74 protein-coding genes and 1 pseudogene are annotated in these 85058 nt (G+C 65.7%); 57 read left to right on the top strand and 18 right to left on the bottom strand.

Features of this window, described 5'->3' with window-relative positions; translation table 11 throughout:
- Positions 1–1221 precede the first annotated feature (1221 nt).
- From ABWO17_RS16275 to ABWO17_RS16290, 4 genes are all read right to left on the bottom strand, one after another.
- Positions 1222–1845, bottom strand: coding sequence for an HD domain-containing protein (locus ABWO17_RS16275; protein ID WP_353120389.1), 624 nt, complete (start codon positions 1843–1845; stop codon positions 1222–1224).
- Between the two features lie 236 nt (positions 1846–2081).
- Positions 2082–2723 (bottom strand): DUF2238 domain-containing protein, encoded by a 642-nt coding sequence (locus ABWO17_RS16280; protein ID WP_353120391.1) that lies wholly within the window; start codon positions 2721–2723, stop codon positions 2082–2084.
- Positions 2724–2900: 177 nt separating this feature from the next.
- A complete protein-coding gene (locus ABWO17_RS16285) occupies positions 2901–3950 on the bottom strand; it encodes a DUF1848 domain-containing protein (protein ID WP_353120392.1) in 1050 nt (349 codons plus the stop codon).
- A 114-nt stretch (positions 3951–4064) separates the two neighbouring features.
- Positions 4065–4955: a flagellin N-terminal helical domain-containing protein gene (locus ABWO17_RS16290; RefSeq protein WP_190243993.1), complete on the bottom strand. Its 891-nt coding sequence runs from the start codon at positions 4953–4955 to the stop codon at positions 4065–4067.
- A 535-nt stretch (positions 4956–5490) separates the two neighbouring features.
- On the opposite strand from ABWO17_RS16290, the gene panB reads away from it, so the two are divergent.
- The 6 genes from panB (at position 5491) to ABWO17_RS16320 (ending at position 11387) form a co-directional block, all read left to right on the top strand.
- A complete protein-coding gene (gene panB / locus ABWO17_RS16295) occupies positions 5491–6393 on the top strand; it encodes a 3-methyl-2-oxobutanoate hydroxymethyltransferase (protein ID WP_353120395.1) in 903 nt (300 codons plus the stop codon).
- 176 nt (positions 6394–6569) lie between these two features.
- Positions 6570–7469: an AraC family transcriptional regulator gene (locus ABWO17_RS16300; protein WP_353120397.1), complete on the top strand. Its 900-nt coding sequence runs from the start codon at positions 6570–6572 to the stop codon at positions 7467–7469.
- A 227-nt stretch (positions 7470–7696) separates the two neighbouring features.
- Positions 7697–8431, top strand: coding sequence for a carboxymuconolactone decarboxylase family protein (locus tag ABWO17_RS16305; RefSeq protein WP_353120399.1), 735 nt, complete (start codon positions 7697–7699; stop codon positions 8429–8431).
- Positions 8432–8453: 22 nt separating this feature from the next.
- Positions 8454–9509 (top strand): alpha/beta hydrolase, encoded by a 1056-nt coding sequence (locus tag ABWO17_RS16310; RefSeq protein WP_353120401.1) that lies wholly within the window; start codon positions 8454–8456, stop codon positions 9507–9509.
- A 146-nt stretch (positions 9510–9655) separates the two neighbouring features.
- On the top strand, positions 9656–10153 hold the full coding sequence (locus tag ABWO17_RS16315; RefSeq protein WP_353120403.1) for a (R)-mandelonitrile lyase: 498 nt from the start codon (positions 9656–9658) through the stop codon (positions 10151–10153).
- A 217-nt stretch (positions 10154–10370) separates the two neighbouring features.
- Positions 10371–11387, top strand: a complete 1017-nt coding sequence (locus ABWO17_RS16320) for an alpha/beta hydrolase (RefSeq protein WP_353120405.1) — start codon at positions 10371–10373, stop codon at positions 11385–11387.
- A gap of 150 nt (positions 11388–11537) precedes the next feature.
- On the opposite strand, the gene ABWO17_RS16325 is transcribed toward ABWO17_RS16320, so the two are convergent.
- Entirely contained in the window at positions 11538–12311 is a 774-nt protein-coding gene (locus ABWO17_RS16325) for a hypothetical protein (protein ID WP_353120407.1), read from the bottom strand.
- A 379-nt stretch (positions 12312–12690) separates the two neighbouring features.
- Between ABWO17_RS16325 and panC the strand changes: the two genes are divergently transcribed.
- The gene (gene panC, locus ABWO17_RS16330) at positions 12691–13542 is read left to right on the top strand and encodes a pantoate--beta-alanine ligase (protein ID WP_353120409.1); all 852 of its coding nucleotides are present in this window, start codon (positions 12691–12693) and stop codon (positions 13540–13542) included.
- 142 nt (positions 13543–13684) lie between these two features.
- Positions 13685–14854: a methionine adenosyltransferase gene (gene metK, locus ABWO17_RS16335; protein WP_353120411.1), complete on the top strand. Its 1170-nt coding sequence runs from the start codon at positions 13685–13687 to the stop codon at positions 14852–14854.
- Between the two features lie 164 nt (positions 14855–15018).
- On the opposite strand, the gene ABWO17_RS16340 is transcribed toward metK, so the two are convergent.
- The 4 genes from ABWO17_RS16340 to nth form a co-directional block, all read right to left on the bottom strand.
- Positions 15019–15351: a PilZ domain-containing protein gene (locus tag ABWO17_RS16340; RefSeq protein WP_353120413.1), complete on the bottom strand. Its 333-nt coding sequence runs from the start codon at positions 15349–15351 to the stop codon at positions 15019–15021.
- Positions 15352–15518: 167 nt separating this feature from the next.
- Complete coding sequence (locus tag ABWO17_RS16345; protein WP_353120415.1) at positions 15519–16490, bottom strand: chemotaxis protein; 972 nt, start codon at positions 16488–16490, stop codon at positions 15519–15521.
- Positions 16491–16760: 270 nt separating this feature from the next.
- Positions 16761–17594 (bottom strand): ribonuclease H-like domain-containing protein, encoded by an 834-nt coding sequence (locus ABWO17_RS16350; protein ID WP_353120417.1) that lies wholly within the window; start codon positions 17592–17594, stop codon positions 16761–16763.
- Positions 17591–18400 carry an endonuclease III gene (gene nth / locus ABWO17_RS16355; RefSeq protein WP_353120419.1) on the bottom strand — a complete coding sequence of 270 codons (810 nt, stop codon included), beginning with the start codon at positions 18398–18400 and terminating at the stop codon, positions 17591–17593. The genes ABWO17_RS16350 and nth overlap by 4 nt, the downstream gene beginning before the upstream one ends.
- 559 nt (positions 18401–18959) lie before the next feature.
- Here nth and cutA point away from each other — a divergent pair.
- Together cutA and ABWO17_RS16365 are read left to right on the top strand one after the other, a co-directional pair.
- On the top strand, positions 18960–19280 hold the full coding sequence (gene cutA / locus ABWO17_RS16360; protein WP_353120421.1) for a divalent-cation tolerance protein CutA: 321 nt from the start codon (positions 18960–18962) through the stop codon (positions 19278–19280).
- Between the two features lies 1 nt (position 19281).
- Positions 19282–20208, top strand: coding sequence for a carbohydrate kinase family protein (locus tag ABWO17_RS16365; protein WP_353120423.1), 927 nt, complete (start codon positions 19282–19284; stop codon positions 20206–20208).
- A gap of 337 nt (positions 20209–20545) precedes the next feature.
- On the opposite strand, the gene ABWO17_RS16370 is transcribed toward ABWO17_RS16365, so the two are convergent.
- The 3 genes from ABWO17_RS16370 to ABWO17_RS16380 all read right to left on the bottom strand — a co-directional run bounded on the left by ABWO17_RS16370 (position 20546) and on the right by ABWO17_RS16380 (position 21841).
- Entirely contained in the window at positions 20546–20890 is a 345-nt protein-coding gene (locus ABWO17_RS16370; RefSeq protein ID WP_353120425.1) for a ferredoxin-thioredoxin reductase catalytic domain-containing protein, read from the bottom strand.
- Positions 20887–21150: a glutaredoxin family protein gene (locus tag ABWO17_RS16375; protein ID WP_353120427.1), complete on the bottom strand. Its 264-nt coding sequence runs from the start codon at positions 21148–21150 to the stop codon at positions 20887–20889. Before ABWO17_RS16375 ends, ABWO17_RS16370 begins: the two co-directional genes overlap by 4 nt.
- Positions 21151–21328: 178 nt before the next feature.
- Positions 21329–21841 carry a hypothetical protein gene (locus ABWO17_RS16380; RefSeq protein WP_353120429.1) on the bottom strand — a complete coding sequence of 171 codons (513 nt, stop codon included), beginning with the start codon at positions 21839–21841 and terminating at the stop codon, positions 21329–21331.
- Between the two features lie 768 nt (positions 21842–22609).
- Between ABWO17_RS16380 and fusA the strand changes: the two genes are divergently transcribed.
- The 31 genes from fusA (at position 22610) to ABWO17_RS16535 (ending at position 59641) form a co-directional block, all read left to right on the top strand.
- On the top strand, positions 22610–24676 hold the full coding sequence (fusA, locus tag ABWO17_RS16385; protein ID WP_353120431.1) for an elongation factor G: 2067 nt from the start codon (positions 22610–22612) through the stop codon (positions 24674–24676).
- A gap of 249 nt (positions 24677–24925) precedes the next feature.
- On the top strand, positions 24926–25723 hold the full coding sequence (locus ABWO17_RS16390; RefSeq protein ID WP_353120433.1) for a GntR family transcriptional regulator: 798 nt from the start codon (positions 24926–24928) through the stop codon (positions 25721–25723).
- Between the two features lie 75 nt (positions 25724–25798).
- Positions 25799–26590, top strand: a complete 792-nt coding sequence (gene hyi, locus ABWO17_RS16395; protein WP_353120435.1) for a hydroxypyruvate isomerase — start codon at positions 25799–25801, stop codon at positions 26588–26590.
- Positions 26590–27525 (top strand): 2-hydroxy-3-oxopropionate reductase, encoded by a 936-nt coding sequence (gene garR, locus ABWO17_RS16400; RefSeq protein WP_353120520.1) that lies wholly within the window; start codon positions 26590–26592, stop codon positions 27523–27525. The genes hyi and garR overlap by 1 nt, the downstream gene beginning before the upstream one ends.
- A gap of 375 nt (positions 27526–27900) precedes the next feature.
- Positions 27901–29562 (top strand): ribonuclease J, encoded by a 1662-nt coding sequence (locus tag ABWO17_RS16405; protein ID WP_353120437.1) that lies wholly within the window; start codon positions 27901–27903, stop codon positions 29560–29562.
- Positions 29563–29699: 137 nt separating this feature from the next.
- Entirely contained in the window at positions 29700–30482 is a 783-nt protein-coding gene (locus ABWO17_RS16410) for a fumarylacetoacetate hydrolase family protein (protein WP_353120439.1), read from the top strand.
- A gap of 311 nt (positions 30483–30793) precedes the next feature.
- On the top strand, positions 30794–31612 hold the full coding sequence (gene rpsB / locus ABWO17_RS16415; RefSeq protein ID WP_353120441.1) for a 30S ribosomal protein S2: 819 nt from the start codon (positions 30794–30796) through the stop codon (positions 31610–31612).
- Between the two features lie 34 nt (positions 31613–31646).
- On the top strand, positions 31647–32249 hold the full coding sequence (gene tsf / locus ABWO17_RS16420; protein ID WP_353120443.1) for a translation elongation factor Ts: 603 nt from the start codon (positions 31647–31649) through the stop codon (positions 32247–32249).
- Between the two features lie 326 nt (positions 32250–32575).
- Positions 32576–33733 (top strand): DegT/DnrJ/EryC1/StrS family aminotransferase, encoded by a 1158-nt coding sequence (locus tag ABWO17_RS16425; protein WP_353120445.1) that lies wholly within the window; start codon positions 32576–32578, stop codon positions 33731–33733.
- A 397-nt stretch (positions 33734–34130) separates the two neighbouring features.
- Complete coding sequence (locus ABWO17_RS16430; RefSeq protein ID WP_353120447.1) at positions 34131–34922, top strand: glycosyltransferase family 2 protein; 792 nt, start codon at positions 34131–34133, stop codon at positions 34920–34922.
- Between the two features lie 95 nt (positions 34923–35017).
- Complete coding sequence (pyrH, locus tag ABWO17_RS16435; protein WP_015946540.1) at positions 35018–35734, top strand: UMP kinase; 717 nt, start codon at positions 35018–35020, stop codon at positions 35732–35734.
- A 6-nt stretch (positions 35735–35740) separates the two neighbouring features.
- Complete coding sequence (frr, locus tag ABWO17_RS16440) at positions 35741–36301, top strand: ribosome recycling factor (RefSeq protein WP_353120450.1); 561 nt, start codon at positions 35741–35743, stop codon at positions 36299–36301.
- A gap of 168 nt (positions 36302–36469) precedes the next feature.
- The gene (uppS, locus tag ABWO17_RS16445) at positions 36470–37222 is read left to right on the top strand and encodes a polyprenyl diphosphate synthase (protein ID WP_353120452.1); all 753 of its coding nucleotides are present in this window, start codon (positions 36470–36472) and stop codon (positions 37220–37222) included.
- Positions 37219–38025: a phosphatidate cytidylyltransferase gene (locus ABWO17_RS16450; RefSeq protein WP_353120454.1), complete on the top strand. Its 807-nt coding sequence runs from the start codon at positions 37219–37221 to the stop codon at positions 38023–38025. Before uppS ends, ABWO17_RS16450 begins: the two co-directional genes overlap by 4 nt.
- Positions 38026–38365: 340 nt before the next feature.
- Positions 38366–39859, top strand: a complete 1494-nt coding sequence (locus ABWO17_RS16455; protein ID WP_353120456.1) for a pyridoxal phosphate-dependent decarboxylase family protein — start codon at positions 38366–38368, stop codon at positions 39857–39859.
- Between the two features lie 37 nt (positions 39860–39896).
- Complete coding sequence (gene dxr / locus ABWO17_RS16460; RefSeq protein WP_353120457.1) at positions 39897–41246, top strand: 1-deoxy-D-xylulose-5-phosphate reductoisomerase; 1350 nt, start codon at positions 39897–39899, stop codon at positions 41244–41246.
- Positions 41243–42307 carry an RIP metalloprotease RseP gene (rseP, locus tag ABWO17_RS16465; protein ID WP_353120459.1) on the top strand — a complete coding sequence of 355 codons (1065 nt, stop codon included), beginning with the start codon at positions 41243–41245 and terminating at the stop codon, positions 42305–42307. The genes dxr and rseP overlap by 4 nt, the downstream gene beginning before the upstream one ends.
- Positions 42304–43482, top strand: a complete 1179-nt coding sequence (gene tsaB / locus ABWO17_RS16470) for a tRNA (adenosine(37)-N6)-threonylcarbamoyltransferase complex dimerization subunit type 1 TsaB (protein WP_353120461.1) — start codon at positions 42304–42306, stop codon at positions 43480–43482. The genes rseP and tsaB overlap by 4 nt, the downstream gene beginning before the upstream one ends.
- 316 nt (positions 43483–43798) lie before the next feature.
- A complete protein-coding gene (fliD, locus tag ABWO17_RS16475; protein WP_353120463.1) occupies positions 43799–45553 on the top strand; it encodes a flagellar filament capping protein FliD in 1755 nt (584 codons plus the stop codon).
- A 151-nt stretch (positions 45554–45704) separates the two neighbouring features.
- Positions 45705–46523: a flagellar export chaperone FliS gene (fliS, locus tag ABWO17_RS16480; protein WP_353120465.1), complete on the top strand. Its 819-nt coding sequence runs from the start codon at positions 45705–45707 to the stop codon at positions 46521–46523.
- 61 nt (positions 46524–46584) lie between these two features.
- Positions 46585–47826, top strand: a complete 1242-nt coding sequence (locus ABWO17_RS16485; protein WP_353120467.1) for a glycosyltransferase family 4 protein — start codon at positions 46585–46587, stop codon at positions 47824–47826.
- Complete coding sequence (locus ABWO17_RS16490; protein WP_353120469.1) at positions 47823–49295, top strand: glycosyltransferase family protein; 1473 nt, start codon at positions 47823–47825, stop codon at positions 49293–49295. The genes ABWO17_RS16485 and ABWO17_RS16490 overlap by 4 nt, the downstream gene beginning before the upstream one ends.
- Positions 49296–49450: 155 nt before the next feature.
- Entirely contained in the window at positions 49451–51016 is a 1566-nt protein-coding gene (locus ABWO17_RS16495) for a YIP1 family protein (protein ID WP_353120471.1), read from the top strand.
- A gap of 176 nt (positions 51017–51192) precedes the next feature.
- Positions 51193–51528 (top strand): hypothetical protein, encoded by a 336-nt coding sequence (locus ABWO17_RS16500; protein ID WP_353120473.1) that lies wholly within the window; start codon positions 51193–51195, stop codon positions 51526–51528.
- Between the two features lie 260 nt (positions 51529–51788).
- Positions 51789–52553, top strand: coding sequence for a hypothetical protein (locus ABWO17_RS16505; RefSeq protein WP_353120475.1), 765 nt, complete (start codon positions 51789–51791; stop codon positions 52551–52553).
- A 313-nt stretch (positions 52554–52866) separates the two neighbouring features.
- Positions 52867–54048 (top strand): 12,18-didecarboxysiroheme deacetylase, encoded by a 1182-nt coding sequence (ahbC, locus tag ABWO17_RS16510; protein ID WP_353120477.1) that lies wholly within the window; start codon positions 52867–52869, stop codon positions 54046–54048.
- A gap of 197 nt (positions 54049–54245) precedes the next feature.
- Entirely contained in the window at positions 54246–55247 is a 1002-nt protein-coding gene (hemB, locus tag ABWO17_RS16515; protein WP_353120479.1) for a porphobilinogen synthase, read from the top strand.
- 1 nt (position 55248) lies between these two features.
- Positions 55249–56499 carry a heme b synthase gene (gene ahbD / locus ABWO17_RS16520; RefSeq protein ID WP_353120481.1) on the top strand — a complete coding sequence of 417 codons (1251 nt, stop codon included), beginning with the start codon at positions 55249–55251 and terminating at the stop codon, positions 56497–56499.
- Between the two features lie 10 nt (positions 56500–56509).
- On the top strand, positions 56510–57019 hold the full coding sequence (ahbA, locus tag ABWO17_RS16525) for a siroheme decarboxylase subunit alpha (RefSeq protein WP_353120483.1): 510 nt from the start codon (positions 56510–56512) through the stop codon (positions 57017–57019).
- Between the two features lie 623 nt (positions 57020–57642).
- A complete protein-coding gene (locus ABWO17_RS16530; protein ID WP_353120485.1) occupies positions 57643–58080 on the top strand; it encodes a DUF3995 domain-containing protein in 438 nt (145 codons plus the stop codon).
- A 100-nt stretch (positions 58081–58180) separates the two neighbouring features.
- Positions 58181–59641, top strand: a complete 1461-nt coding sequence (locus ABWO17_RS16535) for an RtcB family protein (protein WP_353120487.1) — start codon at positions 58181–58183, stop codon at positions 59639–59641.
- A 741-nt stretch (positions 59642–60382) separates the two neighbouring features.
- Here ABWO17_RS16535 and ABWO17_RS16540 read toward each other — a convergent pair.
- From ABWO17_RS16540 to aprB, 6 genes are all read right to left on the bottom strand, one after another.
- Positions 60383–61129: a hypothetical protein gene (locus ABWO17_RS16540; protein ID WP_353120489.1), complete on the bottom strand. Its 747-nt coding sequence runs from the start codon at positions 61127–61129 to the stop codon at positions 60383–60385.
- Between the two features lie 84 nt (positions 61130–61213).
- Complete coding sequence (gene qmoC, locus ABWO17_RS16545) at positions 61214–62368, bottom strand: quinone-interacting membrane-bound oxidoreductase complex subunit QmoC (protein WP_353120491.1); 1155 nt, start codon at positions 62366–62368, stop codon at positions 61214–61216.
- 13 nt (positions 62369–62381) lie between these two features.
- Entirely contained in the window at positions 62382–64646 is a 2265-nt protein-coding gene (locus tag ABWO17_RS16550; RefSeq protein WP_353120493.1) for a hydrogenase iron-sulfur subunit, read from the bottom strand.
- A gap of 6 nt (positions 64647–64652) precedes the next feature.
- Positions 64653–65891 carry a CoB--CoM heterodisulfide reductase iron-sulfur subunit A family protein gene (locus ABWO17_RS16555; protein WP_353120494.1) on the bottom strand — a complete coding sequence of 413 codons (1239 nt, stop codon included), beginning with the start codon at positions 65889–65891 and terminating at the stop codon, positions 64653–64655.
- 148 nt (positions 65892–66039) lie between these two features.
- The gene (gene aprA / locus ABWO17_RS16560) at positions 66040–68037 is read right to left on the bottom strand and encodes an adenylyl-sulfate reductase subunit alpha (protein WP_353120496.1); all 1998 of its coding nucleotides are present in this window, start codon (positions 68035–68037) and stop codon (positions 66040–66042) included.
- 42 nt (positions 68038–68079) lie between these two features.
- Positions 68080–68583 carry an adenylyl-sulfate reductase subunit beta gene (gene aprB, locus ABWO17_RS16565; protein WP_333504870.1) on the bottom strand — a complete coding sequence of 168 codons (504 nt, stop codon included), beginning with the start codon at positions 68581–68583 and terminating at the stop codon, positions 68080–68082.
- Between the two features lie 222 nt (positions 68584–68805).
- On the opposite strand from aprB, the gene ABWO17_RS16570 reads away from it, so the two are divergent.
- The 16 genes and pseudogenes from ABWO17_RS16570 (at position 68806) to ptsP (ending at position 84712) form a co-directional block, all read left to right on the top strand.
- Positions 68806–69189 carry a hypothetical protein gene (locus ABWO17_RS16570; RefSeq protein ID WP_353120498.1) on the top strand — a complete coding sequence of 128 codons (384 nt, stop codon included), beginning with the start codon at positions 68806–68808 and terminating at the stop codon, positions 69187–69189.
- Positions 69190–69506: 317 nt separating this feature from the next.
- Entirely contained in the window at positions 69507–71432 is a 1926-nt protein-coding gene (locus ABWO17_RS16575) for a carboxyvinyltransferase (RefSeq protein ID WP_353120500.1), read from the top strand.
- On the top strand, positions 71422–71655 hold the full coding sequence (locus tag ABWO17_RS16580; RefSeq protein WP_353120502.1) for a hypothetical protein: 234 nt from the start codon (positions 71422–71424) through the stop codon (positions 71653–71655). Before ABWO17_RS16575 ends, ABWO17_RS16580 begins: the two co-directional genes overlap by 11 nt.
- A gap of 119 nt (positions 71656–71774) precedes the next feature.
- Positions 71775–72959 (top strand): pyridoxal phosphate-dependent aminotransferase, encoded by a 1185-nt coding sequence (locus ABWO17_RS16585; protein ID WP_353120504.1) that lies wholly within the window; start codon positions 71775–71777, stop codon positions 72957–72959.
- 1609 nt (positions 72960–74568) lie between these two features.
- Positions 74569–76107, top strand: a complete 1539-nt coding sequence (gene ffh / locus ABWO17_RS16590) for a signal recognition particle protein (protein WP_353120506.1) — start codon at positions 74569–74571, stop codon at positions 76105–76107.
- An 88-nt stretch (positions 76108–76195) separates the two neighbouring features.
- A complete protein-coding gene (rpsP, locus tag ABWO17_RS16595; RefSeq protein WP_015946507.1) occupies positions 76196–76435 on the top strand; it encodes a 30S ribosomal protein S16 in 240 nt (79 codons plus the stop codon).
- Positions 76436–76518: 83 nt separating this feature from the next.
- Positions 76519–76752 carry a KH domain-containing protein gene (locus tag ABWO17_RS16600; protein WP_309541246.1) on the top strand — a complete coding sequence of 78 codons (234 nt, stop codon included), beginning with the start codon at positions 76519–76521 and terminating at the stop codon, positions 76750–76752.
- Between the two features lie 189 nt (positions 76753–76941).
- A pseudogene (gene rimM / locus ABWO17_RS16605) lies at positions 76942–77463 on the top strand (ribosome maturation factor RimM); the annotation flags it as partial.
- Positions 77464–77562: 99 nt separating this feature from the next.
- Positions 77563–78858, top strand: coding sequence for a tRNA (guanosine(37)-N1)-methyltransferase TrmD (trmD, locus tag ABWO17_RS16610; RefSeq protein WP_353120510.1), 1296 nt, complete (start codon positions 77563–77565; stop codon positions 78856–78858).
- A 55-nt stretch (positions 78859–78913) separates the two neighbouring features.
- Positions 78914–79261: a 50S ribosomal protein L19 gene (gene rplS / locus ABWO17_RS16615; protein WP_190245683.1), complete on the top strand. Its 348-nt coding sequence runs from the start codon at positions 78914–78916 to the stop codon at positions 79259–79261.
- Between the two features lie 291 nt (positions 79262–79552).
- On the top strand, positions 79553–80383 hold the full coding sequence (locus tag ABWO17_RS16620) for a ribonuclease HII (RefSeq protein ID WP_353120521.1): 831 nt from the start codon (positions 79553–79555) through the stop codon (positions 80381–80383).
- Positions 80380–80826: a YraN family protein gene (locus ABWO17_RS16625; RefSeq protein WP_502914927.1), complete on the top strand. Its 447-nt coding sequence runs from the start codon at positions 80380–80382 to the stop codon at positions 80824–80826. Before ABWO17_RS16620 ends, ABWO17_RS16625 begins: the two co-directional genes overlap by 4 nt.
- Entirely contained in the window at positions 80768–81607 is an 840-nt protein-coding gene (rsmI, locus tag ABWO17_RS16630) for a 16S rRNA (cytidine(1402)-2'-O)-methyltransferase (protein WP_353120513.1), read from the top strand. The genes ABWO17_RS16625 and rsmI overlap by 59 nt, the downstream gene beginning before the upstream one ends.
- Before the next feature lie 195 nt (positions 81608–81802).
- Entirely contained in the window at positions 81803–82582 is a 780-nt protein-coding gene (locus tag ABWO17_RS16635; RefSeq protein WP_353120515.1) for a PTS system mannose/fructose/sorbose family transporter subunit IID, read from the top strand.
- Positions 82583–82636: 54 nt separating this feature from the next.
- Positions 82637–82933: an HPr family phosphocarrier protein gene (locus ABWO17_RS16640; RefSeq protein ID WP_353120517.1), complete on the top strand. Its 297-nt coding sequence runs from the start codon at positions 82637–82639 to the stop codon at positions 82931–82933.
- A gap of 3 nt (positions 82934–82936) precedes the next feature.
- Positions 82937–84712 carry a phosphoenolpyruvate--protein phosphotransferase gene (gene ptsP, locus ABWO17_RS16645; protein ID WP_353120518.1) on the top strand — a complete coding sequence of 592 codons (1776 nt, stop codon included), beginning with the start codon at positions 82937–82939 and terminating at the stop codon, positions 84710–84712.
- The last annotated feature ends 346 nt before the right edge of the window (positions 84713–85058 follow it).

Below are 85058 nucleotides of genomic sequence, written 5' to 3' on the forward strand. Positions count from 1 at the left end.
CCGTTGCGCCCTTTTGACCACGCCCGATTTCGTTATGGCTCCGACGGGTGTGGAGAGGGCGTGAGCAGTTGCGTCCGGCCTCTACGGAGGCCGTTGTGCCCTTTTGACCACGCCCGATTTCGTTATGGCTCCGACGGGTGTGGAGGGGGCGTGCGCAGTTGCGTCCGGCCTCTACGAAGGCCGTTGCGCCCTTTTGACCACGCCCGATTTCGTTATGTCTCCGACGGGCAAGGGGCCGCTGAGCGGCGGCCCCTTGCATCCCCGCGCTCCAGGGGGGCTTCGCCACCCCTGGACCCCCAACGTATCCTGCACCGCATTCCTTCGCCGCCAGCTTCCCTCCGGCGCAGGACGCCTTCGGGTGATCTGGCGACGGGAACGCGATGTGCCCGAATCTCTCGTAGCCTCCATTTCACTGGGGTGCTTATACCTACGCCCTCGTTGCGACGCATGTGCCGCCGTCAAGGCCCGGCGTCACACGCTTCTACGCACGTCACGTTTCCTTTGAACAACATTCAGCTCTACGCAGTTGGTCTGGCGTTACCAGTGAAACAAGACGTCAAGCCCTTCAGGCAGGGTGCGGCATGCACGCGGATTGCACCCGCAGCCGACGATCCCCGCCGGAGGTTTTGCGACGTGTAAGCCTTGGCGTTGCGAGGGCATCCCATACCGACAGAAAGTGCACGCACAACCCGAATCTTCATCAAGGCGACGAGAGCCTTGCGCACATCGCATTCTCGTCGCCAGATCACCCGAAGGCGTCCTGCGCCGGAGGGAAGCTGGCGGCGAAGGAATACAGTGCGGGAAGAGTGGGAATAAAGGCACCGGGGCTACGCCAAGGCGTCGGGAGCCTTGCGCACATGCGCATTCAGGCGGGCAGATCGCCCGAGGCGCGCTAGCGCCGCAGGGAAGCTGCCCGACGTAAAGAATGCGGTGCAGGACGACACGGGGTTCCAAGGGGCGGAGCCCCTGGAACGCGGGGATGCAAGGGGCCATCGTTCAATGGCCCCTTGCCCGTCGGAGACATAACGAAATCGAGGGTGATCAAAGGGGCACGACGGCCTTAGTAGAAGCCGGATGCAACCGCGCACATCCCCTCCACACCCGTCGGAGACATAACGAAATCGAGCGTGGTCAAAGGGGCACAACGGCCTTCGTAGAAGCCGTCCTCAACAAGGCACCCCCGCACTCCCCCTCCCCAACCAGCGCAGCGCCTCTCACCCCTCACTCCTTCCCGTTCTTCCTCTCCCACCACGCCCGGTCCGGCCCCAGAAACCACCAGTCGGTGTGGTCGGTTTCGGCAATGGTCTTGGCAAGTTCGCGGCCTTCCTCGGTGCGCAGCCTCTCCAGCGCGCTTTCCATCCACTTGCCCGCGTACTTGTTGCCCAGGTCCAGTTCGCGCTTCAGGTTCAGGATCAGGTCCAGCTGGTCCGCGTCGTGGGCCAGTTGCGCCTCGGGGGTCTGCGAGGCTTCCAGGTCGTCCCAGAACTCCAGCATGTCCACCTCAAGGCCGGTGCCTTCGGCGGCGTGCACCACTGCATCGCGCGGCTTCGAGGTATTGTAGATGCGGTTGACGTAGTTGAAGTCGCCGATGCGCGCCTCGTGGAAGTCGTGGAACAGGCACAGCATGGCGGTACGGGAAGGATCGGCCCCGGCCATGCGGGCCAGCACGTAGCCGATGATGGCGGTGCGGAAGGAATGTTCGGCCACGTTCTCGTTGCCGGTGCCGAGAAACTGGTAGCCGGTACGCGGCGTGAGGCGCAGCATGCCCGCCTCGTTCAGAAAATCGACGATGCGCTTCAGGCGGCCGCGCCCCTGAAGGTTCAACTGGGGATTGCAGGCGGTCATGGCAAGGCTCCGGAAAACATGACGTCGGCCGCCAGCGCCCGGCGACAGACACCGGATGCGCCGCGCGGCGCGCCCGTCCGGCATACGGCATTTCCCCGGCGCTGTCCAAACGGCCCGGCGCTCCGGACAGGGGCCTCCGCCTCCCGACACATCTGGCCCCATCTGGCCGCGTCTGGCTGCCGCCGACGCCGCGCGCTCCATCCCGCCCCGACGCGCCCGTTACCCCCAAACCGGGCCTACACCGGGTCCATGCTGCCCCAGCGTCTGCCGCACAGCCGGAACAGCACCAGCGCGAACACGGCCCCCAGCGTATCGGCCAGCATGTCCTTCTGGGCGTCCCACACGTCGCCCTGACTGCCCAGAAAGGCCAGCCCCGCCTCGCCGCCTTCGGCATCGGCCACCAGCCATTCCAGAATTTCCCACCCGGCGGCCACGGCCATTACCGCGAACAGTCCGAACAGCAACGAAACCACCGGCCCGGCCAGGCGGCGACGCGTCAGCAACTCCGCGAAAGCATAGGCATAAAAGCCCACGCTGAAATGCCCCACCCGGTCAAAGTGGTTGCGCGCAAAGCCGAAGGCGTCGGTAATGACGCCAAAGGGCACCCGCTCGAAGGTGTAGTGCCCGCCCACGGTGTGCCAGAACAGCCACACCGCCATGAGCAGGTAGGCCGCCCCGCTGAACCGGAATCTGCGCGCCGTGCCCGCCAGCAGCAGAAAGATGGTGATGACCGGCGTGACCTCCATGTACCACACCGTGCGGTCGTACGGCGCAATGCCCAGCACCACGAACACCGCCACGAACACGGCGGCCAGCACTTCCGGCAGGCGTGATGAAACGGCAGGCATCTCGGGGGAATGCGCGGCGGGTGTGACCATGGGGGCCTCTCTTCTGCGGTGCAGGGGGTGATGGGATGCGCGCACGATGCCGCAGGGCCGAAGAACTGTAAACAACCGCCTGATGACGACACGAAAAAAAGACGGGCCGCGCATGCGACCCGCCCCGTACGTGCCGGTTCGCCCGCCGTCCTGCTGGCGACTGGCGGCTGGCGAGAGCTAGACGTCCCCTTCCGGGGTTTCGCCCCTTTCCGGCAACGGAATGATGCCGTCCGCGTCCAACTGGTGGCGGGCCCTGTTCTTTTCCACCACGGCCACGGAAGTATTGGCGTAGCAATACACGCACATGTGGCCGCAGGTGTTGTACATGCCGATATCCTTGCTTTCCACGCACCCACATTCTGTCCGCTGGCCCTTGTCCTTGCGCAGCAGGGTTTCCAGCCGTTGCGGCACGCCCAACACATGCTGGTCAAGCCGGATGCCGAGATGCCGTTGCAGCTTCACGTTGCCGGGACGGCATATCCTCGCGAAGAGGTCGCCGTCCACGCACTTGTTGGGATCGATGCCGTAACGCGCAAACGACCTGCGCTCGCCGCACGTCGCGGGTGTGAGCTGCCGAGAGGCAGCATAGGCCGCGATCATTTCCCCCAGCCGGTCCTGCTCGTCGAACGAAGGCTCGCGCAGCAACAGTTCCTGCTGCCGTTTGACGTTGCGCTGCACCTTGGCATAGGCCCCCACGTCCACAAAACTGAAGACCAGTTGCCGCGTGTACGGGGCCAGCGCATCCCCCACGCGGCGGATGCGTTCCATCACCCCGTCCGCGTCCAGCCCTTCGGCAAGGCAGATGGGATCATACCGCCACACCACCCGCTCGGATCCCCAGCGGCGCGACAGGGCCGCGAACGTCTCGATGCGCTCCGCCAGCGGCGGCACGCGGGGTTCGTATCCTTCCGCCTCGTAGTCGTTGACCGTGAACTGGAAATAGAAGTCGTACCCCCTGTCGTGGATTTCCTCCAGGTAGGGCAGCAGCGGCTTCGCATTCTTGGTCCAGAACACGATGCCGCCCGCCGCGCGCAGGTCTATGCGGAAGTCCTGCTGATTGAAGGGATTGCGCCACCGCACATACCCTTCGCGCAGGCGACGCATGAACCATTCCGCGTAAAAGGCCGGAATATCCGTGGACCGGCTGGCGGAAATGATTCCGGGCGTCAGTTCCCGCCCCTGAAAATCCGGGGAATCCTGCACGTTCTTCTCCCTGTCAGCGTTCACGCGCATCCTATCGTACAGTTTGCGGCAAACCTTCAAGGCACAAAAAAACCGGGCCGCTTGCGCGGCCCGGTCGAGCGTGTCTGCCAAAACCCCTCCACCTTACGGTGTGTTGCCTTAGCCGCCCAGCAGCTGCATGGCCATACGCGGCAGGGAGTTGGCCTGCGAGAGCATGGCGACGGCAGCCTGCGTCAGGATCTGCTGACGGGTGAATTCGGTCATTTCGCTCGAAACGTCCACGTCCGAAATCCGCGATTCGGCGGCCTGCAGGTTTTCCGACTGGATCTGCAGGTTGCTGATGGTGTTTTCCAGACGGTTCTGGAGAGCACCAAGGTTCGCGCGAATCTTGTCCTTCGAGATGATGGCGTTCTCGATGCCTTCCAGGGCGGCCTGCGCGGCAGACTGCGTGGAGATCGACTTGCCCTTGCCTTCCGCTGCCTGGCTGCCCACGCCCAGCGCCGACGCCGTGGAGGTGCCGATGCGGATGTAGTAGTAGTCTTCCGAGCAGTCGTTGGCCGAGCCGAAGTGGACCTTCAGCTTGCCGGTGGACACGAGGCCGGAGCCGTCGTGGGTGGCACCGGACAGGTTGCCGTTGAGCAGGTGAATGCCGTTGAAGTCCGTCGAGTTGGCGATTCGGGTGATTTCCGAGGCCATGGCCTGGTATTCCGAATCGATGATGAGACGCTGGTCCGAGGTGTAGGTACCGGTAGCGGCCTGTTCGGCCAGTTCCTTCATGCGGATCAGCTTTTCATCGATGACGCCAAGGGCGCCGTCGGCGGTCTGGATCAGCGAGATGGCGTCGTTGGCGTTACGCACACCCTGGTTCAGGGCGGCGATGTCCGAACGCATCAGTTCGCGAATGGCCAGGCCGGCCGCGTCGTCAGAAGCGGCACCAACACGAAGACCCGACGACAGTCGGCGTACGGACGTGGACAGGCTGCCGTACGACGAGCTGAGGTTGCGGGCGGCATTCATTGCCATCAAGTTGTGATTGATAACGAGAGACATAATATTCCTCCATGAATATTGCGCCGTTCCGGGCGGGGCACCACGCCGACCGCATCCATGCGATCATCCGCCGTTCATGCCCCTCTTTTCGGCCTGCCCATGTGAAACTATAGGGGGTGGCCTTCACTTTTCTTTACATGTGTCCGGACAAACCGGATTCGGGCAGGATTCGGGACGGATGCAGGCCCCGGAACCGGATTCCCGCACCAGACGCAGTGTTCGCGGCCTGCCCCCCCCCTGCCTGGCCATCCGGCCCGTCCGCCTTGGTCCGTGGACTCAGCGCATCCTGTCCGGTCCCGATGCCCCGTGCGACCGGGGCGTGCCTGCGGTTTGCCATGCCCCGATGGCGGATGTAGACTGATCGCCTGGCGTGACCGCGCCGAGACATCACCAGACGCGCAGCGTCGAGACATCACCGGACGCGCAGCGTCAAAGCATCGCCCGGCGTGACCGCGCCGAAGCATCACCCTGCGCACAAGCCGCACGGGAACATCACCGGGCGCACCCCGCCCGCAGCGCACAGAAGGAGCCTTTCATGAGCGTTCATCCGGCACCGGAACGTTCCGCCCCCGGCAAGCAGGCACGTCGTCCCGTCGGCACGCTGGACGTGCGCGCCGCCAAGGGCGCGCGGCGAATCGCCATGCTCACCGCCTACGATGCCCCCACCGCCGCCCTGGTGGACGGCTGCGACATCGACATCATTCTGGTGGGTGACTCGCTGGGCATGGTCATGCTGGGCCGGAACGACACCCTGTCCGTGACCATGGACGAAATGGTGCACCACTGCCGCGCGGTGACCGGCAGCGTCACCCGCGCGCTGGTGGTGGCGGACATGCCCTTCCTTTCCTATGAAACGAGCCCGGCGGATGCATTGCGCAACGCCGGGCGTCTGTTCCGCGAAGGGGGCGTGCGCGCCGTGAAGCTGGAAGGCGCCGGACCATACCTGCCGCAGGTGCGCGCCCTGGTGGACGCGGGCATTCCGGTCATGGGGCACATCGGCCTCACCCCGCAACGGGTGGCGCAACTGGGCGGGTTCAAGGTGCAGGGCAAGACCGCCGACGCGGCCCGACGCCTGCTGGACGACGCCCTGGCCCTGGAGCAGGCGGGCTGCTTCTCCATCGTGCTGGAATGCGTGCCCTCGCCCGTGGCCGCGCGCATCACCGCCGCGCTGACCATCCCCACCATCGGCATCGGCGCCGGGCCGGACTGCGACGGGCAGGTGCTGGTGCTGCACGACATGCTGGGCCTGCAGGACCGCATGGTGCCCCGCTTCGTCAAGCGCTACGCCAACCTTGCCGGGCAGGTGACGGACGCCGTGACCGCCTACAAGCAGGAAGTGGAAAGCGGCGCCTTTCCCGGTCCGGAACACGGCTTTGCCATGCCCGACGAGGAACTGCGCCAACTGGGCAGGGACGGGACCTCCAGCGGAAAGGAATGACCACACCTTCCACGGACCGGGTACGGCAGGCACGCTATGGGCGCAGCGACCCGTGAACAGGTTGCTGCAAGGCAATCGACAGCCTTGTGGGCCAGACATCTCCAGCGCATGCGGCAACCTGTCCGTGCCCATGGAACGAAGACAAGCACATCGTTTCCAGCTTCCGGAGTATCTGCATGATTGAAGCAATAGGCGTGGAAAAGCGAAATGCCGTTCTCAAAGAGAAACTGCTCAAGTGGCTCCCGAAACAGTCCCGACTGGAAACACAGATTTTCGGTTTGGCATTAAGCCGCTTTGACCAGGAAACTTCTGCGGAGAAATGCTTCTATCACCCCATCGTCGCGCTTATTGTCCAGGGATTCAAACGCTCCATGATCGGCAACCACGACGCAGATTATGGTGAGCGACATTCAATGGTTGTAGGCGTTGATATGCCGGGAATATTTCATATCACCCATGCGTCGCAGCAAAATCCTTTCCTCTCTCTGTCTGTAAGACTTGACAGACGCATCATTTCCCAATTGGCGACAGAGATGCCTTCAATAGTCACGTCAGACAACAAACCTGCAAATCCTGTAGCCATTTCCGAGGCCAGCGAAGAACTTCTCGAAGCATTCATACGGCTGGTCGATCTGCTGGACACACCGTCAAGAATACCTGTCTTTGCCCCCATGATCCTCCGCGAAATTCATTTCCACTTGCTTTCGGGCAGCCAGGGTGACTGCCTGCGGCTGTTCAGTACTGGCGGAACACAAACCAGCCAGATTGCCCAAGCCATCACCTGGCTGCGAGAAAACTACACAGGCCGCCTCCACATGGAAGAACTGGCCCGCCAGGTCAACATGGCCCCTTCGACATTCAACCGCCATTTCAAGCAGGTGACCAGCCTCAGCCCGCTCCAGTTCCAGAAACGCCTGCGCCTTTACGAAGCGGAGCGCCTTATGCTGCTTGAAGGAAAGGATGCCGGCACGGCGGCGGTCATGGTCGGCTATGAAAGCGGCTCACAATTCAACAGGGAATACAAGCGCCAGTTCGGAGCGCCACCCCACCGGGACGTGGCGCAGAAACGTTCCTAGCCCAAGACAACCGCGTACAATATTTGACAAACAATACAAACGAAGGGCGGAATGCATGTGTTGACGTGCATCCCGCCCTTCTTTGCGCCTGCCTGCTCCTCAGCGAAGCGCGAGCGAATCAGGCAAATATCTGCATGAATTGTGTATAGCGCCGACAGACAAGCCCCCTTATCTTGCTATCAGCCAAAACAGCCCACACAAACACCGTAGCGCTGAAGGAGGTTGCAATGCCAAGCAGAAACGCCGTGCCGCTATTGGCACTATGCCTCATCGCATTATTTGGAATCCCGGCAATAGCTCACGCCAAGAACGAAAACCACGACAACCAGTTGAGCAACAAGCAAAAGAGCATCATCCCCATTGCAGCCTTTACCGCAAATGGAGACACCGTAAAACTGAAGTCTGCCCTCGTTCATGGACTGGAAAACGGCATGACGATCAACGAGATCAAGGAAGTTATCGTCCAGATGTATGCATACGCGGGATTCCCTCGGAGCCTTACCGGTCTCGACACCTTCCTTGCCGTCCTGGAAGACCGGAAAGGACGAGGCATCAGGGACGAAATCGGCAAAGACGCCACCCCCTTGCCCGCCGGTGCAAGCATTCGCGACCTCGGCACGGCAGTCCAGACCAGGATTGTCGGCAGACCGGTCAGAGGCCCTGTCTACGAGTTCGCCCCCATCATCGATACGTTTTTGAAGGAGCACCTTTTCGGCGACATATTCGGGCGTGACGTCCTTGACCTCCAAGAAAGGGAACTGGCAACCGTGGCCGCCCTGGCCAGCCTTCCCGCCGAACCCCAGCTGCGCTCCCACCTGAACGTCTGCATGAATGTCGGCCTGACCGAACCCCAGATGAGGGCGTTCGTATCCATACTGGATGCAGAGGTCGGCAAGGATGAAGCCGAAAGGTCAGAGAGACTTCTGGATGCCGTCCTGCAAAGCAGGCAACCATCGAAATAGCAATGCAACACAAGAGGTAGCCATGAAAGAAATGATTCTGACAACCTTGGCCATGCTCTCTGCACTGGCCTTCGCCAGTGCCGCCAATGCTGCTGAACGGAATGCCTTTGGCCTTGTCTACAGGGGGGCCATTACGGAAAACGCCAAGAACAAGGTGAACATACACCCTGTAACCTACACCCTGAACGGCCTCAGGATTGCGGCCAACGTCTATACACCCGCCGGATATGACGCCACCCGCAAGTATCCTGCCGTGGTGGTGGCCCACCCCAATGGCGGCGTCAAGGAACAGGTGGCAGGCCTCTATGCCCAGCGACTGGCGGAAAACGGCTATGTCACCATCGCGGCGGATGCGTCCTACCAGGGAGCCAGCGAAGGCACGCCCAGAAACATCGACAAGCCCTATTACCGCACGGAAGACATCCACGGCATGGCCGACTACATCAGCAGCTATCCCGGCGTGGATGCCAATCGCCTTGGCGCGCTGGGGATTTGCGGCGGGGGCGGCTATACGCTGCATGCCGCCAAATCCGACAAGCGATTCAAGGCCGTGGCAACCCTGAGCATGTTCAACTCCGGCCAGGTGCGGCGCAACGGCTACATGAACACGATGCTTGATTCCGTGCAGCCCCGCCTGAAAGCGGCCTCTGACGCGCGCGCCAGGGAAATCGCCACCGGAGAAATCAGCTATTCCGGCAACGTCGACTTTGACGCCCTGACGGACGAAAGCATCAGCAAGATTCCCACCGACCTCTACCGCGAAGGCATGATCTACTACGGGCAGACGCACCGGCATCCCAACTCCACCTTCCGCTACACGACAAGCAGCCTTATGGAACTGATGAGCTGGGACGCCACCGACCATCTTGAACTGATCAATGCCCCGCTGTTGATGATGGCCGGCGAGAAAGCCGACTCGCTGTACATGACCGAAGAGGCATTCCGCAAAGCGGTGGGAACCAGCGACAAGGAACTCTTCAAGATTCCCGGGGCAACGCATATCCAGACCTACCATGTGCCGGAATATGTCGCCCTTGCCGTCGCCAAGCTCAAGGAATTCTACGGCAGAAACCTGTAACGGCGCCTGCTGACCACAGCACGGTAGTGCCGCACGGAATGCCGCAAGGAGCGCATCGTGTTGCGCAGCGGACAACACCTGCTCCCGCGCACAGGTGCGGCACTGCCCAGGCAGACGCAGTGGAGGGAATCCACCATGGAGTTTGCATGAACGTTCTCACAATATCCCTGATTGCACTGTGCCTGCTGATTCCGGAAATCGCATTCGCCGCACCGGCCCATGCCGAAGAGCAGGCCGCCGGTGGACAAATCGTCATTCCCGGCGGTTCACGCCCTTCGTCCACGGCTCCGAGCCGAAATTTTACGGGATACGTCCGCGTCGATCCCGTCTTCCAGGCTCAGGCTCCCGCCCGTGCCTATGGTTCCTATGTCACCTTTGAACCGGGAGCGCGCACGAACTGGCATACCCATCCGCTGGGCCAGACCCTTATCGTGACGTTCGGGACGGGCCTGACACAGGAATGGGGCGGCCCCGTCCAGATTGTCCGGCAGGGGGACGTGGTGATTTGTCCTCCCGGCGTCAAGCACTGGCATGGCGCTGCCCCTGATGCCGCCATGACGCATCTTGCCATAGGAGAACATGTGGAAGGCATGAGTGTAGAATGGATGGAGCAGGTAACTGATGAACAGTACCGAGCCAGATAAGGGCGGAACCAGCAGCGGAATTTCGACTCTGCCGTCATGCGGGCATGAATTTGGCGCCAGCGCGGGCACAGATGCGGAAGTCCGGATGGACCATGCCAACCGGTTCCGGGAAAGACAGCCGGGGAAGGATCAAAAGTAAGGAGTATCTTGCATGAAGCGGAAATCATTCCTTGCGGGACTATTGCTCACGGTGGGACTTTTTGCGACGGCTGACGCCATGGCGGCGGAAAAGGGGACCCAGCCCCCGCTGCTGATTCAGGAACAGGGCAGCTTTGCCGTGGGCGGCACGGTTGCCCGGAATCCCGGCACATTCGATCCGCGCAAGCCCGCCGATCCCGCAGGCCAGACGTTCCACGGCGACCACGCCTACGTGTTTTACCAACAGCCGGTAAATGCGCGCAGATACCCGCTGGTATTCCTGCACGGGGCCGGGCAGTTCTCCAAAACCTGGGAAAGCACCCCGGACGGGCGTGAAGGGTTCCAGAACATCTTCCTGCGGCGGGGCTTCAGCACCTACCTCGTTGACCAGCCGCGGCGCGGCAATGCGGGCCGCAGCATGGTGGAACAGAAGGTAACCCCCACGCCGGACGAACAGATGTGGTTCACCCAGTTCCGGGTGGGCGTATGGCCGGACTACTTCCCCGGCAGCCAGTTCCCCAAGGGCAAGGACACACTGGATCAGTACTTCCGGCAAATGACGCCGAATACCGGCCCGTTCGATGCCGGGGTAATTTCGGACTCCCTGTCCGCGTTGTTCGCGAAAATCGGCGACGGCATCCTGGTCACCCATTCGCAGGGTGGCGGTCCGGGTTGGATGACGGCCATGAAAAGCCCGAATGTACGCGCTGTCGTGGCGTACGAGCCCGGCAGCAACTTCACCTTCCCCGAAGGAGAGGTTCCCGCGCCCATTGAAAACAGGTTCGCCACCCTGAGCGCCCTCGGCGTTCCCATGGCAGACTTCAAGAAGCTGACGCGGCTGCCGATCATCATCTATTACGGCGATAACATCCCCAATGATCCCAGCGACGTTCCAGCCCAGGATTACTGGCGGGCCTGCCTTGCCATGGCCAGGAAATGGGCGGAAGCCGTGAACCGGCATGGCGGCGATGCGACCGTTCTCCACCTGCCCGAGGCGGGACTGAACGGCAATACCCACTTCCCCTTTTCGGATCTGAACAACGCGAAGGTGGCAGACCTGCTGTCTCGGTGGATGAAAGAGAAGGGGCTGGATTGACAGGCTCCGGGCTGTTTCCGCATGCCGGTCCCTGCCCTCCGACGCGGAAACAGCTCCCCCCACGGAAAACATGCTCATGCCGCATTACATCTGAACTGCGGACAAGGGCCGACGAAGCCCGCGAAGAAAGGGGCTATCCGGAAACAGCGGTCAGACGGAAACGTCGATCAGGTACAGGCAGCGCGGCTCCACCAGCAGCAGCTTGTCGTCGGAAAGATGCTCCGGCGCGGTGACGAAGCCGCCCCTTTCGATGACGTGAATGGCGTTGGCTTCGCGGCTGGAGTCATGCAGGAACAGGGTATCGCCCAGCAGCCGCCCGGCTGCCGTCCAGTGCGAAATCACCGGGTCGCCCCGGAAGGGCAGATAGCGGTGAAAGCGCAGCACGGCTGCCCGTTCCGGGCCGTCGGCAAGCCATCCGGCCAAGTGTTCCCATACCGCGCGGGGCGTGGGCTGGGGGGACGCATCCGGACCACGCCCACCCCGCGCTGCTCCCGACGCATCCGGACCCACCCGACCCGTCACGCGCAGGGCCGGGCTGGTGGCAAAGGGGCGCTCCACGCGCAGCGGAACCACGTCGCGGCTGGCGCGTTCCAGCACCGCCCGCACCAGCGCGTCATGATCGGTGGCGTTGTACAGCACGGCGCGAAAGGATTCCGCATCGCGGGCAAGGTCCAGCAGCACCTCGTTGAACAGCCGCCGCGCCTGCCCGATGCCCAGTTGCCGGACGGAACACAGGGCGTTGACCACCGCGTACACGGCGCAAAGCACGTCCAGTTGCCCCTGATGGAACGGCTGGAACGATTGGCCTGCTCGGGGTGAAGGGGACGAGGGCGATTGTTCCCGCACGGTGGCGGACCTGTCCGCCGCTCCGTGCGTTGCTCCGGGCGCTGCTCCGGGCGTGTCGTGGGAATTGGGCGCGACCATGCGGCTCCCGTGGGCATTGACGTTCGGACCACGTGGCGGCGTGCCGGGTGGACAGACCCTGCTCTTGCCCGCAGCCACCGCCCCCGTCAAGTGATGGCGGGGAATGGGGTGGCCGTGGAGGTACGGGGCAGGCACAGGGCAGGCACGGACCGCGCATGTCCGCACAGATCATCTGACACTCCGGCCAAACCGGGGGCCTCACGCCATGCCGGTACGGGTTTTGCTGATTCGCACCCCACTCGGACAAACCTGCCGGGCGCCCGGTGCGCCCCCTGGCCTCGACCCGCTTCGCGCCGTCCATATCGGTCGCCGTTTTCGCTGGACATCGTGGCGGGCTGCGTGTATACCCGCCTACACAACAATATTCGGATAACTTGATATGCAGATACTCACCGATCCCCGTACGTTGCAACAGACCTGCCTGCGCTGGCGGGCCGACGGCAAGCACACCGTGCTGGTGCCCACCATGGGCTATTACCACGCCGGGCACGAAAGCCTGATGTCCTACGCCCGTTCCCTGGGCGACAAGGTGGTGGTCAGCCTGTTCGTGAACCCCACCCAGTTCGGCCCCGGCGAAGACCTGGCCGCCTATCCGCGCGACCTTGAACGCGATGCCGCCCTGGCCGAGGCCAACGGCGCGGACATCCTGTTCACCCCGCAGCCCGCCGACATGTTTCCTGCGGGCCATGCCACGTGGATAGAGGTGCCCTCGCTGGCGGGCACGCTGTGCGGCATCACGCGCCCCACCCATTTCCGGGGGGTGTGCACCGTGGTCATGAAGCTGTTCCAACTGGCCATGCCGCGCACCGCCGTGTTCGGCCAGAAGGACTGGCAGCAACTGGCCATCATCCGCCGCATGGCGCGCGACCTGAACGTGCCCGTGGACGTGGTGGGCCGCCCCATCGTGCGCGAGGCGGACGGACTGGCCATGAGTTCGCGCAACATCTACCTTTCGACCGAAGAACGTGCCCAGGCCCCCAACATCCACCACGGCCTGGCCCTTGGCCGGGCGCTGGTGCAGGGGGGCGAGCGAGACGCCGCCGCAGTGGCCGAGGCCATGCGCCGCTACTGGCGCGAGAACCTGCCCCTGGCGCAGGAAGACTACATTTCCATCGTGCATCCGGAAACGCTGGAGCCGCTTGCGCGCATCACCGACGCGGCCCTGTGCGCCGTTGCCTTTCGCCTGGGCAAGGCCCGGCTTATCGACAACATGCTGCTGGCGGGCGAATAGCCCCGGCATCTCCGGAACCACCGGAACTGAAAACCGCAACCCCACGCTAAGAAACGCGCCCGAAGCCCGCAGCGCCCCGCAACCGCAACGCCGGGGGGCCAGGCCACAGCCGGGGCCACGCGCGCATCATCAGGAGGACCGCATGATTCCCGGAAAAGGCCGCTACTTCTTCACGTCCGAATCCGTCACCGAAGGCCACCCCGACAAGGTTGCCGACCAGATTTCCGATGCCGTGCTTGACGTGCTGCTGGCGCAGGACCCCATGTCCCGCGTGGCCTGCGAAACGCTGGTGACCACCGGCATGGCCTTCATCGCGGGCGAAATCCGCACCAAGGGCTTTGCCGACCTGCCCGAGGTGGTGCGCTCGACCATCCGGAACATCGGCTACAACAGCTCGGAAATGGGCTTCGACTGGAAGACCTGCGCGGTCATTTCCTCCATCGACAAGCAGTCGGGCGACATCGCCCAGGGCGTGGACCGGGGCAACCCCGAAGACCAGGGCGCGGGCGACCAGGGCATGATGTTCGGCTTTGCCTGCGATGAAACCGCCACCCTGATGCCCGCCCCCATCTACTGGGCGCACCAGCTTTCGCAGCGCCTGACCAAGGTGCGCAAGGACGGCATCCTCGACTTCCTGCGGCCCGACGGCAAGACCCAGGTTTCGTTCGAATACGTGGACGGCAAGCCCATGCACATCAACAATGTGGTGGTCTCGTCGCAGCATGCCGACAACGTGTCCAACACCACCATCCGCGAAGGCATCATCGAGGAAGTGATCAAGAAGACGCTGCCCGAAGGCCTGATGGCCGACGACTGCGAAATCTTCATCAACACCACTGGCCGGTTCGTGGTCGGCGGCCCCATGGGCGACTGCGGCCTGACCGGCCGCAAGATCATCCAGGACACCTACGGCGGCGCAGGCCACCACGGCGGCGGCGCATTCTCGGGCAAGGACGCCTCCAAGGTGGACCGTTCCGGCGCCTACATGGGCCGCTACATCGCCAAGAACGTGGTCAAGGCCGGCCTTGCCCCCAAGTGCGAAGTGCAGATCGCCTACTGCATCGGCGTGGCCGAGCCTGTTTCGGTGCTGGTTTCCTCGCTGGGCAGCAGCGAACTGTCGGACGAAGTGCTGACCCGCGCCGTGCGCGAGGTGTTCGACCTGCGCCCGTACCACATCATCAAGCGTCTTGACCTGAACCGCCCCATCTACGGCAAGACCACCTGCTACGGCCACTTCGGCCGCGAACTGCCCGAGTTCACCTGGGAGCAGTGCGACGCCGTGGCCGACCTGCGTACCGCCGCCAAGGTGTAGCGCGCGGCATCAGCCAGCCAGAAAAGACAGGGCGGGGAGCATGCTCCCCGCCCTTTTTGCGTGCAATGGTATTCGCCCTTGCGCCAGTGCCCCTGCGCGAGAAATAGGGGCTATCCCGCCACCATCCCGCGCTATCCGGCCACTATCCGGCCACTAGCCCGCCACTATCCCGCCAGATCGGCCAGGTCCGCCTGCAAGCCCGACACCGAGGCGTCCAGGTCCACGTCAAAGCTGGCCCCGAACTCGCTGCCGTTGACCCAGGCCACCGTGTAGGCCACGTCGCTCAGGTAGGCCAACTGAAAATTCTCGCCCCGCACCAACGTGCCCCGCAAGCCCTGCGCGGGCATGGGGTTGCCGTCGGCCAGCAGCATGCGCGAGCCGCCGGGGCTGATGTCGATGATCTGGGCGATGCGGTCCGTACCGTCCATGTGCACTCGGCACGACTGGTTCAAGCCGTAGGCTTTCAGAAAAATGCGCGCGTGGCGCCTGCGTTCCATGGTGTTTCCCCCTTTTTCGCCCTGCCGTGGCGCAACCGCCCGCATGCGCGCCAGCCCATCTGGCGCATCAATGCCTGAAACGGCGGCAACGCTACCACGCCCACGAAAGGATGGGAACGCCGTTAGTCGCTGCGCCCGTCATCCCCGCCCAGGCGCACCCGTCGAGCCTACGCCGCGCTGGCCCCCTGGCGGAACCGCTCGATCAGCCCGCGCACCCGCCCGGTAAGGCCGGGCAGGTCGGGCTTGGATATCTGGTCGTCGGCACCCACGGCGGTGCCCTTGTGGCGCAAGGCGTCGGTGATCAGCGAGGAGAACAGCACCACCGGCAGCTTTTGCAGCACCTGGTCTTCCTTGATGCGCCGGGTCAGGTTATGTCCGTCCATCTCGGGCATCTCGATGTCCGACACCACAAGGTCCACGTAGTCGTAGATGTGCTTGCGCTCTTCTTCGGCGCGCTTGCGCCAGCCGCACAGCACGTCCCACGCCTCTCGCCCGCTGCTGGTGCGGGTAACGCGAAAGCCCGCCTTCTCCAGGGTGCTGCCGATCATGTTGCGGATGGCCGAGGAATCGTCGGCGATGAGCACGTGCCAGTCTTCGGACAGGGTCATCGTCGGTTCCGCAACGTGCAGCGTCGCGCCTATGTCCGCCCGGGGATTCATGGAGGCCACGATCTTCTCCATGTCCAGCAGGAACACGATGCGGTCCTCGAAGCGCACCACCCCGATGACCGACTGGCCGCTGTAGGCCTGCATGTGCGAGTCGGGGGCCTCCACCTGGCTCCAGCTCAGGCGGTGGATGCGCGTGACCCCGGAGACCAGGAACGCGGTGACCATGCCGCTGAACTCGGACACGATGACCTTCAGCGTATCGCTGGCCACCACCTGCTTGTTTAGCCACCCCCCCAGGTCCACCAGGGGCAGCACCCTGCCGCGCAGGTTGAAGGTGCCCAGCGCCGCCGGATGGTGCTTGCTGGGCACGCCGGTGACCGTGGGCCGCCGGATGATCTCCAGCACCTTGGCCACGTTCATGCCGTAATAGCCACGGTACACCCCACCGCCGGGCAAGGTTTCCTCGATGTAGAATTCGATGATTTCGAGCTCGTTGGTGCCCGATTCGAGCAGGATGTTGGTCTGGCTCATGTGCCCCCCTGAAAGGTCGTGACGTGCACCCCAGTATGCCACACGTGGCACCGTGGGCAATTGTTTTTCCGGGTCGGGCGCAACAATATAGCCCCGCCGCCGCCTGCGTGGCGAAAAGGATGCGGGAAGCCGGATGCAGGGAAGGATGCCGACGTGAAATGGCCGGTCAGCACCGGGGGGGGGCATGCGACCGCACGGTGCAGGTGCGGCCAGATGGCGACAGGTGGGGACAGGTGGGACCAGATGCGAAAGGACGCGGGAAGCGGAGACTCAGGCCGCCCGCACGCCCACCCTGCGCAGTACCTCCGCGCTGGCGCGGAAGGGATTGTCGGCCCGGCCGCATTGCGGCAGCGGCACTTCCGGCAGGGCGGGCAGCCCGGCAAGGTGCGCATTGTAGGCATGCACCGCCAGCGGCTCCAGGGTCAGCACGTCTTCGGCGTTGTAGGCCAGCAGGGTTTCCAGGGCGCGCTCATCCCCGCTGTTCTGCCAATGGTGCCACAAGAGCACGGCGGTATAGCCGTCCACCCCGGTCAGCCCCCCGCGATCCAGCCCGAAGGCCTGCTCCACCCGCTTCAGCCCGCCGGAATACCCCAGCGGCTTCAGCACCCAGCGCAGGTCCAGGTGGGCCATGTCCAGCTTCTGGCGGAAGGTATGCTCGATGAACGGCGCATCAAAGCCGCGCCCGTTGAAGGTCACCAGCAGCTTGTAGTCGCGGATGTCGTCGGCGAAGGCTTCCAGGTTGTTGCCGTGGCGATAGGTGCGCAACTGGAACCCGTCCCACAGGGCTATGGTGGTGATGTGCGATTCCGGCCAGCCAAGGCCCGTGGTTTCGATGTCCACGTAGGCCGCCTGATGGCGGAACGCGGCGAACAGCCGCCACTGGTCCGCCGCGCCCAGGCGCTGGCCGAACCACGCGGCATCGCCCGCCGCGAGGCGCGCGTGCGAATCGGCGATGCCGGTGGCAAACGTGCCTGCCTCGTGCCTGCGGCAGGGAATGTCGCCGCGCGCGGCGGCATCCTGCCAGGTCAGGCAGCCCCCGCGCCACAGGCGTTCCTCGAAGGCGGCGCCCACGCCGGGCAGATGGCGGAAGGTGGAGGTGATCATGACATGCCGCCGTTGCGGGGTTTGGCGGGCGATTTGGGCGGAGGTGCGGTCGCAGGCCCGGCCGATGCGGCCCTGGCGGTGCCCGCCTTGCCGGGCCGTTTCCCGGCGGCCTTGCCCGCTGTCTTGGTCACCGCCTTGTCCATCTTCTTGCGCGAATCCGCGCCGGGCTTCTCCCCCACCCCATGGCGCGGGCAGACCTCGATCATCTCGCATTCGCCGCAACGCGGGGCACGCGCATCGCACACGTGGCGACCAAACCACACCAGCATGTGGTTCACGTCGCCCCAGGCATCGCGCGGAAAAAGGTCCATCAGGTCGCGCTCTATCTGCACCGGGTCCACGGATTCGGTGAAGCCCATGCGGAAGGCAATGCGCTTGACGTGGGTGTCCACGGCAATGCCCTCGTTGATGCCGTAGGCCCCCCACAGCACCACGTTGGCCGTCTTGCGGGCCACGCCGGGCAGTTGCACCAGTTCGGCCATGGTGCGGGGCACCTCGCCACCGTGCACTTCGGCCACGCGGCGTGCCGCCCCCAGCAGGTTGGTGGCCTTGTTGCGGTAGAAGCCGGTGGAATGGATGACCTCTTCCAGTTCTTCCTGCGTGGCACGGGCAAGCGCTGCCGGGCCGGGCCAGCGGCGGAACAGGCCGGGGGTGACCTGGTTCACGCGCACGTCGGTGCACTGGGCGGCCAGCACCGTGGCCACCAGCAGTTCCCAGGCGTTCTGGGCCACCAGATGCGTTTCGCGGGTGGGGTAACGCAGGCGCAGGAGTTCGAGCACCCTGGCCGCGCGGTCGGCGGTCTGCATGAAAGGCTCCGTGATGGGGATATGCGCGCAACTGGCGGGCAAGGGGACGGAAGGCCCACGGGACAGTGGCGAACAGGACCGGGCAGGCATGCCGGTGAACAGGCGTACAGGCGTAGGGGGGCAGGCATGCGGGCCTGGTGACGCCCTGCCCAGTGTGCGGCGGCCAGTATATGCCATGCCGGGCCGCGCCCCGCAACCACATGAAAGAGGAAGGCCCCGCGCGCCCTGCCGGGGCGTGCCGTGCCCTGCGCATGATTATCTGCTGCCGCCCTGCCGCCCCGTCACCGCCGTCAGCCAGCCCCATCCACATGCGTCCGTGCTCATTCGCACCGTATCCACCGCCCCCGCAAGCCACCCACCGCACCGGCCCCCTGCGGCATTCCGGTGCCGGAACCGTGATCATCGCGTTGCCGTGTGGTGGCTTCTCCGTTATGCACATGGGCGGCGCGCCGCGTGCGGATGCCTTCATCCCGCATCCGCTGCCCGTCGGCACCGCGCGGCCACCCCGCGCACCATCATACCCACGGCGCCGGGCGGCACCCCGCCGCAGGAGGTCCACATGGCGGTCATCGTGTACATGACGGCCCCGAACCCGGAAGAGGCCGAGCGCATTGGCCGCATCCTGGTGGAACGCCGCCTTGCCGCGTGCGTCAACGTGCTGGGGTCCATCCGGTCCATCTACCACTGGGCGGGCGACATCCAGACCGAAACCGAAGCCGCGTTCATCGCCAAGACCACCGATGCCCTCGTGCCCGCCCTGACCGAGGCGGTATTGCAACTGCACCCCTACGAGGTGCCCTGTGTGGTAACCCTGCCCATCACCGGCGGCAGCGCCGCCTTTCTCGGCTGGATCGACGAAGTAACCCGCAAGGAGCCCTAGCATGTCCATCTACGTTTCCGGGTCCATCGCCTACGACCGCATCATGAATTTCCCCGGCAAGTTCGCGGACCACATCCTGCCGGAAAAGATACACATCCTGAACGTGTGCTTCCTCATCGACCGGCTGGAGGAAAAGCGCGGCGGCACGGCGGGCAACATTGCCTACAGCCTGGCCCTGCTGGGCGAAAAGCCGCACATCCTGTGCTGCGTGGGCAAGGACTTTGACCGCTACGCAGAGGAACTGGACAAGCTGGGCCTGCCGCAGGATGGCATCCGCAAGCTGGACGACCAGTTCACCGCCGGGGCCTACATCACCACCGACCAGAGCGACAACCAGATCACCGGCTTCAACCCGGCGGCCATGCGCTTTGCGTGCGAATATCCTTTCCCCGCGCTGGACGCCAAGGCCGACATCGCCATCGTCTCGCCCGGCAACGTGGACGACATGGTGGGGCTGCCGCGCATGTTCCGCGAGCGCGGCGTGCGCTACATCTTCGACCCCGGCCAGCAGATTCCCGCCCTGTCCGGCGACCAGTTGTACGAGGCCATCTGCGGCGCGCACATGCTGGTCACCAACGACTACGAACTGGAAATGATCATGAAGGCCACGGGCCGCACCAAGGCGGAACTGCTGGAGCGCACCGGGTGGATCATCACCACCATGTCCGAGCACGGCTCGCGCATCGACAACGGCAGCCCGGTGCTGGTGCCCGCCGTCAAGGCCGACCAGGTGCTGGACCCCACCGGCGCGGGCGATGCCTACCGCGCGGGGCTCATCAAGGGGCTGGTGGACGGCAAGGACGTGACAGAGGCTGCCCGCATGGGCGCCACCTGCGCCAGCTTCTGCGTGGAGCACTACGGCACCCAGGAACATGCCTTCACGCCGGAGCAGTTCGCGGCGCGGCACAAGGCGGCGTTTGGCGTATAGGGCCTGCACCACCATGAGCCTTTTGCCCTCTGCCTGACCGACCCGAAGGGCGCGAAGCGTGCCCGTTGGGCGAGCTTGCGAGCTCTACGGGCATCGAGAACAGAGATGTCAGAATGGTTTTTTATTTCGGCCGAATACCACAAAAGTATACTCCCTCCATAAAGAAACCATTCTTCCTTGGCAGAGAACAAAATCCCTCATAGCGGCAACAGGCCCTAGTGGGTACCCACACGCCCGACCAAGCAAACAACATAAAATACCGCCGGATTCCCGAGGGAATCCGGCGGTATTTTGTGTTGGTCGATAGTCAAGAGCCCGCATCAATAAGACGGGGCACCTACCCGAACAGTTTCTCCGGCGGCCTGCGCTCCGGCACGATGTCGTGGGGAATCTCGTCCTCGTTCCAGGCCTGCGACACGTACAGTCCGCAGAAGCAGGCCCCGAATTCCTTCACGTCGTCCTCGCGGTACACGCAGGGACAGACGATGTCGCGGTCCTTTTCGAACTCGCCAAGGGCCAGGCGACAGGGGCAGGCCATGTACCCGTAGCGCTGCTTGTTCACCAGCAGGCTTTCCAGCAGGGGCATGGTCATGTCCATGTCCTTGTTGAAGAAATAGCCCTTGGGCTCCTGAATCTTGCGCAGCATGTCATGCAGCGCCTGCGGGGTTGCGGGGCCGCTCATAGTTGCAGGGCCTCCTTGATGTCTTCCTTGTGGAAGCCCACGATGACGCGGCCATTGCCGCAGACCAGCGTGGGAAAGGACAGCTTGGGATTGTGGGTGCGAATTTCTTCCAGCACCGCCTTGCGCTCGTCGCCCTCAAGCTGGTCCACGAACACGCACTTGTAGTCCACGCCGTGTTCTTCGAGGTACTGCTTGGTGTTCTTGCAGTGAACGCAGGTGGACAGGGCAAACAATTTCACTTCGTTGGAATCGTCGGACATGATCAATACCTCGCTCGGCGTGCGCGCCGCATCGTTCGATGGAATACGTCTGAGGTGCCGCGAACTGCTGGCGCATCCTAGCAGCAGCCCCCCGGCGTGACAATCCGCACGAAAACGCAAAGGGACTGCCCTTCCGGGGCATGCACCGGGATTACCTGCCGAAAGTCGCCCCCCGCCGCTACGCCGATGGCCGCCCGGCCACCGCGTCGGCAATGAGCGAGGCCAGCCGCCGCACGGTGGCGGCAAGGTCGGGGTGTTCCTCAAGGGCGCCGTCCACGCGGATGCCGTAGCGCTCATCCCGCAGGGGGCGGCGAACGCCATCGCCGCCGGGGTGTCCGGTGCCGTCGCGGTCGCCCAGCAGCACCGTGAGCGCGTTGTGGGTGATCACGATGGTGCGCCCGCCCACCTCCACGGTCAGGGTATCGCCGTCGTCCCGCACCTCGAAGCGCTGGTCCTCGGGCAATTCCTCGCGCATTTCGTCCAGGGCGGCGGCCACGGGGCGCAGCCGTTCGCGGGCCACGTCGCGCAGCCGCTCGGACATGCCGGTGGCGCTTTCGCCCACGGCCCGGCGGCGCGACAGTTCCTCGCGCAGCACATCGCGCGGGTTTTCCGGCCTGGTCCGCCACACGTAGCGCAACAGCAGGTAAATCAGCAGGACGAACAGGCCGCCCAGAATCAAGCCGCGTATCATGCCATACTCCATGCCGCGAAAGGTGTGCCTTGCGCAAGTGGCCGGACAAAGGCCCGGCCCGGCGGACATGCGGAACCATCGAAGCCGGGCGTGCCAGCCAGGCCAGGCACGTCAGTCAGGCCAGTCAGGCCACTCAGGCCAGATCGGTACATGCGGGCTGCCGGGCCGCTTCAGCCAGCGCGGCGTGCCCGCAGGTACCCCGCCCCGTCATGGCCATCCGCCCCCCCCGAACGGGGTGAAACCCGCAAACCGTTGCGGGGCGCGGATTGCCGGGGCGACGGCCAGTTTGCCCTTGACATCTTTCTTAACGTCTTCCTATGACTTACGTAACTGGAAAGCCATCGGCAAGGCCCGTTGGCACGTTCCGGACTGTCACGATTCCCGCGCGAAACGGTTGCGAACCGGCACCGCGCCCCGGCAAACCTCAACCCGCATCGCCGCCCGAAAACCGGACGATACGCCACGCGACACGGGGGAAAACGCCCGACAGCGCGACAGCGCGATAACGCAACTGCGTCAGCCACGGCAGCCACGGCGGATTACGAAACACAGGGACCACGCAGCGCCACGGGCACCCGCCCGTACCGCGCACCGCCAGGCAAAGGCCGCACGAACGGCACTGACGCACGACGTCACAGGGACGACGCCCCGCACGAGGAAGCACGAACGGAACACGGTTTTGTTGGCGGCATCACGCATTCATGGACACTGCGCCCTGCCCGGCAGGGATTTCATCTCCACAACCATCAGGAACAAGGGAGACGGATTATGTCCAAGGCGTTGGAGACCCAAAGAACCTATGCTCTCGTAGGAACCGGAGGTTGCGGTAAGACCTCGCTCGCCGAAATGCTGCTGTATCAGGCGGGCGTGGTCGGCCGCCTCGGCAAAATCGAGGAGGGCACCACCGCCCTCGACTTCGAGCCGGAGGAAACCAAGCGGCGCGGTTCCATTCAGCCCTCGGTGGCCACCCTGCAACGCAACGGTTCCCGCCACTTCCTGCTCGACATTCCCGGCGACAACAACTTCATCGGCGACATCGGCTACCTGCTTTCAGGCGTCGATGCCGCCGTTTTCGTCATCGATGCGGTGGACGGCGTGCGGCCGCTCACCCGCAAGCTGTGGCAGTCGGTGCGGGCCGCCGGGCTGCCCGCCGCTGTGTTCATCAACAAGGTGGACCGCGACCGGGCCGACTTCGACATGGCCTTCTCCGGCCTTTCCGCCATCCTCGGCATGCGGCCCGTGCTGCTGTACATGCCCATCGGCCAGCAGACCAATTTCAAGGGCCTGGTGGACGTGCTGGCGGGCAAGGCCTGGTTCTTCGACGACGACGGCAAGGTGACCGAGGGCGAAATACCCGCCGACATGGCCGACGATGTGTCCGCCCTGCGCGAGACCACCATCGAGAACATCGCCGAGGCCGATGAAACCCTGATGGAAAAATACCTCGAAGAGGGCGAACTGACCCCCGAGGAAATGGCCCTGGGCCTGCAAAAGGGCGTTCTGGCCGGGGATCTCGTGCCCGTGGTGGCCGGCGCCGCCATGGAAAACAAGGGCGGCGCGCAGTTGCTGGACACCATCGACCGCCTGCTGCCCTCGCCACTGCAACGCGCCGCATGGCTGGACGCGGGCGGCAAGGAACGGGCCAGCAGCCCCGGCGCCCCCGCCGCCTGTTTCGTGTTCAAGACCCTGGCAGACCCCTTCGCGGGGCAGCTCAGCCTGATCCGGGTGCTTTCGGGTACCGTCTCCACCGAATCCACCCTGAAGAACATGACCACGGGCGAACCGGAACGCCTTGGCTCGCTGCTGTACCTTACCGGCAAGACCCAGACCCCCTGCAAGGACGTGCTGGGGCCCGGCGCCGTGGTGGCCGTGGCCAAGCTGAAGGGCACCCGCACCGGCGACACCCTGTGCGACGAAAAGAACCCCTTCGCGCTGCCCAAACCGGCCATGCCGCCGCAGCTGATCACCTATGCCCTCGCCCCCAAGGAAAAGGGCGACGAGGACAAGGTGTTCACCGCCGTGCACAAGCTGCTGGACGAGGACATCACCCTGCGCCTGGCCCGCGACGAGGAAACCGGCGACATCCTGCTTTCCGGCATGGGCCAGCTGCACATCGAACTTTCCGTCGAAAAGGCCAGGCGGCGCTACAAGACAGAAATCGTGCTCAAGACCCCCAAGGTGCCCTACCGCGAAACCGTACGCGGCAAGGCCCAGGTGCAGGGGCGGCACAAGAAGCAGTCCGGCGGGCGCGGCCAGTTCGGCGACTGCTGGATAGAGATGGAAGGGCTGCCGCGCGGCTCCGGCTACGTGTTCGAGGATGCGGTGGTGGGCGGCTCCATCCCCCGCCAGTACATCCCCGCCGTGGACAAGGGCGTGCAGGAGGCCTCCGCGCGCGGGTACCTTGCCGGGTGCCCGGTGGTGGACTTCAAGGTGAAGCTGTACGACGGCAGCTACCACACGGTGGACTCGTCCGAAATGGCGTTCAAGATCGCGGGTTCGCTGGCCTTCAAGAAGGCCATGGAACAGATGAAGCCCACCCTGCTCGAACCCATCGTGCTGCTGTCCGTTTCCGTGCCCGACGAATACATGGGCGACGTCATCGGCGACCTGTCGTCGCGGCGCGGCAAGGTGCTGGGGTCCGATTCGCAGGTGGGCATCACCGAAATCAAGGCCCACGTGCCCATGAGCGAAGTGCTGCGCTACGCGCCCGACCTGCGTTCCATGACCGGCGGGCAGGGCGTGTTCACCATGGAATTCGACCACTACGAGGAAGCGCCGCCGCCGGTGGCCGAAAAGGTCATCGCCGACTACCGGAAGGAGCGCGGCGAGGAGTAGCCGAAGCTGCCGCCGCCAGTTGCGTGAAGACGGATGAAGAGAACTGACCACGAATGAGAAAAAGTGCGCCGCCCCCGGGGTTCCGGGGGCGGCATTCACGTTGTGGGCGTCAGAGGGCAAGACCGTTACGACGCACCGGATTCCCTCCAACCAGACAGGGGGCCCCATCGACAAATGCACACTGTCGTATTTTTGCATTCTGCATGCAAAAAGGTTGACCCTTCCTCTCCCCCTGACTAAGCTTGCCCCATGAAGCTTTCCACGCCTTCCAACGCGCCCTCCCCCACGACGGGCACCGCCGACAGCCTTGCCGTCATCCGGCACGAAAACCTCGACGAAAAGGTCTACGCCCGCATCCGGGCCATGATCGCCGACGGCGTGCTGGCCCCCGGCCAGCGCGTGGCGCAGGAGGCGCTGGCCGCGCAGCTTGGCGTCAGCCGCACCCCGCTGGTCAACGCGCTGAAACGGCTGGCGCAGGACGGGCTGCTGCGGGCCATTCCCCGGCGGGGGTTCCGGGTGCGCGAACTGACCCTGCTGGAACTGGTGCAGTTGTTCGAGTTGCGCGAACGGCTGGAGCCGCTGGCGGCGGAACTGGCCGCAACGCGCATCACCCCGGACGAGGCGGAGCGCATGGCCGATGAATGGCGGGCCATGGCCAGCCTGCCGGACACGCCGGAGGCGCACCAGACCTACGTGGAGCGCGACCGGGCCTTCCACCGGCGGCTGGCCGAGCTTTCCTGCAACCCCTTCCTGCGTGCGGCCATGGACCCGGTAAGCATGCTGGCCGCCGCCTACCTGCACGGCACCCCCCGCCCGTGGGAAGACACCGTCCCCGATCATCTGGCCATCATTGAGGGACTGCGCCGGGGCGACCCTGCGGCCAGTGGAGCGGCCATGCGCAACCACATCGCACCGTCGCTGACCGCGTTGCGGCAGGCCCTGGCTGATGCCGAGGCTCCGGACGGGCCGGACGCCCTGCTCCCGACACCGGACGCGTCACCAGTCCCGGCAGGCGACGACAGCCACGAACCGCCCAAGGCGGCCTGAAGCAACCCCCTGCCCCACCGGCAGCCGACCATACCCCCCCTGCACCCGCCGCATCTCCATCCACAAGGAGTGACCATGCCCAGATTCGCCGCCAACCTGACCATGCTGTTCACCGAACTGCCGTTCGCCGAGCGCTTCGCCGCCGCGCGGGCGGCGGGCTTTGACGCCGTGGAATACCTGTTTCCCTACGACCACGCCCCGGAAGCGCTGGCCGCGCTGCTGCGCGACAACGACCTGACCCAGGTGCTGTTCAACCTGCCTGCGGGCGACTGGGCCGCCGGAGAACGCGGCATTGCCGCCCTGCCGGGGCGCGAGGCGGAATTCCGCGCCGGGGTGGACCGTGCCGTCGCTTACGCCAAGGCCCTTGGCGTGCCCCGGCTGAACTGCCTGGCGGGCAAGGTGCCGGACAACGACCCCACCGCCGCGCAGGCCGCGTGGTCCACCCTGGTGGACAACGTGCGCTTCGCCGCCGACCGGCTGGCCGAGGCCGGGCTGGTGCTGCTGGTGGAATTCATCAACCGCAAGGACATTCCCGGCTTCTTCCTGCATTCCACCGCGCAGGTGCTGCGCCTGATGGACGAGGTGGACCGCCCCAACGTGCTGTTGCAGTACGACGTCTACCACGCCCAGCGCGAAGAGGGCGAACTGGCCGCCACCCTGTGCGCCCACATGGCCCGCATCGGCCACGTCCAGATTGCGGACACGCCGGGCCGCCACCAGCCCGGTACCGGAGAGATCAACTACCCCTTCCTGTTCGCCGAACTGGACCGCCTGGGCTACGCCGGGCACGTCGGGCTGGAATACGTGCCCGCGCCCGGTACGCTGGCGTCGCTGGACTGGATGCGTCCGTACGCGCAGCGGGCATGATGACAACCACGCAACACCGCACCGCAAAGGAGCACGCCATGCAACGCATCGGATTCATCGGGCTGGGCATCATGGGCGCCCCCATGTGCCGCAACCTGCTCAAGGCCGGATTTCCGGTAACCGCCTACACCCGCAACGGCGACAAGCTGCGGGCCATGGCAGCGGAAGGGGCCGTGGCCGCTGAAAGCCCCGCCGCCGTGGCCGCCGCATCGGACGTGGTCATCACCATGCTGCCCAACTCGCCCGAGGTGCGCGCGGTGGCCCTTGGCCCCGACGGCATCGCGGAAGGTGCGGCCCCCGGCTGCATCGTGGCGGACATGAGCTCCATCGCCCCGCTGGCCAGCCGCGACATCGCGGCGGAACTGGCCAAGAAGTCCATCCGCATGCTGGACGCCCCGGTGAGCGGCGGCGAGCCGAAAGCCGTCGACGGCACCCTGTCGGTGATGGTGGGCGGCGCGCAGGCGGACTTCGACGCCTGCCTGCCGGTGTTCAAGGCCATGGCCGCTTCCGTGGTGCGCGTGGGCGAGGTGGGCGCGGGCAACGTGGCCAAGCTGGCCAACCAGATCGTGGTGGCGGGCAACATCGCCGCCATGTCCGAGGCGCTGGTGCTGGCCACCCGCGCCGGGGCGGACCCGGACCTGGTCTACCAGGCCATCCGGGGCGGCCTTGCAGGCAGCACAGTGCTGGATGCCAAGGCCCCGCTGGTCATGGACGGCAAGTTCGCGCCCGGTTTCCGCATCAAGCTGCACGCCAAGGATCTGGGCAACGTGCTGGAAACCTCGCGCGAGTTGCACGTGCCCCTGCCGCTGGCCGCGCAACTGATGGAGGTAATGCAGGGACTCATGGCCGACGGGCTGGGAGACGCCGACCACGGCGCGCTGATCCGCCACTGGGAAAAGCTGGCCGGGGTGGAGGTGCGCCGCAAGCCGTCGTAGACGGCATGCCGGGCGTCCGCTGATCATTTGTTGAACATTCGTTGTTCACAGCTCGCACAAAATTATCATGCCCCGCCTCCACATGCCGCGCCGCCCCACCGGGTGGCGCGGCTTTCGTGTGCCGTTCGCCCTGTTTGCCCTGCCGCCGTGCGGCCAGCATCGCGCAGTGCGCCCCTTTGCCCACGGCACCTGAGCCGTTGCACCCCAGGCATGCGCCGCGCCGCCCGCCCCTTCCGGAGACTGTTCAGCCAAACGGCACGGGTCGGTGTGCGCATCGCATCCCCTTGTGAGGCCCGTCTTTTTGCGATAGCAAGAGGAACTGACCCGTGCCCTTTCGCACCTCACCGGACGCGTAACCAGAGTGGAGCCCCTCGCATGGCGGACCAGACCCCGCACCTGACCATCACCCCCCTTGGCGGACTCGGAGAGATCGGCCTGAACTGCCAGATCTGGTCCACGCCAGACTCCATGGTCCTGGTGGACTGCGGTCTGATGTTCCCCGAAGACTACCACCTTGGCGTGGACGTGGTGATTCCGCGCTTCGACCACGTGATGCAGAACCGCCACCGGGTGCGCGGCATCGTGCTTACCCACGCGCACGAGGACCACATCGGCGCGCTGCCGTGGCTGATGCCCCACCTGAAGGCCCCCATCTACGGGTCGCGCTTCACCCTGGCCCTCGTGGAGCACAAGCTGCGCGAGCACGGCCTGGCCGACCGCGTGGAACTGGTGCCCGTCTCGCCGGACGCGCCGCTGGTGCTTGGCGACATGACCTTCCGTTTTCTACCCGTGTGCCATTCCATCATCGAAGGGTACGCCCTGGCCGTGGAAACCCCGGCGGGCCGCGTGGTGCACACCGGCGACTTCAAGATCGACCCCAACCCCCTGTCCGGCCCCGGCACCGACCTTGCGCTGTTCCGCGACTTCGCCGGGGACGAGGGCGTGCGCCTTCTGCTGTCCGATTCGACCAACATCGAGCGTGACGGCCAGTCGCTGGGCGAACGCGAGATCATGGATACCTTCCGCCAACTGTTCCACGAGGCGGAAGGCCGCATTGTCGTCACGCTGTTCTCCAGCCACATCCAGCGCATCCAGGAAGTGTTCGACCTGGCCAGCGAGTTCGGGCGCAAGGTGGTGGTCAGCGGGCGCAGCCTGATGAACAACATAGAGATAGCGCGCAACCTGGGCTTTCTGCGGGCAGAGGCGGGCATGATCCTGGACGCCGTGACCATGCCCCCCATGGCCGACCGCGACCTGGTGCTGCTGGTCACCGGCTCGCAGGGCGAGCCGCTGTCGGCCCTTTCGCGCATCATCATGGGCGAGCACAGGCAGCTTTCCATCCACCGGGGCGACACGGTGGTCATGTCTTCGCGCTTCATCCCCGGCAACGCACGGGCCATCACCAAGCTGATCAACGAACTGTACCGGCTGGGCGCGGAAGTCTACTACGACAAGGTGCGCTCCATCCACGCTTCTGGCCACGCCCACCGCGACGAATTGCGCGCCATGATCGAGGCGGTACGGCCCCGCTACTTCGTGCCGGTGCACGGCGAGTACCGTCATCTGGTCAAGCACTGTCGCCTGGCGCAGGAATGCGGCGTGGCGCCGGAACGCACCATAACCCTGGAAAACGGCGACCCCATCACCCTCACCCCGGAAGGCGTGCGCTTTGAAGAGCACGTGCCGGTGGAGTTCATTCTGGTGGACGGCAAGGGCGTGGGTGACGTGGGGCATTCGGTGCTCAAGGAACGGCACATCCTTGGCGGCGAAGGCATGGTGATCGTGGTGCTGGTGGTGGACGAAATGAGCTGGGAAGTGCTGCACGGCCCGGAAATGCTGTCCAAGGGCTTCGTGTTCGAGCAGCACTACAACCATGTGCTTGAAGACGCCAAGTGCATCGTGCTGGACATCTTCGAGAACATCCCCCCCGGCGAGACAGAGCGCTTGCAGGACCGCATCCGCTCGTCGTTGCGGCGGTTCTTCCGCAAGGTGCTGGAGCGCGACCCCATCGTGGTGCCCGTGGTGACCACCATCTGAGCCTGCTCCCGGTCCCCCGGTCGCCCTTGCGGGCCTGACGACAGTCCTTCCGGCCCTTTGCCGGACCTGACGGCGCCCAATTTCGGGTACTGACGATGCAACGCGGCGGGCACCGCCCGCCGGAGCGGAGCGGCGACATGCGCGTGGTACGGGTGCAATACAAGGGCAGCGTGTTCTTTGGCGCGTTGCAGGACGACGGCGTGGTGTGCCTGAACCACCAACTGGGCCTGAAAGACCCCATCCCCCTGGCGGAACTTTCCATCCTGCCGGTGGTGGCCCCTTCCAAAATCATCTGCGCGGGCATGAACTACCGCGACCACGCGGCGGAAATCGGCTTTCCCGTGCCGGACGAGCCGGTATTCTTCCTGAAGGCGCCCACCGCCGTCATCGGCAGCGGCCAGCCCATCCTGGTGCCGCAGGGCGTGGGCCGGGTGGACTACGAAGGCGAACTGGCCCTTGTGGTCGGGCGGCAGTGCCGCAACATTTCACCGGATGCCGTACCCGCGCACATCTTCGGCTATACCTGCGCCAACGACGTCACCGCCCGCGACCTGCAACGGCGCGACGGCCTGTTCGGCCGCTGCAAGGGCTACGACACCTTCTGTCCCGTGGGGCCGTGGATAGAAACCGATCTGCCCGACACCGCCAACCTGGCCGTGCGCACCCTGGTCAACGGCGAGGTGCGCCAGCAGGGCAACACCGCCGACATGCTGTTCACCCCCAACGAGATGGTCAGCGCCATCTCGCGCGTCATGACCCTGCTGCCCGGCGACCTGATCCTTACCGGCACCCCGGTGGGCGTCGGCCCCATCGTGCCCGGCGACGAGGTGCGCGTGGAAGTGGAGCAGGTGGGCCTTTTGATCAACCCCGTGCTGGCCGCCCCGGATGCGGACGAGCATGCCGAGGTGCCGTTGCAGTAGGCGGGGCCGGTTCCGCCTCGGCCCGCCTCCGCCCCCTGCCTGATCGCGTTGCCCCAGCATGCCCGCCGCGTACGCCCCAGGTTTTCTCCGCGTTCTCTCCGCAGTCTCTCCACATACGGGCAGCCGGTGCGAGCTTTTTCGCCACTCGCCCCACCCCATCGCTTGCCATCCGCCACAATCTGACGTATGCAGTCCTGCCTTTTACACCAAGCACACTCCGGTTTCGGCCCGGGGTGCCCGCCACGCCACGTGCGGCGCGGGTTGAAGGGCCATGGCCGGTGTGGAAGAAAAAACCCGCAAGGAGTTCTGAAATGGCTTACGTTTCCATGAAGCAGATGCTGGAAACCGGCGTGCACTTCGGTCACCAGACCCGCCGCTGGAACCCCAAGATGCGCCCCTTCATCTTCGGCGCCCGCAACGGCATCCATATCATCGACCTGCAGCAGACCGTTAAGCTGTTCCGCACCGCCCACGACAAGGTTGTGGACACCGTGGTCAACGGCGGCAAGGTCGTGTTCATCGGCACCAAGCGCCAGGCTCAGGAAGCCGTGGCCGTGGAAGCCAGCCGCGCCGGGCATTTCTACGTGACCAACCGCTGGATGGGCGGCACGCTGACCAACTTCACCACCATCCAGAAGAGCATCGACCGCCTGAAGAAGCTCGAGGTCATGTTCGCCGACGGCACCGTCAACAAGTACCAGAAGAAGGAAATCCTGCGCATGCAGCGCGAGATGGACAAGCTGCTGGCCACCCTTGGCGGTATCAAGGAAATGGACCGGCTGCCCCAGCTGGCCTTCATCGTGGACCCGCACCGCGAAGACATCGCCGTGAAGGAATGCCGCAAGCTCGGCATCCCCATCGTGGCGGTCACCGATACCAACTGCGACCCCGACCTGATCGACTTCGTCATTCCCGGCAACGATGACGCCATCCGCGCCATCAAGCTCTTCGTGGCCGCCATCGCCGACGCCTGCATGGAAGGCGACGCCATGCGCAAGGAACGCAAGGGCAAGGACGCCGAGGAAGAACTGAAGAAGGCCGCAGCGCCCAAGGCCGAAGCCGCCCCCGCCGCTGAAGCCCCCGCCGCTGAAGCCCCCGCGGCCCCCGTTGTCGAAGCCGCCGCCGAGTAACCAGACCTCCACGACCTCTCAGGGAGACCGCACAATGGCAATTACCGCCCAGATGGTTAAGGAACTGCGCGAAAAGACCGGCGCCGGCATGATGGATTGCAAGAAAGCCCTGGAAGAAAACGATGGCAGCCTCGAAAAGGCCATCGACTGGCTGCGCCAGAAGGGCCTTTCCAAGGCCGCCAAGAAGGCTGGCCGCGCCACCTCCGAAGGCGTCATCGGCAACTACATTCACTCCACCGGCAAGATTGCCGTTCTCGTGGAAGTGAAGTGCGAGACCGACTTCGTGGCTCGCAACGAGAAGTTCCAGGAATTCGCCAAGAACGTGGCCATGCAGATCGCGGCCAACAACCCCGCCGCCGTGGACGCCGAGTCCGTGGACCCCGCCGTCATCGAGCGCGAGCGCGAGGTTTACCGCCAGAAGGCCCGCGAAGAAGGCAAGCCCGAGAACATCATCGAGAAGATCGTTGAAGGCGGCATCAAGAAGTTCTACAAGGAGATCTGCCTCCTGGAACAGCCGTACATCCGCGACGACAAGCTGACCATCCGCGACCTGCTGAACGACGTCATCGCCACCCTGGGCGAAAACGTCACCATCGGTCGCTTCGTCCGCTTGCAGCTGGGCGCGGAAGAAGCCTAGCCGCAGGACGGAACGCCGCCATGCCGCACGGATGCAACCGCACCAAGATCGGCATGGAGCAGACCGTGCTCGCATCATGAATGAAAGGGGGGTCGCGAGACCCCCTTTTTCGCGGGCTGCGACTTGGGGTATGTTTCCCCTCGGCAGCCGGGCGGGCGGGACTTCCACGCCGCCGCCACACACCAAGCCCCCGGCTGCCCCGCCGCCGCGAGGCCCCACGGGACGGGGCATCGTCCCCCCGGCGCGCCCCGCGCGCCCCACGCAAAGCAGGCCCCGCGCGCGAACGGCCCAGCCCCACGCCGCCCGGCCCCGGAGAAAGAACACCCATGCGCGACACCTTCCTCGTCTTTGGCCAGCCGCTCATCGAACAGGCGGAAATGGACGAAGTACTCGACAGCATGAAGCGGGCGTGGATTGGCACCGGCCCCAAGGTGCACCAGTTCGAAAAGGATTTCGCCGCCTACAAGGGCATGCCCTACGCCGCCGCCGTCAACTCGTGCACGGCCGCGCTCCAGCTTTCCTGCCTTGCCCTCGACCTTGCGCGGGGCGACGAGGTAATCACCACGGCCATGACCTTCTGCGCCTCGGTGAACGCCATCATCCACTCCGGCGCCACCCCGGTGCTGGCCGACGTGGACCCGGTGACCCAGAACATCGACCCTGCCGACATCGAACGCCGCATCACCCCGCGCACCAAGGCCCTGCTGGTGGTGCACTTCGCGGGGCGCGCCTGCGACATGGACCCCATCATGGACATTGCGCGGCGGCACAACCTGGCGGTCATCGAAGACTGCGCCCACGCCATCGAAACCACCTACAAGGGCAAGCAGGCGGGCGACATCGGGGACATCGGCTGCTTCAGCTTCTACGCCACCAAGAACGTGGTCACCGGCGAGGGCGGCATGATCCTCTCGCGCGACAAGGCCAGGATCGACCGTATGAAGATCATGGGCCTGCACGGCATGAGCGCCGACGCCTGGGCCCGCTTCTCCGATTCGGGCTACAAGCACTATTACGTCGTCGATCACGGCTTCAAGTACAACATGATGGACATGCAGGCCGCCCTCGGCATCCACCAGCTGAAGCGTGTGGAGGCCTACTGGAAGCGCCGCGAGGCCGTGTGGCAGCGCTACATGCAGGCCTTCGCCGACCTGCCCGTGGGCCTGCCCGCCGCGCCGGAACCGGACACCCGCCACGCCTACCACCTGTTCGCCATCCGGGTGAACGAGGCGCGTTGCGGCGTCTCGCGCGATGCCATGCTGCCCATGATGACCGCCCGCAAGATCGGCGTGGGGGTACACTACCTGGCCATTCCGGAACACCCCTACTACCAGAAGAACTACGGCTGGAATCCGGACGACTACCCCAACGCCGTGGCCTACGGACGCGAAACCATCTCGTTGCCGCTTTCGCCCAAGCTCAGCGAACAAGACGTGGACGACGTGATCGAGGCCGTGCGCGACATCGTCACCGGCAAGGGATAGGTAGCCATTTTTATACGTTTTTTGCGAGGGACATCGACTTTTTATGCGCCTCCGGCGGGCAGGGGCTTTGCCCCCTGCACCCCCGAGCTTTAATTCTCCGTCTTTCTTGCCTTTCCGCTGTACGGGAAATTGTCTTTCCTCCTTACACCCCGCAGCGGTCTTCCGCTGCGGGTGGCTGGTGCGGGCAGGATGCAAGGAATTACGATTTTTTGTGGCCGGGCAAGGCGGCGCGCATTTTTCGAGCGGAACATACTTCAGTATTTGAGCATCGAAAAACGCCCGCCAACGCCGCCCGGCCCAATAAAGTGGATTCTGCGGGCAGCGTGACCGCGCGACATCAATCCAGGCCCAGCCCTCGCTCCCCCAACCTCAACCCCGCCGCCACCGGCAGGACTGCATGCCCCCCGCCATCACCGGCCTTGTGCTCACCTACAACGGCGAACGCCTGCTCGACAGGTGCCTCGCCTCGCTGTCCTTCTGCGACAGGGTTCTGGTGGTCGATTCCTTCAGTACCGACCGTACCGTGGACATGGCCCGCGCGGCCGGGGCAGAAGTCGTCCAGCGCACGTGGGAAGGGCCGGGCCCGCAGTTCCGCCACGCCCTCTCGCTCATCGACACCGAATGGGTGTTCAGCCTGGACCAGGACGAAATCTGCACCGAAGAACTGCGCGAAAGCGTGCTGGCCGCAGTGCGCGCGCAGGTGCGCGGGGGCGAGGGCAGCCATGCCGCCAAGGCTGGCCACTGGGTACCCCGGCGCTCGTGGTACTACGACCGGTTCATGGAGCACAGCGGCTGGTACCCGGACTATCTGCTGCGGCTGTTCCGCCCCGCCCACATGGATGTGCACGTCTCCGGCGCGCACTATTCGTTCCACCCCAGGGGCGAAACGGGCCGCCTGCGCGGCGACATCCTGCACTACCCGTACGACAGCTTTCGCCAGCACCTGGACAAGATCAACTCGTACGCCCAGCAAGGCGCGGACGACCTGCGCGCCAAGGGGCGGCAGGGCGGCGTGGCCGTGGCCACGGCGCACGGCCTGGCCCGGTTCCTGAAACTGTACGTGGTCAAGCTGGGCTTTCTGGATGGCCGGGCGGGCTTCATCAACGCGGCGCACGGGGCCTTCTATGCCTTTCTGAAGTACATCCGGGTGCGCGAGGGCAACTGGGGCGCACCCTTCGACCATCACTAGACGCACGGCGACACTGCGGCGATGCCGCCAACGCCCCGCGAACGACCACGAATTCACGACGACGCAACATACAACCACCATACCGAGGGACGGACATGAGCGAACTCCGCTACAAGCGCGTGCTGCTCAAGCTCAGCGGCGAAGCCCTGGCGGGCGAAAACAAGTTCGGTATTGACCCCCAGACTGTTTCGAAGATATGCGAGGAAATCGCCGAGGTTGTCGACATGGGCCTGCAAGTGGCGCTTGTCATCGGCGGCGGCAACATCTTCCGCGGCCTCTCCTCGTCCGCCAAGGGCATGGACCGCTCATCGGCCGACTACATGGGCATGCTGGCCACGGTGCTCAACGCGCTGGCCGTGCAGGACGCCCTGGAAAAGATCGGCCATCCCACGCGGGTGCTTTCGGCCATCACCATGCAGGAAGTCTGCGAGCCGTACATTCGCCGCCGGGCCGACAGGCACCTGGAAAAGGGCCGCGTGGTCATCTGCGCGGCAGGCACCGGCAACCCCTACTTCACCACCGACACGGCGGCCGCGCTGCGCGGCATGGAACTGAAGTGCCAGGCCATCATCAAGGCCACCAAGGTCGACGGCGTCTATGACAAGGACCCCATGAAGCATGACGACGCCGTGATGTTCCGCAGCCTCGGCTACGTCGAAACGTTGCAGCGCAAGCTCGGCGTCATGGACTCCACGGCCATCACCCTGGCCATGGAAAACGACGTGCCCATCATCGTCTGCAACATGTTCAAGGGCAGCATCAAGCGCGTGGTCATGGGCGAAGACGTCGGAACCATCGTACACGGAGGCTAACCCCTTATGGATATGGATACCATTCTTCTCGATGCCGAAGAGCGCATGGAAAAGGCCCTCGGCGCACTGGACCGCGAATTCGCCAAGCTGCGCACCGGCCGCGCCTCCACCTCTCTCGTGGACAACATCAAGGTGGACTACTACGGCACCCCCACGCCCATCAGCCAGTTGGCGTCCGTCAGCGTGCCCGACAGCCGCACCCTGACCATCCAGCCGTGGGACCGTTCGGCCTTTTCGCTGGTGGAAAAGGCCATCATGAAGTCGGACCTTGGCCTGAACCCGGTCAACGACGGCAAGATCATCCGCATCTCCATCCCGCCGCTGACCGAGGAACGCCGCAAGGACCTCGTCAAGGTGGCCCGCAAGTACACCGAAGAAGCCAAGGTGGCCGTGCGCAACGTGCGCCGCGATGCCAACGACGCCCTGAAGAAGCTGGAAAAGGGCAAGGATATTTCCGAGGACGACGTGCGCAAGTCCACCGACGACGTGCAGAAGCTGACCGACCGCTTCGTGGCCAAGTCGGACGAGAAGTGCACGGCGAAGGAAAAGGAAATCATGGAGCTTTAGGAAACGGCCTCCGAACGGCTTGCGCATGTTCGGTCGCACGGAATGATTCCACATGGCCGGTCGCGCCCGCAGCAGTCCCGCCCCGCACACGCGGTTGGACGGACGGGTGGGCGGACCGGCCATGGCGCATATGACGCGGAGGCATCGCCCGCGTACCAGAGGCTTATCGTGAACAACGCTTCCACGGCGGGGTCCCCCCTGCCGGAAACTCTTGCGCCAGACACCCTGCCCCGCCACGTGGCCATCATCATGGACGGCAACGGGCGCTGGGCCACCCAGCGCGGCCTTTCACGCAGCGACGGCCACCGTGCGGGCACCGAGGCAGCCAGGGCCATCGTCACCGAATGCCGCACCCTGGGCATACCCCACCTGACCATGTACACCTTCTCCAAGGAAAACTGGGGGCGCCCCGGTGCCGAGGTGAAGTTTCTGTTCGAGCTGCTGGTGGACTTCCTGCGCGAGGAGTTGCCCAACCTCGTCAAGCGCGACATCCGGCTGTCCGTGTTCGGCCAACTGGCCGACCTGCCGTTGGCCGCGCGCAAGGCGCTGGAGCACGCCATCTCCCGCACCGCCGCCTGCACCACCATGCGCCTGAACCTTGCGCTCAACTACTCCGCCCGCGACGAAATCCTCATGGCCTGCCGCGCCCTGGCCGCCGAGGGCCTGCCCCCGGATGCCATCACCGAGCAAGCCTTTGCCGCGCGGCTGTGGACCACGGGCCAGCCCGACCCGGACCTGGTCATCCGTACCAGCGGCGAAGTGCGCATCAGCAATTTTCTGCTCTACCAGAGCGCCTACAGCGAATTCCACTTCACCGACACCCTCTGGCCAGACTTCACCCCAGAGCATTTCCGCGCCGCCCTGCGCGATTACGCCGGACGGCAACGCCGCTTCGGCAAAACGGAGGCAACCCCCGCGTGACCCCGGCATCTCCCCACTTCCAACGCGTCGTCACCGGCACGGCCCTTGCCGCCCTGCTTACCGTGGGCCTTGCCATGGGCGGCTGGGTGCTGCTGGTCATGGTGGTGGCCGTGGCCAGCCTGGCCCTGCTGGAATTCTACACCATGTTCTGGCCCGGCAACGCCCGCCTGCCCCTGAAGGCCGCAGGCATGGCCCTTGGTGCCGCCGTACTGGCGGCAGGCCACATGGACCGCCCGTGGATGGTGCTGGGCTGCATCGCCGCCGCCTTCCTGGTGGGGGCCGTGGGCTTTCTGCTCGCCTGGGGCAACGGCGATGACGACTGCCGCTTCACCGAAGGCCAGGTGCTGGCGGCGGGCATCCTGTACGTGCCCGTGCTGCTGCTGCCCGCCCTGCACTTCAACCGCTGGGAACAGCTGGTGGTCGTGCTGGCCGCCGTCATCTCCGACACCGGCGCCTATTTCATCGGCACCTGGTTCGGCAAGGCCCGCATCTGGCCGCGCGTCAGCCCCAAGAAAAGCTGGGTCGGCAGCCTTGGCGGCCTTGCCCTGTGCGTGCTCGCCTGCACCGGCGTCGGCGTTGCCGCAGGTACCGCCCCGTGGTGGGCCTTTGCCCTGCTGGGCGGCCTGCTGAACGTGGCCTCGCAACTGGGCGACTTTTTCGAATCCGCCCTCAAGCGCACCCTCGGCGTCAAGGATTCCGGCACCCTGCTGCCCGGCCACGGCGGCCTGCTCGACCGCATCGACAGCCTGCTCTTTGTCGTGCCCGCCTATGCTGCCCTGGATTCGGTGTTTCCGTTCTTTTAATGTTTGTCGGGGGAGAGGAAGGAACCTTTTGAAGCGACAGCCGTCGGCGAGTCTTCGAGCCATACGGATGACGACAGCAGAGCTAAAGGTTCCTTCCTCTCCCCCGCACCCCCTCTCCATCCTCCCAAACTTTTCAGTTGAAAAACCGTTGCCGCCATACCCATTGAAAAGTTTGGTGGAAAGGGGGATGGGGGTCCGGGGGAAGGGGGAAAACCACTTTTGCGGCAGCCGTTAGGCGAGTCACCGAGCCTTACGGATGGCGACCGCAACGCGAAAAGTGGTTTTCCCCCTTCCCCCGGAATAGCTCCAGACACGCCGCAACTCGCATACTTTACACCCCATGCAACGACACGAGACACTTGACCTGGAAGATTTCGAAGCTCTGCTGCACCGGGCGGCGACCATGATCGCGGACCGGGTGGAGCGCATCGGCCCGTGCGCCGAGGGTCCGGTGGTGCACCCGGCCACGTTCGACGAACTGGCGGCCCTGATTCCGTCCGACTGGCCGGAGGCGGGCGCGGGGGCGCACGCGGTGCTGGACGACGTGGCGCGGTGCATAGAGCCGTACGCCACGCGCATCGGGCATCCGCGCTTTCTGGCATGGATAACCACCAGCCCGGCCCCGGCGGGTACGCTGGGCGACATCGTGTGCACGGGGCTGAACCAGGCACCGCTGTCGTTCAAGGGCGGCCCTGCGGCCACGGTGCTGGAGCACGTGGTCATCGGCTGGCTGGCCCGGCTGTTCGGCCTGCCGGAAGCGGTCGGTGCCGCAGGCGGTGCGGACGGCGCGGGCGGCACCATCGTGTCCGGCGGCACCATGGCCAACCTGATGGGCCTGACCGTGGCGCGGCACACGCACTTTCCGGAGGCGGCCACCAAGGGGCTTGCGGGCATCGGACGCACCCCGGTGCTGTACGTTTCCGACCAGGGGCACATGTCCATCGAGCGTTCCGCGGTGTTGCTGGGCCTGGGCGCGGACAACGTGCGCGCCATCCCGTCCGACGCGGACAACCGCATGGACGTGGCGGCCCTGCGCACGGCCATCGCCACGGACCGGAAGGCGGGCCTGGCCCCGTTCTGCGTGGTGGCCCAGGCCGGCTCGGTGACCACCGGCGCGGTGGACCCGCTGCCGGAGATTGCCGACATATGCGCCGCCGAAGGTTTGTGGTTCCATGTTGACGCGGCTTACGGCGGCGCGGCCATGCTGACGGAAGAAGGCCGCGCGCTGCTGGCTGGCATCGACCGGGCGGACTCCATTTGCGTGGACCCGCACAAATGGTTCTTCATCCCGCTGGAATGCGGGGTGACCCTGTTCCGCAGCAGGGCGCAGCAGATTGCCACGTTCCGGGCGCGCGCCTCGTACCTGGGCGAGGAGAATCCGCACGACCTCAAGAACACCACCTTCATCCTCAGCCGCGCCAACCGCGCGCTGAAGGTGTGGTTTGCCTTCCGCACCTACGGGCGCGAGCGGCTGCGGCGCATCGTGACGCGCAACATGGAACTGGCCCGGCTCTTCCGCGACCTGTGCGCCGCCTCGCCGGAATGGCGGGTGCTGGCCCCGGTGCAACTGTCCATCGCCTGCGCGCGCTACGTGCCGCAGGGCGATGGCTGGACCGAGGAACAGGTGGACCGCTTGCAGGTGCGCCTGTTGGAACGGCTGGAGGCATCGGGCGAAGGGTTCCTGACCCCGGCCATGGTGCGCGGTCGGGCCGGGGTGCGCCTGTGCGTGGCCAATCACCGCACCTCCGAGGCCGACATCCGCCTGCTGTTCGACCTCATGACCACGCTTGGCCGCGAGCTTGCGGCGCAGGGCTTCCAGACCCCGCAGGTTTAGCCCCGCCAGCATACGGCGGAAAGGGAAGAACACGGGCATGATCCGCTACATTTCGCGCATGCCGGACCGGGCCTGGGAAGACCATGCGCCGCGCACGGTGGCCCTGCTGGGCAGCACCGGCTCCATCGGCACCAGCGCGCTGAAGGTCATCGAGGCGCATCCCGGCCTGCTCCGTGTTGCCGCGCTGGCCGGTGCGCGCAACGTGCGCCTGCTGGCCGAACAGGCCACCCGCCACCGCCCCGCGCACCTCGGCGTGCTGGACGAGGCGGGCGCGGCAGAACTGCGCGCGCTGCTGCCCTCCGGGTACGCGCCGGACATCCACGTGGGGCCGGCAGGGTACGCCACGCTGGCCGCCCTGCCGGACGCCTCCACGGTGCTGTCCGCCCAGGTGGGGGCCGCCGGGCTGCGGGCCACGGTGGCGGCGGCGCAAGCGGGCAAGGTGATCTGCCTCGCCAACAAGGAATCGCTGGTGCTGGCGGGCGCGCTCATCAGGCAGATTTGTACGGAAACGGGCGCGGTGGTGCTGCCCGTGGATTCGGAACACAACGCCGTGTTCCAGGCCCTGCGCGTGCACGACGCCTTGCGGGGCGGGGGGCAGGCGCCCGATGTCGTGCGCCGGATCATTCTTACCGCGTCGGGCGGCCCGTTCCGGGGGCGCGACCGGGCCTTCCTGTCCACGGTCACCCGCGAGCAGGCCCTGAATCATCCCAACTGGTCCATGGGCGCAAAGATCACCATCGATTCCGCAACGCTGATGAACAAGGGGCTGGAGGTCATCGAGGCCTACCACCTGTACGGGGTGGCCCCGGACGCCATCGAGGTGGTGGTGCACCCGCAGTCCATCGTGCATTCGCTGGTGGAATACGCCGACGGCTCGCAGATCGCCCATCTGGGCACGCCGGACATGCGCATTGCCATTGCCTACTGCATGGCCTGGCCGCACTGCGTGGACACCGGGGTGGCTCCGCTGGACCTGGTGCGGGCGGGCAGCTTGACCTTCGAGGCCCCCGACTTATCCTCTTTCCCGTGCCTTGCGCTGGCGCGACGCGCGCTTGCGAGCGAGGCGCGCACACCCGGCGGGGCGGGCCTGCCCGTGGTGCTCAACGCCGCCAACGAGGCAGCAGTAGAGCTTTTCCTGCACGGGTGCATCGGGTTCATGGACATTCCCGCGCTCATCGAACGGGCGCTGGACGCCCATCAGGCCAAACCGGCAGACACCACCGGAGCGGCAGACACCGATCCGGCAGGCGCGGTGGCTCGCGCCAATGCAGAGATATACATGCCGATGCACGACATCGACCACATAGAGGCGCTCGACGCCGCAACCCGCCGCCGCGTGCGCCACTGGGCAGACGCGGTCGGCACGCAAGGAACGGGTAACGCATGAGCAGCTTCCTTTCGGTCCTCCTGGTCCTTGGCGGCCTGATATTCTTCCACGAACTCGGGCATTTCCTGATAGCACGGCTGTTCGGCATCGGCGTGCAGACCTTTTCGCTGGGCTTTGGCCCGCGCCTGTTCGGCTGGCGCGGCGGCCAGACCGACTACCGGCTGTCGCTGGTGCCGCTGGGCGGCTACGTGTCGCTGGTGGGCGAAAGCGATGACGCGGAACTGCCAGAGGGCTTCGAAAAACGCCACAGCTTCACCCTGCGCCCGGCGTGGCAGCGGCTGCTGGTCATTGCCGCCGGGCCGGTATTCAACCTGCTGCTGGCGTGGTTCATCTACTGGGGGCTGTTCTGGGCGCACGGGCAGTTCCAACTGGCCCCGGAAGTTGGCCGGGTGCAGCCGGAAAGCCCCGCCGCCATCGCGGGCGTGGCCCCCGGTGACCGCATCCTGTCCATCGGCGGCAAGCCCGTGCAGTGGTGGGACGATGTGGCCGGGTCCATCGTGGCCAGCGAGGGCCGCGAACTGGCCATCGCCATCGACCGCAACGGCACGGCCCTGACCCTGAACGTCCAGCCCGAGGTGCGCAGCCGCAAGACCATCTTCGGCGAGGACGAGCACACCTGGCTCATCGGCATCCAGGCATCCGGCCGCACCGTGTCCCTGCCGCTGGACGGCACCTCGGCCATGAAGGCCGGGCTGGACCAGACCTGGCGAATGATCGTCATCACCGGCCAGAGCGTGCAGAAGATCTTCGAGCGGGTGGTGCCGCTGGATTCGGTGGGCGGCCCCATCATGATCGCCCAGATGGTCAGCGAACAGTCGCGCCAGGGGCTGGACAGCGTGCTGGCCCTCACCGCGCTGATCAGCATCAACCTGGGGCTGCTGAACCTGCTGCCCATACCCGTGCTGGACGGCGGGCACATCATCTTCCTAACCATGGAAATGGTCATGCGCCGCCCGGTCAATGCCCGCCTGCGCGAGGTGACCAGCCGCATCGGCCTGGCCTTCCTGCTGGCCCTGATGCTGCTGGCCACCTACAACGACATCGTGCGGAACCTGCAATGACCCAGGTGCCCCCGACGGCGGGGCGAGTCGTGGCCCCCGACCCGACCGCACCCACTGGACCCACTGGCCCCATAGGGGCCTGCGCCCAGCACGGCGCGGGGGGCATCACCCTGGCCCTGAACGCGGCGGAATCGCGCGTGCAGGCCGCCGCCCTGCGCGACGGCGAAGCCCTGTTCGCGCAGGAATGGCACGTACCCTCGCAGGGTACGGAACTGCTGGCCCCGGCCCTGGCCGACGCCTTCGCGCGGATGCGCCTTTCGCTGAGTGACGTGCGGCGCATCGCCTGCGTGCAGGGCCCCGGCAGCTTCACCGGGCTGCGCCTGGTGCTGTCCACGGCGGCGGGCATGGCCCGCGCGCTGGGGGCGCGGCAGGCCGGGTTATCGTACACGCAACTGCTGGCCTGCGGTCCGCTGCTGCCGCGCGGGGCGGTGCTGTGGGTGCTGACCCACGCCCGGCGCGGGCTGGTGCACATGCAGGCCTTCCGCATGCCCGGCGAGACGCTGGACGTCGCCAGCACCGGCGCCCCCGACGTCGCCCCGGACGCTGCTCCGGACACTGCCGCCGCCACGCCCCCCCGCCTGCCCGAAGCCCTGACCCCGGTGGAGGCGGCAACGCTTGACGCCGCCGTGGCCCGAATAGTGGCGCTTCAGCCAAACATAGAACACGCCGAGGGCAAATCGGCGGCGGCCGGATGCGATACTGACGCCGCCGTGGCCCGAATAGTGGCGCTTCAGCCAAACATAGAACACGCCGAGGGCAAATCGGCGGCGGCCGGATGCGATACTGACGCCGCCGTGGCCCGAATAGTGGCGCTTCAGCCAAACACAGAACACGCCGAGGGCAAATCGGCGGCGGCCCGATTCGATGCGGCCCCCGCCGTCTACCTGATGGGCAGCGGGGTCACCCGCAACCGCGCCGTCCTTGCCCCGGCATTGGCCGCGCTGTTGCCGGGGGCCTGCTTTCTGCCCAGCCGGTTCGACCACCCCGCCCCCGCCCTGCTGCTGCCCCTGGCCGCCACGGCCACCTACGGCCCCGATGACGTGCAACCGCTGTACGTGCGCCCCTGCGACGCGGAAGAAAACCTGCCCGCAATGGCCGCCGCGCGCGGCATGGACCCGGAACAGGCCCGGCTGGCACTGGCCCGGCTGACAACAGCCCCGCTCGCCGACGCATAATACGCTCCGTCCCCTCTGCCGTCAGGCGGGTTTGCCCCCCGGCACATCACGCCGCAGCGCCCTTCCCGATTTCCTGATGGGGCCGCCGGGACGACCCGCGAATGCCCTCCTTCCCCGCCCCCGTAGCCGCGCCCCTGGCTCTCGCCCCGTCCTTTCCCGGCCTCCGAGCCCACACGCCACGCCCCCAACCTAAAGCCCTCCGCTCACCCGCCGATAAGGTTTGCGAGGGAGCAGGCGGTGCCACTCTGGCACCGGCCTTGCACCCTCACGGCGGGAGACCCCCATCGGGAAATTTCTTCCGGCGAAGAGGTGCATCATGGTTGAACTGGCATCCGGCGGCGTATACTTTTCCGGGCTCGGCAACGGCACGGACTTCACCAAGGTCATCGACCAGTTGAAGTCCATCGAGCAGATTCCGCAAAAGCGCCTTACCCTGTGGAAGGCAGACTGGCAGAAACGCCAGGATGCCTTTGGCGAGTTGCGCACGGAAATCGCCACGCTCAAGGACATCGTGGACTCCATGAACACCATGGAAAAATTCATGGTGAAGACGCCGTCCAGTTCCAACGAAACCGTGGCCAGCGCCACCACCGATTCCAGCGTCCTTGAAGGCACCTACAAGATAGAGGTGGGGCAACTGGCGTCCAGTTCCATCTGGACCTACAACACCGCCTTCGCCGACAAGAAGACCAAGGTCAACGACTCCGGCAGCGACCAGCAGTTCGTCTACACCTACATGGGCAAGACCCGCTCGATCACGGTGCCCAGCGGCACCACCATCGACGGGCTCAAGAACATGATCAACAACGACCCCCAGAACCCCGGGGTAAAGGCCATGCTGGTGCAGAACGGCACCGGCTACACCTTCCAGTTCCGGGGCATGGACATGGGGTCCAACGCCACGCTGTCGGTAGGGGCGGGCACCACCGTCACCGGACTTCCCAGTACGGCCGCCAACTGGACCGTGCAAGCCAACCAGAATGCCCAGTACCGGGTCAACGGCTGGCCCGCCACCACCTGGCTGGAATCGAACTCCAACACGCTGACCGGCGCCGTGGAAGGCATGACCATCACGCTGCGGGACGTGGGCACCTCGCAGATTTCGGTGGTCACCGACATCGAGAAAATCAAGGAAAACGTCGTCGGCTTCGTCGATGCCATGAACGCGGTGCGGACGAAGATCAAGGAACTGACCGCCGTCAACAGTTCCAAGGACGTGGACAGCCCCGACGATGCCTCGTCGCTGTACTCCATGCAAAAGGGTTCCGTCCTGACCGGCAACTACGGCGTGCAGTTGCTGGCCACCCAGCTCAAGATGGCCACGGCGGACAAGGCCGCCGGCTTCGAATACCAGTACAAGGACGGCAACCTGCTGCGCGGCGACGTCTATTCGTCGCTGTCGCACATCGGCATCATGACCATTGCCGACTCCAACAGCCCCACTTCGGGCCTTCTGGAAATCCGGGAAGAAGACCTGGGGGACGGCCTGCCCTCCCTGGACCGGGCGTTGCGCGAAAATCCCGAGGCCGTGGCCGAATTGTTCGCCGCCAGCGGGCAGCCCCAGTCCGACTCGTCCGACTTCAGCTACTACTCGCACGTCAAGGGCGTGACCAAGGCGGGCATCTACGACGTGACCTACGACGTGGATGCCTCGGGCAACATCGTCAACGCCTTCATCGGCGGCAAGCGCGCCAACGTCGACAACGCGAACAAGCAGATCACCGCCATGGAAGGCGACGCCCGAGGCCTGGCGCTGCAAATAGACAACCTGTCGCAGGGCAGCTATTCGAGCCGCATGCGCATCAAGGAAGGCAAGCTGAGCGGACTCAGCAGCCAGCTTGAAGACATGTTGGGCAGCGACGGCGCGCTGAAGATCCTGGAAGACAATTACCAGGAGATCATGGACGACATACAGACCAAGATCGACAAGGAAGTGGACCGCGTCACCCAGTGGGAACGGCGCGAACGGCTGCGCTATTCGCGGCTGGAGGCCACCCTGGCCCGCTACGATGCGCTCGGCAAGTCGGTGGAAAGCCAAATCAAGTCGTTGTCCACTTCAACGTCTTCGTAGCCACGGCGGCCACCACGACCGGGACAATCAGGGTGCCCGCCCCGAGCGGCCATGCCCCAGACGAACACCCCCCGCCACGGCGCGGGGAACGACCACAACCCGCGACACACTCACCGCACAGGCGCGCGGGCGCATACACCGGGAGAATGCAATGCAGAAGGCCGCACACGCCTACCTTCAGACCCAGGTCACCACGACCACCCAGGGCGAACTGTTGCTCCTGCTGTATGACGGGGCCATCAAGTTCCTGAACCAGGCCAAGGAAAAGATCGCCGAACGCGACTACGCGGGCAAGGGCATCCTGATCTCCAAGGCCCTGGACATCGTCAATGAACTGGACGCCAGCCTGAACCTGGAAAAGGGCGGCGAACTGGCGCAGAACCTGCACAAGCTGTACTTCTACTGCTCCACCCGCCTGCTCAACGCCAACCTGAAGATGGACGTGGCGTTCATCGACGAGGTGATCAAGATCCTGTCCGGCCTGCGCGGCGCCTACGGCCAGATCGTCAACACCCCGGAGGCCATGGCCGTGGGGGCCAGCATGGCGGCCAACCGCACGCCCGCCAACGCCGCGCCTTCGCGCGTGCCGCTGCCCACCGCGCACATGCCGCCGCTGGGCAAGCCCGCGCAGTTCGGTCGCGCCCATGCCCAGGCCTACGGCCAGCAGGCCCCGGCGGGTGATGCCGTGCCGCAGGCGACCACCCTCGTGAGCCCGGCCCAGCCAGCCCAGCTAGCCGTGACGGAGCAGGCCGCGCAGGCAGCCGCCCCCGTCGTCCCGGCGCCACACACAGCGGCGATGGCGGCGGGCGTACCGCCCACGGCCCCTGACAATACCGCCGATGGCCCGGCAGCCCCAGACGCGCCGGACGCACCCGGTGCCCCCGTTGCTCCCGATGCCCCGCAGACGAAGGGATTTGCCCCCAGCCGCATGGCCGCAGCCAACCTGTATCGCAAGTTCGCGCAGGGCTAGGGCGAACGCCGGGCGGCAGACACCCTTCCCATGCCCGCCCCGCTGGGCTAGAACACGGCCCATGGTCACCGCCGCACCCCACGCCAACGGCCCCACCGGAGCCGCCTTGCCGGGCCATTCCGACCCGCCGGAGCCTTTCGCGCGGCGTCGGGTGTTGCACGTGGTTTCTTCGCTGGGGCTTGGCGGCACCGAAAAGGTCATGCAGTTGCTGCTGACCCGGCTGGACCCGGCCCGTTTTCAGCGCGCGGTGTGGAGCCCCGCCGACGGCCCCCGCGCCGCGCCCCTGCGCGAGGCCGGGGTAACCACCTTCATCGGCGGCGACCTGGGCAGCGTGGCCGCCCGCTTTCTCCCCCACATCGTGCACGTGCACCGTGCGGGCTGGCCCCAGCCGGAACTGCTGCGCCCCCTGCGCACGGCCTTCCGTCAGGCACCTGCCGCCGCGCGCTCTCCGGGCGCGGGCGCTGACGCGCGTCTTCTCCCCACGGGCGCTGACGCGCCTCGGCGCCTGCCCGCCATCGTGGAAACCAACGTCTTCGGACGGCACGACCCCTCCCTGTCGGGGCAGCTCATCGACGTCACCCTGTTCGTCTCGCGCTTCTGCGCAGAACGCTTCGCCCGCGTGCACGGCATCGCCGCCGAGCCCCCGCGCTGGCGGGTGCTGTACAACCCCGTGGACACCGCCCTGTTCGCCCGGCTGACCCCGCCGCCCGCCGATCGCGACTACACCCGCCCCGTGCTGGGCCGCCTGTCCCGGCCAGACCCCGGCAAGTGGTCGCCACTGGCCCTGCACATCCTGCCCGTGCTGCGCCGCGAGATGCCCCACTTCCGCTACGACGTCGTCGGCGGCACCCCGGACGCGGAACGCTACGTGCGCGAGCACGGCCTGACGGACAACGTGCGCTTTCTGCCGCCGCTGCACGACGATGCGGAACTTGCCGGTTTCTTCAACCAGCTTTCCCTGCTGGCCCACGCCAACGACACCGGCGAAAGCTTCGGGCTGGCCATAGCAGAGGCCATGGCCGCCGGACTGCCGGTGGTTACCCACCCCTGCCCCGGCCTGCGCGACAACGCCCAACTGGAACTGGTGGAGCATGGGGTCACCGGGCTGGTGGCCGAAACGGCGGACGACTACGCCGGGGCCGTGCTGCACCTCTTGCGCCACCCCGGTACCGCCCGGCGCATGGGCGAGGCGGGACGGCGCAAGGCCGCCGCGCTGTTCGACGCCGACATGCAGGCCCGCGCGCTGGAAACGTTGTATGACGAAGTGTGCCCGCCGGAAGTGACGAACGGGGAGGCCCCGTGAGCGGCGCGCCCGGCACGCCCCCGGCGGGTGCACATGGTGACACGCACCGCCCCGACGCCGCCGACTCCCTGCTGGCCGCGTATACCGCCATGGTCATGGGATTCCGGCTGGGCGGCACCGGACCGGAAAAACCGGTGGGCAACGTTTCCGACCTGCCCGCACCCGATGCGGATGTCCTCCGGCAGGCGGCGGACAAGGCGGTGCGCCTTGCGCTGCGTAGCGGGCGACCGCACCTGGTGCTGTTGGGCACCGGCGACGGCACCCTGCCCGAGGCCCTTGCCGCCCTCCTGGCGGCCCTGACCGCAGCCGGACAGGCCACGCCGGGCACCGTGCCGCGCCTGACCCTGTGCGACCTTGCGCCGGACCGGTTGCGCGCCGCGCTGGCCAGCGGACGGCTGAAGGCCTTCGCCTGCCCCACGTCCATGCCGAACACCCCGCGCCTGCTGGCCGACACCTCGCCGTGGGCGCTGCTGCTGCTGTTGCGGGCCACCGGCATAACGCCGGAAACCGCCACCCTGTTCCCCAACCCGTTCCTGCCGGATGCCGAGGCCGGGGCACTGCACCGCTGGCGGCGCCTGTTCGCCGGGTGCGTGCCCGTGCAGTTGCCTCCGCATCTGTCCGTGGACCTGCCCCCGGCCCCGACCACCCGGCACGAAAGCACCGTGCCCTCCATACCCGCATCCTCCACACCCGCTCCCGACCTGGGCGTGGGGGCCATCCTGCACCCCGACGAGCCGGACCTGCCTGCCTTTTTCGCCCAGGTGCCCGGCTGGGTACGCGAAATGGCCGTGATCTGGGATGGCGCGCCGCCCGCTTTCGACCCGGTCCCCCTGTGCCCCGTGCCGCTCCGCCAGGCGGTGCGTCCGCTGGGGGGCGATTTTTCCGCCCAGCGCAATGCCATGCTGGAACTGCTGACCACCGCATGGTGCCTGTACCTCGACGCCGACGAGAGGCTGGCGCCCAGCGCCTGGGCGCTGCTGCCCCGCCTGATGGCCGTGCCCGGCACCGGGGCCTGGCTGTTGCCCCGCGCCACCGCCTACCCCGACGCGGACCACCTGCGCGTGGGGTACGGCCTGTGGCCCGACGTGCAATTGCGGCTGTTCCGCCGCATGCCTGGGGTATGCTTTCGGGGTGCGGTGCACGAGCAGGTGGTGGGGGTGCACGGCCACACCTGCCTGCTGGCCGACGCCTGGATCGACCACCTGAGCTGGACCGCCAAGGACCGGGACGCGCTGGCCGAGCGCCTGCGGGTATTCGACGCGGCGGGCACCGGCCATGCGGCCCCCCCGCCTTCGGGCGGGCTGCACCGGCTGAGCACGGAATACCCGGCCCTGCCCCGCCGCCTGTTCGTCGCTGCCGGGCTGGTGCCCGCCGACAGCGAACCGGCGAACGCCAACGACGCGGAAAGGCCTGCCCCGAAGGCAGGCACGCGCCGCCATCTGGCCCTGCGCCTGCCCCTGTCCCCCTGAGCGGGGTGCCCCGTCTTCGCCCTTGGCGAGTTGGCGGCAAACCGGCGGTACCGCGCCCGTCGGCCCCGTGCGGGACGACACGCAAAGGCGCCAACCTTGATTTGCGCTGCCCGATGCCCTACACTGGGCATATGCAAGGAAGCAAAGGATTTCCCATGATTATACGCTGCCCGGAATGCCAGTTCGAACGGAGCATCGACAGCAGCAAGATTCCGTCCTCGGCCGCCATCGCCACCTGTCCCAAGTGCCGTCACCGTTTCCGCTTTCGCGCCCTGGCTCCCGATGCTGCCCCGGGCGCCTCCCCCGACGGGCAGGCCACGCAGGCAATGGACGCGGCCCCACGCCGCGCGCCGGGAGAAGTCGCGCCCCGTACTATTGTGCCCGACGATGTCGCGCCCGGCGGCTCGCCCCATGCCGGGCCAGCCACGGGACACGAGGAAGACGATGACCTTCCCGCCGCGTTTCGCCGCGGCCCCTCGGCCACCCCGCCAGCCTCGACGCCCGGCGAATCCGACGCGTCTGGCGCATCTGGCGTGCAGGGCCTGACCGGCTCGGACTACGACCACGCCGAAGAGCACGACCACGTGGGCGAGCCCCGCCCCGTTTCCGGCCCCACCGCGCAGCATTCCCCCCCTGCGGAGCTCTCCGATCCGGACACGACCGATGCCCGCAACGCCCACGGGCGCACCGATCTTTCCCGCCCCGGCGACGATCCGCTGCCGCCCGGCGCGGTAATCCCCGGTCGCGACAGTGCCCCCGCCCATGACGACGATCATGGAACCCATGCCTCCCAGGCCGGACGCGGCGGCTCCGCAGACGGCCAGCGCCGCACCGGCTCGCCCCGCGACATCTGGGACGCCGTGGCCTCGGTGGGGGACCGCTGGCGCAAGCAGTCCGAATCCGGCAAGCGGCCCGGCAACGATGACCGCGACACCCACCATGGCGCCAGTGACGGCATGGGCAACGACCGGGACGGAAGCCCCAGCGGCCACCCCGGCGCGCGGAACACCGGCAATCACGGCGATCCCTTCCCCCCGCGCGACGGCGGGCACCCCGGCGAACGGGACGCCCCCCTGCCGCCGTGGGCCGCCTCTGCCCGCAGCGAGGTGCCGTGGGAAAACCTGGACCGGGTGGGCTTCTTCCCCGGCCTGTACCAGACCATCCTGCGGGTGATGATGGCGGCGCCGCGCTTCTTCTCCGGGGTGCGCTCATCGGGTTCGCTGAAGCGGCCGGTGGCGTTCTACCTGCTGATCGGCATCTTTCAGGCGCTCACCGAACGGCTGTGGTATCTCATGAGCATGCGCGCCTTCGGCGGCTTCATCGAAGACCCGCAGTTGCACGCCTGGATGGGCAGCGTCACCCACGACATGAGCCTGCCCATGACCCTGCTGATCTCGCCCTTTACCCTGCTGCTGCAACTGGCCGTGCTGTCCGGCCTGTACCACTTCATGATCCGGCTGGTGGAACCGCGCGCTGCCGACCTGCCCACCACCGTGCGGGTCATCTCGTACAGCGCGGCGCCCACGGTGCTCAGCGTGGTGCCGCTGGTGGGGCCTGTGGTGGGGTCGCTGTGGTTCGTGGTATGTACTTTCGTGGGGGTCAAGTACGCCCACCGGCTGCCCTGGTCGCGCACGGCGCTGGCCATAGGGCCGCTGCTGGGGCTGGGCTTTGCGCTGACGCTGCAGTTGCTGCGCATGTTCATGTCCTCGGCCCCCGTGTAGGCGCGCGGTCAGCCCACCGTGTCGGGGCGCTGGATCACGGCACGGCAGGGCACCGTATCCGGGGCATGCGGTCATGCGAGACGGGAGGACGGGATGCGGGGCACCAGCCCCGCCCCCGAGGAACGCGGAAACGGCCACCGGGCGGGGGCCCGGCCAGGACAACCGGGGAGGCGGCCATGTTCAGGAAACTGCGCGCCCTGTGGAACGAACTGCGCGAACGGCGCAGGCATTCCCGCGAAATCGCCCCGCGCACCATCCGTGACCTAGCCGCCGAACTGCGCGAACTGGCCGAGATCGCCGAGCGGGTGGCCCCCGTGGACGCCGAGACGCTGGTGCGCTTGCGGCGCATCCGCCACGAAATGAACGACCTGATGGACCTTACCCGCCGCCCGGAATTCCACCGCATTCCCGCCCAGCGCAGGCTTGACCTGCACGACGGCATTCAGCGCACCCGCGAACAGATACTGGAATCGGCCCAGGCCGCGCCCACTCCTACCCCGCGCCTGCAATAGGCCCCCGACGGGGTTCCCGCCCTCTTCCTGCCGCGCGTCTTCCGGCCTGCCCCGGCGTCCTCGCGCGTCCGGCGGGTACCTCACGCATCCTCACGCACCCTCACGCGTCCTTGCGCGTCCTCGTGCATCTGTCCGGCACCATTCTTGCTGTGGCATGACCATATCCGTCCGTACGACGGGTTTTCGACATCACCCCCTCGTGCGTCCTTCTTCGCCCGCCAGGGCAACGCAGGCGCACGGCCATTCCCGGAGCGTTGTCCATGCCCTTCATGCCTTGCCCGGCCCCCCTCGCCGAACCCGCCGCCAAGTCCGCCACCCCACGTGGCCAGCGCGCCCGTCACGCCGCGCGCCGTCCGCTGCTCGTGCTGTTGCTGCTGCTTCTGCCGCTGGTCATGTCCTGCTCCGGTCCGCCCAAGGCCGGGGTGTACATCGACCTTGCCAGCCAGCCCATTTTCTACATGGACGATTGGGTACGGCGCGGCAACCCGCAGGTCAGCGTGCGCCCGGCCACCCCGCCCAACCGCAGGCTGACCGCGCTGTTCGTGCCCTTCCGGGTCACCCAGCAGATGGAGAAGCCCGGCGTGGTGGGGCTGGAGGTGTCGCGCCAGATCTGGCAGACGTGGCTGTCCGAAAAGGTCTTTCCGGTCATCGAATTTGCGGAAAACGCCACCCCCTACCGCCGCGACCTGGCCATGCAGATGGCCGCCCTGCGCGGGGCGCAGTTGCTGGTGGGCGGCTACGTCACCCACTACGTCAACGGCGGCACCTCCGGCGACTCAAAGCTGTCGGTATCGCTGGAAATATGGGACGTGAACACCGGCCAGATGATCTGGGCCATGGGGCACGCCGGGGTCATGGAGCACCAGTTCGCCAACGATTTCATCCTGTTCTCCGCCAAAGCGCGCATGCCCAGCGACCCCATGTGGGCCATCACCCAGACCGTTTCGTGGGACATGGCGCAGGAAATCAAGCTGTGGATCGACCCGCCCGCGCCCAAGGGGCTGTCCAAGGAACCGGCGTTCTAGAACCGTCCGGATGACCGCCCCTGGCGGGACGCCATGTCCGCCCCACACCCTGCGGAACGTTTCCGGCGCCCCCGCACCCGCGCGCGGGGCGCCGTTTCTTCATGCCCCGCGCGGTGTTGACAGTATTCCGCCCCGCTGCACTCCGGCGCTCCCCGGTTTCACTCCGGCCAGGGCGGGTTGCTTTCCCTCCGTCACGAATTATGCTACGGCGTGAGGACGTTTTTCCGGTGCCAGCCCGCCGCGCTCCGCCCCGTGCCCCATGGCCGGGGCCTCTCTTGTCAGCGCGCCCGGTGGCCAGCCAATAGGAGTGAGAATGATCGGCATCTCCAAGCTTTACTGTGGTCAGGTCGAACCCTCGGACGCCCTTCGCTACGGGCGCCATTCGGGCCAGCTTCCCTCCCACCTGCTCCAGTTCTCCAAGGACAAGAAACCGGTGGTGGTCTGGAACATGACCCGCCGTTGCAATCTGAAGTGCGTGCACTGTTACGCCCAGGCCATTGACCCCGACGGCAAGGACGAAATCTCCACCGAACAGGGCAAGGCCATCATCGACGACCTGGCCGCCTACGGCGCCCCGGTGATGCTCTTTTCCGGCGGCGAACCGCTGGTGCGACAGGACTTGGTGGAACTGGCCAAGCACGCCACCACCAAGGGCATGCGCGCGGTCATCTCCACCAACGGCACCCTGATCACCAAGCAGAAGGCCCGCGAGCTGAAGGAAGTGGGCCTGTCCTACGTCGGCATTTCGCTGGACGGCGGCGAAGAGGTGCACGACAAGTTCCGCGCCGTGCCCGGTTCCTACCGCCGCGCGCTGGAAGGCATAGAGAACTGCAAGGCCGAAGGGCTGAAGGTGGGGCTGCGCTTCACCATCAACAAGCGCAACCAGGGCGAAGTGCCCAAGCTGTTCCAGCTGCTGCGCGACCTTGAAGTGCCGCGCATCTGCTTCTACCACCTCGTCTACTCGGGCCGCGGGTCCGAACTGATCAAGGAAGACCTGGACCACGCGGAAACCCGCGCCATGGTGGACCTGATCATGGACAAGACCCGCGAACTGTTCGACGCCGGGCTGCCCAAGGAAGTGCTGACCGTGGACAACCACGCCGACGGCCCCTACGTGTGGATGCGCATGCTGAAGGAAGACCCCAAGCGCGCCGCCGAAGTGTTCGAGCTGCTCCAGTACAACGAGGGCAACAACTCCGGGCGCGGCATCGGCTGCATCTCGTGGGACGGCAAGGTGCACCCCGACCAGTTCTGGCGCCAGCACGTGGTGGGCAACGTTCTTGAACGCCCCTTCTCGCAGATCTGGGACGACCCGAACATCGAGCTGCTGCACAAGCTGAAGGACAAGAAGCAGCACGTGGGCGGCCGCTGCGCCACCTGCCGCTTCCTGAACATCTGCGGCGGCAACTTCCGCGCCCGCGCCGAGGCCTACTACGGCGACATCTGGGCGCAGGATCCCGCCTGCTACCTGAGCGACGACGAAATCCGCGCGTAGGCCACGCCCACGCCGGAACCATACCTGCCATGACGGCACCCGGACGGCCCTGGCGCCGTCCGGGTGCACGCTGCACCCATGCGGGCCACCGCCCCGGCGAACCGCCCGCACCGCCGCCGCGCAACAGCGCGTAGCGGCATCCATTGCCCGCAAGCGGGGCACGCAGCGTTTCAACCCTGCCTACTCCAGGAGACGGCATGTCCGAATTCGGGGACTTCTTCCGGGGGCGCAGACTGCGCCGCACCGCCGCCCTGCGCGAGATCGTGCGCGAAACCGCGCTGCACGCGGCCGACCTGATGATGGCCTATTTCGTGGTGGAAACCGACGACCCCGCCTTCCGCAAGGAAATCGGGGCCATGCCCGGCCAGTACCAGCTTTCGTTGCAGGAACTGGAAAAGCAGGTGGAAGCCGCCGTGGCCACCGGCCTGCGCAGCTGCATCCTGTTCGGCATCCCCAAAGAGAAGGACTATCGCGGCAGCGAGGCCTACAACAAGGACGGCATCGTCCAGCAGGCCGTGCGCCTGCTGAAGAAGCGCTGGCCGAACCTTGTGGTGTGTACCGACGTGTGCCTGTGCGAATACACCGACCACGGCCACTGCGGCCTGGTACGCCAGGGCGACACCTCCGGCGAGGTGCACAACGACCCCACCCTGTCGCTGCTGGCCAAGACCGCCATCAGCCATGCCGAGGCGGGCGCGGACATGGTGGCCCCGTCGGACATGATGGACGGCCGGGTGCAGGCCATCCGCCGGGCGCTGGACCAGAACGGATTCACCCACATCCCCGTCATGTCCTATGCGGTGAAGTACGCATCGAGCTTTTACGGCCCGTTCCGCGAGGCGGCGGAATCCACCCCGCAGTTCGGCGACCGCAAGACCTACCAGATGGACCCCGCCAACCGGGTGGAGGCCATGCGCGAGGCGGCGGCGGACATTGCCGAGGGCGCGGACATGCTCATCGTCAAGCCCGCCGGTCCGTACCTGGACATCATCCGCGACGTGCGCGAGCGCTTCGACGTGCCCGTGGCCGCCTATCAGGTGAGCGGCGAATACTCCATGATCCGCGCAGCCGGGCTGAACGGCTGGATCAACGAGGACGCCGTGGTCATGGAATCGCTGCTGGGCATCAAGCGCGCCGGGGCCGGGCTGATCATCACCTACTTTACCGAAGACCTGCTGCGCAAAGGGCTGGTGAACTAGCATGAGCCATCCGCAACACCCCGGCGACGAACGCAAGCCCAATCCGCAGGGCGGACATCCGCATGGACATTCCGCAGGCATGGGCGGCCATCCGGCCAGCATGGGCGGGCACCCGGCCACGCCGCAGGGCGGTCATCCCGGCGGACATCCTGGCGGCGTAGGCGCGCCGCAGATGCCGCGCACCCTGCCCGACGGTACCCCCACCTGCAAGCTCATCGCATGGGAAGTGACCCGTTCGTGCAACCTGGCCTGCAAGCACTGCCGGGCCGAAGCGCACGAGGAACCCTACCCCGGCGAATTTTCCACCGCCGAGGCCAAGGCCCTCATCGACACCTTTCCGCAGGTGGGCAACCCCATCATCATCTTTACCGGGGGCGACCCCATGATGCGGCACGACGTGTACGAACTTATCGCGTACGCCACCGGCCTTGGCCTGCGCTGCGTCATGTCGCCCAACGGCACCCTGATCACGCCGGAAACGGCCCGCATGATGAAGGAAGCGGGCGTGCAGCGCTGCTCCATCTCCATCGACGGGCCGGACGCCGCCAGCCACGACGCCTTCCGGGGCGTGCCCGGCGCGTTCGACGCCTCCCTGCGGGGCATCGAATACCTGAAGCAGGCGGGCATAGAGTTCCAGATCAACACCACCGTCACCCGCGACAACCTCGGCAGCTTCAAGGATATCTTCAAGTTGTGCGAGCGCATCGGCGCGGCGGCGTGGCACATCTTCCTGCTGGTGCCCACCGGGCGCGCGGCGGGCCTTGGCGACCAGGTCATCTCGGCCACGGAATACGAGGAAGTGCTGAACTGGTTCTACGACTTCCGCAAGACCACCTCCATGCACCTGAAAGCCACCTGCGCGCCGCACTACTACCGCATCATGCGCCAGCGGGCCAAGGAAGAGGGCGTGGCCGTAACGCCCGACACCTTCGGCATGGACGCCCTGACGCGCGGCTGCCTTGGCGGCATCGGGTTCTGCTTCATCAGCCACGTGGGGCAGGTGCAGCCGTGCGGCTACCTGGAACTGGACTGCGGCAACGTGCGCGAAACGCCGTTTCCGGAAATTTGGCGCAACACGCACCATTTCAAGCAGTTCCGCGATCAGGAAGCCTACACCGGCAAATGCGGCCCCTGCGAATACCACAAGGTGTGCGGCGGCTGCCGCGCGCGCGCCTACAACATGAGCGGCGACCACATGGCCGAGGAACCGCTGTGCTCGTACACCCCCAGGCGCACCGGCGCGTGCCGCTGACGGAGGCATCATGACCGCATCCCCCGCCGAAAGCGGCGCTGCCCCTGTGATTGATACGGACACTGACACGCTGGACCAGACCGACAAGCGCATCCTGGACGTGATCCAGTCGGACTTTCCCCTGGAATCGCGCCCCTACGCCGTCATCGGCGAAAAGTGCGGCATCACCGAGGCCGAGGCGCTGGCCCGCGTGCGCGCCATGAAGGAACGCAGGCTCATCCGCCGCATGGGGGCCAACTTCCAGTCGGCCAAGCTGGGCTTTCGCTCCACGCTGTGCGCGGCCAAGGTGCCCGACGATGCCATGGACGGGTTCGTGGCCGAGGTGAACCGTCACGTGGGCGTCACCCACAACTACCTGCGCGACCACGAATACAACATCTGGTTCACCTGCATCGGCCCCTCTTGGGACAGCGTGTGCGCCACCCTGGCCGAGATCACCGAAAAGACGGGCATCCCCATCCTGAACCTGCCCGCCACCAAGCTGTTCAAGATCAAGGTCGATTTCCAGATGGCCGAGTAGGTAGCCACCTCACGCATGCTTTGAACGCCAGCCATCCATGTGGCTGGCGTTCATATTTTGACGTATAGTAGGCAAGAACAACCCGAAAACTTCACTCTCACTTTCTCATGGCAAGACGCTCAGATGCATTAGAAACACTATACCTGTGGGTAAAAGCATGCATTTCATGCTACACCAACTATTGCTAGCATCTTTACGGCAGGATCGGAAATTCTTCTTTCACCACATTTCATCAGGTATCATCTTACAGTTGGCAATTTTCGATGGCTTACCGCTGAAGTCACATGTCGAAATATCCAACTTTGATAAAAGCAAATTAGCACTTCTTATACTTGCTTTGTTAATGGCCATTATCTTACTAATTGCATATCATCTCTCCAAAAAAATACCAAAAGCTGTGTGTATATATTTAAATTCGAACAGATATATACTATTTTTAACATCATCACTAAAAGGAACTGCAATAACACTATCTGGAATACTTATTCCATGCTTGATAATTGAACAAAATACTTTTGAAATTACCCTATACATCTACTTAACGCTTTTATTTGCAGAGAGCATGTACCACATAGAGCGTACTGTTGGCATGTGACCTCAAACCTTTCACAACAAAAGGCAGCATGATTTCCACTATACTTGCCACTATTGCCACAGTCTCCCTTGCCGCCATCACCCTGCTGCACGGGGCATGGGTTCTGGGTTCCACCCTGTGGCTCGACAGGGTCATTCCCCGCACGCCCGATTCCGTGGGTGGCCGCCCCCTGTTTGCCATGCCGCGCGGGCTTACCGGCGCGGTGACCCTGGTCTTTGCCCTGCTGGCGCTGCTGCCGGGGCTGACCCTGGGCTGGCTGCCCCTGCCGTCGCCCCGTGTGGCCCCCACGCTGTGCCTGGGCGCGGCGTTCATCTTCGTGGTGCGGGCCATTGGCGACTTCCGGTACTGCGGCCTGTTCCGGCGCATCCGTTCCACCACCTTCGCCCGCTGGGATGCCCGGCTGTACACGCCGCTGTGCCTGCTGCTGGCCGCCTGCTACGGGCTGCTGGGCATCGCCCCGCACTGACGGGCGTTGGCGTCTACGGCATCCGCCTCCCCCAACTCGGCGCACGTAGCCCGGTTGTTCACGCCTTGCCCGTACCCGCCGCCTGCCCTATGGATGGGGCATGGGACGCACCACACACAAGAAGCACACCGGCAAGCGCGGCGCGCAGCCGCCACCCGCCGAAGATTCCCGCCGGAAGCAGGGCAAGCGGGGCGCATCCGGCGCATCCGGAGCATCCGGCGCATCTGGCACGTCCGGCGTATCTAGGGCATCTGGGGCTGACCGCATGGCCTATGCCTCCTGCACCGGGGTACGCCACGCGCCGCCGCGCCTGTCCCTGACCATCCCGCCGGATCGGCTCGACGCCGCCACCTGGGACCAGATCGAAAGTGCTCTGGCCCTGCCCTGCATGGTACATCTGGCCGTCATGCCCGAAGCCCACGCGGGCTACGACCTGTGCATCGGCGGGGTGGCCCTGCTGGACGGGCACATCAGTCCCAGCTTCGTGGGCTACGACATCGGCTGCGGCATGTGCCACGTGAACACCGGCCTGCCCGCAGATGAAGTGCTGCCCGACGAGACCGCGCGGCAACTGCTGTTCGACCGGCTGCGGCTGGCCATTCCCGTGGGCACGGCCACGCGCGCACCCGGCGAATACGACCTGCCGCGCTTCACCAGCGCCAGCGGCGACGCGCAACTGACCGATGCGGTCAATGCGCGCCAGTCCATCCAACTGGCCACCCTGGGCGGCGGCAACCACTTTCTCGAAGTGGGGGTGAACAAACGGGGCGAGATCGGCCTTACCGTGCATTCCGGCTCCCGCCGCTCCGGCTGGGACATCGGGGCATGGTACATGAAGCAGGGCAGGCTGTTACCGCTCGATTCGCGCCTTGGCCGCGCCTACCGGCAGGACATGGACTGGGCGCTGGACTATGCCCTGCTGAACCGCCGCCTGATGCTGGAACACGCCCTGCGCGCGCTGGCCGACGTGCACCGGCAACTGGCCCTGACCACACGCAAGCGCCCTGCCCGCCCCGCCAAACCCACCGGGGGCACCGGGAACACAGACCCCAACGGTCCCACCGTTCAGCCGGACGCCAACGCTTCCGCGATTCCCCGCACTCAGCCGCCCCTTGCCGAACAGGAAATATCCCTGCTGCTGGGCCGCATGATCAACGAAAACCACAACCACGCGGTGATCCTGAACCAGACCGGCCCCTCCGGAGCTCCGCTGGTGCTGCACCGCAAGGGGGCCACTCCGGCGGACGCAGGCCAGCCCGGCGTCATTCCCGCCAACCAGCGGGACGGGGTGTACGTGACGGAGGGGCTCGGCAACGCGGAATACCTGTCCTCGGCCTCGCACGGGGCTGGCCGCCGCATGTCCCGCAACGAGGCGCAGCGCACCATACCACTTGAAAGATTCCGGTCGCAGATGCTCGGCATCGTCTGCCGCGCCGACAAGGGAGTGCTGGACGAGGCCCCGGACGCTTACAAACCCATCGCGGAAGTGCTGGCGGCGCAGGACGGCGTGCTGGTGCGGATCATCGACCACTTCCGCCCGCTGGTGGTGCTGAAGGGGTGATGGGAACCCGGTAGGAGAGGGCCAACAAGATCGCCCCTCGCCCGCCCCTTCGCGCATCGGCTCACCTTTTCCACAAGAGAGGTGACAGGCCATGCACCTCCCTGCCCTTCCATCGCCCGAGGCAACATACTGCGCGTAGCCTCGTGTGACGCCACGCCTTAGCCGAGGGAAACTACCCCGTAAGGAATGCTGTGCGGATTCGCCGGTAGAGGCACCCTCGCATCGCCAAGCCTCCGAGAGCCACGCGCACATTGCATTCCGCCGGGCAGATCACCCGAAGGTGCTTTGACCGAGGGAAGCTGCCCGGCAAGGAATGCGGTGCAGGATGCCCACCGGTAAAGGCACCCTCGCATCGCCATGCCTGCGAGAGCTTTGCGCGCATTGGCGTCACTGGCGGCAGATCACCCGAAGGCGCCTTGCGCCGCTGGGAAGCTGCCGCCGCAGGGACGCCGCGCAGGATACGTTGGGGGTTCAGGGGGCAGCGCCCCCTGAAGCGCGGGGATGCAAGGGGCCATCGCTTAATGGCCCCTTGCCCGCCGGAGGCATAACGAAATCGAGGAGGTTCAACAGGGCTGACGTGCCTTCGTAGAAATCGCCCCCATCAAGGCACAACATCTCCCCCTCTTCCTCCCCTTCCCCTTCCCCTTCCCTCTTCCCCCCAACAAAAAAAGCGCCCGGTCATACCGACCGGGCGCTCTCTTCTCATAGCAAGCCGCGTGGCGGCTCTACACCGCGTAGCGACTAGAAACCGAAACCGTCGTCGCTGGCGCCGGAGGCACCAAAGCCGAAGGTATCGGGCACGCCACCGCTGGTGTCTTCAGCGGGCGCATCGAAGTCGGCCATGGCGCCACCCTCGGCGGCGGCAGCACCGGCGGCACCAGCGGCGGCCACGGGCAGGGCCTTCAGGGCGTCCTTGACGGCGCGGGAAACGATGTCCTTCACGCTGGACTCGATTTCCTTCTCGTCAATGGCCACCTTGCCGTTGAAGGGAGCCAGTTCCTTCTTCAGGTTGGCGATGTCGCCGTTCAGGCTCTGGACCTTCTGCTCGGACTGGCCAAGCTTCTTTTCGAGGTCGGCGGCCTGGCCCTTGAAGGGGGTCAGTTCCTTCACCTGGGCCTGCAAACCGGCCACGGTTTCTTCCAGGTCGGCCACGTTGGCCTTCAGCACGGCGATCTTGTCCAGCACCACGCTGATGCCGGCCAGTTCCGCGGCGGAAATGGGCTGCAGGGACACGTTGTCGCCAAGGCGGCCACATTCCTTCTTCATCCAGTCGTCGTAGTTGCCTTCGGCTTCACCGCACTGCATGAACGCGGGGTTCTGGCTGTACAGCCAGCCCTTGGCCATGGGCGCCACGGCGGCTTCTTCTTCGGTGGCCAGGGCGCGCTGGGCCAGGTACCCCAGCAGGTCGGACACGTCGGCACCGGCTTTCCCGGCAACCAGGCCGAGAACGGTTTCCATCTTGAACACTCTGCGACCTTCGTCAGACATTGCAGCCTCCTGATATCGGAAGAATGACTTCTCGGTTCGTTGTTCCGGCCGGGCGCGCACCGTCGCGCGCCGCCTTCTCTGCCGCTAGCGGCGGCCCATGGCGCGCACGTAGGTGAGCGCGGCGGTACGGTACACAAGGTGGCCGAGCTTCGACCACGGCAGGTAGGCGAACAGCATCCACACCGCCACGAGGTGCACGTAGTACACGCTGTAGGCGACAGGAGCGATGCCCGCGAGGCGGAACAACTGGCTGAGCACGCCGGTGACGGCCACTACCCAGATGACGCCGAGCAGGTACCAGTCGTAGTAGTTCGAGCTGGTCTTCTTGGGATCAAGCGCCTTGCGGCGCACCGTAAGGATGGCCAGGCCCACCAGCAGCATCACCGCGCCGATGTTCGCCAGGATCTTCACGGGGAAGGTCTGGGGCATGGGCGTGTGGACCGCGATGGCCGGAATCACCTTGCCGCCCCAGTGCCCCACGGCCACCACCGCGGTGACGAAGGCCAGGATGACGAAGGCGTACATGAGGGTCATGTGACCCACCTTGCGGTCGGACTTGTCCGCGCCGCAATCCTTGAACTTGGAGTGGGTCACCACTTCCTCGAGCAGCACGTCGACGAGGTGCAGCACCCAGTGCTTGGTCTTGCCGAGCATCATGGTGCGCCCTTCAGGCTGGAACGAGGCGATGAGGTTCTTCGTCCCCTTGAACAGTATCCCCACGGCCGTGAAGAAGGTGAGGATGAAGATGGGGTCGATGGTGAAGTCGCCGGGGAACAGCTTGCCGAACACGATTTCGCCTTCGGGGAAGACGGAACCGTTCACGCTGGCCATGATCATCCAGACCACCGCCCACAGGATGGCCGGAATGGCCACCAGGATGGGCAGGTACTGGGCGGAGGACAGCCACTTGCCCACCACGGAGGGCTGGGTAAGCCGCGCATAGGTCATGTTGCGCAGCGCGGACAGCAGGTCGCCGGGCTTGGCGCCACGGGGGCACAGGTCGGAACAGGTGCCGCAGTTGTGGCACAGCCAGATGTCCACGTCGGACAGCAGCTTGTCCTTCAGGCCCCACGAGGCCCAGACCATCTCCTTGCGGGGATAGGGGTTGTTTATGGGGGAGATGGGACAGGCCACGCTGCAAGTGGCGCACTGGTAGCACTTCTTGAGCGATTCGCCACCGACTGCCTGCAGTTCTTTGACGAACTCAAGATCGGGTTGAATCCTGACGGGTTGAGTCATTTTCCATCTCCTCCTAGTACCCCTTGAACGGGTTCGGACCCTTCTCAAGGATCATGTTCATGAAGTCCTCGATCACGCCGGGGAGCTTGTCGTACTCGTCAATGGCGACTTCGTACTGCTCCACGCGGTCCGGTTCCACGCCAAGGCGGTTCAGCGTCTCGGCAATGTTCTCCTTGCGGCGCCGGCAGATTTCCGAACCCTTGACGAAGTGGCACTGGTAGTCGTCGCCGTACTTGCAGCCCAGCATCATCACGCCGTCGATGCCCTTGGACATGGCGTCGGCAACCCAGATGGCGTTGACCGAGCCAAGGCAGCGCACGGGAATGATGCGCACGTACGGGCTCCAGTGCTTGCCGCGCAGGGCGGCCATGTCCAGCGCGGGGTAGGCGTCGTTCTCGCAGGCCAGGATGATGACGCGGGGGCCGCCCTTCTTCATGTCCGGCGGCACGTTGATCTCGCGGATCATGGAGCCGATCTGGTCGATATTGTAGTTGGCGAAGGAGATGACGCGCTCGGGGCAGGCGCCCATGCACGTGCCGCAGCGGCGGCAGCGGGCCGGGTTCGGCTTCGGCGTGCCCTTTTCATCATCGTCCAGCGCGCCGAAGGGACATTCCTCGGTGCAGCGCTTGCACTGGGTGCAGCGGACGAAGTTGAACAGCGGGTACGACAGGTCGCCCGAGCGGGGGTGCACCGCAACGCCCTTGTTGGCGGATTCAATGCACTGGATGGCCTTCATGGTGGCGCCAACGGCGTCTTCCTCGGCGGCATCCAGCATCATGGGCTGGCGCACGCAACCGGCGGCGTACACGCCCGTGCGGCGGGTTTCGTAGGGGAAGCAGATGTAGTTCGAGTCGGCGTAGCCTTCGAACAGTTCCAGATCCGGGAAGGCCGGGCCCTGGCGGTAGTCGAAGTTGACGATGGGATCCTTGGCGGTGGCGGGCACGATGCCGGTGGGCAGCACCACCATGTCCACGTTGATCTCGATGTCGTCGCCGATCAGGGTCTTGTCGCACAGCACGTTCAGGCTGCCGTTGGCGGCCTGGGTGATGGAACGGATTTCCGCCTTGGACATCATGACGCCCAGGCGGTCCTGCGCGGCCTTGTAGAACCGCTCGTGAATGCCCTGCACCACCATGCTGTCGTACAGGATGAAGGCCTGGCCGCCTTCGAAGGCGTCACACACGTACCCGGCCTGCTTCAGGGCAACAACGCTGCTGATGGCGTTGGAGATGGGCAGGTGGCGCACGCTTTCGTGGTCCTTCACCACCGGGGCGGCGGCTTCGCCTTCCGCCGGGGCGGGGGCTTCGACCGGTGCCTCGGGGGCGCACAGTTCGGCGTAGGGGTCGGCCGGTTCAGCCAACGCGGTGTTCAGGATGAAGGCCACGCGGCGGGCGGTGATGGTGCCCGTCTTGGCCATCTTTTCGAACTCGGCGGCGGTGACCACGTTCTGCAAGGAGCCGTAGCCGAAGGGGGCCAGCACCTTGGTGTCCTGCGGCTGCCAGCCGGTGGCCAGCACCACGGCGCCAACCTTCACTTCCTGTTCGCCGGAAGCAAGGGCGATGGTGGCGGTGAAGTCGCCGGGCTGACCGGACAGCTTGGCCAGCTTGGCCTTGGTGTACACGGTGATGTTGTCGTCAGCCTGCACGGCGGCGATCTTCTTTTCGATGCCGGTATCGTGCACGTCGGTGTAGGGGTGGCTGAGCGGCACGGTCTTCAGAAGGCCCAGGGCGCGACCGCCAAGGTTTTCTTCCTTCTCCACCAGCACCACTTCGTGCCCGGCCAGCGAGCCGTTGACGGCTGCGGTCAGGCCGGTCCAGCCGCCGCCCAGCACCAGGATGCGGCGCACGCCCTCGGAGGGCGAACCGTCGGGCGCGGTGGTCTTTTGCAGCCGCACGACGCCCATGTTCACGTAGTCGGTGACCAGCATTTCAAGCAGTTCGGGGGCCGCTTCAGGGTCGGCCAGCGAGCCGTCGGGGTTCTTGTAGCTCATCACGCCCTGCTCGCGCAGGTTCACGCGGTCCACAAGCACACCCTCGAACTCGTAGAGGTCCCAGTCCACGCGGGGCGAAGCGCCGCACAGCAGCACGCCGTCCAGCCCTTCTTCCTCTATGTCGGCAGCGATCTCGTCACGCGCCTTCTTGTCGGCAAGGACGGGAAAGACCTTGCAGACCGGCGTGAGATCGCCCCATTTGCCGCCCACGGTGTCGGCAAGGGACTCAAGGTCGAGACCGCCTCCGATGCTCGACTGGTCGAAATAGACGCCAATTTTGGTGGCCATTCTGTATTACCTCCCTCTCACCGTTTGAATCGCCTTCAGGGCGGCGCTGGTGCCGGACTGGGCGGTGCGCATCACGTCAAGCGGCTTCTGGGCGCACCCGGCGGCAAAGATGCCCTTTTCCTCGCCGCCGACGATGAAGCCTTCCTCGTCAACGGGCACGTCGAAGGGCAGCTTCTGCCCGGCAAGGCTGGGCTGCATGCCGGTGGCCAGCACGACGAGATCGTAGCGGTACTTGCGCTTTTCGCCCTTCACCGCGTCTTCCACCTCGACGATGACATCGCCGGTGGCGGCGTCTTCCTCGACGCCGGCAACCTTGCCCTTGACCAGGGCGATCTTTTCGTCCGCCTTCACCTTGCGCAGGAACTTGTCATAGCGGCCCGGGGTACGCAGGTCGATGTAGTACACCGTCACTTCCGCGTCGGGGTACTGCTCGCGCACGTACAGGGCCTGCTTGAGGGAGGCCATGCAGCAGATGTAGGAACAGTAGTTCAGGTGGTTCTGGTCGCGCGAGCCCGCACACTGCACGAAGGCCACCTTCTTGGGGGCCTTGCCGTCGGACGGGCGCTTGATCTGCCCGGCGGTGGGGCCGCTGGCCGAGGCCAGGCGCTCCAGCTGCATGTTGGACACGCAGTTGGCGTAGGCGCCCGCGCCAAGGTTGGAAAGCTTGGTCACGTCGTACGGCTTCCACCCGGTGGCGACCACGATGCTGCCCACATTCAGCTCGATGTCGCGGGGGGCTTCGTTCATGTCGCAGAACGCGCTCTTGCCGACCTTCAGCTCGTCGGCACGGGAAAGCGCGGCCTTGTCGAGCACGAAGCGGCTGGGGAAGGCGAACGGCACGCTCATGTACAAAGGCTTGCGCTTGGCGAGGCCCAGTTCGAACTCGTTGTCGACGTCGCTTTCAAGGGAGGAGGCGAGCAGGGAAAGATCGGCGCTGCTCGGCACGGTGCCGCGCGGCTCGATGTGCACCTTTACGGTGTAGTTGCCGGCATCGCCGGACACGGCGGTCACTTCCGCCTGGGTGAAGAACTTGATGCGGGGGTTCTTCTTGATGCGCTGGAACTGGATTTCCAGGCCGCAGGAGGGAGGGCAAAGCTTGGGGAAATACTTGTTCAGCTGCGCAACCCGCCCGCCAAGAAACGGTGTTTTCTCGACGATGTACACTTCATAGCCGACTTCCGCGGCTTCAATGGCGGCCGTAAGTCCGCTGAAACCGCCTCCGACGACGAGTATGGAGTTCGACATTCTCGCTATCCTCCCTACAGTTTATCGGGCCTTCGTCAAAACGGCCTAAGCCCAGACAATAAGGCATGCTTACTGCCCCGGCTTAGGCCGTCCGGGTGAAAGGAGAAAGGGGCGGTTGCGGCTTGCCGCAACCGCCCCTGAAGCTCACCTATTCGGTGGGAATGATCTGGTAGTAGGGCTTCTTGAAGATCTTCGTTTCGCCCTTCTTGGGATCATGCTTGGAGTTCACGAAGCATCTCCACTTGGAGTCGTCGAGGCCCATGAAGTCGGCACGGTAGTAGAAGCCGGGGTAACGGGACTCTTCGCGGAAGCGGATGTGCTGCATGTGCAGGCGCACGGTCCACAGACGGTGGTAGTTTTCCCAGCAGCGCAGCAGTTCGTGCAGGTCACGAGCGGCCAGCTTGAGGGAGTCTTCTTCCATCATGTCCATGAGCGCGAAGCCGGTGTCCAGCGCCGCAGCGGAGGTGGTGTAGTAGGTACCGCAACCACCGCCGTATTCATCGGTGCACTTCACGAGGCGCATCATGAAGTTCTTGGGGCTGATGTAGGTCGGGTTCACCACCGGGTCGGTGGAGGCGTCCTTGCCAGCCAGGTAGTTGTAGTAAGGACGGTAGATGAGCTGCTTCAGCTCTTCGGCCGTTTCCTTGATGGCGGGCTTGAAGCCCTTGTGGTCGATGCACCAGCGGACCATCTGCTTGCCGCAGATACGGCCTTCGGCGTGCGAACCGGAGGAGAACTTGTGGCCGGAAGCGCCCACGCCGTCGGCGCAGGTCCACAGGCCCATGACGGTGGTCATGCGGTTGTAGACCTTGCCGTTGTCCGCGCGCACCTTGTAGTCTTCGGGCACCCAGGCTTCGTCCGGACCGGACACCCAGATACCGCAGCAGCCGGAGTGCGAGCCGAGCAGGTAAGGTTCGGTGGGCATGATTTCCGAGCCGCGTTCTTCGGGCTGGATGTTCATGCAGGCCCACAGGTTGGCCTGGCCCACGCACATGTCGAGGAAGTCTTCCCAGGCTTCGGACTCGAGGTGCTTCTGCTGTTCGGGGGTCATGTTCGCGAAGGTGCTCTGCAGGGCGGTCTTGGTGTCCATGTAGATGGGACCGCGACCTTCGCGCATTTCGCGAAGCATCATGTGGTTACGCAGGCAGGTCGGGATGACGTGACCCTTGGCGTAGCCGCGATCTTCGTAGGGCTTCAGCATCGCGCGGTTGGTGGCGCAGTAGTCTTCACCCTTGTAGTTGGTGGCCTTCGCCTTGAACAGCAGGAACCACGCGCCGACCGGGCCGTAACCGTCCTTGAAGCGGGCGGGCACGAAGCGGTTTTCCATCATGGTCATTTCGGCGCCGACCTGGGCACACATGGTGTAGGTCGAACCGGCGTTCCACACGGGGTACCAGGCGCGGCCCATGCCTTCACCAGTGGAGCGGGGCTTGTACACGTTCACCGCGCCGCCGCAGGCAACCATCATCGCGTTGGTACGGAAGATGTGCACTTCGTTGGCGCGCAGGTTGAAGCCCACGGCGCCAGCGATGCGGTTGTCGGTGTTGGCGTCGAGCAGCAGCTTCACGATGAAGATACGTTCCATGATGCGGGCTTCGCCAAGGGCGTTCTTGGCCGCTTCGGCCACGATGCACTTGTACGATTCGCCGTTGATCATGATCTGCCAGCGGCCGGAACGCACGGGCTCGTCACCGGCGCGCAGCGACTTGCCGGCGGCCCTGGCCTGGGCACCGTCGAGGTTGTGGCCGTGTTCGTCCTTGATCCAGCAGGGCAGGCCCCACTCTTCGAACAGGTGCACGGAGTCGTCGACGTGACGGCCAAGGTCGAAGATGAGGTCTTCGCGCACGAGGCCCATGAGGTCGGTGCGGACCATGCGCACGTAGTCGTCGGCGGGGTTCTTGCCGAGGTACGTGTTGATGGCGGACAGGCCCTGCGCAACGGCGCCGGAGCGCTCGAGGGTGGCCTTGTCCAGCAGCATGATCTTCAGGTCGGGGGCGTACTTGTCGGCCCAGCGAACGACTTCGAACGCGGTACCGCAGGAGCCCATACCACCGCCGACAATGAGGATGTCGACGTCATGTTCCTTCACGATGGGATCGGCGATGGCCACACCCTTCGGCTGTTCCTTAACGGGAATCATCGGCATAGCTAAATCTCCTTATCGCAATGACTTGCGGTGGGTTCCGAACTAGCGGTTGCCGCCTTCGCAACCGGTTTCATACCAGCACTGGCTCAGATCAGCATCGCTGATCGCGGCCTTTTCGCCCAGGGCAACCTTGGGAGCGATGAGCGCCGTTTCGGTGAACAGCAGTTCATTTTCCAGGTCGCCAGCTTCGGGCTTGCCGTCGAAGGGCTTGATCGAGCCTTCGGGGGTGGTACGAATGGGGAACTTGAAGCGCTTCACATTCCCGTTGCGGAACTTGACGGTCCACATGATGGAGTCGGCCGAGCGCATGGGGATGCAGGTGCCGCCCATGGGCGCGAAGTCGGCGTAGGGGCGGGCCGTGATGGCGCCCTGGGGGCAGATCTTCACGCAGGAGTAGCATTCCCAGCAGGCTTCGGGCTCCTGGTTGTAGGCCTTCATGGCCTCGGGGTCGAGGATCATGAGGTCGTTGGGGCAGATGTACATGCAAGCGGTCTTTTCGCCACCCTTGCAGCCGTCACACTTGGACGGATCAACATAAGTCGGCATACCTTATCCTCCAACTCAGCGAATTAAGGGGTTATACCTTGTCAGCCTCAACCCATGCGGATCCCACCATCATGTCGATGGAGGCTGAAAAAGCAGGTTCGGGAGCCTGCCTTTTCGGACTGCATCGCCCTCGTGCGGCCTGATCGTGTTGCTTGTGACTGATTTAACAATGTGCCCTGATAGTGTCAAGCAACTTGTTCAAACCCTTCACAAGGATACGACATGATGCTGTTTTTTCGGCATTTATTTGGTGATTTCACCACGTTGCCACCACCGCAGGGCACGCAAGCCGCCGCACTGCCCCTTGCGGTGTATCGTGAAGCAGGCAGAGTTTCAAGACCGTCCGCCGCCTATTCCCACCCTTTTATCCATTTTTTCACGAAAGACCGTTCGGAACGGGTTTCCGGCAATGGAGGATCAAACCAATTCCTGACCAAAACTTCTGGCTATGACTGTTCGAACAAGCAGTTACACACCACCGCGACACCCCTGCGACGGCCTTGTGACGGTATGCGCATGCCGCCGAAACGTCACGTGGGCGCGGTCCGCTTTTACGCCGGGCAAAAGTCCCGGCCACCCCAACAACCTAGTAACCAATTGAAATAGCGACAGACTGCGCCAGAACAACGTCCCATCCGAGTATGTGCGTCTTGTCGCAAGCAGATGACGCGCCCCAACTCCGGATCCGGGCAAGCGCTCCAGCGCTAACCGCCCACACGCCGGACGCCCTTCCGGGCCTGCCCCTCCTTCCTCCGCCGGGCAGAGGGACCACCAGTTCCGGCGTCACACATCCGGATACGCGCACCCGGTGCGCCCGCATTCATGCCTGGCCCGTCACGGCTCCCACGGGCCTTGCCACTTGCCGAAGCGCACGTTTCGGGCTAGGTGGTACGCCACATCACCATCCCAACACAGGTTCCCCCATGCACGACACCAACGATTCCCCGTCCGGCCGTCCGGAACGGGATGCCGCGTCCCAGCCGGAGCGCTTCGAACGTACCGAGCGCCCCGAACGGGCAGAACGTCCAGAACGGGCCGAACGCCCCGCCCGGCCAGACAGAGCCGACAGGCCCGACCGCTCCGACAGGGGCGACCGCTCCGACAGGGGCGACCGCCCCGACAGGCCCGACCGCCCGCCGCGCTCCGGCCAGGGGCGTCCCGCCTCCGGCCAGTCGCTGGTCGAGACCATCATGGAACTCGACCGAGACATCATCCGCCTGCTGTCCAAACGCGCCCGTCTTTTCCAGAAAGTGCGCGGCAGCCGCCGTCCCGGTGTGTCCTCCGCCCCCGCGCGCGACACCGTGGCCGAGAAGCAGCTGCGCGAGGCGTGGGAAAGCGCCGCCGCGCGCGTCAGCCGCGACCCGCGCTTCGTGCGCCAGCTGTTCGCCCTGCTGCAGGAAGTGGAAATGCAGGAACGCAGCCCCGAAGGCGAGGTGCGCCCCAGCTTCAACCTGGCCCCGCCGCGCCGCCCGGTCTCCATCAATATATATGGACCGCTGGCCGCCCGCCCCACCCGGCTGTGGGTGACGCTGGCCGCCGCCGCCGGTGCCGAGGCGGACATAGAGGGCGCCATGCTGGGCGACCACCTGATCGACGCCGTGAAGGCGCTGAACCAGGCGGGCGCGCACCTGTCGTGGGAAGGCGACAGCCTGGTGCGCAGCAAGGGCGGCGACGCCCTGGACTTCACCGACAAGGTCATCTACGCGGGCGACGATTCCCTCAATTTCCACCTGCTGGCCGCGCTGTCCCTGGGCGTGACCGGAAAGGTCAAGTTCACCGGCGGCCCGGCCCTGAAGATGGCCGACACTACCGCCCTGCGCCAGTTTCTGCCGCAGCTCGGCGCGCGCCTTGCCCCAGTGCTGCCGAAATCCTCCGGCCTGCCCGTGCGTCTGGAATGTTCCGGCGTGCTGCCCGACGAAGTGCGCATCCCGGCGGAACTGCCCGCCGACGCGCTGACCGCGCTGCTGCTGGCCGCTCCTTTCTGGAACGCCACCATCACCCTGCACTGTGCGGATCATCCGGCTGCGGCCGCCTGCATCGCCGAGGTGCTGCCCCTGCTCAGGACCTGCAAGGCCGACGCCGCCCCCCTGGGCGAAACCGGCGAGGCAGCCCTGTCGGTGCGCATCGCCCCCACTGCCAAGCTGCGGGTACCCAAGGCCCCGGCCATGGGCATCGACCCCCTGGTCTCCGCCGTGGTGCTGGCCATGCCCGCCTTCACCGGCGGCGAAGCCCGGCTTTCCGGCACCTGGGATGCCACGCAGCCCCATGCCGCAGCAGTGCTGGACATGCTGCGAGGCACAGGCCTTGTGGTCAGCGCCGACGCCAAGGGCGTGGCTGCAAAGCCCGCCATGAAGCCATCGGTGCAGGCCGCGCCCGCGCCCACCGCACCGCTGGATGCATCCGCCCTGCCCCTCGACTACGCCCCGCTGGCGCTGGCCCTGGCCGCCGCCACGGCCCGCGCGGCCAAGGTGGACGTGGTGCCCGCGCCGCTCCTGCCCGAAGGGCTGGACACCGTGACGGCGGAAAGCTTCACCGAACAGTTGGGCTTCGCCCTGACTACCGAGGCTGGCCAGCTGGTGCTGCGTGCCGTGGTGCCCGCCGGTTCCAAGGCCCCGGCCAATGGTTCGCCCTGGGCAAGCCCCACGGCGCCCTGGACGTTCGGGCTGGCGCTGGGCGCACTGCTGCGCCCCGGCCTGCACCTGTCCAACCCCGGCAACGTGACCGAGATGATGCCGGGGTTCTGGGCGCTGTACAACGGCCTGCCCTCGCCAGAAAATGCCCCGCGCAAGCCCAAGGAGCAGAAGGATGACGGCGCCAAGCCCACTCGACGACGCATCATTGCCGAATAGCATCCCCGAGCTGGAGGCCCAGATGGCCCAGCTTGAAGAGGAACGGCGCGCCTGCGAGGCCACCGTACGCCGCCTGTGCGAAACCGAGCGCCCCGACGAGGGCATCTGCTTCGCGCAGGAAATCCACCAGGCGCGCCAGCGCAAGCTGCAACTGGAAGTGCAGAGGGAACTGCGCCGCGTGCGCATCAACCGCCTGCGGCTGGACGCCAACTCCATGTTCTAGTTCATGACCTGTCGGGGGAGGCAACGCACGCCGCGTTGCCTCCCCCGCGTCGTTCGCGGTTCTCCGCCTGCTTCGCGCCGAACCGCCCGCTTCACCGATCAACCGCCGAGGTCAACACCATGTCGCTCATCTCCCAGCAGATTTCCGGGTACCTTGAACGTTCGTCGTGGATCCGCAAGATGTTCGAGGCGGGCATCGCCCTCAAGCAGCAGTACGGCGAAGAGGCCGTGTGCGATTTCAGCCTGGGCAACCCCGATCTGCCCGCCCCGCCCGCCGTGGCCCAGGCCCTGCGCGAGCTGGCCGACAACGCGGGCGAGCCGTTCACCTTCGGATACATGCCCAACGGCGGCTATCCGTGGGCGCGCGCCAAGCTGGCCGCGCACCTTTCACGGGAACAGGGCGTGGACCTTGCCGCCGATGACGTGGTGCTCACCTGCGGCGCGGCTGGCGGGCTGAACGCCTTCCTGCGCGCGGTACTGGAACCCGGCGACGAGATGCTGGCCGTGTCGCCGTTCTTCGTGGAGTACGGCTTCTACGTGGCCAACCACGGCGGCACCTTCCGCACCGTGCCGTCCAAACCGGACACCTTCGCGCTGGACGTGGCCGCCATAGAGGCCGCCATCGGGCCGAAAACGCGCGCGCTCATCGTCAACTCGCCCAACAACCCCACCGGGGTCATCTACAACCGGGCGGAACTGACCGAACTGGCAGCGGCGCTTGGCCGCGCATCGCAAAAGCACGGGCGGCCCATCTTCCTCATTTCTGACGAGCCGTACCGCTTCCTGTCCTATGACGGCGACGAGGTACCCTCGCTGCTGCCCCTGTACCCGCACGCGGTGGTGGTCAGTTCGTTCTCCAAGAACCTTTCGCTGGCGGGCGAGCGGCTGGGCTACATTGCCCTGTCGCCGCTGATGGAAGGGCGCGCCACGCTGATGGCCGCGCTGCTGCTGACCAACCGCATTCTCGGCTTCGTGAACCCGCCCGCCGTGGGCCAGCACCTGATGGCGAAAGCGCTCGGGTCGCAGGTGGACGCGGGCATCTACGCCCGCCGCCGCGACCTCATGGCGCGCATCCTGCGCGACGCGGGGTACGAATTCCAGATGCCCGCCGGGGCGTTCTACTTCTTCCCCAAGGCGCCGGGCGGCGACGACGTGAAGTTCGTCAACCGGCTGATGGAAGAGAAGGTGCTGGCCGTGCCCGGTTCCGGCTTCGGCGGGCCGGGGCATTTCCGGCTGACCTTCTGCGTGGGCGAGGATGTGATTGCCCGTTCGGAGGAAGGGTTCAGAAGGGCCATCAAGGGGTAGCGGCTGGTGCCGGGAAGAATCAGACAAGATCAGGATTAAGAGCAAGAGAAGAGAGGCCGTGCCCTGATGGGTGCGGCCTCTCGTTATTATTGTTGGCGGGTGGGGATGGGGTCGTGCGCAGTTGCACCCTACTTCTACGAAGACAGCCGTGCGCGGTTGGGGATACCCGGTTTCGTTATGTCTCCGACGGGGACGAAGAGGCTGTGCGCGGTTGCATCCGGATTCTACGAAGACAGTCGAGCTCTATTGACCACGCCCGATCTCGTTATGTCTCCGACGGGGACGAAGAGGCTGTGCGCGGTTGCATCCGGATTCTACGAAGACAGTCGAGCTCTATTGACCACGCCCGATCTCGTTATGTCTCCGACGGGGACGAAGAGGCTGTGCGCGGTTGCATCCGGATTCTACGAAGACAGTCGAGCTCTATTGACCACGCTCGATCTCGTTATGTCTCCGACGGGCAAGGGGCCGCAGAGCGGCGGCCCCTTGCATCCCCGCGCTCCAGGGGCTCCGCCCCTTGGAACCCCGAGCCTTCATGCGCGGCGTTCCTTCGGCGGCAGCTTCCCTGCGGCGCAGGGCGCCTTCGGGTGATCTGCCGCCGGGAACGCCAATGCGCGCAAAGCTCCCGGTGGCTGAACGATACTTGGGTGCCTTTATCAACGAGCATCCTGCACCGCATTCCTTTCGCCACCAGCTTCCCTTCGGCGCTGGGGCGCCTTCGGGCGATCTGGCGCCGGGAATGCGATGTGCGCGAATCTCTCGCTGCCACAACCACACTCGGGTGCCTTTACCTCCGCCCCCGTTGCGACGCATGTGCCGCCGCCAAAGCCCGGCGTCACACGCTTCTACGCACATCACGTCCGCCGTTGTCCAACCACCCCGCGCGCCGGGCAACTGCTGATTCCACATCAGCCTTAAACCTCTAATGCCTGACAATCGCTCCCAATCACTTGCGCCCGCCCACCATCCCTTGCAACCAAACACTAGCATTCGCAAGGATTGCGCCCGCAGCCGAAGATCACCGCCGGAGGCTTTGCAGCGTCGGAAACACTGGCGTCATGGGTACATCACAAACCAACCGACAGCACAGGCGCGACTCATTCTGTGGTCCAAAGCTGCGAGAGTTGAGTGCACATCGCATTCCCGTCGCCAGATCACCCGAAGGCGCCCCAGCGCCGAAGGGAAGCTGGCGGCGAAGGAATGCGGTGCAGGATGCCCGCAGCTAAAGGCACCCAAGCCTCGCCAAGCCTGCGGGAGTGCAGCGCGCATTGGCGTTCCCGGCGGCAGATCACCCGAAGGCGCCCTGCGCCGCAGGGAAGCTGCCGCCGAAGGAACGCCGCGCATGAAGGCTCGGGGTTCCAAGGGGCGGAGCCCCTGGAACGCGGGGGTGCAGGGGGCCGTCGTTTCACGGCCCCCTGCCCGCCGGAGGCATAACGAAATCGAGCGTTCCCAACAGCGCACGACGGCCTTCGTAGAAACCGCCACCAACCGCGCTCAACACTCCCCTCCTCCTCCAATCCCCTCCCCTCCTACCACACCTCAGCCTTGACTTCCCCCCCAAACCCATGTACCGATCCTCCTCTTACGATATTTGCCGGACGGGGTATTCATGTTCGATAGTCTCTCGGACAGGCTGACAGGAGTTTTCCGGAAATTCAGCGGCACGGGCCGCCTCGACGAAGCCAACATTCAGGATGGCCTTCGCGAGGTGCGTCTTGCGCTGCTAGAGGCCGACGTCAACTTCAAGGTCGTCCGCGACTTCATCGAGCGCGTACGCGAACGGTGCCTCGGCCAGGACGTGCTGAAAAGCCTCACCCCTGCCCAGCAGGTGGTGAAGATCGTCCATGACGAACTGGTCGAACTGCTGGGCGGCGGCACCACCCAGCTCGACCTGCGCGGCAGGCAGCCCTACGTCATCATGATGGTGGGCCTGCAAGGCTCGGGCAAGACGACATCGTCGGCCAAGCTGGCCAACCTGCTGCGCAAGCAGAAGATGCGCCCGTACCTGGCCCCCGCCGACGTGTACCGCCCGGCGGCCATCGACCAGTTGCACACGCTGGCCAAGCAGCTCGACATTCCGGCCTACCCCTCGGCCCCCGGCATGAACCCGGTGGACATCGCCGTGGCCGCCGTGGAAGACGCGCGCGAAAAGCAGTGCAACGTGGTCATCGTGGACACTGCGGGCCGCCTGCACATCGACGAAACCCTGATGCAGGAGCTGGTCTCCATCAAGGGCCGCGTCGAACCGCAAGAAATTCTGTTCGTGGCCGACGCCATGACCGGCCAGGACGCGGTGACGGTTGCCGAATCGTTCAACGCCGCGCTCGACATTTCCGGCGTCGTGCTCACCAAGATGGACGGCGATGCCCGCGGCGGCGCGGCCCTGTCCATCCGCGCGGTCACCGGCAAGCCGGTGAAGTTCGTGGGCATGGGCGAGAAGCTCTCGGATATCGAGGTCTTCCACCCCGACCGCGTGGCGGGCCGCATTCTCGGCATGGGCGACATGATGACGCTCATCGAGAAGGCGCAGTCCACCATCAAGGCCGAAGAGGCCGAGGAACTGGGCCGCAAGTTCCAGAAGGCGGAGTTCGACCTGGAGGACTTCCGCACCCAGATGCGCCGGCTGAAGAAGCTGGGCTCGCTGGAAGGCATCCTGAAGCTGATTCCCGGCATGGGCGCGTTGCGCGAAAAGCTGGGCGAGATGAACGTGCCGGAAAAGGAGATGGGCCGGGTAGAGGCCATCATCAATTCCATGACCATGAAGGAACGCCGCAACCCCAAGCTGCTGAACGGCAGCCGCCGCCAGCGCATCGCCATGGGGTCCGGCACCACCGTGCAGGACGTGAATCAGCTGATCAACAATTTCGAGCAGATGCGCGGAATGATGAAAAAGGTCATGGGCGGGGGCAAACCCGCGCCGGCCGGCAAGATGCCGCGCATGCCCAAGCTGCCCGGAATGGGCGGCATGGGCGGACTGGGTGGAATGGCCGGGCTGGGTGGCCTGGGGGGCCTTGGCGGCATGCCGGGCATGCCCGGCATGGGTGACGGCGAAGGCGCGCCCGGCGGTCCCAACCCCGTATCCAAGACCGCGCTCAAGAAAAAGAAGCAGCTGCGCAAGCAGCAACGCAACAAGAGCAAGAAGCGCTGAGGACGAAAAGTTGTCGGGTGGGAATTCTCGCCCACTTGCGCTTTTCCCGAGATACCATACTATACACAGACTAGTTGGAGACCAAATCATGTCCGTTAAGCTGAGACTCGCCCGCATGGGCAACAAGAAGCGTGCCTTCTACCGGATCGTCGCCGTCAACAGCGCTGCGCGCCGCGACGGTCGTCCCCTGGAATTCCTGGGCTTCTACAACCCCATGGTGAATCCTGCCGAAGTGAAGATCGACACCGCAAAGGTGCAGAAGTGGCTGGACCAGGGCGCCGAGCCCACCGACACCGTCCGTACCCTGCTCAAGAAGCAGGCCGGCTAGTGCGGCGCCGGTAACCCGGTATCCTGTCGCGGAGGCGCCTCGCCGGAAGCTGTAATCCTGCAGAACATCCTGTGGAGGTGGCCATGCTGAAAGATCTGGTCGAATACATCGCGAGATCCCTCGTCGACAAGCCGGAAGACGTGCATGTGACAGAGGTCGAGGGCGAACAGACGTCCGTTCTCGAACTGAAGGTAGCGAAGGAAGACCTCGGCAAGGTCATCGGCAAGCAGGGCCGCACGGCGCGTGCCATGCGCACCATTCTGGGAGCGGCTTCCACCAAGGCGCGCAAGCGTTCCGTGCTCGAAATCCTCGAGTAACCGGTGCGCCATGACCCGCCACGGCGTGGCGGGTTCGCGACAGCAGCCTATCATAACGACTAGCCCGGAAGCGCAAGCCGAAGGGCTCTTGTCGCTTGGGCGACCGGGTACGTGCGCGGCAGGAATGAAACCTGCGCCACGTCCCTCGCGCCTTACGCCTTCACCCTACAATCCACGCAGCGGGCGCACATGAGCGACGACACCTTCATCGAAATCGGCCTCGTCGGCAGGCCCCACGGCCTGCGCGGCGAAGTGGGCGTGGACTTCTGGGCCGACTCGCCCGACCTTCTGCGCGGCACCCTGTGGCTGCGCCCCGGACGCGGCGCGCCCCGCCCCCATACGGTGGCTGCCGTGCGGCGCCATCAGGGACGCCCGCTGGTGCTGTTCGAAGGCATAGCCGACCGCAGCGCGGCGGAAACCCTGCGCGGCATGCACGTGCTGGTGCCCAAGGACCGCCTGCCCGAACCCGGCGAGGACGAGGTGTACCTGCACGAACTGCTGGGCCTGCGCGTGCTGCTGCACGATACGGGCACGCTGCTCGGCACCCTTGACGACGTGCAGATGCCCGGGGGCCAGGAGGTGTGGTCCATCCGCACCGCCGACGGCAAGGAAGTGCTGCTGCCTGCCGTGGACGAATTCGTGGCGTCCATAGACCTGGATACGCGCGAGGTGCGCATCACCCCGCCGCCCGGGCTGCTGGAACTGTATCTGGAGACGCCGGACAAGTCCGATGCCCGCGCACCCGATGCGGATGCCGCCAGGCCGGATGGCCCGGACGAGGCGACCGGCGCATAGCGCCAGGCAACCGCCATGCACTTCACCCTGGTCACCCTGTTCCCGGAATTCTTCGACTCGCCCCTGTCCGCAGGGCTGATGGCCAAGGCACGCGAGTCGGGCACCGTGGACTTTTCCTTCCGCAACCCGCGCGACGCCACCACCGACCGCCACCGCACCGTGGACGACCGCCCCTACGGCGGCGGCCCCGGCATGGTCATGCTGCCGGAACCGCTGGCCACCACCCTGCGCGGCCTGCGTGAAGACGCCCCCAGGGGCCGCATCCTGATGATGGCCCCGCGCGGGCGCCGCTTTACCCAGCAGATGGCCCGCCAACTGGCCCTCGAAGAGCACGTGACCATCCTGTGCGGCCGCTACGAGGGCTTCGATGCGCGCATCGAGGAACTGTTCGACATCGAGCCGGTATGCGTGGGCGACTTCGTGCTCAACGGCGGCGAGACGGCGGCGCTGAACGTCATAGAGGCCGTGGCGCGGCTGGTGCCCGGCTTCATGGGCAAGGAAGAATCGGGCGAGGACGAGAGTTTTTCCGACGGCCTGCTGGAATACCCCCACTACACCCGTCCGGAAGTGTTCGAGGGACTGCCCGTGCCAGAGGTGCTGCGTTCCGGCGACCATGGCCGCATCGCCGCGTGGCGGCGCGAGCAGTCGCTGGCGGCCACCCTGCGCCTGCGGCCCGAACTTCTGCCAGAGGCCCCGCTGACAGAAACCGACATGACCTTCCTGCGGCACAAGGCCGCCGAAACCGTGGAACGGCCCGGCCGCAACCTGCATTGCGCCCTGGTGCACTACCCGGTGCTGAACAAGGAAAAAAAATCGGTGGCCGTGTCTTTGACAAACCTCGACATTCACGATATAGGCCGCTGTTCCTGCACGTATGGACTTGGCGGGTATTACATCGTAACCCCCATCGAGGACCAGCGGCGCCTGCTCGACGGCATTCTCCGGCACTGGACGGAGGGTCCGGGCCTGGCGGCAAACCCCGATCGGGGCGAGGCGCTCGGGCTGGTACGCGGCGCCGAAACGGTACAGGACGCGGTTGACGACATCACCCGCCGCACGGGCCAGCGCCCCCTGGTCATGGCAACCAGCGCGCGCGGCGCGGGCGACACGACCGTCGGCCAGGTGAGATCAATCCTTGCGGAACGCCCGGTGCTGCTGTTGTTCGGCACCGGTCACGGCTTGTCGCCGCATCTTGTGGCGGCGTGCGACGGCACCCTGCGGCCCGTCCGGTGGATGGACGGGTACAACCACCTTTCGGTGCGCACCGCCGCCGCCATCATCATGGACAGGATTCTCGGCGACTGCTATTAGGCGGAACCGACGAACCCACGATAGCGAAAAACTCCGGTCCAAGGGAGACACGATCATGAATATCATCAAGAAAATCGAAGGCGAACACCTGCGCCTCGACCTGCCCAAGTTCAAGTCCGGCGACACCATCAAGGTGCACCTGCGCATCGTGGAAGGTGAAAAGGAACGCATCCAGGTGTTCCAGGGCAACGTCATCCGCATCCACCGCGGCACTACCGGCGCCACGTTCACCGTGCGCAAGGTGTCCGACGGCGTGGGCGTGGAACGCGTGTTCCCCCTGCACTCTCCCTTCATCGACCGCGTGGAAATGGTAACGGAAGGCCGCGTGCGCCGCAGCCGCCTGTACTACCTGCGCGAACTCAAGGGCAAGGCCGCGCGCATCAAGCCCAAGAACCGCTTCTAGGCCAGACTGCTTCATGCAAGGGGGGTCCGGCACGCCGGTCCCCCCTTTTTTCGTTGGTGCGACAGGCATCCCATCGCCCCGATGGTATGTTGCGCACGCCCCGGCACCTCGGGCCGTGCAGCATCCGGCTCCGGTCGTGCACCTCGCATTCCGTTTCGGCCCGCTCCACCCGTCCCGTCACCCGCAGGAGGCCGCATGTCACCGCCCCCCCGCCGCGCCAGCGCTCCCCGCGCATCCTCCGTGCGCGGCACCCACGGCGCGTCCGGCATGCTTCAGGGCCTGCTGGCGGACATGGCTCCCCCCCACCCGGCAACGGCGTACATCGGTATAGACGAGGCCGGGCGCGGCTGCCTTGCCGGGCCGGTGGTGGCCGCCGCAGTCATCCTGCCCCCCCACGCCGACGCGGCCAGCCTGGCCGCCCTGCTGCCCGACCTTGCCGGGCTGACCGATTCCAAGAAGCTCACCGCCGCCAGACGAGAAGTCCTGGCCCCGCGCATCCGCCAGCACGCCGTGGCCTGGGGCCTTGGCGTGGTCTGGCCGCGCGACATCGAGCGCATCAACATATTGCAGGCCACCTTTCACGCCATGTGGCGCGCCGTGCGTGCCCTGCGCACCGGCCCCGCCGGGCGGGACGGCTCGGTCGCGCCCGGTTTCGATCCGGCTGCCCTGCCCGATGCGCCCCATTGGTCTGGCCTGCTCGATGTTCCGCTGATCATCGACGGCGACAAAACCATTCCCGCCGCCGTGTTCGCGGGCCTGCCGCCCTGTCCAAGCCGTCCAATCCGTCCGATCAGTCAGGCCAGTCCGACCAGCCCAATCCGTTCGGCCCGCGCCGTCCCAGCTGCAAGCCCATGCCCCGCGCCCGCGCAGCGTGCCGTGGTGGGGGGCGATGCGCTGGTCCCGGCCGTATCCGCCGCGTCCATCCTGGCCAAGACCTTCCGCGACCAGCTCATGACCGCCCTGGACCGCCGGTTTCCCGGCTATGGCCTGGCCGTGCACAAGGGCTACGGCACGGCGGAGCACATGGCGGCCATTGCCGATCTTGGTCCCTGCCCGCAGCACCGGGCCACCTTTCGCGGGGTGCGACCAGAGGCGCCGCAAACCCAGGGATCGTTGCTGTGACCCCGCGCCGCCCCCGGTCTCCTGCTGCGCCATCCGCCACGGCGTCCGCCAATGCAGCAATCGGGGCACGTGGCGAGGAAGCGGCGGCCCAACTGCTTGCCAAACGCGGCCTGCGGGTGCTGGCCCGCAACTGGCGGCACGGCGGCCTTGAACTGGACATTGTCTGCGACGACCGGGGCACGCTGGTTTTCGTGGAGGTAAAAACCCGCGCCGCCAGCGGCCCCGCCCGCCCCGACGAGGCGCTGACCCCGGCCAAGCGCGGCAAGCTGGTACGCGCCGCCCGGCAGTACCTGGCCGCCCACGACTGCTGGGACAGGCCGTGCCGTTTCGACCTCGTGTGCGTGGTGCACGACGGGGCAACCCTGACGCTGGAGCACTACCCCCATGCCTTCGACCTCACCGCGTCTCTGGGTGGTGGCGACACCGCTTGGCAACCCTGGTGACCTTTCGCCCCGCGCCCGCGACGTGCTGACCGAAGCCGCGCTGGTGCTGGCGGAAGACACCCGGCGCGCCGGGCAGCTGTTTGCCCGTTGCGGGCTGTCCGCCCAGCGGTTCATGAGCTTTCACGACCACAACGAGGAAGAGCGCCTGCCGCGCATCCTCGACGAACTGCGCGGCGGGGCGCACATCGCGCTCATTTCCGACGCGGGCATGCCGCTGATGGCCGACCCCGGCTTTCGGCTGGTGCGCGCCTGCCGGGCCGAAGGCATCGACGTTTCGGTGCTGCCTGGTCCATCGGCCCCGATCACCGCGCTGGCGGGCAGCGGCATCGCCCCGCAGCCGTTCACCTTTCTGGGATTTCCGCCGCGCAAGCGTTCTGACGTGGAAAAGCTGTTCGCGGAATATGCCACCGTGCGCACCACCCTGGTCTTTTTCGAACGCAAGGACAGGCTGGCCGATACGCTGGATGCCGCCCATGCCGCGTTGGGGCCGCGTGAGTGCTGTATCGCGCGGGAATTGACCAAGCCCCACGAGGAGTTTATCCTTCTACGGTTGGAAGACAGGGCGCAACTGACCCGCGAATTGCTTGGAGAAATAACGGTGGTCATTGGTCCTCCGGAATCCGTGACCGCCACCCCGAGCGCGGAAGTGCTGGCCCTGCTGGCCGACGAGGCCAAGGCCGCCCCCGACGAGAAGCCGCGTGAACTGGCCCGCCGGGTGCACGAGGCAACCCGGGGCTGGACGGTGAAGGATATCTACAAACTGTTGCAGGACAACAGGTAGGTCGCCCCCGGGGCAGCCGACGAGCCGCCCCGCGATACCCGACCTCGCCGAGCGGCCCGACCTCACAGACGGGTCCGACCGGCCCGGCTGGTCCGACCGACACGGCTGGTCCGACCGACACGGCCAACCCGGCGCCCCCCCGGCCCGGCTGATCCACTGCCCCACAACACGACAACGGCCTTGCCACGGTGCCCCATGCCCACGCCCGCCACCGCCATGCCCGACGCCAAGACCCTGCTGCTGTGCTTTCTGCGGTCGTATCTTGTCGGCGCGGCGTTCAACACGCGCGGGCACCAGAACATCGGCATCGTGTTCGCCATGGAGCCGGGGCTGGCCGCCATCTATCCGGACCCGCGCGCCCGGCGCGATGCGCGCAAGCGCTACCTGCGCCACTTCAACACCCATCCGTTCTGGGCGCCGCTGCTGGTCGGCACCTTTCTGTCGCTGGAAGCGCGCATCGCGCGCGGTACCTTTCCGGCAGAGGTGCTGCGCAACCTGAAGGACACCACCGTGTACACCCTGTCGGCCATCGGCGATTCGGTGTTCGGCGGCAGCATGCTGGTATTCTGGTCGCTGACCACCTGTGCGCTGGTGGTTTCCGGCAACAACGGGGCGGCCTTTCTGTGGAGCCTGATGCTGTTCGTCTCGTTGCAGGTGTTCAAGCTGTTCACCTTCGCGGCGGGCCTGCGCGAAGGACTCAAGGTGCTGCAACGGCTGAAGCAGTGGGACCTCATCAACTGGGGCGAAAAGCTGAAGCTGTGCAACGCCGTGGTGCTGGCGGGCCTGTTGTGGCTGATCTGGCCGCATCACCAGCATGTTCCGCGCTGGACGCTGTCCGCGTTGCTGCTCATGCTGGCCTCGTGGCTGATCGGCCGCTTTCATGTTTCGCGCATTTTTCTGGCTGTCTGCGCCACTGCGGCGGCCTTCGCCCTGCCGTGGGCGGATGACTGGATGCCTTTGCCCTGGGGCTTCTAGCCCACCGCCCGCATCACGAACCATACCGACGCCATAGCCGACAGGATACACGACGTGCAGGAACCCATCGAAGAGACGCAGGAAGGACTTACCGTGACGGTGTGCGTGGCCAACGACCAGGGCCTGCACGCCAGACCGGCCGCCCGCCTGGCCCAGGAAGCGCAGAAGTTCGGCGCGGAACTCTTTCTTGCCATGGACGGCATGGAAGTGGACGCCAAGAGCATTCTGGACATCCTTTCCCTGGCCGCCGCCAAGGGCACGTGCCTTACCCTGCGCGGCGTGGGCACCGATGCGCGCCACGCGCTGGAGCACCTTTCCGCCTTGTTCCGCAACCGCTTTCGCGAGGAGTAGCCGGTGGCGCGCGAGATTCTGCAAGGCATAGCCGTTTCGGCGGGCGTTTCCATCGGCAAGGCGTTCTTCACCAACCGCCGCCGCAGAAGCGCCTCGTTCGAAATCATTCCGCCCGGTGCGGCGGATTCGGAAGTGGCCCGCCTGGAGCAGGCCGCAAGCGACGTGCGCGACGACCTTGGCCGCGCCCGCGACAACGTGCCCGCAGAACTGCGCGACCACGCCGCGATCATCAATTCGCACATGATGATCTGCCAGGACCCCAAACTTATCCGCGCCGCCTCGCAGCGCATCCGCGACCACCACATTTGCGCCGAATGGGCACTGGACCAGACGGTGGACGCCATTGCCGCCGCGTTCTCGGCCATAGAGGACCCGTACATCCGCGAGCGGGTGCAGGACGTGCGCGCCGTTGCGGAACGCATCCAGACGCGCCTTGTGGGCCGCCACGCCGAACCGCTGCGCCCCCCGGACGAGCGCATCGTGCTCATGGCCCACGACTTGACCCCGGCAGACGCCATGGGCCTGCCCACGGTCAAGATCATGTCCTTTGCCACGGCGGAAGGCGGCAAGACCTCGCACACCGGCATTCTGGCGCGCAGCCTGCAAATCCCTGCCGTGGTCGGCGTCTCGTCGTTGGAAGAATCCATCACCGACGGTGACCTGGTCATCGTGGACGCCCTGCGCGGCCTCATCCTGGTGGACCCGGACGAGGCGGAACTGGCCGATTACACCGACCTCAAATATCAGTTCGAAAACTACCAGAAATCCATCCGCCGCCAGTCCACCCTGCCTGCGGAAACCCTGGACGGCTACCGCATCGACGTGCAGGCCAACATCGAACTGGTGGAGGAAGTGCCCCAGGTGCTGGACGGCGGCGCCGACGGCGTGGGCCTGTACCGCACCGAATACGCCTTTCTGAACCGCCGCACCTCGCCCACGGAAGAAGAACTGTACGACGAATATTCCCAGCTTGCCGGACTGCTTTCGCCCCGGCGGGTGGTGTTCCGCACGCTGGACGTGGGCGCGGACAAGATGCTGTCCGAGCAGACCCAGCTGGAAGAACCCAACCCGGCCCTGGGCCTGCGGGCCATCCGCTTCTGCCTGCGCCACCAGGAGGTGTTCCGGCGGCAGTTGCGGGCCATCCTGCGGGCCAGCGCGCACGGTTCCGCCTCGCTGCTGTTCCCCATGATCTCGGGACTGCACGAGCTGCGGCAGGCCAAGCACATCCTGAACGAGGTGCGCGCCGAACTGGACGCGGCGGGCCTGCCCTACGACCCGGACATGCCCGTGGGCATCATGGTGGAACTGCCCTCTGCCGTGCTGATTTCCGAGGCGCTGGCGCAGGAAGTGGACTTCTTCAGCATCGGCACCAACGACCTGATCCAGTATTCGCTGGGCATCGACCGGGGCAACAAACACGTCTCGTACCTGTACCAACCGCTGCACCCGGCCATCGTGCGGTCCATCAAGTATGTGGTGGATTCGGCCCACCGCATGGGCATTTCGGTGTGCGTGTGCGGCGAGGTGGCGTCCGACCCGTACTGCCTGCCCATACTGCTGGGCATGCAGATTGACGCCATATCCATTGCCCCGCAGGCCATACCGGGCATCAAGCACATCCTGCGGCGCACCAACATGGAAGAGTGCAAGGAACTCTTGCGCGACGTGCTGAGCGCGTCCACCGTCTCCACGATCAACCGCATGGTGAAGGAAACGATCTACAATCGGTTCCCGGAAGAGCTGACGTTCTTCTCGTCCATGCTGGACCAGGATGATTAGGGGCTGACGCCTTTCTCGCAGAGCGGGGCCGGATGGCGCATAGCTCCAATGCGCACGCACCTACGAAGACACGCCAGCCCGGTAGACCACGCCCGATTTCGTTATGCCTCCGGCGGGTTGGATTTAGGTTCAGCGCTGCTGCACCCGGCTTCTACGAAGACAGTCCAGCCCTGTTGAACACGCTCGATTTCGTTATGTCTCCGACGGGTTGGGTTTAGGTTCAGCGCTGCTGCACCCGGCTTCTACGAAGACAGTACAGCCCTGTTGAACACGCTCGATTTCGTTATGTCTCCGACGGGTTGGGTTTAGGTTCAGCGCTGCTGCACCCGGCTTCTACGAAGACAGT

The sequence above is a fragment of the Nitratidesulfovibrio sp. genome (assembly GCF_040373385.1).
Classification (GTDB): domain Bacteria; phylum Desulfobacterota; class Desulfovibrionia; order Desulfovibrionales; family Desulfovibrionaceae; genus Cupidesulfovibrio.

Excerpts from the sequence above, each read along its gene's own strand:
- ABWO17_RS16275 (WP_353120389.1), bottom strand. The coding sequence starts at position 1,845 with ATGACCGCCTGCAATCCCCAGTTGAACCTTCAGGGGCGCGGCCGCCTG.
- ABWO17_RS16280 (WP_353120391.1), bottom strand. The coding sequence starts at position 2,723 with ATGGTCACACCCGCCGCGCATTCCCCCGAGATGCCTGCCGTTTCATCA.
- ABWO17_RS16290 (WP_190243993.1), bottom strand. The coding sequence starts at position 4,955 with ATGTCTCTCGTTATCAATCACAACTTGATGGCAATGAATGCCGCCCGC.
- panB (WP_353120395.1), top strand. The coding sequence starts at position 5,491 with ATGAGCGTTCATCCGGCACCGGAACGTTCCGCCCCCGGCAAGCAGGCA.
- ABWO17_RS16300 (WP_353120397.1), top strand. The coding sequence starts at position 6,570 with ATGATTGAAGCAATAGGCGTGGAAAAGCGAAATGCCGTTCTCAAAGAG.
- ABWO17_RS16305 (WP_353120399.1), top strand. The coding sequence starts at position 7,697 with ATGCCAAGCAGAAACGCCGTGCCGCTATTGGCACTATGCCTCATCGCA.
- ABWO17_RS16310 (WP_353120401.1), top strand. The coding sequence starts at position 8,454 with ATGAAAGAAATGATTCTGACAACCTTGGCCATGCTCTCTGCACTGGCC.
- ABWO17_RS16315 (WP_353120403.1), top strand. The coding sequence starts at position 9,656 with ATGAACGTTCTCACAATATCCCTGATTGCACTGTGCCTGCTGATTCCG.
- ABWO17_RS16320 (WP_353120405.1), top strand. The coding sequence starts at position 10,371 with ATGGCGGCGGAAAAGGGGACCCAGCCCCCGCTGCTGATTCAGGAACAG.
- ABWO17_RS16325 (WP_353120407.1), bottom strand. The coding sequence starts at position 12,311 with ATGGTCGCGCCCAATTCCCACGACACGCCCGGAGCAGCGCCCGGAGCA.
- panC (WP_353120409.1), top strand. The coding sequence starts at position 12,691 with ATGCAGATACTCACCGATCCCCGTACGTTGCAACAGACCTGCCTGCGC.
- metK (WP_353120411.1), top strand. The coding sequence starts at position 13,685 with ATGATTCCCGGAAAAGGCCGCTACTTCTTCACGTCCGAATCCGTCACC.
- ABWO17_RS16340 (WP_353120413.1), bottom strand. The coding sequence starts at position 15,351 with ATGGAACGCAGGCGCCACGCGCGCATTTTTCTGAAAGCCTACGGCTTG.
- ABWO17_RS16345 (WP_353120415.1), bottom strand. The coding sequence starts at position 16,490 with ATGAGCCAGACCAACATCCTGCTCGAATCGGGCACCAACGAGCTCGAA.
- ABWO17_RS16350 (WP_353120417.1), bottom strand. The coding sequence starts at position 17,594 with ATGATCACCTCCACCTTCCGCCATCTGCCCGGCGTGGGCGCCGCCTTC.
- nth (WP_353120419.1), bottom strand. The coding sequence starts at position 18,400 with ATGCAGACCGCCGACCGCGCGGCCAGGGTGCTCGAACTCCTGCGCCTG.
- cutA (WP_353120421.1), top strand. The coding sequence starts at position 18,960 with ATGGCGGTCATCGTGTACATGACGGCCCCGAACCCGGAAGAGGCCGAG.
- ABWO17_RS16365 (WP_353120423.1), top strand. The coding sequence starts at position 19,282 with ATGTCCATCTACGTTTCCGGGTCCATCGCCTACGACCGCATCATGAAT.
- ABWO17_RS16370 (WP_353120425.1), bottom strand. The coding sequence starts at position 20,890 with ATGAGCGGCCCCGCAACCCCGCAGGCGCTGCATGACATGCTGCGCAAG.
- ABWO17_RS16375 (WP_353120427.1), bottom strand. The coding sequence starts at position 21,150 with ATGTCCGACGATTCCAACGAAGTGAAATTGTTTGCCCTGTCCACCTGC.
- ABWO17_RS16380 (WP_353120429.1), bottom strand. The coding sequence starts at position 21,841 with ATGATACGCGGCTTGATTCTGGGCGGCCTGTTCGTCCTGCTGATTTAC.
- fusA (WP_353120431.1), top strand. The coding sequence starts at position 22,610 with ATGTCCAAGGCGTTGGAGACCCAAAGAACCTATGCTCTCGTAGGAACC.
- ABWO17_RS16390 (WP_353120433.1), top strand. The coding sequence starts at position 24,926 with ATGAAGCTTTCCACGCCTTCCAACGCGCCCTCCCCCACGACGGGCACC.
- hyi (WP_353120435.1), top strand. The coding sequence starts at position 25,799 with ATGCCCAGATTCGCCGCCAACCTGACCATGCTGTTCACCGAACTGCCG.
- garR (WP_353120520.1), top strand. The coding sequence starts at position 26,590 with ATGACAACCACGCAACACCGCACCGCAAAGGAGCACGCCATGCAACGC.
- ABWO17_RS16405 (WP_353120437.1), top strand. The coding sequence starts at position 27,901 with ATGGCGGACCAGACCCCGCACCTGACCATCACCCCCCTTGGCGGACTC.
- ABWO17_RS16410 (WP_353120439.1), top strand. The coding sequence starts at position 29,700 with ATGCGCGTGGTACGGGTGCAATACAAGGGCAGCGTGTTCTTTGGCGCG.
- rpsB (WP_353120441.1), top strand. The coding sequence starts at position 30,794 with ATGGCTTACGTTTCCATGAAGCAGATGCTGGAAACCGGCGTGCACTTC.
- tsf (WP_353120443.1), top strand. The coding sequence starts at position 31,647 with ATGGCAATTACCGCCCAGATGGTTAAGGAACTGCGCGAAAAGACCGGC.
- ABWO17_RS16425 (WP_353120445.1), top strand. The coding sequence starts at position 32,576 with ATGCGCGACACCTTCCTCGTCTTTGGCCAGCCGCTCATCGAACAGGCG.
- ABWO17_RS16430 (WP_353120447.1), top strand. The coding sequence starts at position 34,131 with ATGCCCCCCGCCATCACCGGCCTTGTGCTCACCTACAACGGCGAACGC.
- pyrH (WP_015946540.1), top strand. The coding sequence starts at position 35,018 with ATGAGCGAACTCCGCTACAAGCGCGTGCTGCTCAAGCTCAGCGGCGAA.
- frr (WP_353120450.1), top strand. The coding sequence starts at position 35,741 with ATGGATATGGATACCATTCTTCTCGATGCCGAAGAGCGCATGGAAAAG.
- ABWO17_RS16455 (WP_353120456.1), top strand. The coding sequence starts at position 38,366 with ATGCAACGACACGAGACACTTGACCTGGAAGATTTCGAAGCTCTGCTG.
- dxr (WP_353120457.1), top strand. The coding sequence starts at position 39,897 with ATGATCCGCTACATTTCGCGCATGCCGGACCGGGCCTGGGAAGACCAT.
- rseP (WP_353120459.1), top strand. The coding sequence starts at position 41,243 with ATGAGCAGCTTCCTTTCGGTCCTCCTGGTCCTTGGCGGCCTGATATTC.
- tsaB (WP_353120461.1), top strand. The coding sequence starts at position 42,304 with ATGACCCAGGTGCCCCCGACGGCGGGGCGAGTCGTGGCCCCCGACCCG.
- fliD (WP_353120463.1), top strand. The coding sequence starts at position 43,799 with ATGGTTGAACTGGCATCCGGCGGCGTATACTTTTCCGGGCTCGGCAAC.
- fliS (WP_353120465.1), top strand. The coding sequence starts at position 45,705 with ATGCAGAAGGCCGCACACGCCTACCTTCAGACCCAGGTCACCACGACC.
- ABWO17_RS16485 (WP_353120467.1), top strand. The coding sequence starts at position 46,585 with ATGGTCACCGCCGCACCCCACGCCAACGGCCCCACCGGAGCCGCCTTG.
- ABWO17_RS16495 (WP_353120471.1), top strand. The coding sequence starts at position 49,451 with ATGATTATACGCTGCCCGGAATGCCAGTTCGAACGGAGCATCGACAGC.
- ABWO17_RS16500 (WP_353120473.1), top strand. The coding sequence starts at position 51,193 with ATGTTCAGGAAACTGCGCGCCCTGTGGAACGAACTGCGCGAACGGCGC.
- ABWO17_RS16505 (WP_353120475.1), top strand. The coding sequence starts at position 51,789 with ATGCCCTTCATGCCTTGCCCGGCCCCCCTCGCCGAACCCGCCGCCAAG.
- ahbC (WP_353120477.1), top strand. The coding sequence starts at position 52,867 with ATGATCGGCATCTCCAAGCTTTACTGTGGTCAGGTCGAACCCTCGGAC.
- hemB (WP_353120479.1), top strand. The coding sequence starts at position 54,246 with ATGTCCGAATTCGGGGACTTCTTCCGGGGGCGCAGACTGCGCCGCACC.
- ahbD (WP_353120481.1), top strand. The coding sequence starts at position 55,249 with ATGAGCCATCCGCAACACCCCGGCGACGAACGCAAGCCCAATCCGCAG.
- ahbA (WP_353120483.1), top strand. The coding sequence starts at position 56,510 with ATGACCGCATCCCCCGCCGAAAGCGGCGCTGCCCCTGTGATTGATACG.
- ABWO17_RS16530 (WP_353120485.1), top strand. The coding sequence starts at position 57,643 with ATGATTTCCACTATACTTGCCACTATTGCCACAGTCTCCCTTGCCGCC.
- ABWO17_RS16535 (WP_353120487.1), top strand. The coding sequence starts at position 58,181 with ATGGGACGCACCACACACAAGAAGCACACCGGCAAGCGCGGCGCGCAG.
- ABWO17_RS16540 (WP_353120489.1), bottom strand. The coding sequence starts at position 61,129 with ATGTCTGACGAAGGTCGCAGAGTGTTCAAGATGGAAACCGTTCTCGGC.
- qmoC (WP_353120491.1), bottom strand. The coding sequence starts at position 62,368 with ATGACTCAACCCGTCAGGATTCAACCCGATCTTGAGTTCGTCAAAGAA.
- ABWO17_RS16550 (WP_353120493.1), bottom strand. The coding sequence starts at position 64,646 with ATGGCCACCAAAATTGGCGTCTATTTCGACCAGTCGAGCATCGGAGGC.
- ABWO17_RS16555 (WP_353120494.1), bottom strand. The coding sequence starts at position 65,891 with ATGTCGAACTCCATACTCGTCGTCGGAGGCGGTTTCAGCGGACTTACG.
- aprA (WP_353120496.1), bottom strand. The coding sequence starts at position 68,037 with ATGCCGATGATTCCCGTTAAGGAACAGCCGAAGGGTGTGGCCATCGCC.
- aprB (WP_333504870.1), bottom strand. The coding sequence starts at position 68,583 with ATGCCGACTTATGTTGATCCGTCCAAGTGTGACGGCTGCAAGGGTGGC.
- ABWO17_RS16570 (WP_353120498.1), top strand. The coding sequence starts at position 68,806 with ATGATGCTGTTTTTTCGGCATTTATTTGGTGATTTCACCACGTTGCCA.
- ABWO17_RS16575 (WP_353120500.1), top strand. The coding sequence starts at position 69,507 with ATGCACGACACCAACGATTCCCCGTCCGGCCGTCCGGAACGGGATGCC.
- ABWO17_RS16585 (WP_353120504.1), top strand. The coding sequence starts at position 71,775 with ATGTCGCTCATCTCCCAGCAGATTTCCGGGTACCTTGAACGTTCGTCG.
- ffh (WP_353120506.1), top strand. The coding sequence starts at position 74,569 with ATGTTCGATAGTCTCTCGGACAGGCTGACAGGAGTTTTCCGGAAATTC.
- rpsP (WP_015946507.1), top strand. The coding sequence starts at position 76,196 with ATGTCCGTTAAGCTGAGACTCGCCCGCATGGGCAACAAGAAGCGTGCC.
- ABWO17_RS16600 (WP_309541246.1), top strand. The coding sequence starts at position 76,519 with ATGCTGAAAGATCTGGTCGAATACATCGCGAGATCCCTCGTCGACAAG.
- trmD (WP_353120510.1), top strand. The coding sequence starts at position 77,563 with ATGCACTTCACCCTGGTCACCCTGTTCCCGGAATTCTTCGACTCGCCC.
- rplS (WP_190245683.1), top strand. The coding sequence starts at position 78,914 with ATGAATATCATCAAGAAAATCGAAGGCGAACACCTGCGCCTCGACCTG.
- ABWO17_RS16620 (WP_353120521.1), top strand. The coding sequence starts at position 79,553 with ATGGCTCCCCCCCACCCGGCAACGGCGTACATCGGTATAGACGAGGCC.
- rsmI (WP_353120513.1), top strand. The coding sequence starts at position 80,768 with ATGCCTTCGACCTCACCGCGTCTCTGGGTGGTGGCGACACCGCTTGGC.
- ABWO17_RS16635 (WP_353120515.1), top strand. The coding sequence starts at position 81,803 with ATGCCCACGCCCGCCACCGCCATGCCCGACGCCAAGACCCTGCTGCTG.